The 111,730-nt window shown below is 57.1% G+C and carries 117 protein-coding genes, 1 tRNA gene and 1 riboswitch (1 of these 119 cut by a window edge); of the genes, 77 read left to right on the plus strand and 41 right to left on the minus strand.

The window, feature by feature from the left end; all coding sequences use genetic code 11:
- The 34 genes from NAC44_RS14640 to NAC44_RS14805 form a co-directional block, all read left to right on the plus strand.
- Window positions 1-85: EF-Tu C-terminal domain-related protein (locus NAC44_RS14640; protein ID WP_154664984.1), on the plus strand; the 85-nt coding region annotated here is incomplete at its 5' end.
- 473 nt (window positions 86-558) lie between these two features.
- On the plus strand, window positions 559-867 hold the full coding sequence (gene rpsJ / locus NAC44_RS14645) for a 30S ribosomal protein S10 (RefSeq protein ID WP_006728688.1): 309 nt from the start codon (window positions 559-561) through the stop codon (window positions 865-867).
- Between the two features lie 165 nt (window positions 868-1,032).
- The gene (gene rplC / locus NAC44_RS14650) at window positions 1,033-1,674 is read left to right on the plus strand and encodes a 50S ribosomal protein L3 (RefSeq protein WP_250941933.1); all 642 of its coding nucleotides are present in this window, start codon (window positions 1,033-1,035) and stop codon (window positions 1,672-1,674) included.
- Window positions 1,675-1,686: 12 nt separating this feature from the next.
- On the plus strand, window positions 1,687-2,307 hold the full coding sequence (gene rplD / locus NAC44_RS14655) for a 50S ribosomal protein L4 (protein WP_250941935.1): 621 nt from the start codon (window positions 1,687-1,689) through the stop codon (window positions 2,305-2,307).
- On the plus strand, window positions 2,304-2,597 hold the full coding sequence (locus tag NAC44_RS14660) for a 50S ribosomal protein L23 (protein WP_250941938.1): 294 nt from the start codon (window positions 2,304-2,306) through the stop codon (window positions 2,595-2,597). The genes rplD and NAC44_RS14660 overlap by 4 nt, the downstream gene beginning before the upstream one ends.
- A gap of 11 nt (window positions 2,598-2,608) precedes the next feature.
- Window positions 2,609-3,442, plus strand: coding sequence for a 50S ribosomal protein L2 (rplB, locus tag NAC44_RS14665; protein WP_250941940.1), 834 nt, complete (start codon window positions 2,609-2,611; stop codon window positions 3,440-3,442).
- A gap of 15 nt (window positions 3,443-3,457) precedes the next feature.
- Window positions 3,458-3,736, plus strand: coding sequence for a 30S ribosomal protein S19 (gene rpsS, locus NAC44_RS14670; RefSeq protein WP_250941942.1), 279 nt, complete (start codon window positions 3,458-3,460; stop codon window positions 3,734-3,736).
- Window positions 3,737-3,738: 2 nt separating this feature from the next.
- Window positions 3,739-4,128 (plus strand): 50S ribosomal protein L22, encoded by a 390-nt coding sequence (gene rplV, locus NAC44_RS14675; protein ID WP_250941944.1) that lies wholly within the window; start codon window positions 3,739-3,741, stop codon window positions 4,126-4,128.
- Window positions 4,128-4,850, plus strand: coding sequence for a 30S ribosomal protein S3 (gene rpsC / locus NAC44_RS14680; protein WP_250941946.1), 723 nt, complete (start codon window positions 4,128-4,130; stop codon window positions 4,848-4,850). Before rplV ends, rpsC begins: the two co-directional genes overlap by 1 nt.
- Window positions 4,851-4,888: 38 nt before the next feature.
- Complete coding sequence (gene rplP, locus NAC44_RS14685) at window positions 4,889-5,302, plus strand: 50S ribosomal protein L16 (RefSeq protein WP_183790913.1); 414 nt, start codon at window positions 4,889-4,891, stop codon at window positions 5,300-5,302.
- Between the two features lie 11 nt (window positions 5,303-5,313).
- Window positions 5,314-5,514 carry a 50S ribosomal protein L29 gene (rpmC, locus tag NAC44_RS14690; RefSeq protein WP_027489069.1) on the plus strand — a complete coding sequence of 67 codons (201 nt, stop codon included), beginning with the start codon at window positions 5,314-5,316 and terminating at the stop codon, window positions 5,512-5,514.
- A gap of 12 nt (window positions 5,515-5,526) precedes the next feature.
- The gene (gene rpsQ, locus NAC44_RS14695; protein ID WP_250941948.1) at window positions 5,527-5,763 is read left to right on the plus strand and encodes a 30S ribosomal protein S17; all 237 of its coding nucleotides are present in this window, start codon (window positions 5,527-5,529) and stop codon (window positions 5,761-5,763) included.
- 235 nt (window positions 5,764-5,998) lie between these two features.
- Window positions 5,999-6,367: a 50S ribosomal protein L14 gene (rplN, locus tag NAC44_RS14700; protein ID WP_018328276.1), complete on the plus strand. Its 369-nt coding sequence runs from the start codon at window positions 5,999-6,001 to the stop codon at window positions 6,365-6,367.
- A gap of 12 nt (window positions 6,368-6,379) precedes the next feature.
- Complete coding sequence (gene rplX / locus NAC44_RS14705) at window positions 6,380-6,688, plus strand: 50S ribosomal protein L24 (RefSeq protein ID WP_250941950.1); 309 nt, start codon at window positions 6,380-6,382, stop codon at window positions 6,686-6,688.
- Window positions 6,681-7,238 (plus strand): 50S ribosomal protein L5, encoded by a 558-nt coding sequence (gene rplE / locus NAC44_RS14710; protein ID WP_250941952.1) that lies wholly within the window; start codon window positions 6,681-6,683, stop codon window positions 7,236-7,238. Before rplX ends, rplE begins: the two co-directional genes overlap by 8 nt.
- A 33-nt stretch (window positions 7,239-7,271) precedes the next feature.
- Window positions 7,272-7,577, plus strand: coding sequence for a 30S ribosomal protein S14 (rpsN, locus tag NAC44_RS14715; protein WP_250941954.1), 306 nt, complete (start codon window positions 7,272-7,274; stop codon window positions 7,575-7,577).
- A 13-nt stretch (window positions 7,578-7,590) separates the two neighbouring features.
- Complete coding sequence (gene rpsH / locus NAC44_RS14720) at window positions 7,591-7,989, plus strand: 30S ribosomal protein S8 (RefSeq protein WP_250941956.1); 399 nt, start codon at window positions 7,591-7,593, stop codon at window positions 7,987-7,989.
- 42 nt (window positions 7,990-8,031) lie between these two features.
- A complete protein-coding gene (rplF, locus tag NAC44_RS14725; RefSeq protein ID WP_250941957.1) occupies window positions 8,032-8,565 on the plus strand; it encodes a 50S ribosomal protein L6 in 534 nt (177 codons plus the stop codon).
- Between the two features lie 12 nt (window positions 8,566-8,577).
- Window positions 8,578-8,940 (plus strand): 50S ribosomal protein L18, encoded by a 363-nt coding sequence (rplR, locus tag NAC44_RS14730; RefSeq protein ID WP_250941958.1) that lies wholly within the window; start codon window positions 8,578-8,580, stop codon window positions 8,938-8,940.
- Between the two features lie 147 nt (window positions 8,941-9,087).
- Entirely contained in the window at window positions 9,088-9,657 is a 570-nt protein-coding gene (gene rpsE, locus NAC44_RS14735) for a 30S ribosomal protein S5 (RefSeq protein WP_250941959.1), read from the plus strand.
- Window positions 9,658-9,668: 11 nt separating this feature from the next.
- On the plus strand, window positions 9,669-9,869 hold the full coding sequence (rpmD, locus tag NAC44_RS14740; RefSeq protein ID WP_250941960.1) for a 50S ribosomal protein L30: 201 nt from the start codon (window positions 9,669-9,671) through the stop codon (window positions 9,867-9,869).
- A gap of 16 nt (window positions 9,870-9,885) precedes the next feature.
- Complete coding sequence (rplO, locus tag NAC44_RS14745; protein ID WP_250941961.1) at window positions 9,886-10,362, plus strand: 50S ribosomal protein L15; 477 nt, start codon at window positions 9,886-9,888, stop codon at window positions 10,360-10,362.
- A gap of 221 nt (window positions 10,363-10,583) precedes the next feature.
- Window positions 10,584-11,924, plus strand: a complete 1,341-nt coding sequence (gene secY, locus NAC44_RS14750; protein WP_250941962.1) for a preprotein translocase subunit SecY — start codon at window positions 10,584-10,586, stop codon at window positions 11,922-11,924.
- Complete coding sequence (locus NAC44_RS14755) at window positions 11,921-12,589, plus strand: adenylate kinase (RefSeq protein ID WP_250941963.1); 669 nt, start codon at window positions 11,921-11,923, stop codon at window positions 12,587-12,589. The genes secY and NAC44_RS14755 overlap by 4 nt, the downstream gene beginning before the upstream one ends.
- Before the next feature lie 212 nt (window positions 12,590-12,801).
- Window positions 12,802-13,170, plus strand: a complete 369-nt coding sequence (rpsM, locus tag NAC44_RS14760) for a 30S ribosomal protein S13 (protein ID WP_250941964.1) — start codon at window positions 12,802-12,804, stop codon at window positions 13,168-13,170.
- A gap of 125 nt (window positions 13,171-13,295) precedes the next feature.
- On the plus strand, window positions 13,296-13,685 hold the full coding sequence (gene rpsK, locus NAC44_RS14765; protein WP_015915761.1) for a 30S ribosomal protein S11: 390 nt from the start codon (window positions 13,296-13,298) through the stop codon (window positions 13,683-13,685).
- Window positions 13,686-13,782: 97 nt separating this feature from the next.
- Window positions 13,783-14,793: a DNA-directed RNA polymerase subunit alpha gene (locus tag NAC44_RS14770; RefSeq protein ID WP_250941966.1), complete on the plus strand. Its 1,011-nt coding sequence runs from the start codon at window positions 13,783-13,785 to the stop codon at window positions 14,791-14,793.
- Between the two features lie 152 nt (window positions 14,794-14,945).
- The gene (rplQ, locus tag NAC44_RS14775; protein WP_250941968.1) at window positions 14,946-15,371 is read left to right on the plus strand and encodes a 50S ribosomal protein L17; all 426 of its coding nucleotides are present in this window, start codon (window positions 14,946-14,948) and stop codon (window positions 15,369-15,371) included.
- Between the two features lie 363 nt (window positions 15,372-15,734).
- Complete coding sequence (locus tag NAC44_RS14780) at window positions 15,735-16,751, plus strand: purine-nucleoside phosphorylase (RefSeq protein WP_250941969.1); 1,017 nt, start codon at window positions 15,735-15,737, stop codon at window positions 16,749-16,751.
- Between the two features lie 110 nt (window positions 16,752-16,861).
- Window positions 16,862-17,704: a uroporphyrinogen-III C-methyltransferase gene (gene cobA / locus NAC44_RS14785; protein WP_250941971.1), complete on the plus strand. Its 843-nt coding sequence runs from the start codon at window positions 16,862-16,864 to the stop codon at window positions 17,702-17,704.
- Complete coding sequence (locus NAC44_RS14790; protein ID WP_250941973.1) at window positions 17,701-19,011, plus strand: cobyrinic acid a,c-diamide synthase CobB; 1,311 nt, start codon at window positions 17,701-17,703, stop codon at window positions 19,009-19,011. The genes cobA and NAC44_RS14790 overlap by 4 nt, the downstream gene beginning before the upstream one ends.
- Window positions 19,008-20,012: a threonine-phosphate decarboxylase CobD gene (cobD, locus tag NAC44_RS14795; RefSeq protein ID WP_250941975.1), complete on the plus strand. Its 1,005-nt coding sequence runs from the start codon at window positions 19,008-19,010 to the stop codon at window positions 20,010-20,012. The genes NAC44_RS14790 and cobD overlap by 4 nt, the downstream gene beginning before the upstream one ends.
- Window positions 20,009-20,986, plus strand: a complete 978-nt coding sequence (gene cbiB / locus NAC44_RS14800; RefSeq protein WP_250941977.1) for an adenosylcobinamide-phosphate synthase CbiB — start codon at window positions 20,009-20,011, stop codon at window positions 20,984-20,986. The genes cobD and cbiB overlap by 4 nt, the downstream gene beginning before the upstream one ends.
- 83 nt (window positions 20,987-21,069) lie before the next feature.
- The gene (locus NAC44_RS14805) at window positions 21,070-21,456 is read left to right on the plus strand and encodes a MerR family transcriptional regulator (RefSeq protein ID WP_250941979.1); all 387 of its coding nucleotides are present in this window, start codon (window positions 21,070-21,072) and stop codon (window positions 21,454-21,456) included.
- A 439-nt stretch (window positions 21,457-21,895) separates the two neighbouring features.
- Here NAC44_RS14805 and NAC44_RS14810 read toward each other — a convergent pair whose 3' ends face one another.
- Together NAC44_RS14810 and NAC44_RS14815 are read right to left on the minus strand one after the other, a co-directional pair.
- A complete protein-coding gene (locus NAC44_RS14810; RefSeq protein WP_250941981.1) occupies window positions 21,896-22,372 on the minus strand; it encodes a methyltransferase family protein in 477 nt (158 codons plus the stop codon).
- 12 nt (window positions 22,373-22,384) lie between these two features.
- The gene (locus NAC44_RS14815; RefSeq protein WP_250941983.1) at window positions 22,385-23,353 is read right to left on the minus strand and encodes an acetyltransferase domain-containing protein; all 969 of its coding nucleotides are present in this window, start codon (window positions 23,351-23,353) and stop codon (window positions 22,385-22,387) included.
- Between the two features lie 516 nt (window positions 23,354-23,869).
- On the opposite strand from NAC44_RS14815, the gene NAC44_RS14820 reads away from it, so the two are divergent.
- A complete protein-coding gene (locus NAC44_RS14820) occupies window positions 23,870-26,005 on the plus strand; it encodes a putative bifunctional diguanylate cyclase/phosphodiesterase (RefSeq protein WP_250941985.1) in 2,136 nt (711 codons plus the stop codon).
- A gap of 235 nt (window positions 26,006-26,240) precedes the next feature.
- Here the strand turns inward: NAC44_RS14820 and NAC44_RS14825 are convergent, their stop codons facing one another.
- The 14 genes from NAC44_RS14825 to NAC44_RS14890 all read right to left on the minus strand — a co-directional run bounded on the left by NAC44_RS14825 (window position 26,241) and on the right by NAC44_RS14890 (window position 40,333).
- A complete protein-coding gene (locus NAC44_RS14825; RefSeq protein WP_250941987.1) occupies window positions 26,241-26,546 on the minus strand; it encodes an ArsR/SmtB family transcription factor in 306 nt (101 codons plus the stop codon).
- Window positions 26,547-26,650: 104 nt separating this feature from the next.
- Window positions 26,651-27,625 (minus strand): L-lactate dehydrogenase, encoded by a 975-nt coding sequence (locus NAC44_RS14830; protein WP_250941989.1) that lies wholly within the window; start codon window positions 27,623-27,625, stop codon window positions 26,651-26,653.
- A 677-nt stretch (window positions 27,626-28,302) separates the two neighbouring features.
- On the minus strand, window positions 28,303-29,736 hold the full coding sequence (gene sseA / locus NAC44_RS14835) for a 3-mercaptopyruvate sulfurtransferase (RefSeq protein ID WP_250941991.1): 1,434 nt from the start codon (window positions 29,734-29,736) through the stop codon (window positions 28,303-28,305).
- Window positions 29,737-29,760: 24 nt separating this feature from the next.
- Window positions 29,761-30,495 (minus strand): alanyl-tRNA editing protein, encoded by a 735-nt coding sequence (locus tag NAC44_RS14840; RefSeq protein ID WP_250941993.1) that lies wholly within the window; start codon window positions 30,493-30,495, stop codon window positions 29,761-29,763.
- A 13-nt stretch (window positions 30,496-30,508) separates the two neighbouring features.
- On the minus strand, window positions 30,509-31,549 hold the full coding sequence (locus tag NAC44_RS14845; protein ID WP_250941996.1) for a cysteine synthase A: 1,041 nt from the start codon (window positions 31,547-31,549) through the stop codon (window positions 30,509-30,511).
- Window positions 31,550-31,652: 103 nt separating this feature from the next.
- Entirely contained in the window at window positions 31,653-33,101 is a 1,449-nt protein-coding gene (locus NAC44_RS14850; RefSeq protein WP_250941998.1) for a cryptochrome/photolyase family protein, read from the minus strand.
- A 77-nt stretch (window positions 33,102-33,178) separates the two neighbouring features.
- Window positions 33,179-33,427 carry a hypothetical protein gene (locus NAC44_RS14855; protein ID WP_250942000.1) on the minus strand — a complete coding sequence of 83 codons (249 nt, stop codon included), beginning with the start codon at window positions 33,425-33,427 and terminating at the stop codon, window positions 33,179-33,181.
- A gap of 78 nt (window positions 33,428-33,505) precedes the next feature.
- On the minus strand, window positions 33,506-34,723 hold the full coding sequence (locus NAC44_RS14860; protein ID WP_250942002.1) for a M23 family metallopeptidase: 1,218 nt from the start codon (window positions 34,721-34,723) through the stop codon (window positions 33,506-33,508).
- A 161-nt stretch (window positions 34,724-34,884) separates the two neighbouring features.
- Window positions 34,885-35,709, minus strand: coding sequence for a ferritin-like domain-containing protein (locus tag NAC44_RS14865; protein WP_250942003.1), 825 nt, complete (start codon window positions 35,707-35,709; stop codon window positions 34,885-34,887).
- A gap of 37 nt (window positions 35,710-35,746) precedes the next feature.
- Window positions 35,747-37,150 carry a Si-specific NAD(P)(+) transhydrogenase gene (sthA, locus tag NAC44_RS14870; protein ID WP_250942004.1) on the minus strand — a complete coding sequence of 468 codons (1,404 nt, stop codon included), beginning with the start codon at window positions 37,148-37,150 and terminating at the stop codon, window positions 35,747-35,749.
- A gap of 165 nt (window positions 37,151-37,315) precedes the next feature.
- Window positions 37,316-37,573 (minus strand): hypothetical protein, encoded by a 258-nt coding sequence (locus NAC44_RS14875; protein WP_250942005.1) that lies wholly within the window; start codon window positions 37,571-37,573, stop codon window positions 37,316-37,318.
- A 120-nt stretch (window positions 37,574-37,693) separates the two neighbouring features.
- Window positions 37,694-38,530: a RadC family protein gene (gene radC / locus NAC44_RS14880; protein WP_420839954.1), complete on the minus strand. Its 837-nt coding sequence runs from the start codon at window positions 38,528-38,530 to the stop codon at window positions 37,694-37,696.
- Window positions 38,531-38,534: 4 nt separating this feature from the next.
- On the minus strand, window positions 38,535-39,371 hold the full coding sequence (map, locus tag NAC44_RS14885) for a type I methionyl aminopeptidase (protein WP_250942006.1): 837 nt from the start codon (window positions 39,369-39,371) through the stop codon (window positions 38,535-38,537).
- Between the two features lie 80 nt (window positions 39,372-39,451).
- Window positions 39,452-40,333 (minus strand): LysR substrate-binding domain-containing protein, encoded by an 882-nt coding sequence (locus NAC44_RS14890; RefSeq protein WP_250942007.1) that lies wholly within the window; start codon window positions 40,331-40,333, stop codon window positions 39,452-39,454.
- 94 nt (window positions 40,334-40,427) lie between these two features.
- Between NAC44_RS14890 and NAC44_RS14895 the strand changes: the two genes are divergently transcribed.
- The gene (locus NAC44_RS14895) at window positions 40,428-41,432 is read left to right on the plus strand and encodes a YeiH family protein (RefSeq protein WP_250942008.1); all 1,005 of its coding nucleotides are present in this window, start codon (window positions 40,428-40,430) and stop codon (window positions 41,430-41,432) included.
- Between the two features lie 13 nt (window positions 41,433-41,445).
- Here NAC44_RS14895 and sfsA read toward each other — a convergent pair whose 3' ends face one another.
- Together sfsA and NAC44_RS14905 are read right to left on the minus strand one after the other, a co-directional pair.
- Complete coding sequence (gene sfsA / locus NAC44_RS14900) at window positions 41,446-42,144, minus strand: DNA/RNA nuclease SfsA (protein WP_250942009.1); 699 nt, start codon at window positions 42,142-42,144, stop codon at window positions 41,446-41,448.
- A 6-nt stretch (window positions 42,145-42,150) separates the two neighbouring features.
- Window positions 42,151-43,998, minus strand: coding sequence for a PHA/PHB synthase family protein (locus tag NAC44_RS14905; protein ID WP_250942010.1), 1,848 nt, complete (start codon window positions 43,996-43,998; stop codon window positions 42,151-42,153).
- Between the two features lie 206 nt (window positions 43,999-44,204).
- On the opposite strand from NAC44_RS14905, the gene NAC44_RS14910 reads away from it, so the two are divergent.
- From NAC44_RS14910 to recJ, 4 genes are all read left to right on the plus strand, one after another.
- A complete protein-coding gene (locus NAC44_RS14910; protein WP_250942011.1) occupies window positions 44,205-44,534 on the plus strand; it encodes an SHOCT domain-containing protein in 330 nt (109 codons plus the stop codon).
- Between the two features lie 204 nt (window positions 44,535-44,738).
- On the plus strand, window positions 44,739-45,956 hold the full coding sequence (locus NAC44_RS14915; RefSeq protein WP_250942013.1) for an LL-diaminopimelate aminotransferase: 1,218 nt from the start codon (window positions 44,739-44,741) through the stop codon (window positions 45,954-45,956).
- A gap of 64 nt (window positions 45,957-46,020) precedes the next feature.
- Window positions 46,021-47,340, plus strand: a complete 1,320-nt coding sequence (locus tag NAC44_RS14920) for a homoserine dehydrogenase (RefSeq protein ID WP_250942016.1) — start codon at window positions 46,021-46,023, stop codon at window positions 47,338-47,340.
- Between the two features lie 15 nt (window positions 47,341-47,355).
- Window positions 47,356-49,158 (plus strand): single-stranded-DNA-specific exonuclease RecJ, encoded by a 1,803-nt coding sequence (recJ, locus tag NAC44_RS14925; RefSeq protein WP_250942018.1) that lies wholly within the window; start codon window positions 47,356-47,358, stop codon window positions 49,156-49,158.
- A gap of 52 nt (window positions 49,159-49,210) precedes the next feature.
- Here the strand turns inward: recJ and NAC44_RS14930 are convergent.
- Window positions 49,211-49,285 (minus strand) — tRNA-Glu (locus NAC44_RS14930).
- Window positions 49,286-49,833: 548 nt separating this feature from the next.
- On the opposite strand from NAC44_RS14930, the gene clpS reads away from it, so the two are divergent.
- The 4 genes from clpS to NAC44_RS14950 all read left to right on the plus strand — a co-directional run bounded on the left by clpS (window position 49,834) and on the right by NAC44_RS14950 (window position 53,836).
- Entirely contained in the window at window positions 49,834-50,184 is a 351-nt protein-coding gene (clpS, locus tag NAC44_RS14935; protein ID WP_250942020.1) for an ATP-dependent Clp protease adapter ClpS, read from the plus strand.
- Window positions 50,185-50,194: 10 nt separating this feature from the next.
- Entirely contained in the window at window positions 50,195-52,663 is a 2,469-nt protein-coding gene (gene clpA, locus NAC44_RS14940; RefSeq protein ID WP_250942021.1) for an ATP-dependent Clp protease ATP-binding subunit ClpA, read from the plus strand.
- A gap of 70 nt (window positions 52,664-52,733) precedes the next feature.
- Window positions 52,734-53,507 (plus strand): AzlC family ABC transporter permease, encoded by a 774-nt coding sequence (locus NAC44_RS14945; protein WP_420839956.1) that lies wholly within the window; start codon window positions 52,734-52,736, stop codon window positions 53,505-53,507.
- Window positions 53,504-53,836, plus strand: a complete 333-nt coding sequence (locus tag NAC44_RS14950) for an AzlD domain-containing protein (protein ID WP_250942023.1) — start codon at window positions 53,504-53,506, stop codon at window positions 53,834-53,836. The genes NAC44_RS14945 and NAC44_RS14950 overlap by 4 nt, the downstream gene beginning before the upstream one ends.
- Here the strand turns inward: NAC44_RS14950 and NAC44_RS14955 are convergent.
- The 4 genes from NAC44_RS14955 to NAC44_RS14970 are packed head-to-tail and all read right to left on the minus strand — an operon-like array spanning window position 53,831 to window position 56,717.
- Window positions 53,831-54,259 (minus strand): HIT family protein, encoded by a 429-nt coding sequence (locus NAC44_RS14955; RefSeq protein WP_250942025.1) that lies wholly within the window; start codon window positions 54,257-54,259, stop codon window positions 53,831-53,833. The genes NAC44_RS14950 and NAC44_RS14955 overlap by 6 nt on opposite strands.
- Before the next feature lie 56 nt (window positions 54,260-54,315).
- Window positions 54,316-55,524 (minus strand): GNAT family N-acetyltransferase, encoded by a 1,209-nt coding sequence (locus tag NAC44_RS14960; RefSeq protein ID WP_250942027.1) that lies wholly within the window; start codon window positions 55,522-55,524, stop codon window positions 54,316-54,318.
- 9 nt (window positions 55,525-55,533) lie between these two features.
- Complete coding sequence (locus tag NAC44_RS14965; RefSeq protein WP_250942028.1) at window positions 55,534-56,253, minus strand: glycerophosphodiester phosphodiesterase; 720 nt, start codon at window positions 56,251-56,253, stop codon at window positions 55,534-55,536.
- Complete coding sequence (locus tag NAC44_RS14970; protein ID WP_250942030.1) at window positions 56,250-56,717, minus strand: RidA family protein; 468 nt, start codon at window positions 56,715-56,717, stop codon at window positions 56,250-56,252. The genes NAC44_RS14965 and NAC44_RS14970 overlap by 4 nt, the downstream gene beginning before the upstream one ends.
- 226 nt (window positions 56,718-56,943) lie before the next feature.
- Here NAC44_RS14970 and NAC44_RS14975 point away from each other — a divergent pair, with 226 nt between their 5' ends.
- The 14 genes from NAC44_RS14975 (at window position 56,944) to lpxB (ending at window position 71,786) form a co-directional block, all read left to right on the plus strand.
- On the plus strand, window positions 56,944-57,759 hold the full coding sequence (locus NAC44_RS14975; protein WP_250942032.1) for a cell envelope integrity EipB family protein: 816 nt from the start codon (window positions 56,944-56,946) through the stop codon (window positions 57,757-57,759).
- A gap of 213 nt (window positions 57,760-57,972) precedes the next feature.
- Complete coding sequence (rpsB, locus tag NAC44_RS14980) at window positions 57,973-58,740, plus strand: 30S ribosomal protein S2 (RefSeq protein ID WP_250942034.1); 768 nt, start codon at window positions 57,973-57,975, stop codon at window positions 58,738-58,740.
- A gap of 291 nt (window positions 58,741-59,031) precedes the next feature.
- Entirely contained in the window at window positions 59,032-59,958 is a 927-nt protein-coding gene (tsf, locus tag NAC44_RS14985) for a translation elongation factor Ts (RefSeq protein ID WP_250942037.1), read from the plus strand.
- Between the two features lie 185 nt (window positions 59,959-60,143).
- The gene (gene pyrH, locus NAC44_RS14990) at window positions 60,144-60,866 is read left to right on the plus strand and encodes a UMP kinase (RefSeq protein ID WP_250942038.1); all 723 of its coding nucleotides are present in this window, start codon (window positions 60,144-60,146) and stop codon (window positions 60,864-60,866) included.
- A 58-nt stretch (window positions 60,867-60,924) separates the two neighbouring features.
- Complete coding sequence (gene frr, locus NAC44_RS14995; protein WP_250942039.1) at window positions 60,925-61,485, plus strand: ribosome recycling factor; 561 nt, start codon at window positions 60,925-60,927, stop codon at window positions 61,483-61,485.
- Between the two features lie 260 nt (window positions 61,486-61,745).
- Window positions 61,746-62,492 carry an isoprenyl transferase gene (locus NAC44_RS15000; protein ID WP_250942040.1) on the plus strand — a complete coding sequence of 249 codons (747 nt, stop codon included), beginning with the start codon at window positions 61,746-61,748 and terminating at the stop codon, window positions 62,490-62,492.
- Between the two features lie 4 nt (window positions 62,493-62,496).
- Window positions 62,497-63,336, plus strand: a complete 840-nt coding sequence (locus NAC44_RS15005; protein WP_250942041.1) for a phosphatidate cytidylyltransferase — start codon at window positions 62,497-62,499, stop codon at window positions 63,334-63,336.
- A 126-nt stretch (window positions 63,337-63,462) separates the two neighbouring features.
- Window positions 63,463-64,578 carry an RIP metalloprotease RseP gene (gene rseP, locus NAC44_RS15010; protein ID WP_420839958.1) on the plus strand — a complete coding sequence of 372 codons (1,116 nt, stop codon included), beginning with the start codon at window positions 63,463-63,465 and terminating at the stop codon, window positions 64,576-64,578.
- Between the two features lie 425 nt (window positions 64,579-65,003).
- Window positions 65,004-67,364 carry an outer membrane protein assembly factor BamA gene (gene bamA, locus NAC44_RS15015; protein WP_250942043.1) on the plus strand — a complete coding sequence of 787 codons (2,361 nt, stop codon included), beginning with the start codon at window positions 65,004-65,006 and terminating at the stop codon, window positions 67,362-67,364.
- Between the two features lie 51 nt (window positions 67,365-67,415).
- Window positions 67,416-68,477 carry a UDP-3-O-(3-hydroxymyristoyl)glucosamine N-acyltransferase gene (lpxD, locus tag NAC44_RS15020; RefSeq protein ID WP_250942044.1) on the plus strand — a complete coding sequence of 354 codons (1,062 nt, stop codon included), beginning with the start codon at window positions 67,416-67,418 and terminating at the stop codon, window positions 68,475-68,477.
- 2 nt (window positions 68,478-68,479) lie between these two features.
- Window positions 68,480-68,944, plus strand: a complete 465-nt coding sequence (gene fabZ / locus NAC44_RS15025) for a 3-hydroxyacyl-ACP dehydratase FabZ (protein ID WP_250942046.1) — start codon at window positions 68,480-68,482, stop codon at window positions 68,942-68,944.
- Window positions 68,944-69,759, plus strand: coding sequence for an acyl-ACP--UDP-N-acetylglucosamine O-acyltransferase (gene lpxA / locus NAC44_RS15030; RefSeq protein WP_250942048.1), 816 nt, complete (start codon window positions 68,944-68,946; stop codon window positions 69,757-69,759). Before fabZ ends, lpxA begins: the two co-directional genes overlap by 1 nt.
- A 3-nt stretch (window positions 69,760-69,762) precedes the next feature.
- Entirely contained in the window at window positions 69,763-70,611 is an 849-nt protein-coding gene (locus NAC44_RS15035; RefSeq protein ID WP_250942050.1) for an LpxI family protein, read from the plus strand.
- Window positions 70,608-71,786, plus strand: coding sequence for a lipid-A-disaccharide synthase (gene lpxB, locus NAC44_RS15040; RefSeq protein ID WP_250942052.1), 1,179 nt, complete (start codon window positions 70,608-70,610; stop codon window positions 71,784-71,786). The genes NAC44_RS15035 and lpxB overlap by 4 nt, the downstream gene beginning before the upstream one ends.
- 79 nt (window positions 71,787-71,865) lie before the next feature.
- Here lpxB and NAC44_RS15045 read toward each other — a convergent pair whose 3' ends face one another.
- The 14 genes from NAC44_RS15045 to NAC44_RS15110 all read right to left on the minus strand — a co-directional run bounded on the left by NAC44_RS15045 (window position 71,866) and on the right by NAC44_RS15110 (window position 89,077).
- Window positions 71,866-72,534, minus strand: a complete 669-nt coding sequence (locus NAC44_RS15045) for a DUF1345 domain-containing protein (RefSeq protein ID WP_250942054.1) — start codon at window positions 72,532-72,534, stop codon at window positions 71,866-71,868.
- A 386-nt stretch (window positions 72,535-72,920) separates the two neighbouring features.
- Window positions 72,921-73,385: a YaiI/YqxD family protein gene (locus tag NAC44_RS15050; protein WP_250942057.1), complete on the minus strand. Its 465-nt coding sequence runs from the start codon at window positions 73,383-73,385 to the stop codon at window positions 72,921-72,923.
- A 265-nt stretch (window positions 73,386-73,650) separates the two neighbouring features.
- A complete protein-coding gene (locus NAC44_RS15055) occupies window positions 73,651-74,058 on the minus strand; it encodes a hypothetical protein (RefSeq protein ID WP_250942060.1) in 408 nt (135 codons plus the stop codon).
- A 162-nt stretch (window positions 74,059-74,220) separates the two neighbouring features.
- Window positions 74,221-75,153: a DMT family transporter gene (locus tag NAC44_RS15060; RefSeq protein ID WP_250942061.1), complete on the minus strand. Its 933-nt coding sequence runs from the start codon at window positions 75,151-75,153 to the stop codon at window positions 74,221-74,223.
- A gap of 55 nt (window positions 75,154-75,208) precedes the next feature.
- Window positions 75,209-77,014: an allophanate hydrolase gene (gene atzF / locus NAC44_RS15065; RefSeq protein WP_250942063.1), complete on the minus strand. Its 1,806-nt coding sequence runs from the start codon at window positions 77,012-77,014 to the stop codon at window positions 75,209-75,211.
- Complete coding sequence (uca, locus tag NAC44_RS15070; RefSeq protein ID WP_250942065.1) at window positions 77,014-80,544, minus strand: urea carboxylase; 3,531 nt, start codon at window positions 80,542-80,544, stop codon at window positions 77,014-77,016. Before uca ends, atzF begins: the two co-directional genes overlap by 1 nt.
- 3 nt (window positions 80,545-80,547) lie before the next feature.
- Window positions 80,548-81,198 carry an urea amidolyase associated protein UAAP2 gene (locus NAC44_RS15075; RefSeq protein WP_250942066.1) on the minus strand — a complete coding sequence of 217 codons (651 nt, stop codon included), beginning with the start codon at window positions 81,196-81,198 and terminating at the stop codon, window positions 80,548-80,550.
- Between the two features lie 11 nt (window positions 81,199-81,209).
- Window positions 81,210-82,037, minus strand: a complete 828-nt coding sequence (locus NAC44_RS15080) for an urea amidolyase associated protein UAAP1 (RefSeq protein ID WP_250942068.1) — start codon at window positions 82,035-82,037, stop codon at window positions 81,210-81,212.
- A 9-nt stretch (window positions 82,038-82,046) separates the two neighbouring features.
- A complete protein-coding gene (locus tag NAC44_RS15085) occupies window positions 82,047-82,862 on the minus strand; it encodes an ABC transporter ATP-binding protein (protein WP_250942070.1) in 816 nt (271 codons plus the stop codon).
- Window positions 82,862-83,677 (minus strand): ABC transporter permease, encoded by an 816-nt coding sequence (locus NAC44_RS15090; protein ID WP_250942071.1) that lies wholly within the window; start codon window positions 83,675-83,677, stop codon window positions 82,862-82,864. Before NAC44_RS15090 ends, NAC44_RS15085 begins: the two co-directional genes overlap by 1 nt.
- Before the next feature lie 142 nt (window positions 83,678-83,819).
- Window positions 83,820-84,893 carry a putative urea ABC transporter substrate-binding protein gene (locus NAC44_RS15095; protein ID WP_250942072.1) on the minus strand — a complete coding sequence of 358 codons (1,074 nt, stop codon included), beginning with the start codon at window positions 84,891-84,893 and terminating at the stop codon, window positions 83,820-83,822.
- 68 nt (window positions 84,894-84,961) lie between these two features.
- A riboswitch (guanidine-I (ykkC/yxkD leader) is annotated at window positions 84,962-85,128 on the minus strand.
- A gap of 187 nt (window positions 85,129-85,315) precedes the next feature.
- Window positions 85,316-86,482 carry a pectinesterase family protein gene (locus NAC44_RS15100; RefSeq protein ID WP_250942073.1) on the minus strand — a complete coding sequence of 389 codons (1,167 nt, stop codon included), beginning with the start codon at window positions 86,480-86,482 and terminating at the stop codon, window positions 85,316-85,318.
- A 9-nt stretch (window positions 86,483-86,491) separates the two neighbouring features.
- Window positions 86,492-87,751: a threonine ammonia-lyase gene (ilvA, locus tag NAC44_RS15105; protein WP_250942329.1), complete on the minus strand. Its 1,260-nt coding sequence runs from the start codon at window positions 87,749-87,751 to the stop codon at window positions 86,492-86,494.
- Between the two features lie 90 nt (window positions 87,752-87,841).
- Window positions 87,842-89,077, minus strand: coding sequence for an MFS transporter (locus NAC44_RS15110; RefSeq protein ID WP_250942074.1), 1,236 nt, complete (start codon window positions 89,075-89,077; stop codon window positions 87,842-87,844).
- 190 nt (window positions 89,078-89,267) lie between these two features.
- On the opposite strand from NAC44_RS15110, the gene uvrB reads away from it, so the two are divergent.
- Entirely contained in the window at window positions 89,268-92,201 is a 2,934-nt protein-coding gene (gene uvrB / locus NAC44_RS15115; protein ID WP_250942075.1) for an excinuclease ABC subunit UvrB, read from the plus strand.
- Between the two features lie 113 nt (window positions 92,202-92,314).
- Entirely contained in the window at window positions 92,315-93,181 is an 867-nt protein-coding gene (locus NAC44_RS15120) for a ParA family protein (protein WP_250942076.1), read from the plus strand.
- Here the strand turns inward: NAC44_RS15120 and NAC44_RS15125 are convergent.
- Window positions 93,158-93,930 (minus strand): IS5 family transposase gene (locus tag NAC44_RS15125; protein ID WP_250942077.1). Its coding sequence is split into 2 segments (ribosomal slippage): window positions 93,158-93,601 and window positions 93,604-93,930, totalling 771 coding nucleotides; the frame shifts between segments, so codons are not numbered across the junction. The genes NAC44_RS15120 and NAC44_RS15125 overlap by 24 nt on opposite strands.
- A gap of 115 nt (window positions 93,931-94,045) precedes the next feature.
- Between NAC44_RS15125 and NAC44_RS15130 the strand changes: the two genes are divergently transcribed.
- On the plus strand, window positions 94,046-94,249 hold the full coding sequence (locus tag NAC44_RS15130; protein WP_250942078.1) for a hypothetical protein: 204 nt from the start codon (window positions 94,046-94,048) through the stop codon (window positions 94,247-94,249).
- Window positions 94,239-94,817: a HEPN domain-containing protein gene (locus tag NAC44_RS15135; protein ID WP_250942080.1), complete on the plus strand. Its 579-nt coding sequence runs from the start codon at window positions 94,239-94,241 to the stop codon at window positions 94,815-94,817. The genes NAC44_RS15130 and NAC44_RS15135 overlap by 11 nt, the downstream gene beginning before the upstream one ends.
- A 74-nt stretch (window positions 94,818-94,891) precedes the next feature.
- On the opposite strand, the gene NAC44_RS15140 is transcribed toward NAC44_RS15135, so the two are convergent.
- Window positions 94,892-95,404, minus strand: a complete 513-nt coding sequence (locus tag NAC44_RS15140; RefSeq protein WP_250942082.1) for a hemerythrin domain-containing protein — start codon at window positions 95,402-95,404, stop codon at window positions 94,892-94,894.
- Window positions 95,405-95,845: 441 nt separating this feature from the next.
- Between NAC44_RS15140 and gndA the strand changes: the two genes are divergently transcribed.
- The 13 genes from gndA (at window position 95,846) to exoR (ending at window position 108,308) form a co-directional block, all read left to right on the plus strand.
- Window positions 95,846-97,273 (plus strand): NADP-dependent phosphogluconate dehydrogenase, encoded by a 1,428-nt coding sequence (gene gndA / locus NAC44_RS15145; RefSeq protein WP_250942084.1) that lies wholly within the window; start codon window positions 95,846-95,848, stop codon window positions 97,271-97,273.
- An 81-nt stretch (window positions 97,274-97,354) separates the two neighbouring features.
- Entirely contained in the window at window positions 97,355-98,371 is a 1,017-nt protein-coding gene (nagZ, locus tag NAC44_RS15150; protein WP_250942086.1) for a beta-N-acetylhexosaminidase, read from the plus strand.
- A gap of 3 nt (window positions 98,372-98,374) precedes the next feature.
- A complete protein-coding gene (locus tag NAC44_RS15155; protein WP_420839960.1) occupies window positions 98,375-99,217 on the plus strand; it encodes a segregation and condensation protein A in 843 nt (280 codons plus the stop codon).
- Entirely contained in the window at window positions 99,207-99,923 is a 717-nt protein-coding gene (gene scpB, locus NAC44_RS15160) for an SMC-Scp complex subunit ScpB (RefSeq protein WP_250942088.1), read from the plus strand. The genes NAC44_RS15155 and scpB overlap by 11 nt, the downstream gene beginning before the upstream one ends.
- Before the next feature lie 253 nt (window positions 99,924-100,176).
- Window positions 100,177-100,371, plus strand: coding sequence for a twin-arginine translocase TatA/TatE family subunit (locus tag NAC44_RS15165; protein WP_250942090.1), 195 nt, complete (start codon window positions 100,177-100,179; stop codon window positions 100,369-100,371).
- 83 nt (window positions 100,372-100,454) lie between these two features.
- Window positions 100,455-101,330 carry a Sec-independent protein translocase protein TatB gene (gene tatB, locus NAC44_RS15170; protein ID WP_250942092.1) on the plus strand — a complete coding sequence of 292 codons (876 nt, stop codon included), beginning with the start codon at window positions 100,455-100,457 and terminating at the stop codon, window positions 101,328-101,330.
- On the plus strand, window positions 101,327-102,145 hold the full coding sequence (gene tatC, locus NAC44_RS15175; protein WP_250942094.1) for a twin-arginine translocase subunit TatC: 819 nt from the start codon (window positions 101,327-101,329) through the stop codon (window positions 102,143-102,145). Before tatB ends, tatC begins: the two co-directional genes overlap by 4 nt.
- Before the next feature lie 81 nt (window positions 102,146-102,226).
- A complete protein-coding gene (serS, locus tag NAC44_RS15180) occupies window positions 102,227-103,510 on the plus strand; it encodes a serine--tRNA ligase (protein WP_250942096.1) in 1,284 nt (427 codons plus the stop codon).
- 19 nt (window positions 103,511-103,529) lie between these two features.
- Window positions 103,530-104,300 (plus strand): 5'/3'-nucleotidase SurE, encoded by a 771-nt coding sequence (gene surE, locus NAC44_RS15185; RefSeq protein ID WP_250942098.1) that lies wholly within the window; start codon window positions 103,530-103,532, stop codon window positions 104,298-104,300.
- Complete coding sequence (locus tag NAC44_RS15190) at window positions 104,297-104,950, plus strand: protein-L-isoaspartate(D-aspartate) O-methyltransferase (RefSeq protein WP_250942100.1); 654 nt, start codon at window positions 104,297-104,299, stop codon at window positions 104,948-104,950. Before surE ends, NAC44_RS15190 begins: the two co-directional genes overlap by 4 nt.
- Window positions 104,951-105,473: 523 nt before the next feature.
- A complete protein-coding gene (locus NAC44_RS15195; protein ID WP_250942103.1) occupies window positions 105,474-105,689 on the plus strand; it encodes a hypothetical protein in 216 nt (71 codons plus the stop codon).
- A gap of 1 nt (window position 105,690) precedes the next feature.
- Window positions 105,691-106,821 carry an OmpP1/FadL family transporter gene (locus NAC44_RS15200; RefSeq protein WP_250942105.1) on the plus strand — a complete coding sequence of 377 codons (1,131 nt, stop codon included), beginning with the start codon at window positions 105,691-105,693 and terminating at the stop codon, window positions 106,819-106,821.
- 692 nt (window positions 106,822-107,513) lie between these two features.
- A complete protein-coding gene (gene exoR, locus NAC44_RS15205) occupies window positions 107,514-108,308 on the plus strand; it encodes an exopolysaccharide production regulator ExoR (protein ID WP_420839963.1) in 795 nt (264 codons plus the stop codon).
- A 30-nt stretch (window positions 108,309-108,338) separates the two neighbouring features.
- Here exoR and xth read toward each other — a convergent pair whose 3' ends face one another.
- Together xth and erpA are read right to left on the minus strand one after the other, a co-directional pair.
- Window positions 108,339-109,124, minus strand: a complete 786-nt coding sequence (gene xth / locus NAC44_RS15210) for an exodeoxyribonuclease III (protein ID WP_250942107.1) — start codon at window positions 109,122-109,124, stop codon at window positions 108,339-108,341.
- Window positions 109,125-109,196: 72 nt separating this feature from the next.
- Window positions 109,197-109,529 (minus strand): iron-sulfur cluster insertion protein ErpA, encoded by a 333-nt coding sequence (gene erpA, locus NAC44_RS15215; RefSeq protein WP_250942108.1) that lies wholly within the window; start codon window positions 109,527-109,529, stop codon window positions 109,197-109,199.
- Window positions 109,530-109,717: 188 nt separating this feature from the next.
- Here erpA and NAC44_RS15220 point away from each other — a divergent pair, with 188 nt between their 5' ends.
- The gene (locus tag NAC44_RS15220; protein ID WP_250942109.1) at window positions 109,718-110,935 is read left to right on the plus strand and encodes a deoxyguanosinetriphosphate triphosphohydrolase; all 1,218 of its coding nucleotides are present in this window, start codon (window positions 109,718-109,720) and stop codon (window positions 110,933-110,935) included.
- A gap of 158 nt (window positions 110,936-111,093) precedes the next feature.
- A protein-coding gene (argS, locus tag NAC44_RS15225; protein ID WP_250942110.1) for an arginine--tRNA ligase crosses the window boundary here: on the plus strand, window positions 111,094-111,730 show its 5' end (the start). The gene runs 1,121 nt beyond the window's last position; the window shows 637 of its 1,758 coding nt (coding positions 1-637); it begins with the start codon at window positions 111,094-111,096; the stop codon falls past the right edge of the window.

Genomic DNA, 111,730 nt, shown 5'->3' on the forward strand with positions numbered 1-111,730 from the left:
CGCGATGGAAGAAAAGCTGCGCTTCGCAATCCGCGAAGGTGGCCGCACCGTCGGCGCCGGTATCGTCGCTTCGATCATCGAGTAATCTCTACTCGACGTTGGCTGCGACGATCCGAAAGCTGCCGACGCATTTAGGATGTGCAAATGGCGCGCAAGCGCGATTTGCACGCGGCGCCGGCAAGCTTAAGCCCGAAAAGTGTGAAACGGTTTTCGGATAAGCTTAAGCGCAGGGATGTCGCTTCGATCATCGAGTAAGCGGTCGAACCTTTGAATCAATCGGCGCGGCCTTAGGGTCGCGCTTATTTTTTCAAGACTATGTTGACGACTCGGCCGGGACAGTGTATTGCCCCGCCACACACAAGGCAGAAGGCGTTTTCATTCTGCCTTTGGCTCTGCACAGGTTTTGCGATCCTTTGATGGGTTGCGCTGGTGGGGCCCTGATACGGTAAAGTGACAGAGACATCTCTGTGATTTTTGACAATACGGGGCCGACCAGCATTGGTAATTCACTGTCTCTCGCGTTTGCGGGGAACAAGAAAAGAAACAAGGACAAGTCGAATGAACGGCCAGAATATCCGCATCCGCCTCAAGGCGTTTGATCACCGGGTCCTCGATGCTTCCACGCGCGAGATCGTTTCGACCGCGAAGCGCACCGGTGCAAGCGTTCGCGGCCCGGTACCGCTTCCGACCCGTATTGAAAAATTCACCGTCAACCGTTCGCCTCACGTTGACAAGAAGAGCCGCGAACAGTTCGAGATGCGCACCCACAAGCGTCTCCTTGACATTGTCGATCCGACTCCCCAGACCGTCGATGCTCTGATGAAGCTCGACCTTGCTGCTGGCGTTGACGTCGAGATCAAGCTTTAAAAACAGATTCCGGCGAGAGCCGTAATAACAAGGAAGGTACGTGGCGTTTGCCAACGTCTTCTCGAAACGGGAAACCCCAGGATCGTGATGATTGAAGGGAATCCTTAAACAAGAGAAAAGTCCGGGTCGTGAGGCCTCGACAGGACTCTCAAGAGGAATGAACCGATGCGTTCAGGTGTGATTGCACAGAAAGTGGGGATGACCCGGGTCTATAATGACGCCGGTGAGCATATCCCAGTAACAGTACTGCGCTTGGATAATTGCCAGGTCGTGTCTCAGCGTACTGCCGACAAGCATGGCTATACTGCCGTGCAGCTCGGCGCTGGTCAGGCCAAGGTCAAGAATACGTCCAAGGCGATGCGCGGCAATTTTGCTGCCGCAAATGTTGAGCCCAAGGCGAAGCTCGTCGAGTTTCGCGTATCCGAAGACAATCTGCTGGAAATTGGCGCCGAGCTTAAGGCTGGTCATTTCGCTGCCGGTCAGCTCGTGGACGTTACGGGCACGACGATCGGTAAGGGGTTTGCCGGTGCGATGAAGCGCCATAACTTCGGCGGTCTGCGCGCTACCCACGGCGTTTCGGTCTCGCACCGTTCGCATGGTTCGACCGGTTCCAACCAGGATCCGGGCAAAGTGTGGAAGGGCAAGCGGATGGCCGGTCACATGGGTCAGACCCGCGTGACGACGCAGAATCTCGAAGTCGTTTCCACCGATGAAGATCGCGGTTTGATCCTTGTGAAGGGCGCTGTGCCTGGTTCCAAGGGTTCCTGGATCATCGTGCGCGACGCCGTCAAATCGGCCGCGAAGTAAGGGAGCCTGATCATGGAACTCAATGTCAAGACCCTCGATGGCAAGGATGCGGGCAAGGTTTCGCTGTCTGACGCCATTTTCGGCCTGGAGCCGCGCGAAGATATCATCGCTCGCATGATTCGCTGGCAGCTTGCCAAGAAGCAGCAGGGCACCCACAAGTCCAAGGGCCGTTCGGAAGTTTCCCGTACCGGTACGAAGATGTACAAGCAGAAGGGCACGGGTCGCGCTCGTCACCATTCTGCTCGTGCTCCGCAGTTCCGCGGTGGTGGTAAGGCGCATGGTCCGGTTGTTCGCAGCCATGAGATCGATCTGCCGAAGAAAGTGCGTGCTCTCGCTCTGCGTCATGCGCTCTCGGCCAAGCTGAAGTCTGAAGACCTCATCGTGATTGATGATCTGGTCGCGACGGAAGCCAAGACCAAGGCGCTGGTCGGCTCTTTCGAGAGCCTCGGCCTCAGCAACGCCCTCGTTATCGGTGGCGCTGAAATCGACAGCAATTTCAAGCTCGCAGCCCGCAACATCCCGAATATCGATGTTCTGCCGGTTCAGGGCATCAATGTTTACGACATTCTGCGCCGCGGTAAGCTCGTGCTGTCCAAGGCTGCGGTTGAAGCTCTGGAGGAGCGGTTCAAATGACTGATCTGCGCCATTACGACGTGATCGTTTCTCCCTCGATCACCGAAAAGTCCACTCTGGTATCGGAACAGAACCAGGTGGTCTTCAATGTTGCCAAGACTGCTTCCAAGCCTGAAATCAAGGCTGCTGTGGAAGCTCTCTTCGGTGTGAAGGTCACGGCCGTGAACACGCTCGTCCGCAAGGGCAAGGTGAAGCGTTTCCGCGGTTTCGCCGGGAAGCAGTCCGACGTTAAGAAGGCGATCGTCACGCTTGCTGACGGTCAGTCCATCGACGTCACCACCGGTCTCTGAGGAACAGAAAAATGGCATTGAAAAACTTCAATCCCACGACACCGAGCCAGCGTCAGCTGGTCATCGTTGACCGTTCGGGGCTCTGGAAGGGCAAGCCGGTCAAGACTTTGACCGAGGGTCTGTCCAAGAGCGGTGGCCGTAACAACTTCGGCCGCATCACTGCCCGCTTCATTGGTGGCGGTCACAAGCGGACCTATCGTCTGGTAGACTTCAAGCGTCGCAAGTTCGATGTCGAAGGCACAGTCGAGCGTCTGGAATATGACCCGAATCGTACCGCTTTCATCGCACTGGTGACCTATACTGATGGTGAGCAGGCTTATATCCTGGCTCCGCAGCGTCTTGCTGCCGGTGACAAGGTGATCGCGTCCGACAAGGCTGTTGACGTCAAGCCCGGCAACACCATGCCGCTGCAGTATATTCCGGTTGGCTCGATCGTTCACAATGTTGAAATGAAGCCGGGCAAGGGTGGGCAGATTGCCCGTTCAGCTGGCGCTTACGTTCAGCTGGTTGGTCGCGATCAGGGCATGGCAATTCTGCGCCTGAACTCTGGTGAGCAGCGCCTGATCCCGGGCTCCTGCCTGGCGACAATTGGTGCCGTTTCCAATCCGGACCACGCCAACATCAACGATGGCAAGGCTGGCCGTACCCGTTGGCGCGGCAAGACCCCGCATAACCGCGGCGTTGTCATGAACCCGGTCGACCACCCGCACGGTGGTGGTGAAGGCCGCACCTCCGGTGGCCGTCATCCGGTGACCCCGTGGGGCAAGCCGACCAAGGGCAAGCGCACTCGCAAGAACAAGTCTACGGACAAGTTCATCATGCGCACCCGCCATCAGAAGAAGTAAGAGAGGTAGTCAGAAATGGCTCGTTCAGTATGGAAAGGCCCCTTCGTTGACGGCTATCTTCTCAAGAAAGCCGAGAAGGTCCGTGAAGGCGGTCGCAGCGAAGTGATCAAGATCTGGAGCCGTCGCTCCACCATCCTGCCTCAGTTCGTCGGATTGACCTTCGGCGTTTATAACGGCAGCAAGCATGTGCCGGTCAATGTCAATGAAGACATGGTTGGCCACAAGTTTGGCGAATTCGCTCCGACCCGGACCTATTACGGTCACGGTGCGGACAAGAAAGCGAAGAGGAAGTAACCATGGGCAAGGCAAAAGCCGAACGCCGGCTTAAGGACAATGAAGCGCAGGCTGTTGCGCGTACGCTCCGCGTCAGCCCGCAGAAGCTCAACCTGGTTGCCGCGATGATTCGCGGCAAGAAGGTTGACCGCGCTCTGGCCGACCTCGAATTCTCGCGCAAGCGTATTGCTGGCGCGGTGAAGAAGACGCTTGAATCCGCCATCGCCAATGCCGAAAACAACCATGATCTCGATGTCGATCAGCTGATCGTCGCCGAGGCTTATGTCGGCAAGTCGATCACGATGAAGCGCTTTCACGCCCGTGGCCGTGGCCGTGCATCCCGCATTGAAAAGCCTTTCGCGCATCTGACGATTGTCGTTCGCGAAGTCGAAGTCCAAGGGGAGGCCGCATAATGGGTCAGAAAATCAATCCGATCGGCTTCCGCCTCGGCATCAACCGTACCTGGGATAGCCGTTGGTTCGCCGACAATGCCGAATATGGTCAGCTTCTGCATGAGGATCTCAAGATCCGCGCTTATGTGATGAAGGAGCTGAAGCAGGCCGGTATCGCCAAGGTGGTTATCGAGCGTCCGCACAAGAAGTGCCGCGTCACGATCCATTCGGCACGTCCGGGTCTGATCATCGGCAAGAAGGGCGCAGACATTGAAAAGCTGCGCAAGAAGCTGTCTGAAATGACCAATTCGGAAACGCATCTCAACATTGTTGAAGTGCGCAAACCCGAAATCGATGCGACGCTGGTGGCTCAGTCGATCACCCAGCAGCTCGAGCGTCGTATTGCATTCCGTCGTGCCATGAAGCGTGCCGTTCAGTCAGCCATGCGTCTTGGCGCTGAAGGCATCAAGATCACCTGCGCCGGTCGTCTCGGTGGTGCTGAAATCGCTCGTACGGAATGGTACCGCGAAGGTCGCGTGCCGCTGCATACGCTGCGCGCTGACATTGATTACGGAACAGCCGAAGCTGAAACCGCTTACGGCATTTGCGGCGTGAAGGTATGGATCTTCAAGGGTGAAATCCTTGAACACGATCCGATGGCTTCTGAACGCCGTTCGCTCGAAGGTGACAATCAGCCGGCGCAGGGTCGCGAACGCGGCGAGCGCCGTCGTGAAAACGCTTGATTGACGCTGGCGAAAGATAAGCTCGGAGAAGTAAGAAAATGTTGCAGCCAAAGCGTACCAAGTACCGCAAGCAGTTCAAGGGCCGCATCAAGGGCGTTGCCAAGGGCGGTTTCGACCTTGCCTTTGGTGAATTCGGCTTGAAGGCTCAGGAACCCAACCGCGTCAACGCCCGTGAAATCGAAGCGGCTCGCCGTGCGATTACCCGCTACATGAAGCGTGCAGGCCGCGTTTGGATCCGTGTATTCCCTGACGTTCCGGTCACGGCCAAGCCGACCGAAGTCCGTATGGGTAAGGGCAAGGGCTCCGTCGAATACTGGGCTTGCAAGGTCAAGCCTGGTCGTATGATGTTCGAGATCGATGGTGTTAGCGAGGAGATCGCTCGTGAGGCTCTGCGCCTCGGTGCAGCCAAGCTCTCGGTCAAGACGCGCTTCGTACAGCGCATTGCAGAGTAAGGATCAAGCCGATGAAAGCCGCAGATGTTCGCGCCATGAGCGCTGATCAATTGAAGGACGAACTGGCAAAGCTGAAGAAAGAGCAGTTTAATCTGCGTTTCCAGAAAGCGACCGGCCAGCTCGAGAAGTCCTCGCGCATCAACGAAGTCCGTAAGGATATCGCTCGCGTCAAAACCATTGCCCGCCAGAAGGCGGCGGAAGCCAAGGCTTAAGGGAAGAATAATATGCCTAAACGCATTCTGCAGGGCGTCGTTGTCAGCGATAAGAACGACAAGACAGTTGTTGTCCGTGTCGAACGTCGATTCGCTCATCCTCTGCTTCAGAAGACCGTCCGCCGGTCGAAGAAGTACAAGGCACACGACGAAAACAACCAGTACAAGATCGGCGATATCGTTTCCATCGAGGAATGCCCGCCGATTTCCAAAGACAAGCGTTGGACGGTTGTTTCCGCCCAGGCTTGAAACACAGAGATTTTGTCGTGAGCCCTTGCGTTCCGACGAAAAATCTGTATGAAGCAGCGCAATGGCGCAGGAACGCTCCACACCGAGCGTTCCTTTTTGCTTTGAGCGCAGGGAAGGTCCCCGACGGGAAACCGCCTTGGCAAGTCCTTCTCCTCGCTCGAAATCGATAAAAATCCATGAGCCGGAATAGGGGGCGAAGCCCAACCGTTCCGGTATAACGAGAAGGCGACCTGACATGATTCAGATGCAGACAAACCTCGACGTTGCCGATAATTCCGGCGCGCGTCGTGTCATGTGCATCAAGGTGCTGGGCGGCTCCAAGCGTAAATATGCTTCTGTTGGCGACATTATCGTCGTTTCGATCAAGGAAGCTATTCCGCGCGGCCGCGTGAAGAAGGGCGATGTGATGAAGGCGGTGGTCGTTCGGACCGCTAAGGACATCCGCCGTCCCGATGGCAGCGTCATCCGCTTCGATAACAACGCAGCCGTTCTTATCGATAACAAGAAAGAGCCGATCGGCACCCGTATCTTCGGACCGGTTCCGCGCGAACTTCGCGCCAAGAACCACATGAAGATCATCTCGCTGGCTCCGGAAGTCCTGTAAGGAGCGATGACGATGCAAAAGATTCGTAAGGGCGACAAGGTCGTCGTGTTGACCGGTAAAGACAAGGGTCGTTCCGGTGAAGTTCTCCAGGTGATGCCGAAGGAAGACCGTGCTGTCGTTCGCGGCATCAATGTCGTCAAGCGCCATCAGCGCCAGACGCAGACCCAGGAAGCTGGTATCATCAGCAAGGAAGCGTCGATCCATCTGTCCAATCTTGCTGTTGCTGACAAGGACGGTAAGCCGACCCGCGTTGGCTTCAAAGTGGTTGATGGCAAGAAGGTCCGTTTTGCCAAGCGTTCGGGAGATGTGATCGATGGCTGAGACCAAGTATGAGCCGCGGCTCAAGAGCGAATATGTTTCGCGCATTCGTCAGGCCATGCAGGAGAAGTTCTCCTACGCCAACGAAATGATGATTCCGAAGCTGGACAAGATTGTTATCAATATGGGCGTAGGTGAGGCCACGGCCGACTCCAAGAAGCCCACTGTTGCTGCTGGCGATCTCGCTGCTATTGCCGGCCAGAAGCCGGTTATTACACGTGCCCGCAACTCGATTGCAGGCTTCAAGGTGCGTGAAGGCATGCCGATCGGTGCGAAGGTTACCCTTCGTGGCGCTCGCATGTACGAGTTCCTGGACCGTCTGATCAACATCGCGCTGCCGCGCGTTCGCGACTTCCGCGGTTTGAACCCGAAAAGCTTTGACGGCCGTGGCAATTTCGCCATGGGCATCAAGGAGCACATTGTGTTCCCTGAGATCAACTACGACAAGGTTGATCAGATGTGGGGCATGGACATCATCGTTTGCACGACGGCGACGACCGACGACGAAGCTCGAGCTCTTCTGAAAGAGTTCAACTTCCCGTTCCGTCAATAACCGTAACGACGAGCGTAGAAGAGGAACTTCGATATGGCGAAGACAAGCGCAGTTGAAAAGAACAAGCGCCGCCGCAAGACCGTCGCCCAGCAGGCTGACAAGCGTGCTGCCCTCAAGGCGATCATTATGAACCAGACGCTGCCGATTGAAGAGCGTTTTAAGGCAACCATTAAGCTGGCCGAACTGCCGCGCGATGGTTCCAAGACCCGCATTCGCAACCGCTGCGAAGTGACGGGCCGTCCGCGCGCCTTTTATCGCAAGCTCAAGATGTCGCGTATCGCGCTTCGCGAACTGGGCAATCTCGGCAAGGTGCCGGGTGTTGTGAAGTCGAGCTGGTAAGGAGACGGGTAATATGACGATGACTGATCCGTTGGGCGATATGCTCACCCGTATCCGCAATGGCGCTGCCCGCCGCAAGAACTTGGTCAGCACGCCGGCTTCCAAGCTGCGTGCTCGCGTTCTCGATGTGCTGCAGGCCGAAGGCTATATTCGCGGTTACACTCATGTCGATCTCGGCAACGGCAAGTCCGAGCTGCAGATCGAGCTGAAATATTATGAAGGTTCGTCGGTCATTCGTGAGATTGGCCGCGTGTCCAAGCCGGGCCGCCGAGTTTATGTCTCGGTGAAGTCCATTCCGCAGGTTGCGAATGGTCTCGGCATCACCATCCTTTCGACTCCGAAGGGTGTGATGGCCGATCACCAGGCGCGTGAACAGAATGTTGGTGGTGAGGTTCTCTGCTCTGTCTTCTAAGACAGTGCAGAGGTCTCCCTAGCGAACAGACAGGATAAAAACATGTCTCGTATCGGTAAAAAGCCCGTTCCGGTTCCTGCAGGGATCACGGCCACGGTTGATGGCCAGAAAGTGACTGCCAAGGGCCCGAAGGGCGAACTGTTTTTCGTCGCTAATGACGAAATCTCGGTTGCGCTTGAAAACAACGCTGTTGTTGTAAAGCCGATCAATGAAACCAAGGATGCCCGCTCCAAGTGGGGCATGTCCCGCACCATGATTGAGAATATCTTCAAGGGTGTGAAGGATGGCTACGAGCGCAAGCTCGAAATCAACGGTGTTGGTTACCGTGCTGCCCTGCAGGGCAAGAACCTGCAGCTGTCGCTCGGCTTCAGCCATGACGTTGTTTATGAGCCGCCGGTGGGCATTTCCATCGCCGTTCCGAAGCCGACGGAAATCGTGGTCTCGGGGATCAACAAGCAGCAGGTCGGTCAGGTCGCTGCAGAGATCCGCGAATATCGCGGCCCCGAACCCTATAAGGGCAAGGGCGTCAAGTATGCCGAAGAGCGGATTGTCCGCAAAGAAGGCAAGAAGAAGTAAGGAACACGCGAAATGGCAAGCAGTAAAGAAGCTCTGGTGCGCCGCGCCAATCGCGTGCGCCGTCAGCTCAAGGCGGTGGCCAATGGCCGTCCGCGGCTGTCGGTTCATCGCTCCTCGAAAAACATCTATGCCCAGATCATCGATGATGTGGCTGGTACGACCCTGGCTGCGGCCTCGACTCTCGATGCCGGTCTGAAGTCCTCGCTGAAGACGGGGGCCGATGTTGCCGCCGCCGCTGCCGTTGGCAAGCTCGTTGCAGAGCGCGCCCTGGCAGCCGGTGTGACGGAAGTCGTTTTCGACCGTGGTGCTTTCATCTATCACGGTCGCGTCAAGGCTTTGGCCGACGCAGCCCGTGAAGGTGGTCTTACCTTCTAAAAATATCCAGCCCGGCTCTTGTGATCCGGGCTGATTTGGGGCATTAGCCCCTCGTTCCGATTTCGTCCCCTAAACTCGCAAGAGGGTAGGGGCGGAATTTTTTTGTAAACTGCCGTTTGCACCCGGAAAAGAAAAAGGAAAAGGACAATGGCACAGGATAAGCGTGGTTCGCGCGAAGAGCGTCAGAACCGTGAAGAGCGTGACAGCGAATTTGTCGACAAGCTGGTCGCAATCAATCGCGTCGCAAAGGTTGTCAAGGGTGGCCGTCGCTTCGGTTTCGCCGCTCTCGTTGTTGTTGGCGACCAGAAGGGTCGCGTTGGTTTCGGTCATGGCAAGGCGCGTGAAGTGCCGGAAGCCATCCGTAAGGCAACCGAATCGGCCAAGCGTGACATGATTTTCGTGCCTCTGCGTGAAGGTCGTACCCTGCACCATGACGTGCATGGCCGCCATGGCGCCGGCAAGGTTCTGCTTCGTTCTGCCAAGGCCGGTACCGGTATCATTGCCGGTGGTCCGATGCGCGCCGTGTTCGAAACGCTCGGTATGCATGACGTTGTTGCCAAGTCGACGGGTTCCTCGAACCCATACAACATGGTGCGCGCTACATTCGACGCCCTGAAGCATCAGGTTCATCCGAAGGACATCGCTGCTCAGCGTGGCCTGAAATATGCGACCCTGCAGGCTCGTCGCGCCGCTTCCGGCAACGGTTCTGAAGAATAAGGAGCTGGGACATGGCCAATACTGAAGCCAAGAAGACGATCACGATCGAACAGATCGGTTCGCCCATTCGCCGCCCGGAGATCCAGCGTAAGACGCTGATCGGCCTGGGTCTCAACAAGATGCACCGGGTCCGCACGTTGGAAGATACGCCTTCGGTTCGTGGCATGATCCGTGCTGTCCAGCATCTCGTTCGCGTCGTCGACGAGACGTGAGACGGAGGAATTTGTCATGAAACTGAATGAAATCAAGGATAACGAAGGTTCTTCGAAGAGCCGTATGCGCGTTGGTCGCGGTATCGGTTCGGGCAAGGGCAAGACCGGTGGTCGCGGCGTCAAGGGTCAGAAGGCTCGTTCTGGCGTTGCCATTAACGGTTTTGAAGGCGGTCAGATGCCGATCTATCGCCGCCTGCCAAAGCGCGGCTTCAACAACATCTTTGCGTCCGAATTCGTCACCGTTTCGGTTGGCCGGATTCAGACGGCAATTGATGCTGGCAAGCTGAATGCCAGCGCGACGATCGATGCCGCTGCTCTCAAGGCTGCCGGTGTGATTCGTCGTGAAAAGGACGGCGTTCGCGTTCTCTCCGATGGCGAGCTGAAGGTTAAGGTGACGCTTGAAGTTATGGGTGCTTCCAAGGCTGCGGTCGAGAAGATCGAAAAAGCCGGCGGCAGCATCAAGCTTCTCGCCGAAGCTGCTGCCAGCGAATAATTGATAGCTTAAATCGCCCGGAGTGCTTCACACCGGGCGATTTTTCTCCCATATGTGTGCCTCACGATAATTGGGCGGATCATCATTCGCCGGGGAGAAATCCGGACCTTCAGGTGAGGCATCTGGTTGCTGCGCAATCTCTGCTGCCTGGTTGTCCTAGGGGAAACTGAATTTATTCAATGCCTTTTGTGGCGATTGAATGCGGTGTCGCGGAGAATTTTATGGCTTCTGCAGCGGAACAATTGGCCTCGAACCTGAACTTTTCAACCTTTGCCAAGGCTGAGGATTTGAAAAAGCGTCTCTGGTTCACGCTGGCCGCTCTTCTTGTATATCGATTTGGGACGCATGTCCCGCTGCCGGGTCTTAATCCGGAAGCCTATGCGGCTGCTTTCAAAGGGCAGGCTGGCGGGATTCTCGGCCTTTTCAACATGTTTTCGGGTGGCGCCGTGCAGCGCATGGCTATTTTTGCCCTCGGGATCATGCCTTATATTTCCGCGTCGATTATCGTGCAGTTGATGACCTCTGTCGTTCCCTCGCTTGAAAACCTGAAGAAGGAAGGCGAGCAGGGCCGCAAGATCATCAACCAGTATACGCGTTATGGTACCGTGGCCCTTGGTGCCTTGCAGGCTTATGGCATTGCTGTAGGGCTTGAGCATGGCAACGGTCTCGTGATTGATCCCGGCTGGTTCTTCCGCATTACCACCATGGTAACGCTGCTTGGTGGCACAATGTTCCTGATGTGGCTGGGTGAGCAGATCACCTCGCGCGGCATCGGCAATGGTATTTCGCTGATTATTTTCTCTGGTATTGCCGCTGGTCTGCCGACAGCCGTTGCCGGGACGCTGGATCTTGGCCGTACGGGTGCTCTGTCGACGCCGCTCATTCTGACGGTTCTCGTCGTTGCCATCCTTGTCATCGCGTTGATTGTCTTCTTTGAACGGGCGCAGCGTCGTCTGCTGATCCAGTATCCGAAGCGTCAGGTCGGCAACCGAATGTTCCAAGGCGATACCTCGCACCTGCCGCTGAAACTGAACACGTCCGGCGTTATCCCGGCTATCTTCGCGTCTTCGCTGCTGCTGTTGCCGGCGACGGCCGCAGGCTTCACCGGCACCTCGACGCTTCCGGCCTGGGCAACGACCATCATCAGCGCTCTTGGCCATGGTCAGCCCGCCTATATGGTGCTTTATGCTGTGTTGATTGCCTTCTTCGCGTTTTTCTATACAGCAATTGTGTTCAACCCGAAGGACACGGCCGACAATCTGAAAAAGCATGGTGGTTTCATACCGGGCATTCGTCCCGGGGAACGGACTGCGGAATATATCGATTACGTGCTGACGCGCATTACACTCGTCGGTGCCATTTATCTGGTCTTTGTCTGTATCCTCCCTGAAATTCTCGTTTCTGAGACAGGTGTGCCATTATCCCTTGGTGGTACGTCGCTTTTGATCATTGTCAGCGTCACCCTCGATACGGTAGCACAGGTGCAAGGGCACCTCATTGCCCAGCAATATGAGGGGCTGATCAAGAAATCGAAATTGCGTGGAGGAAAGAGGGGCAAATGAGATTGATTCTATTGGGGCCGCCGGGTGCGGGGAAAGGCACTCAGGCCCAGCGGATTGTCGAGAAATATGGGATTCCCCAACTCTCGACAGGCGATATGCTGAGGGCCGCCGTGTCTGCCGGCACGGAAATCGGCCAGCGCGCGAAGGCTGTGATGGATGCCGGTAATCTCGTCTCGGACGACATTGTCATCGGCATTGTCTCGGAGCGAATCGATCAGCAGGATTGTGCAAAAGGATTCATTCTTGACGGCTTCCCCAGAACACTTGTTCAGGCGGATGCCACGGAGCAGATGCTGAAGAAAAAAGGTCTGGCTCTTTCTGGAGTGATCGAAATAAGAGTCGATGATGATGTTCTGGCTGATCGTATTGCCGGGCGTTATACCTGTGCCAATTGCGGTACGGGATATCACGATGACAATCTGAAGCCGAAGGTTGACGGTGTCTGTGACAAGTGCGGCTCTACCCACTTCAAACGTCGGCCCGATGATAATCGTGATACGGTAAAGACTCGGCTGCAGGCTTACTACAAGGATACATCGCCGCTAATCGGTTATTACTATGCCAAGGGCCTGCTGACGACCGTTGATGGCATGAGTGAAATCGATGCAGTAACGGCCGATATCGAAGCAATTCTCTCCGGTTTTGTCGGGGCGGACGGGAAATAATTCAATGGTACGGTTGCTTTTTGCATCCGATTCCGTTAAACAGCGCGCCAACTCGCGATAGCTCAATGGTCGGCGCGTTCTTCCTCTCGGGAAGACCGGGTTGGCCTTTGCGGGCTGTTGAGAACCCAAACAAGCAATCGGCGGCCGTGTGAAGGGCTGTCAATGAAAGAGACCACTTGCCGGATGGCAACTGGAACGCAAGGAGAATAGGCGTGGCACGTATCGCTGGCGTCAACATCCCAACAGCAAAGCGCGTTGTTATCGCGCTGACCTATATTCATGGGATCGGCCCGAAATTTGCACAGGAAATTATGGACAAGGTCGGTCTTTCTGCCGATCGTCGCGTTCATCAGCTGACGGATGCCGAGGTTTTGGCCATCCGTGAAACCATCGACCGTGATTATCAGGTCGAAGGTGATCTGCGTCGTGAAACGGCAATGAATATCAAGCGTCTGATGGATCTGGGCTGCTATCGCGGTCTGCGTCATCGTCGCGGTCTTCCGGTTCGCGGTCAGCGCACGCATACCAATGCTCGCACCCGCAAGGGTCCGGCAAAGGCTATTGCCGGTAAGAAGAAGTAAGTTTCGTCAAAAGACGAAATTAAGGCTGGCGCACAAGCGCCGGCCTTGTTTTGGTTTTGAAGGGGAAGCCCTTCGGTGGAGCCGCTGGTGTTACGGCGGTGTCGAGATCAACGAAAGGAACATACATGGCCAAGGAAGCCACACGCGTCCGTCGTCGCGAGCGCAAAAATATCTCTTCGGGCGTTGCCCATGTCAATTCGACCTTCAACAACACGATGATCACCATCACCGACGCCCAGGGCAATGCGATTGCCTGGTCTTCGGCAGGCGCCAAGGGGTTCAAGGGCTCGCGTAAGTCCACTCCGTTCGCAGCACAGATCGCTGCCGAAGACTGCGCCAAGAAGGCTCAGGAACATGGCATGAAGTCGCTTGAGGTTGAAGTATGCGGTCCCGGTTCGGGTCGTGAATCGGCTCTGCGCGCTCTGCAGGCTGCCGGTTTCATGATCACGTCCATTCGTGACGTGACGCCGATCCCGCATAACGGCTGCCGTCCGCGCAAGAAGCGCCGGGTCTGATGGTTCTTCATCCAGCCGGGTTTTCCTCAGGGAGGCCCGGTTCTTCTCATGATCGGTCGCCACGATTGGATGGTGGTGACGAATGGAAGGTTATCCAATGATTCAGAAGAATTGGCAGGAACTGATCAAGCCGAACAAGGTGGAGTTCACCTCTGGTGGTCGCGCAAAGGTAACGTTGGTTGCCGAGCCGCTGGAGCGAGGCTTTGGCCTGACGCTCGGCAATGCGCTCCGTCGTGTTCTCTTGTCGTCCCTGCGTGGTGCAGCTGTGACGGCTGTGCAGATCGATGGTGTTCTGCATGAGTTTTCGTCTATCCCGGGTGTGCGTGAAGATGTGACGGACATTGTCCTCAACATCAAGGAAATCGCCATCAAGATGGAAGGCGACGATTCCAAGCGTATGGTCGTTCGCAAGCAGGGCCCGGGCGTCGTCAAGGCTGGCGATATTCAGACGGTTGGCGATATCGAGATCCTTAATCCGGATCACGTGATCTGCACGCTGGACGATGGTGCTGAAATCCGCATGGAATTCACCGTCAATAACGGCAAGGGCTATGTGCCCGCAGAACGCAACCGGGCAGAAGATGCGCCGATTGGTCTCATTCCGGTCGACAGTCTTTATTCGCCGGTCAAGAAAGTGTCCTACAAGGTGGAAAACACCCGTGAAGGTCAGGTTCTCGACTATGACAAGCTGACCATGACCATTGAAACCGACGGATCGGTTTCAGGTGAGGATGCCGTGGCTTTTGCCGCCCGTATACTTCAGGATCAGCTGTCCGTCTTCGTCAACTTCGACGAGCCGCAGCGTGAGGCAGAGGAAGAATCGGTTACCGAGCTTGCCTTTAATCCTGCTCTGCTCAAGAAGGTCGATGAGCTGGAACTGTCTGTCCGCTCGGCCAACTGCCTGAAGAACGACAATATCGTTTATATTGGCGATCTCATTCAGAAGACCGAAGCCGAAATGCTGCGCACGCCGAATTTTGGCCGCAAGTCGCTGAACGAAATCAAGGAAGTTCTCGCTTCCATGGGCCTGCATTTGGGTATGGAAGTTCCAGCCTGGCCGCCGGAAAACATCGACGATCTCGCCAAGCGTTACGAAGACCAGTACTGATCGGCAGGCGGTGAGCCGCATGTCTGATCGGACCGAACCATAAAGAAGGCAGGATACACTGCCTTTCCAGTCAAACTGCAGGCGAATGCCTGTATGTGTCAGGAAACGGCAGGATCGCCAAAGGCGATAACCTGCACAAAAGGAGAATAGCAATGCGCCACCAGAATTCCGGTCGCAAGCTGAACCGTACCGCGAGCCATCGCAAGGCCATGTTTGCCAATATGGCAGCTTCGCTCATCACCCATGAGCAGATCGTCACAACCCTGCCGAAGGCGAAGGACCTGCGTCCGATCGTCGAGAAGCTGGTTACGCTTGGCAAGCGCGGCGACCTTCATGCCCGCCGTCAGGCTGTGTCCCAGATCAAGGATCAGGACGCCGTCCGCAAGCTCTTCGATGCGATTGCCACCCGTTATGCCACCCGTAATGGCGGTTATCTTCGCATCATGAAGGCTGGCTTCCGTCAGGGCGACAATGCTCCGCTCGCTGTCATCGAGTTCGTCGAACGCGACGTCGATGCAAAGGGTGCGGCCGATAAGGCTCGCGTTGCTGCTGAGGCAGACGCAGCCGAAGCTGCTTGATCGTGAGTGTCGGGCGAAAGCGCGGGTCACCGGTTTTCGCCACTTTCGACAGTTCATGTCAAAGCGTGATATCATCGGTCTATTCATTGTGAAGCCTGATGATCTTGTACCGATAGTATTTCAAAAGCCGGATGGTCTCCATCCGGCTTTTTTGTTGATGCGAGGCATTGGTATCGGTTCTGTCGCTGAGGGTTTTCCGGTTGAAAGCTTTGCAACAAAAGCAGACAGTTTTCAGGGTAAGCGGTGTGATTCTGATATGCGCGCCCTTTGCGAAGCGGTCGAGTGGAAAGGTCTCAATCCTTCCGTAGAAGCGGACCTATCGCGGCAGTGGTGCCAAAACGATTTCAGCGAGGGGAGTGTTTTATGCCCGATTTCAAAGATCTGCTGTCCATTTTCGGGTTTTCTGCCCTGCTGGGATTTTCGTCAGCCCATGCTGCTGCGGTTGTTGCGCCGAAAGTCCTGGTCATCACCATGTTTTCTGCAGAAACCAAGCCTTGGTTGGAGAGCCGTGATCTGAAGGACAAGCTCAAGGTGCCGGGACTATCGAAGGACAATCCCGAGATATCTTGTGATACCAAAGGCCTGTGTGTGATGACCACGGACATCGGCTATGCCAATGCCGCAAGTTCGGTCATGGCGGCGGTTTTCAGCGATCGGCTCGATCTGCGGAAGACCTATATTCTCATCGACGGTATTGCCGGTGTCGATCCCGCCAAAGCCAGTCTGGGGTCGGCGCTGTGGGCGCGCTATGTCGTCGATGGTGGTTTGCGCCATGATATTGACGCACGGCAGATTTCCGCCGGCTGGCCGGATGGTCAGGTGCCGTTAGGTGCCAGCTCGCCAACAGAAAAGGCGAAATGGGGGGCCGGGACCGAAGTTTACGCCTTGAATGCTGCGCTCGTAGAAAAGGCCTATGCGTTGACCAGGGCTACTCCGCTTCTAGACAGTGATGCGGCCAAGGCCTATGGCGCGCAATATCCGCAGAAAGCGGCGAAAGAGCCGCCGAAGGTTGCCATTTGCGATACGGTTTCTGGCGATACTTACTGGCATGGCAGCAAGGAGGCTGAAGCAACAGCGCGTTTTGCCGCGCTTGCCACCGACGGCAAAGCCAATTATTGCACCACCCAGATGGAGGATAATGCCTCTTTAACCGCACTGAAGCGCGGTGCGGATGCCGGCCGGGTGGATTTCAACCGTATTCTGGTTTTGCGCACGGCGTCCAATTTCGATCGCGAAGCGCCGGGAAAAACGCCGATCCAGTCGCTAACGGCCAAATCTGGCGGTTTTGGTCCGGCTGTGACCAATGCCTATCGCGTGGGCGGAGCCTTTGCCGATGCGGTGATTGCCGGATGGAGCGAATGGGAAAAGGCTGCCCCGTGAAGCGCAAGAGTGGCAAACAGATTTAACAGGTTACAGCGTCCTTTGTGCGTTTGATGAAACGCACAGCGCTTAAGGGAATGCGGCCCCTTGATGGTTCAGAGAATAACGTGATGGATGACGCTCTTTTCGCAACCTTGCCGGATCTTCTGCCGGGGCATGTCTGGCTTGCCGGGTCAGGGCCGGGTGATCCGGGCCTGATGACGCTTCTGGCGCTTAAAGGGTTGCGTCAGGCCGATGTCGTTGTCCATGATGCGTTGGTTGATACTGGCTGCCTTGCCTATGCCCGTTCTGATGCGCTGATCGAACATGCAGGCAAGCGTGGCGGCAAGCCCTCGCCGAAGCAGCGTGACATTTCGCTGCGGCTGGTGGAACTGGCAAAGGCCGGAAAACGGGTGCTGCGGCTCAAAGGAGGCGATCCCTTTGTTTTCGGGCGTGGCGGTGAAGAAGCGCTGACACTGGTCGAACACGCTATTCCGTTTCGCATTGTGCCGGGTATTTCCGCAGGTATTGGCGGTTTGGCTTATGCCGGTATTCCAGTGACCCATCGTGAGATCAATCATGCCGTGACCTTTCTTACCGGTCATGATTCTTCCGGCTCCGTACCGGATCGTATCGATTGGGCCGCCATCGCCAAAGGGTCTCCGGTGATCGTCCTCTATATGGCAATGAAGCATATTGGTCATATCGCGAGGCAATTGCTGGCTGCCGGAAGAGCTGCCGATGAGCCGCTGGCCTTTGTCTGCCATGCTGCAACCGCTCGTCAGCAGGTGGTGGAAACGACCCTTGGTGAGGCAGAGGCGGCGATGATTGAGGCAAGGCTTGAGCCGCCCGCCATGATCGTGATCGGCGCTGTGGTCGGGTTGCGGCCTTCACTTGACTGGCTGGGCGCGCTTGCAGGGCGAAATTTGCTGCCGGACCCTTTTGCCGCTGATCAGGAAAGGGGTAAGCCATGAGCGGTTTGATGATTGCCGCGCCTGCATCCGGTTCCGGTAAGACCACGGTGACCCTGGGCCTGTTGCGGGCGTTAAAGCACCGGGGCGTGGCGCTTGCACCCGGCAAGGCGGGGCCGGATTATATCGATCCGGCCTTCCATACGGCCGCCTGCGGCGAGAGCTGTCTCAACTTCGACCCCTGGGCCATGCGTGACGAACTTCTGCTGGCCAATGCCGCGCTGCATGTCCGCGGCGGCAAAATCCTGATTGTTGAGGCGATGATGGGGCTGCATGACGGTGCTGCCGATGGATGCGGCACGCCCGCTGATCTGGCAGCTCTTTTGGGCCTGTCGGTCGTGCTGGTGGTGGATTGCGCAAGGATGTCCCATTCGGTGGCGGCGCTGGTCAAAGGCTATGCCGATTTTCGTGCCGATCTCGTCGTGGCAGGCGTGATTTTAAACCGGGTTGGCAGTGCCCGCCATGAGGCCATGCTGCGGCAGGCGCTGGAGCGCATAGCCATGCCGGTGCTGGGGGGCGTGCCTGCCTGTGAGGCGTTAAAACTGCCCGAGCGGCATCTGGGGCTGGTGCAGGCGACAGAGCATGACGATCTGGAGGGTTTCATCGAAAGAGCAGCCCGGATCATGGAAGCGAACTGCGATCTCGACCGGTTGCTGATGGCGAGCCGGCAAAGCCCGATGCCTGTCTCGGATGCCAATATCGTCCGCCTGCCACCGCTTGGGCAAAAGGTTGCGGTGGCGAAGGATGCCGCCTTTGCCTTTTCCTATCCGCATATGCTGCTGAGCTGGCGGCGGCGCGGTGCTGAAATCTCTTTCTTTTCACCGCTTGATGATGAAGCGCCGCCTGAGGATGCCGATGCCATCTATCTGCCGGGCGGCTATCCCGAGCTTCATGCCGGGCGTCTTGTCGCGGCTGAGAGATTTCGCACAGCCATGCAGACTGCAGCCCAAAAAGGGACCGTCATTTATGGCGAATGCGGTGGCTATATGGTGCTTGGCGACAGCCTGACAGATGCGGCGAACACGACCCATCCGATGCTGGGGCTTTTGCCGGTTCAAACCAGCTTTGCCATGCGTCAGCGCCATCTCGGCTATCGGCGCCTCACGCCGCTGACACGGGATATTTTTACCCGCCCGATGACGGCGCATGAGTTTCATTATTCGACACTGGTTTTTGAGGGTGAGGCTGAGCGCCTGTTTGAGGCGGAAGATGCGCTTGGCCAGCCGCTTGGTCCGGTCGGTTTGAAGCGCGGGCGGGTGGCTGGTTCCTATATGCATCTGATCGATCTTGCCGGGGAGGCGGGGGCATGAAAGAACCGATCCGGCATGGCGGCGGTCTGGCTGCCGCGGCGGCCCGTTATGGCGGCGCCATCGAGGACTGGCTCGATCTGTCGACGGGCATCAATCCCTGTCCGCCTGCACTTGCGGAGATTGCGCCGCGGGTCTGGCATCGGCTACCGGATCAGGAACTTGAGGCCGCTGCCCGGCAGGCGGCGCAGGCGTTTTACGGATCCGGCCCGATTTTGCCGCTGGCCGTTCCGGGTACGCAGGCGGCTATCCAGCTTCTGCCGCGACTTGTTAGGCAAGAGGCGCGCGTGGCAATCCTCAGCCCCACCTATGGTGAATATGGCCGGGTGCTGGCGCTGGCCGGGCGGGCGGTGGATGCCGTTGAAACGATCGATGCGATCGGTTCGGAACATAAGCTTGCCATTGTCGTCAATCCCAACAATCCGACGGGGCGGATCATCGCGTCGTCTGTCCTTCAGGATCTGGCGAGCAAGATGCAGGTGCAGGGCGGCTTTCTGGTGGTGGATGAAGCCTTTGCTGACCTCACGCCAGAGCTGTCCGTGGCCGGGGAGGTTTTTCGTCATCCCGGATTGATCGTGTTCCGATCTTTTGGAAAATTCTTTGGTTATGCAGGCTTAAGGCTTGGTTTTGTTATAGCGCATGAGGATGTGCTGGCGATGTTTGCCGAAGGGCTTGGCCCCTGGGCCGTCTCCGGTCCGGCCCTGTCTTTGGCGGTGTCACTGTTTGCCTCTGACCGTATGGCGTTGCAGGCGACAATCGAGCACCGTCAGAAGGCACTGATGACCGTTCTTGATCGAGCCGGTCTCCAGGTTGCTGGTGGGACGCCCCTTTTTGCGCTGGTGGAGGATGAGAATGCCCAATCCTTGCATGAACATCTGGCGCGGGAGCGGATATTGACCCGCATTTTCGATTATGCACCGGATTGGATGCGTATCGGCCTGCCGCCCAATGCCGAGGCGGATTTACGGCTTGCAGCATCTCTTTCCCGATGGCGGTCGAGATGAGCGATTATTCCTTTGCTCTGCTGTTTCTGGCGCTGCTGCTGGATCGTGTTGTCGGCGATCCGCCTTGGCTCTGGCGGCATGTGCCACATCCGGTAGTAATATTCGGCAAAGGGATCGCTCTGTTCGACCGGTTGCTGAATCGTCCGGTCTTTGCCGATGGCTTGCGCCGCAGTCTCGGTCTTGTGTCGATCCTGCTGCTGTTGATTATCAGTATTGTGGTTGGTCATGCTCTGCACTGTCTGTTTGCCGCGAGCGGCGTTCTCGGCCTTGGGCTGGAGATCGTGGTGGCGTCTGTGCTGCTGGCTGAGAAAAGCCTGCTCGATCATGTGCGTGCCGTTGCGGACGGGTTAAAGCAGGGAGGGCTTGGCGAGGGGCGCAAGGCCGTTTCCATGATTGTCGGGCGTGATCCTGCCGTTCTCGATGAGGCTGGCGTGGTACGGGCGGCGCTTGAAAGCCTTGCTGAAAACTTTGCCGATGGTGTGGTGGCACCAGCGTTCTGGTATGGGCTTTTCGGTCTACCGGGTCTGTTTGCCTATAAAATGCTGAACACAGCTGATTCGATGATCGGGCATAAATCGGACAAATACCGTTCTTTCGGCTGGGCGGCGGCCAGGCTGGACGATTTTGCCAATTGGCCGGCAGCCCGTCTCTCCGGCCTGCTGATCGTGCTTGCGGGGGGGCTTCTTCAAGGGTGTAATGTGGCAAGACGCGGTTTTTCCGTGATGATGCGCGACCACGGTCTGCATCGCTCGCCCAATTCCGGCTGGCCGGAGGCAGCCGCCGCCGGTGTGCTCGACGTGGCGCTGGCTGGGCCGAGGCTTTATGCGGGCGAGCGGGTTTCAGAGCCGATGATGAATGCGGCGGGTCGCCGCGACATAAACGGGCAGGCGATCATGGCGGGCCTGCGGCTGATCGATTCGGCCTGGATTATGCTTGTGGTGATATCTGTAATTTGCGCAGCAATATCGATGTGATGCGGCGCAATGAAAGCAAAAATTGACTTTTACGTCAAAGTTACATCATACTCTGGTCGGGACAAAAAACGGATATCGGAGCATTGAACAAGCATTATAGCATCACGGAGCTCACCCGCGAATTTGGAATTTCCACGCGGACGTTGAGATTTTATGAGGATGAAGGTCTCATCCACCCGGAACGGCGTGGACGCACGCGCCTTTATCGCCATGCAGACCGGCACCTGATCAAGGAAATCCTGAGGGCACGGCGCATCGGTTTCACAGTGGCGGAAATTCGGGAAATCATTCAGGTCTACAAGGAGCCGCCGGGGGAAATCGGCCAGTTGAAACTGATGATGAAACGCATCGATGAAAAGCGCGAGGATTTGCGGCAAAAACGCAAGGATATCGATGAAACACTTGCCGAACTGGATCTGGCCGAAGATGCTTGTCTCAATCGTATGGTGGAAATCGGCGTTGGCTCCTGAAAAGTTTTGAGTTGGCCTTGTTGGAGCTTGGTTCTAAAGCATGTCGTGTTTCATTGTCTGCAAGGAAACGATAACGTCCATCCGGCACATCAAAGACTTAAATCACGTTGCATGAGGCTGATAAGCCGCAACGTGCTTTAATGCGTGATTCCTTAAATCGGTTGAGGTTTAAGGAGAAAATGATGCAGAAAACTTAAAGTGCTACAGCGTCCTTTGTGTATTTTATAAAAGGCAGGGCGCTGCAGCAAGATTAATGTCTGTTGTTCGACTGCAAATCTGGAAAAACACCAGTGTTGTGGATTTGAAATACATCTTCGTGAGCAGATATGTCGAGCATGTGTTTCAAATCCTTGATGTAATAATCGATCTCTTTGTTTCTACGGTGTAATTCCTTAAGCTCACATTCGGTTTTATGAGACAGTGATGCCGTAGGGCACGGTTACAGCCAGCGGCGGGTGCGCTGGCAGTATCGTTCGAAATCGACGCCGAAGCGGACGAGAAGATGCATTTCCTCGCAGCGAATCGCAATCAGCGTTGTCAGTGCGGCAGCCACCGGGGCTGCAATGATGAGCCAGCCATTGCCGCTGAGCAGCCCTGCCGCCATCATCAGCAATGTATAGCCGAGATAGATCGGATTGCGGCTATAGCGGTATGGCCCGTCTGTGACCAGCCGGAGAGCTGAACGACGCGGGCTGAGCGTTGTGTCATAGACCAAGAGGGTACGGATAGCCCAGAGGCTCAGGCTCAGGCCGATTGCGGCCGTCAGGGCACCGCCCATCATCACGACAAGGCTCTGGTTGTCGAAAAGGCGGGCAGGCGTGATGTAAATATGCAGACACAAGGCACAAACACAGGCGCCGAAATAAAGAAGCGGCGGCCAAGGATATTTCAGCGGCTTCAAACGATAGGCGTTCATGTGACAGACCCTTTATTGGCTGGCAATCGTGCATTCCCGTGCCAGTTTCAGGACCCTTGTATCCTGCGACGCTATGATGGTGCCAGACTGGAGTGGTGCAAGCAGATTACCCTGTTGCAGGCGGTCGAGCGTACAGCTGCAAAAGCGTGTGCAGAAAGGGGCCGTGCTGCCGCCTGCGACACAGGATTGCTGGCAGCTGCGATTATAATCTGCAACTCTATCGGGCGGTGGTGGTGGCAGGATCAGACTGGCCAGATAGACAGTGCCGATCAGAAGCGGTTGATGCGCCAGATAAAAGACGAGACTATGGCGGCCAGCCATTCTCAGCAGGGATGGACCTTGTCTCAGACCGGCCAACTTTTCCATCAGATGATAGCGCAGGCAGAGCCTGGCAACGATGATACCCGTCAAAACCGGGGCAAACCAGGGAAAAAGCGGAACATAATCGTCTGACACCGGCAGGGTCTGGGACAGGCCAACCCACCACAACGCCGGTGTATCGAAAAAGCTGGAACTGACATGAAACGGCAACACCAGAGAAACAATTGCAACAATCGCCGTCAGGGCGAGCGGCAGTCTGAGGAAGGGAAGGGCAAGAAGGCTGAACAGAGCAATGGCGTGCAAGATGCCGAAGAAAATCCATCCCTTGCCCATGACGAAATACGTGGCGACGGAGACTGCCAAGGCAGCAAGGACAATCTGTGCAAGCCTCTTGCCGAAAGCCGGCCGGTTTACGCCTTTGCGATGCGCCAGAACCAGGCTGAACCCGACCAGAAACAGAAAACTGGAGGCGATGCAGCGGGCATAAATGCGCCAGGGGCCGGAAATGGCCGTATCCGGATCGATATAGCCGAAAAAGGATAAGTCCCAGGTGAAATGGTAGGAGGCCATGGCCAGCAGGGCCAAACCTCGGAGACTGTCCAGAATGCCTATGCGTGGCAGTTTGTCGAGCCTGGACGCCATTACTGTATGATCTGCCACGATATCAACCTATACGCTACCGCATCACGTTTAAATGCCAATCGATCGACTACATAATTCCTTAAATCGGGTGAGATTTAAGGAGAAAATTATGCCGCAAATTTAAGGTGCTACAGAGTCCTTTGTGCGTTTGATAAAACGCAACCGCGCTGTAAAGCGTCATGCCGCGTATGACCTTGAGCTGTCTCACGCCAGCATCCAGTGCTTTATCTTATTCAGGATGCTGTAACACATTCAATGTGCTTCGTTTTTCCAATCATGAATCAAGGAGATGGATTGCACCTTGTTTCAACATCTACAGCAAGTGGTGCAAAATTGTGAAGCGGTTTATCCATCAGCAGAAAAGAGTGTTGAAAGTCCATTTGGGCTGCTGAACCGCATGTGATTGGCACTCGAGACACCGCTTTTTATCCTTGCATCAAGGCTCAATCCGCTCATCAATTTCAAGTTTAGCAACTGAATTTACTAAGTTTTATCGATATTTGCTCATTATGGATTAAACCCTACGTTTTATCAATGCAGTATTGGTTGAAGTGTTGGTGGCCGTTTGGTCTGTTGCGATTGCGGACTGTAACTTTTGTAAAAAGGCTTTACCTTGTTGCTGGCGAGGTGCTGAGAGGTATCAATTTGTTTTCAGGATTAGCAAAACAAACCGATATGACAGCGCTTGCCGCAGAGAAAATTCGGGCAAAAGTCGCTCTGAGCGCCCGTAAATTTATTTTTCTCGATGGGCTTAGTGCGCTGCTTGCCATTGTTGCCCTGATGGTTCTCCTTGAGCGCAATGATGTAGCCTTTGGCTGTTGGCTGGTTGCTGCTCTGGCTGTTACCGTGTTGCGCTATACGATTTCACGGACCTTCCTGTATTACGCCTACGATAGTCGATATCCCCGTGTCGTGCTGCGGTTTATGGTGGCGGTGTATGGGGTGCATGGCGCTCTCTGGGCCATGCTGCCAACGATTGTCGTTCCCATCGATTTGCTACAGAGTGGCGCAGCGGTTCTTGTGCTCATGGGTGGCTTGATTGGTACGGTGCTTTGCCGCCAGACGGGAGCGAGTGCCATTGCTCTTGCCTTCGCGATGCCGATTATTCTGGCGCTGATTTATCAATTTGCCTGCCATGGAGGCTTTATCGGTATCGTTAGCGCAATCAATATGGGATTGATCGGTCTGGTGATGGCCCTTGTCAATATCCGCTCCGACCGCCGATTCGTTGAAGGCGAAATGGCCAAATTGCGCTTGGAAAGCTATGCTCAAACACTGGCCAGCGTGAATGAAGACATTCGACACAAAAACATTCGGCTGGAAGCTCTGGCCAATGGGGATTCCGTTACGGGACTGAAAAACCGGCTTTACTTTACCGGTCAACTGAATGGTGCGCTGGCTGCTGCACGGGTTTCAAGCCAGTCCGTGGCATTGCTCTTGATTGACGTTGATCGATTCCAGACCGTAAACACCATTTTCGGCCAGCGTGGAGGTGATCATTATCTGGCGGTTTTTGGTCAGCGTATCCAGTCGGCTGCGGGCAGTTATGTGACCACGGCAAGGATCAGTGGCGATACTTTTGCAGTGCTTATTCGCCACGACAAGGCAAAAGAACAGGCCATTTCACTGGCCTGTCGGCTGTTGGACGAACAGGCCATGCCGGTTGTTGTGCATGGCACCAGCGTGCAGGTGAGCGCCAGCATCGGTCTTGCCTGTTTTCCCGATGATGCCGATGATGCTGACCGATTGATTGCAGCCGCCAATCTGGCCCTTGGTGAGGCAAAGACCCAGGGACGAAAACAGTTTCGTCAGTTTAATCCTGACCTGAAGCGCAAGGTTGACCGGCAACATGCCATCGAGCAGGATCTGCAGGCGGCGATTGATAACGGTACGATCGAAACCTGGTTCCAGCCGCAAATTCATCTGGAAACAGGTCGCATCGTCGGGTTTGAGGCATTGATTCGCTGGTTTCATCCCGAATTTGGATCTATTGCTCCACCGGATATCATCAATGCCGCCTATGCCATGCAGTTGTCTGAACGGCTGACCACTGGTATCGCTTGTCAGACAGCGCTTTTTCTGCAACGCCTGCAATCGCTGGACCTGCCGGAAGCGACGGTCGCAATCAATATTTCACCGCGAGAATTCGCCCTTTATGATGTCGCTCATATGTTGAATGAGGTGACGCTCACCTATGGCGTTGAACGACATCTGCTTGAGGTTGAAATTACCGAAGAGGCCATTCTCAATCCGGATATTGCCGGTCCTCAATTGGAGCGGCTTGATATGAGCGGATATAAGCTTGCTATTGACGACTTTGGCGTCGGTTATTCCTCGCTGGCCTATCTGATCGGCCTAAAGATTGCCCGACTTAAGATCGACCGCAGTTTTGTCACCGATGTTGTCGCATCCGATGCCAACAAGGCGCTGATTGTGGCGCTGGTGGGGCTTGGTAAAACTCTTGGGATTGAGATCGTGGTCGAGGGGGTCGAGGATACGCAACAGCTCTCCGTTTTGCAGCATATGGGCTGCGCGATTGGTCAGGGATTTTTCTTTGCCCGCCCCATGCCATCCGATCGTGTGCCCAACTGGCTTGAGCAATATCGTCAAACTCAGATGCCGACGAAACCGGTTCTTGGCAGGAAAAAACGCACTGCGCTTGCCGGATGATCGCAGCGCTATCACGTCGGTTTTAATGCGGTGACGTTTAAGAGCATTCCTATGAGAGAGGGGCGCTCTTGGGATGGAACACCCTTGCTGGTTGAGTTTTGACCTCATGCATAATGGCTTAAAGTGAAATCGATTTAGAGCATCGGGACGAAAATTGGAATGGGCACAATGCTCTCAGATTTTGTTTCCGCATCGGGTTTTTCCGAAAACCCGTTCCCACTTTTCGGCCGACGCTCTAGTCTGCCACATGTGAGCATTCTGAGTTGTCGTACTCGTCATCGCTGCAATAAAGCCGATAGAGAAACAGGATCATTTCCCGGGCCTTTCCATCGGCAATCGAATAATAGATCTTGCGACCGGATCGACGGCTTTCCACCAGATTGTCCATACGAAGGCGTGCAAGTTGCTGCGAAACAATGGCCTGCTGCAGTCCAAGAAATGTCTCCAGCTCGCCAACTGTCTGTTCACCATTCAACAATATGCACAGGATCATCAGCCGATGTTCATGAGATGTTGCCTTCAGTAGAAAGGCGGCATCCATCGATCTTTTCTGGAACCTCTCTAACTTTAAATTCATATTTTCTGTAAGAATTCTGTTTTCCATCTGAAGTTCCGTTGACGCTATAAATGTAAATTTATGATTTACTAATCAATACTTTCGGTTAGTGATTTTAATAATGTTGTGCTCTTGTAAAGAAGACGCGTTTCCGCTTCATCGAGGTTGGGAGGCAGGTCATGTACGATGCCAGTCCGGCCGATGACGCGTGGAATGGAGGCCGTCACAGATGCGACGCCGGCAATGGCTGGTGTCAAACTTGTGACTGTCAGAATAGCGTTTTCATCGCGCAGGATTGCTTCGATGAGGCGTTGAAGCGCTCCGCCAATGCCGAAATAGGTGGCGCCCTTGCCACGGATAATATGATAGGCTGCATTGCGGACAGCGGTGTCTATGCTTTGCCTTGCCTGCACGTCAAGTGGTCTCTCCAGTGAGGCCGCGACGACTTCAAGGGGCAGTCCGCCAATCCTGACACTTGACCAGGCTAGAACTTCACTATCGCCATGTTCGCCGAGAACATGGGCGTGTATGCCCTGCGGTGAAATCTGAAGATGATGGGCGAGCAGCGTCCGGAAACGTGCCGTATCGAGCATTGTGCCGGTGCCGATCACTTTCGATGCTGGCAATCCCGAAAGCCGCGTGGTGAAATCGGTCATGATATCGACCGGATTGGTGGCAATCAGCAGTATGGCGTCAGGCGCAACGGTCATGATCCGTGAGATGACATGGCGAAACACAGCCAGGTTGCGCTCCAGAAGTTCGATCCGTGTTTCACCGGGTTTCTGGCTGACGCCAGCGGCAATCACAATGATTGCAGCCCCTTCAAGATCCTCGTAAGTTCCTGCTCTGATCCTGATTGAAGAGAAAAATGGAATGGCGTGGTCGATATCTTCTGCCTGCGCAACGGCAAGCTCGTTATTTTGATCGACAAGCACAATTTCCTGGGCGGGCCCTCGAAGAGCCAGAGCGTAGGCAGATGCGCTGCCGACCATGCCAGCGCCCACAATGCCTATCTTTACCATGTGCTCTATGCTGCTCATCTTAACCGTATCTGCTTCTTGCATGTGTTATATTTAACAGAAAATATCGACTGCAGCCATTGAGTATAAATTTAAAAATCTATTATAATTACTAGGTGACGTGGCCTTTTAGAGGTTAATTATACCACAATGCGTCGTTCATATGACTTCTTGTTTTATGTGACGTTGATCTTTTGGTTGTATGCCGTCATGTATTAAAGCTGATATAGGAAGGTAAGGTATTGTCAACTTTACACTTCGTCTAAATTTGGTTGCAATTTTAGATTGTTTTTTTGGGGATGATGCTACCGGTGTCGGCCGCTTTATGCGTTGTATGATCGCTGGTATATCCTCGGTGCATTTTATGCATATATGGCTTTTGCGATATGGAATTTACGCAATTTGAGTTTTGGGTGCAGCACATGAGGAAATCGGGACTCAAATTGTAAATTCATTCCACGAGAGCCTTATCGCAAGACAATTGAGGTGCAATTTTATCTCCGAAATTGTATAGAAACAAAGCGTCATAATGTTTTCGTATTACTGCCAAAAACAATAAATCCTGTCGCGATAAATATGATTTAAAGCGACAGGATTTATTATTTTTGTTTCATGTATGTTATGATTTTATTGTCGGCAATAAAATACAGCATGCTTTACAGCATCGTGCGTTTTATAAAGCGGCACCATGCTGTAATGTGCGATATGTCGCCCGTTTTTTGTCACAAGGCCGCATAATCACGGCGCATTAGATCGATCAATTCCTGATCGGTCGGCGGCTGCACCAGTTCCGTCCAGCTCTCCACCGGTGAGAAGCCGAATTGCTGATAGAGTTGCAGCGCGCGGGGATGGTCAAGCGTGTTGGTCATCACCGTAACTTTGGCGGGCGCATTCTGCCATGCAGCATAAAGCGCCTGCAGCAGGAACCATTTGCCGATGCCAAGCCCCAGTGCGTGCTCGAACAGACCAAAATAGGAAAGCTCGATGGAGCCGTTGTCCATTTCGCTCAGTTCAAAAAAGCCTGCAGGCGCGCCGTTCACGTAGAGTACCGAGATTGACACTTTCGGATTGTGAATGATGGCTTTCAGTTCGTCATCGTTCATTCTGAGTCGCTGATACCAGTGCCACCGCGCACCCACCTGCCGATAAAGAAAGCGGTAATAGGCGGGCGGCATGGATGTGGCCCGGATGATGGCTGTCTGGATATTCACCGGCACCGGCAGGCTGGATTTTGGTGCAGAAGTCATCTCCAGCCTGGTGACGGAGGCCGTCAGCGGCTGCGGCAGGCGGTAGGTGATCGGTTCGGCCGGACCGGTTTCAACCGGCGTATCCTTCTTCGAACCCCATTCCGACCACGAGCCGTCATAAAGCGTGTTGTCGTGATGGCCAAGCGATTCCAGTGCCAGCGTAATTGCCGCTGCCGTAACACCGGAACCACAACTGGTCACCACCGGTCTGGTCAGATCGATTCCCGCTTCGGTAAACAGCGAACGCAGCGTGGAGAGATCCTTGAGACGACCATTTTCTGAAAGGCTGGAGATCGGCACGGAGCGTGCGCCCGGCATATGGCCGGAACGCATCCCCGGGCGCGGTTCCGGCTCTTCGCCGGTAAACCGGCCAGCCGGGCGGGCATCGGCAATCTGGCGGGTCTTTTCGTCGACGATTTCGCGCATGTCGATCAAAGAGGTCACCCGGCTTTCCTTGAAGTTCGGATGAAAGGCGACAGGGTTCAGCGCAGGGGCGCTGCTTTCCATTGGTCGTCCTTCGGCCACCCAGCCGTCGCGGCCGCCATCGAGAATGAAGACATTCGGCGCGCCCATGATGCGGAACATCCACCAGACGCGCGGGGCGGAAAACAGACCCGGGCCATCATAGACGACGATCGTGTCGGTTTCGCTGATGCCCATTTCGCCGACGGCTTCGGCAAAACTTTCCGGCGAGGGCAGGCTGTGCGGCAGGCCGGTGGAGTGATCGGCAATCTTGTCCTGATCGAAGAAGACGGCACCGGGAATATGGCCGGCGGCATATTCTTCCGCGCCGTTGCGCTTGTGGGCAGGCAGATACCACGACGCCTCGACCAGCCGGAATTGCGGCGCGCCAAGCTGTTTTTGCACCCATTCGGCAGACACGACAAAACGGCTTCTTTCCGCGGACATGCTTTTCTCCGTCGTTATCGGGCGTCAGATTGAGGGCGCTTCCCCGAAACGAATGCGGAAACGCCGGTTTTCCTTGCCCTTTTTCTCGATTTTGGCGATGTGAATCGCCCCAACCTCCTGAGTTTCAGAGACATGTGTGCCTCCGCAGGGCTGGCTGTCAACGCTGGAATCCTGTCCGATGCAAACAAGGCTAACGCGACCCAAACCAACGGGCGGGCGTACGTTTTTCGATTTGACGATACCGGGATTTTCGGCGAGCTCCTCATCGGTGATCCATTGCAGGAAAACCGGGTGATTCTCCCGTACAAGCCGCATCAGGTCTTCTGTCACGCGATGGGCATCGATGGTCTCGCTCATGTCGAAATCAACCCGCGATTCCTCCTCGCCAACCGCAGCCCCGGTGATGGGAAAGGGGCAGACGACCGACAGAAGGTGGCAGGCCGTATGCATCCGCATCAGCTTGTAGCGGCGCGGCCAGTCGACATGCAGAGTAAGCTTTTCGCCCACAATCGGAGCAGGCGTGCCCTCGAGCGGCTGATGCAGGATGATGCTTTTGTCGGCTCCGTGCCGGGTTACGCCAAGAGGAATGCGGCTGCCATCGGCGCGTTCAAGAAAGCCTGTATCGCCCGGCTGGCCGCCAGACGTGGCGTAAAAACAGGTCTGGTCGAGTTCGATGGCACCATTTTCATGCACGACCGTGACCACGGCCTCCGCAGTTGCAAGATAAAAATCTTCACGGAAGAGCGGTGCGGTCGGCATGATGTCTCACATTTCAGGCAGGTTGATAGGGAATATTGAGGGCGGGTGCGCCTTTGTTCAGCCATTGCGGCTGCGGTAGGCCCTTTTCCTTGAGGAAGGCGGGGTTGAACAGTTTCGACTGATAGCGATTGCCATAGTCGCACAGAATGGTCACGATGGTGTGGCCGGGGCCGAGATCGCGGGCCAGCCGGATGGCGCCGGCAATGTTGATGCCGGAGGAGCCGCCAAGGCAGAGGCCTTCTTTCTCAATCAGATCGAAAATGATTGGCAGGGCCTCGCTATCGGCAATCTTATAGGCAAAATCGGGAGTGAAGCCTTCGAGATTGGCGGTGATGCGGCCCTGACCGATGCCTTCGGTGATCGAGGAACCAGCGGATTTCAGCTCGCCATTCGTATAGAAATCATAAAGAGCAGCCCCATCGGGATCGGCAAGGCCGATTTTCACCGAAGGTTTCAGCGCTTTCAAGCCCATGCCCGTTCCCGCCAGCGTGCCGCCGGAGCCAACCGCGCAGATGAAACCGTCCACCTTGCCATCGGTCGCTTCGAAAATTTCCCGCGCCGTGGTTTCGATATGGGCCTGACGGTTGACGATATTGTCGAACTGATTGGCCCAGATTGCACCGTTCGGCTCAGTCTTTGCCAGTTCCTCGGCCAGACGGCCTGAGAGTTTGACGTAATTGTTCGGGTTCTTGTAGGGAACGGCGGGCACTTCCACCAGTTCTGCGCCGAGAAGGCGAAGCGCGTCCTTCTTTTCCTGGCTCTGGGTTTCGGGAATGACGATGACGGTGCGATAACCGAGCGCTTTGGCCACCAGTGTCAGGCCAATGCCGGTATTGCCTGCCGTGCCTTCGACAATCACGCCGCCGGGCCTCAGCAGGCCGCGTTTTTCCGCGTCGCGGATGATGTAAAGCGCGGCACGATCCTTGACCGACTGGCCGGGATTGAGAAATTCCGCCTTGCCTAAAATCGTGCAACCTGTGGCCTCGGAGGCCGCGTTCAGACGGATGAGGGGTGTGTTGCCGATGGCATCAAGGACGGAAGGGTGAAAAGACATGACCGCGCTTTCATTTGCACATGAACATAAGCCCTGTCTTTTCAACCGGCAAGCGTCCTCTGGCAAGAAATGCCATTGCCGATCCGGGGGCAAAGAAGGAAAACTATGCTTCCTGCCCGCTGATGTCCTTGAAGGCTTTGAGGGCTGTCTCCCGCGCCTGTTTATGATCGACAAGCGGTTTCGGATAGGTCTTGCCCAGTTCGACGCCAGCGGCTTTCAGAACCTGCTCCGGGGCTTCAAAGGGTTTGTGGATGAATTGATTGGGCAATCTGGCAAGCTCTGGCACATGGGCGCGGATGTAATCGCCATCGGGATCGAATTTTTCCCCCTGAGTCACCGGATTGAAGATGCGGAAAAACGGGGCCGCATCCGCACCGGAGCCTGCCACCCATTGCCAACTTGCCGCATTGGAGGCTGGATCGGCATCGAGCAGCGTATCGGCAAACCAGGCCTCGCCTTCGCGCCAGTCGATCATCAGATCCTTGATCAGGAAAGAGGCGGTGATCATGCGGACGCGATTGTGCATGATGCCATGGCGCCAAAGCTGTCGCATTCCGGCATCGACGATTGGATAACCGGTCATGCCCTTTTGCCAGGCTGACAGAAAATGATCGTTTTTCCCCCAGGGGAAGGCATCGAATTTGCTGTTCCAGTTTTCGCTCGCAAGCTTGGGAAAATGGGAGAGCAGGTGGTAGGAAAATTCCCGCCAGACCAGTTCCTTGCGGAAATGCACATAATCTTCCGTGGCAATATCATCCTCAAGGCCCAGAGTAGCGTGCCAGATCTGCGCGGGCGTGATTTCTCCCAGCGCCAGATGCGGCGAGAGCAGGGAGGTGTGCGGCAGAGCCGGAAAATCCCGCAAATGCCGATAGCCCGAAAGTCCTTTACCGATGAAAAGCTTGAGCTTTTGCTGCGCGCCCGCCTCACCGGGCTGAAAGAAATCGGTAAAGTTTTTCGCCCAGTTCGGTCCGACCGGCAGAAGCTGCCAGTCCTTTAGTTGCTCGCTGTCTGGCATTGCCTGTGGGCCTGTGATGCTGGACGGACAATCGATGGGCGGCGGCGGATCGCCACCAGCTTCGAGTGCCCGCCAGAAGGGCGTATAGACGCGGAACGGACCGCCGCTTGCCGTTTTCACCTTTGTCGGCTCATGCAGCAGAAAGCCGCCATGGCTTTGAACGGTCAGCCCGCGCGCAGCAAGATCAGCTTTCAGTTTCGCATCCACCGCCATGCCGGACGGATCGTAGCGACGGTTCCAGTGAATGGTGTCAGCGCCGGTCCTTTCGATCAGGTCTTCGAGAACTTGATCGGCTTTTCCGCTTTTGAGAACCAGGTTTAGACCATGTTTTTGCAGTGATCTGTCAAGGCTTTCAAGGGAATGATGTAACCACCAGGCCTGTGCCTGTCCCATCGGTCCGGTGCCGGTGTCCGCAGGCTCGTGGATATAGACCGGTATGACCGGTGTTGCGGTGGCAATTGCCGCCTGAAGGGCACGGTTGTCGGCAAGGCGCAGATCCTTGCGGAACCAGAGGAGAACGGGAGAGGGGCGGGACATTGGGCAAACCTGTGATCAGCGTATAAACTTGGAAAGTTTCACATCTGATTACGCAATAAAGTCACCTCTGGATTGTCTCACCCCTGTCTTGGCCTGTTTTGCTTGAGCTGCTCTTCCTGAATTTTGCTCATGATTTCACGCGCAGTTTCACGCACATAAAGCTGATGAAGCTTTTCCGCAAACGGGGCCGTGGTGATCAGGCAGGTGAATTTTTCCGTGTCGTACCAGCGAAAATCGACAACATTGTCCATGTTGACATAAATCGGCAGATTATCGCCATCGTGCAGTTCAAGCCACATAGCCGTCCCATATCTGTCATTAGTCATATGTATTTTATATGGGAAACGTGAACATCCGGTTCATTGTGAAGCAAAAAGGAATAAGCGGGCGGTGAGAGTCGTCCGTTATTCAAGAATCGCATGCAGTTTCAAGCCTGAGGTCAGAAATCCCATCGGATTGACCGGCACGCCGTTGCGGCGGATTTCGTAATGCAGATGTGGTCCGGTGGAGCGGCCGGTGGAGCCTGCAAGGCCGATGACCTGGCCTTCCTCGACCTTTTCGCCGACATGGCTCAACAGCTTCGACATATGACCATAGCGCGTGGTGACACCTTGGCCATGGTCGATTTCCACCATATTGCCATAGCCGTTGGATTGACCGGCAAAGACCACGGTTCCGGCTCCGGCGGCGCGGATCGGTGCGCCGATCCCGGCACGGAAATCCACGCCCGGATGCATGGCAAGACGCCCCAGCAAAGGATCGGTGCGGGTGCCGAAGGGGCTGGTGATTTCATGGGTGGGGGCAGGATTGGCGAAAGGCATGTCCTTGACGGTGCTGCGGGCTGCATCCAACCGGTCAAGGGCGGTGTCGAGGCCGTTAAGGGAGGTGTCTGCACCCAGTTTTGGATTGGCATCGATAAAAGGGCCGCCCATGGCATCCTTGCCCTCCTGCGGCGCATCCACCTTGATGGCATTGTTTTTCAACACGGCGTCGATGGCATCGGCTTTGCTGTCTGCCGCTTCCGTCAGATTGCGAATGCGGGCCTGCTGTGTCTGCTCGATCCGCTTGAGGGAGAGCGTCACGTTTTGAAAGACGCGATCGGCCCTGTCAGCCATGTTGTTATCGGCAACGGCATCAGAGGGGGCATCATTCAACTCTGCCTGCTGGCGGCTTTGCAGGGTTGCGGCGGTTTCCTTCGAGGTGTCGGGGGTGAGGCCGGAGGTTTCAGCGCGATCGAGCAAGGTTCCCAGCCTGCCGCTACGGGCAGACAGGGCCATCTGCTGTTCCAGCAGTGTCTGCAGCTTTTCCTCGACCACCTGCTGATCGAGCAACTGGCGTGAGGTGACCCGGTCCACCTGAGCGCGCAGGGCCGAAATGCGGTCTTCATAATCATGCTGCAGCCGTGCCTGACGCGCCATGGAAACGCCGATCAGATCGTCGCGCATCACCAGATAGGCGGTGGCGCCGAGATAGCCGACAATGGCTGCGGCAACAAAGGCAATCGCGACACCGGCCATCCATGGCTTAAGCGTCATATGGCGGATGGTGTCACCGGAGGCCAGAATCAGCACATGCTGTTTGCGCGGTTTGCCGGCAAAGCCTGTCATGCTGTTCTTGCGCATCAAGATCTCCCGACTGTTGCCAGTCCCGGTGGGGGAGCGGAATCATCGGGCTGATTAGAACGCGTTATGGTTAACAAACTATTATTGTCATCTGGGTGGATTAACCATGCTAAACACTTGGTTCACCTGCTGAAATCCGTCTTTGGTCCGGTCTGCGCCGTTCAGGCGTGACTGATCGAAGACAGCGCCCGGTAAAAGGATGGGGTGAGCCCGGCTTCTGCGCGGGCAATATCGTTGAAGGGGGCTTTCAGCGTGCCGCGAAAATGGCTGCGCACAAGCGCCTGAAAGGTCTTGGCCGGGTCGCGCCTTTCGCGGGCGCAGAGAAAGCGGAACCATTTTGCCCCGATGGCGACATGGCCTTTTTCATCGTCATAGATGATTTTCAGCACATCGGCGCTGGCGATATCGCCGGTCTCGCGCATCTTCTCCTGAAGCGAAGGGGTGACATCCAGGCCACGCGCTTCAAGGATCAGCGGCACGACGGCGAGCCGTGCGGTGAGATCGAAACGGGTGGAATGGGCGGCCTGCCACAGCCCATCATGGGCAGGCATGTCACCGTAATCGGCTCCCAGAACTCTGAGGCGGTCGCGCACCAGGCGGAAATGTTTGGCCTCTTCAAAGGCCACCTGCATCCAGCCGTCGAAGAAGGAATGAGGCACCGGTTCTGCGGCAAAGCGGGCCACGATATCAAGCGCCAGATCCACGGCATTCAGCTCGATATGGGCCAGAGCATGCAGCATGGCGATGCGGCCCGGCAGCGTATGCAGCGAGCGTTTTTCCGTGGCCTTGGGCGGCACCAGTTCCGGCTTTGCCGGGCGGCCGGGGCGTTCAGGCAAGGTCGGATCGAGCGGCGAGCGCAGGGAAAGCTTTCGCGCATGCCAGCGTCGTGCCGTCTCCTGCGCCAGATCGGTTTTCAGGTCGAGATCGGCTGCGGCAATCGCCGCAGTCGCCCCCGCTCTGAGGGAAAGAATGTCAAAATCCGCCATCGGTTCTTTCAAATATCGGGCAAATATCGGGCAAGTATCAGGCGCTTTTCTGCGCTTCGCCCATCCGGTTCCAGGCATCCAGCCCGGCAATCTTGTAGGCTTCGGCAAGGGTCGGATAGTTGAAGGTGTTTTCGACGAAATAATCCACCGTGCCCTTCAGGTTCAAGACTGCCTGACCGATATGGACCAGTTCGGTCGCGCCTTCGCCAACGATGTGCACGCCAAGCAGGCGGCGGGTTTTCAGCGAAAAGATCAGCTTCAGCAGCCCGCTTTCCAGCCCCATGATATGGCCGCGGGAGGTTTCGCGAAAGAGCGCCTGTCCGCATTCATAGGGAATGCCGCGGCTCTGCACCTCTTCCTCGGTCAGGCCGCAGGTGGAAATTTCCGGCACGGCATAAATACCATAGGGGAAATATTGCGGTGGTTCCTGTGCCGGTGCGCCAACGGCATGGCGGGCGGCGATGCGGCCCTGCTCCATTGAGGTCGAAGCAAGGCTTGGAAAGCCGACGACATCGCCTGCGGCATAGATATTGGGAATATCCGTCTGGAAGGTTTCGGGATTGACCTTGAGCCGTCCGCGATTGTCCGCCTTAAGCCCGCAACCTTCAAGGTTGAGCGTGTCGGTGGCGCCCATACGGCCTGCGGCAAACAGCACCATATCGGCGATCAGCACCCGATGGTTTTTTAAGGTGACGCGGCATTTGCCGTTGAGTTTTTCAATGGTTTCCGCCGCTTGACCGAAAATCAGCTTCATGTTGCGGTCGCGCAGCTGATAGGTGAAATCGGCGACGATTTCCCGATCGATGAAATCGAGCATGGTCTCACGCGGTTCAACCACGGTGACCTGCGTATCGAGCGCGCTGAAGATCGTCGCATATTCGATGCCGATGACGCCTGCGCCGATGACGATCATCGAGCGTGGCAGCTCCTTGATGTCCAGCAACTCGTCGCTGTCGATGATCTGCTCGCCATCGAAGGGGATTGTTTCAGGACGGTGCGGACGGGTGCCGACGGCAATCAGGATCGACTGGCCGGTGACATGCATGATTTCACCATCATCCTTTTTCACCTCCAGCGTATGGGCGTCGAGGAAATGGGCAAGGCCGCGCAATTGCTGCACCCGGTTGCGGGAAAACTGATGTTCCAGCACATCGACCTCATGATCGAGGGTGATCAGCAGCCGGCGGCGCAGATCCTCGGCGCGGATATCCTGCTTGACCCGGTAGGATCGGCCATAAAAGCCGCGTTCGCGCCAACCGGTCAGGTTCAGCGCCGTTTCGCGCAGCGTCTTCGAGGGAATGGTGCCGGTATGCACCGAGACACCGCCAACATGGCCGCCACGCTCCACCACCAGAACCTTTTTGGAAAGCTTGGCCGCTTGAATGGCTGCCCGCCGTCCGGCGGGACCGCTGCCGATGACGATGAGATCATATTGGTACATGGCTGTCATTCCCGTAAATCGCCTATCCAGTTGGTTGGATAGTTCGATTTATGTTGTACTGCAACAATCTAACCGTTTCGTTATGAAACGGTGCTGAATCTCGGATCATGAAGACATCATCGGGCTGGAGCTTACATCTGCGGGCCGCATCCGGCATGACAGGTTTTACGGCTTTGGCTTTACCGGGACGCAGGGTTTGTCCTTGCCGGTTGAGCAGGTGATGATCGGGTCGATGCTTTTGGCGCGATGATGGTGCAGACGGCGGCTGGCTTCGGAAACCTTGTGCGGCGGCTTCATCATGCTGCGGCAGACGGTGGTGCCGTTTTCGCGGGTGCAGCGATCCGGTTTGGCAGGTTCGGCCTGTCCGGTCACGGGCATGACAAGCATGGCAAGAATGAAGGCGGCGGTGATGGTGCGGGTCAAGGCTCTGTCCTGTCTGGTCGTGGCAATCGTCTCCGTCAGGAGAAGCTTGCCGATATGGCGCCGCTTTGGGCGGCGGATTTCGGTTCTGATGACATCTTACACGGCCGAAGATGAACGCAATCAGATCAAACGCAGCCCGCGCAGGCTGGCATGGCCCTGTTTTCCGATAATCACGTGATCGTGGATGGTTATCCCCAGCGGTTTTGCCGTGTCGATGATGGTTTTGGTCATCTCGATATCGGCGCGTGACGGCGTGGGGTCGCCGCTCGGATGATTGTGCACGAGGATGATGGCGGTGGCGGAGAGTTCCAGCGCCCGTTTCACCACTTCACGCGGATAGACCGGCGTATGATCCACGGTGCCGCGGCCCTGCACCTCATCGGCAATCAGCGCATTGCGCTTGTCGAGAAACAGGATGCGGAACTGCTCGGTGGTCTCATAGGCCATGGCGGCGTGGCAATAATCGATGACGCTGGACCAGGACGAGAGGACGGGCTGTCCCTTGATTTCGCTTTTCAGCATGCGTTGCGCCGCAGCACCCATCAGTTTCAGGTCGAGCGCCACCGCCTCGCCAACGCCTTTCACCTCCTGCAACAGGCTGAGCTTTGCCCCGAACACACCGGCCAGCGAACCGAAACGGTCGAGCAGCGCCTTGGCAATCGGCTTGGTGTCGCGCCTTGGGATCAGGCGGAAGAGCAGCAGTTCAAGGATTTCGTAATCGGCCAGCGCCTCTTCGCCCTTGTCCTTGAACCGCAGCCGCAGCCGGTCGCGATGGCCGTGATAATGGGCTTCCGGCTTTTCCGGTTGTGCGGCTGCCTGCTTTTTCTGCGCCGGTCCGCTCTGGCGCTTCGGCATCTGTTCGGCGAAAAAGCCGCGCTCGTCCTCTTCTCCATCGATATCCGCTCCCGGTGAACCGGAAAAAGGCAGATCGTCCATGTCGGGAAAGGGGCGGCTCATCGCATCATGCCTGAATGGGAGGAAGACCGGGCCGATCGAGACCGGCGGGGGAGAGCGTGAAGATTTCGCAGCCCGTCGCCGTCACGCCGACAGCATGTTCATATTGTGCCGTCAGCGATCGGTCGCGCGTGACGGCGGTCCAGCCGTCGGAGAGCACTTTCACATGCGGCTTGCCGAGATTGATCATCGGCTCGATGGTGAAGATCATGCCTTCACGCATTTCAGGGCCTTCATCGGGGCGGCCGTAATGAAGAATGTTCGGGCTGTCGTGAAACAACTGGCCGACGCCATGGCCGCAGAAATCGCGCACCACCGAGCAGCGCTCGGCTTCGGCATAGCTCTGGATCGCCGCACCAATGGCACCTGTGCGGGCGCCCGGACGCACAGCGGCAATGCCGCGCATCAGACATTCATGCGTCACTTCCATCAGGCGTTCGGCGGCGCGTTTGATCTGGCCGACCGGATACATGCGGCTGGAATCGCCATGCCAGCCATCGACGATATAGGTGACATCGATATTGACGATGTCACCTTCGCGCAGCGGCTTGTCATCGGGAATGCCGTGGCAGACCACATGATTGATCGAGGTGCAGACGCTGTGGCGATAGCCGCGATAATTCAGCGTGGCGGGCAGGGCACCGTTATCCATGCCGAATTCGAAGACGAAACGGTCGATGGCGGCTGTGGTGACGCCCGGGGCTACGAGCGCTGCCAGTTCATCGAGGCAGCGGGCCGTCACCTGACAGGCCTTGCGCATGCCCTCGAAGCCATCGGCTCCGTAAAGGCGAATGGCGCCGGTGTTTTTCAAAGGCGAAGTTGCCGCTTCGATATAGGTTACCATGCACGTCTCTTCCTGAATCTTCTGCTCCTTATTAGCGCAGGCAGTGGGAGTTCGTCTATCGTCAAGCGGCGGAAAAGGCTTCACTTGAGGATGGAGACCTGCATGAAAGCGCGGGCCAGACCACTTAAACGCCGCTCACGGTGGCGAAGAGCGGAGAAATGTCGTGACGGCAGAGGAACGGGGGCAAGGACAAGTCGCCCCGTTTCGATCCATGGAGCAGCGGCAGCTTTTGATAAAGCGGCAGCGCAAAGGCTGTCCGGCAGGGCCGACAGCACCGCCTCGTTTGAGGGCAATGTCAGCGCAATGGTGAGCGAGGCTTTGTCAATGCCCATGGCGAGAAGGGCGGCTTCAAAGGTATTGCGGGTGCCGGAACCTTCTTCGCGCATGATCCAGCCTGTTGCGACAAGGGCAGGGCGTATGTCGCCGGAAGCCGATAATAACGGATGGCCGGGTGGCGCAACCACCACCATCTCGTCAGTGGCAACAATCGTGCCGGAGACGAGGTCGCTGTTGATCTCGTCCTCGACAAAGCCCAGCTCTGCCTGCCCCTCCTCCACCGCCATGGTGACGGATCGGCTGTTGCCGATGGTCAGCGACAGGTCGATGTTCGGGTAAAGACGATGAAAGGCCATCATCTGACGCGGCAACCAATGGCTGGCCACGGTTTGGCTTGCCTGAAGCGTCAGCTTGCCGCGTTTCAGGCCGCTGAGGTCCGCCAGCATCCGGGTGGCGCTTTCAGCGCGGGCCACCGTGGCGCGGGCTTCATCGAGAAACATCCGTCCGGCTGGCGTCAATTGAATACCCCGGCCAATGCGGTCAAAAAGCTGAACGTCATGGGTCGTTTCCAGCGCCCGGATCGCGGCGCTGACCGCCGACGGGGTCAGATGCACCGCTTCCGCAGCCTGGGTGATATGTTGACGCTCGGCGACGGCAATGAAGATCATCAGTTGTTCGAGTGTCATAATTATCCAATTTTTCTACAAGAAATATGCTATATTATGCGATATATTTGCATGAATGGGAAGCGCATAACGGAGCCAACACATGGAGGTTCCAATGTTTTCATCTCAAACTGGACAATCGCCGCTTTCCGGTCTGGTTCTCTGCTTTGCCGTTTCGGGGGCCGGTTATGCTGTCACTGCGCTGTTGCAGCGGTTCACCGGTCAGACGCCGGTCGATGCGCTGGTCTGGTGCATTCTGATTGGCACGCTGATCAACACGGTCCGGCCGCTTCCCGCCCGCTTTGCGCCGGGTATCCATATGAGCGCCAAGCTGCTTCTGGAAATCGCCATCGTGCTTCTCGGCGCTTCGATCAGCCTCAAGCAGATTGCCGGAAACGGGGCAGGGCTGATCGTGGCGGTGGTGGCGGTGGTGATCATGGCGCTGACGCTGAGTTACGGCATCGGGCGCACGCTTGGCCTGCCGCACAAGCTGGCGCTGCTGGTCGCCTGCGGCAATTCCATCTGCGGCAATTCGGCCATTGTCGCCGCCGCTCCGGTAATCGATGCCCATGCCGATGATGTTGCCGCCTCGATCGCCTTTACCGCAGCGCTTGGCATTCTCGTCGTGCTCGGCCTGCCGCCGCTTGCCGGGGTCATGGGGCTCGATCCGCGCCATTACGGCATTCTGGCCGGCATGACCGTCTATGCCGTGCCGCAGGTGTTGGCTGCAGCTGCCCCGCTCGGTCTGCTGAGCCTGCAAACCGGCACGGTGGTCAAGCTGATCCGGGTCATGATGCTCGGCCCTGTTCTTCTGATGCTGGGGCTGGTGGCGGGCGGCGATGGTAAGTCGTCAGTGACGCTGAAGCATCTCGCACCCTGGTTCATCCTTGGCTTCTTCGCTCTGATGATTGCCCGTTCTTTCGATATTCTGCCGCATGTTGCTCTTGAACCGGCCTCGATGCTCTCCGGTCTCCTGACCACGGTCTCGATGGCGGCGCTGGGTCTTTCGGTCAATCTGCGCAGCCTGATGGCTTCAGGTGGCCGCGTGGTTGCGGCGGGCGCGCTCTCCATCCTCTGCCTTGGCACATTGGCCGATATCAGCCTGCATTTTCTCGGATAAGGACAGCGGTTGCTTACCGCACCGGCACAGAAGTGATGGGAACTATTCCCTGCGGGCTTACCCGGCACTTCACGGCAAAGGCCTCGACTCCGGCAGACCGGGCGGCGCGAAAGGCGCGGCCATAGGCTGGATCGAGGTCTTCGCAGATGGACAGAGCTTCGCAGTCCTCGCGCTGAATGATGTAAAGCATCGCCGCCCGTTTGCCGTTTTCGATAAGCCTTGCCATTTCATCAAGATGTTTTGCTCCGCGCGCTGTCACGCTGTCGGGAAATTCGGCAAGCCCGGCTCTGCGAATGAAATGCACATTTTTCACCTCGACATAGCAATCGGCCCGGTTCGGTGAAGACAGGAGAAGATCGATACGGGAATTTTCGCCATAACGCCGTTCTGTCTGCACCGTCGGATAGGCGGCGAGATCATCCGCCAGCCCAAGAGCGATTGCCTCCCGCGCCAGATGGTTCGGCAGGGCGGTGTTGACACCGACCAGCGTGCCGTCTGCCTCGATCATTTCAAACCCATAGCGGTATTTGCGGCTGGAGCCTGCATGATCGGAAAGAAAGATGCGCGAACCCGGTGCCGTCAGGCCACGCATGGAGCCGGTATTGGGGCAAAAACCGGTGATCTCCTCACCGGTTTCGAGGGTCGCATCGAAGAGAAAACGCTTGTAGCGGCGCTTGAGCGTGGCGGCGACCAGGGGTGGATCGAAGAGCATCAGTTTTCAGACACGTTCCAGCACATAGCTGCCCGGCGCATCGGCAATGGTGTTGAGTGCCGCGCCGCCGGGTTTGCGCGCATCGACCTTTCTGTTGTCGAGGTTTTCCACCCAGGCCTGCCAATGCGGCCACCAGGAGCCTGCCGTTTCCGTTGCCGTCTTCACCCAATCCTCGAAGACGCCTTCGGGCTTGTCCCCCGTCCAGAACTGGTATTTGTGCTTGTCCGGTGGATTGACCACACCGGCAATATGGCCTGATCCGCTCATCACATAGGTAACAGGACCGCCGAAACAGCTGGAGCCGACAAAGACCGATTTCGCCGGAGCGATATGGTCTTCCTTGGTGGCCAGATTATAGATCGGCACCGTGACGTCCTTGAGCGACAGCGTCTTGCCGTCAAGCTGCATCTTGCCCTGCGCCAGCGTGTTGTCGAGATAGCAGTTGCGCAGGTAAAAGGCGTGATTGGCCGCCGCCATGCGGGTCGAATCAGCATTCCAGTAGAGAAGGTCGAAGGCGGTCGGGTCCTGCCCTTTCAGGTAGGCATTGACGAAATAGGGCCAGATCAGTTCGGAGGCGCGCAGCATGTTGAAGGCGGCGGCCATTTTCGAGCCGTCGAGATAGCCTTCGCGGCGCATCCGCTCTTCCAGCCCGCGTAATTGCTCCTCATCGACAAAGACCTTCAGATCGCCCGCATGGGTGAAATCCACCTGCGTGGTAAACAGCGTGGCACTGGCAATGCGCCGGTTGTTTTCCTTGGCATGCAGCGCCATGGCGGCAGACAGAAGCGTGCCGCCGACGCAATATCCGATGGCGTTGACTTGTTTTTCACCGGTGGCGCGTTCCACCTTGTCGAGGGCAAAATCGATGCCCTCGCGGATATAGGAAAGCCAGTCCTTTTCGGCATGGCGCTCATCCGGATTGACCCAGGAGATGACGAAGACCGTATGGCCCTGATCCACGCACCACTTGATGAAGCTTTTCTGCGGGTTGAGATCGAGAATATAGAATTTGTTGATCCAGGGCGGGCAGATCAGAAGCGGCCGTTTCAGCACCTTGTCGGTCGATGGCTCATACTGGATCACCTCGCAGACATCGCTTTGGCCAATGACCTTGCCGGGGGTGAGCGCCATGTTCTGGCCGATGGCGAATTTGCTCATATCGGTCTGGCGCAGTTTGAGGTCGCCCTTGCCGGCGGCAATGTCCTCGGCCAGCATTTTCATGCCCTTGACCAGATTGGCGCCACTGGTTGCCACCGTTTCCCGATAAAGTTGCGGGTTGGTCATAACGAAATTGGTTGGCGACAGCGCCGCCGTCAGCTGGCGCACGTAGAAGCTCGCCTTGTGGCGGGTATGCGGGTCGATACCCTCGGTGTTGTCCACCAGCTTTTCCGCCCATTCGGCCAGAACCAGATAGGACTGGCCGAGAAAATTGAAAAACGGATGTTTCTGCCAGTCGGCATCGGCAAACCGCTTGTCCTTGATCGGCTCTGGCGCGGGTGCCTCGCCGGGCGGGGATGAAAGCCGCGCCATGCTGTTCATCCAGACGCCGAACAGCGAGGTCATCAGATGGGTCTGGGCCTCGACGGTGCGGGCGGGGTCTGCCATCCAGTATTCGGCGACGCGTGAGACGGTCTTGACCATTTCCACCATCGGCTCGGATACGGGATCGACCACTTCGCCCTTTTCACGCGGTGCAATCCAGGAGGATGCGGCCTTGCCGAGATTCTCCATCGCCTTGGCCATGTTGAGCGCCAGAGCTTCAGGATTTTTCACCATATAAGGCTCGATCAGAGCCTTGTCGAAGCCGGAAGAGGATGCGCCAGCATTATTTTCTCCCTGTGATGCTGTGGTCAACGTGCCTCTCCCCGATCACTCTATGGTTTTTATATTTGCCTATCCTGCCCGAAAATGACTACAAGTTCCAGACCGTGCAAGGGATGGAACGGCATTGCCCACCATGTTTTGCACGTCCTGCGTGTTCTTGCCGTGGTGTGCCGATGTTATCCGGTGCATGGGCAGGGCAGGCAGCAATCAACGCTATAACCTTGTGTGTGAATGATATGATGACTGCCATCGCCTTTTTGCGCCACCGTCTTTCCACACCGGCCCGCCTTGCCGCCACGGGTCTGGTTCTGGCGCTTGCCGGCTGTGCTGCGACACACTATCCGACGCCGGCACTTGCGCCGTCTTCCTACGTGGACAAGGACGGCTATCCGGAGTTTTCAAAGCCGATCACCGCCGCAAACCAGCAGATGGGCAACAGCGCGGCAAAGACGATGCAGGACAGGCTGACGGCACTTGCGGGTCTGCATGACAGTGGCAAGATCAGCGATCAGGAATACAAACGCCGCCTCAAGGCGATCAAGGATGCCAAAGACGCCAGCCAGTAAGGACTGTCTTCTTTGATCTTGCCAGAATAAAATCGTTTTTCTGCCCCATTGCGGATGAGACAAAGCTCTTCAACCGAATCCGGTTTGAAGTTAGACTGTGTCGAATATGCTGATACCCCCGCTTTGTCCGATCCGTTTGCGGGGTCAAACACGATGATAACGGATCGCCCGCGGCAGCGTGTCTGCCGTTCAACGAGGTCTGAGATGGAAGAGTTTCATAAAGTCCGGCGACTGCCGCCCTATGTTTTCGAACAGGTCAACCGTTTGAAAGCCAGCGCGCGCGCCGGGGGGGCGGACATCATCGATCTCGGCATGGGCAATCCCGATCTGCCGACACCGCAGGCTGTCGTCGACAAGCTCTGCGAAGTGGTGCAGGATCCGCGCACTCATCGTTATTCCTCCTCCAAGGGCATTCCGGGCCTGCGCCGCGCCCAGGCGGCTTACTATGCCCGCCGTTTCAATGTGAAGCTCAATCCGGATACGCAGGTCGTCGCCACGCTGGGCTCCAAGGAAGGCTTCGCCAATATGGCGCAGGCGATCACCGCACCGGGCGATGTGATCCTGTGCCCTGATCCGACCTATCCGATCCACGCTTTCGGCTTCCTGATGACCGGCGGTGTCATTCGCTCCATTCCGATCGAGCCGGATGATAGCTTCTTTCCGCCGCTGGAAAGGGCTGTGCGCCATTCGATCCCGAAACCGCTGGCGCTGATCATCAACTATCCGTCCAACCCGACGGCGCGGGTTGCCTCGCTCGATTTCTACAAGGACGTGATTGCCTTTGCCAAAAAGCACGACCTGATCGTGCTCTCCGACCTTGCCTATTCGGAGATCTATTTCGACGGCAATCCGCCGCCATCCGTTCTGGAAGTGCCGGGTGCGATGGATGTGGCGGTGGAGTTTACCTCCATGTCGAAAACCTTCTCCATGCCCGGCTGGCGCATGGGCTTTGCCGTCGGCAATGAGCGGCTGATTGCAGCGCTTGCGCGGGTAAAATCCTATCTCGATTACGGCGCCTTCACACCCATTCAGGTGGCCGCAACTTATGCGCTGAACGGCGACGGTTCCGATATTGCCGAGGTGCGCAATGTCTACAAGCGCCGCCGCGATGTGCTGGTGGAAAGCTTTGGCAAGGCCGGTTTCGAGGTGCCGCCGCCGGCGGCCACCATGTTCGCCTGGGCGAAAATCCCGGAAAAATTCCGCCATCTCGGCTCGCTGGAGTTTTCCAAGCTTCTGGTGGAAAAGGCCGATGTCGCCGTGGCACCGGGCATCGGCTTCGGCGAGCAGGGCGATGATTATGTCCGCATCGCGCTGGTCGAGAACGAGCACCGCATCCGTCAGGCCGCGCGCAACTTGAAGCGCTTCCTGTCTTCGGCGGAAGATACGCTGCACAATGTCATTTCGCTCAACGCCCACCGTTGAGGTCTCTTCCGGACGGTCCGCCCGGACCGTCCCTTTATCGATAAAAGCATATCAGGATTTTCTCATGGCTGATGCCTTAAAGATCGGCATTGCGGGGCTTGGCACCGTTGGCGCGTCGCTGGCCCGCATTCTGCAAACCCGCATGGATGCACTCACCGTTGCCTGCGGCAGACCCATTGCCATTACCGCGGTCAGCGCTCGCGACAAAGACAAGGATCGCGGGTTCGATCTGACGGGCATTGCCTGGTTTCACGATCCGGTGGAGATGGCGGAAAAGGCCGATATCGATGTTTTCGTCGAGTTGATCGGCGGGGCGGAAGGTCCGGCCGAGCGCTCACTGCGCAAGGCGTTGAAGCGCGGCCTGCATGTGGTGACGGCCAACAAGGCGCTTCTGGCGAAACACGGCGTCGAACTGGCAAAGCTTGCCGAGGAAAAGGGTCTGCTGATCAATTATGAAGCGGCGGTGGCGGGCGGCATCCCGATCATCAAGACGCTGAGAGAATCGCTCACCGGCAACAGCTTCTCGCGCATTTACGGCATCATGAACGGCACCTGCAATTACATCCTGACACGGATGGAAAAGGAGGGACTGAGCTTTGCCGATTGCCTGAAGGAAGCCCAGCGTCTCGGCTATGCCGAGGCCGATCCGACCTTTGATATCGAAGGCAATGACACGGCTCACAAGCTGGCGATCCTGACCACGCTTGCCTTCGGCAACCAGATTGCCGCCGACGAAATCTATCTCGAAGGCATCAGCAACATCACCATTGAGGATATTCAGGCCGCGCGCGATCTCGGTTACCGCATCAAGCTGCTCGGCGTGGCGCAGAAAACGGCGAGCGGCATCGAACAGCGTGTGCATCCGACCATGGTGCCGGTCAATTCCGTCATCGCCCAGGTGGATGGTGTGACCAATGCTGTGGCGGTGGAATCCGATATTCTCGGCGAGCTTCTGATGGTCGGGCCCGGTGCCGGTGGCAATGCCACGGCCTCTGCCGTGCTGGGCGACATTACCGACATCGCCAAGAGCCGCCCCGGTGCACAGCGCGTACCGGTGCTGGGTCGCCCGGCGCATCTGCTGGAGGCCTATTCCCGAGCCAAGATGAAGCGGCATGAGGGCGGCTATTTCATCCGCCTGACCGTGATGGACCGTACCGGCGTCTTTGCCAGCATCGCCACGCAGATGGCGGAGAACGGCATTTCGCTCGAATCCATCGTCCAGCATTCCGGCTCTGGCGCATCGGAAAATGCCAAGACGATCATTCTCGTCACCCATGCGACCATGGAAGGCGCGGTGCGCAAGGCGGTTGCGGCCATCAAGGAAGAAGGCTATCTGCTGGGCGAGCCGCAGGTGATCCGCATCGAGCGGCCGAAATCCGTTTGATGATCCCGAGAGGCCATGCTGGAACCTGCCGATCCCGTTGACCGCGCCTTTCTCAATGTGGAAACCTCTGCCAGCGGGCAGCGCTGGGTGGCGCGGCTCGATCAGGCCGGGCTTAACCGGGCGCTGGCCATGGCACAAAGCCAGGGCCTGCCGGAGCTGATCGCCCGTGTGCTTGCAGGGCGCGGCGTCGGTGTGGCCGAGGCGAAGGCCTTTCTCGATCCCACCCTTCGCGCTCTGATGCCCGATCCCTCGACGCTGACCGATGCCGACAAGGCTGCGGCACGCCTTGCAAGGGCCGTCAGACAGGGTGAAAGACTGGCGATCTTCGGCGATTACGATGTGGACGGTGCCGCCTCTTCGGCCCTGCTTTACCGGTTTCTGCGCCATTTCGGTGTGGAGAGCGAAATCTATATTCCCGACCGGATTTTTGAAGGTTATGGCCCGAATGCCGCCGCCATCGGCCAGTTGATCGAGCGCGGCGCGGAACTGATCGTGACCGTGGATTGCGGCTCGACCAGCCATGAGGCGCTGGCTGAAGCGCATCGGCGCGGTATCGATGTGGTGGTGATCGACCACCACCAGATGGGCCATGAGCTGCCGCCCTGCCATGCGCTGGTCAATCCCAATCGCAGCGACGATCTCTCCGGCCAGGGACATTTATGTGCGGCGGGCGTTGTGTTCATGGTGCTGGTCGCAACGCTCCGGCAGTTGAGGGAGGGTGGGCATCCACAGGCCCGCTCGCTCGATCTTCTTGCCTTTCTCGACCTGGTGGCGCTGGCCACGGTCTGCGATGTCGTGCCGCTCAAGGGGTTGAACCGCGCCTATGTGGTCAAGGGGCTGATTGCCGCGCGCCATCAGCAGAATGCCGGGCTTGCCGCACTCTTCAAGGTGGCGGGCATTGGCGGGCCGGTCACGCCCTATCATTTCGGTTTTCTCATCGGTCCGCGTATCAATGCCGGGGGACGCATCGGCGATGCCGCCCTTGGCAGCCGCTTGCTGACCATGGATGACGCCCATGCGGCCGAGGCCATTGCCACGCAGCTCGACGAGCTGAACCGTCAGCGTCAGGCGATGGAGGCGGCGATGCTGGCCGAGGCCGAGGCCGAAGCCATGGCCGAATATGGCACGGGCGAAACGGCGTCGGTGATCGTCACGGCGCGCGAAGGCTGGCATCCGGGCATTGTCGGGCTGCTGGCGGCAAGGCTCAAGGAGCGGTTCCAGCGTCCGGCCTTTGCCATTGCCTTTGATGCGATGGGCAAGGGCACCGGTTCCGGTCGCTCCATTCCCGGTTTCGATATGGGAAAAATGGTGCGTGCCGCCGTCGATTCCGGTCTGCTGGTCAAGGGCGGCGGCCATGCCATGGCGGCGGGTCTGACGGTGGAGCGGACAAAGCTCGGTTCACTCAGAAGCTTTTTCGACGATCAGTCGCGCGAAACCGTGATGACGCTTGCCGCCAATCGCGCCCTGAAGATCGACGGGGCGCTGGGCGCATCGGGCGCCACGCTTGCTTTGATCGATCTTCTCGAAAGTGCCGGTCCCTATGGTTCCGGCCATTCGCAGCCGATTTTCGCCGTGCCTGCCCATCGCATCCGCGACAGCCGGTTGATCGGTACCAATCATGTCAAGGTGACGCTGGAAGGGCCGGATGGCAGCCGGCTCGAGGCCATTGCCTTTCGCGCCGGGGAAACGCCGCTTGGCGATCTGCTTTTGTCGCGTCGGGGCGAGGCGGTTCACGTGGCAGGAACCTTGGGCGCAGAGCTTTGGCAGGGCACACGGCGCATTCAGCTGCGCATCATCGATGCCGCACCAGCGCTGTGATGCACATATCTTGAACGCGACAAGATGATGATTACATGATGGTGGAAATTAATGGCACGCCCTAGGGGAGTCGAACCCCTCTTTTCAGAATGAAAATCTGACGTCCTAACCGATAGACGAAGGGCGCGTGTTGTGGCGCCCTTATAATGGCGCTCTGCTGGGCTGGCAAGCGGCTTGCGACAATTTTTTGACAAGTCTTGGTTTTTGAAGGGGCTTCTTTCTTCATGCTGTTGTTTTGGCCGATATGTATCATCTGACGTGATGGTCACACGTTGATTTTACCATCCGTTTTGCAATCCGGATGCCGGTTTCCGGCGTATCGAGATTATTCTTTCGTCGCTGTTTGCACTTTTTTGGATTTGGCGCATTGTTGTCGGTGAAGGCTGAGCGGGCTTCTGACAAGCTTCGGGCAGGACTTCATGGGCAGAGTGGATGAATGGTGCAACGAAAGGGCGAAAGAGGCCGTAGACAAACCCAAAGCCTGAGGTGGCAGGCTTTGCAGATGCTGGCGGAAGAGTTGATCTTCCGGGGTTTTTCGAGGGCTTAGCGCAATTCTGTTTGCACTGCGTGGCGAGAGGCTTAAAATCGCGCCAAAATGCACTACCTTATGCTTTTGAGAGGTCGGGCGGGGATTCGCCAGGGCATAAGGACCAGACCTCGGGAGAATGGACGGACATGATCGCTAAACCGATCGTCATGCAGGCACAACAGACAAACGGAGATGGCCCGGGACGGGGTACCTCCGTCATCACACGCACGAAGCCAAAGACAAAAAAACCAAACCTGTATCGCGTTCTTCTTCTGAATGACGATTACACACCCATGGATTTCGTCATTCATATTCTGGAGCGGTTTTTCCAGAAAGACAGAGAAGCAGCAACCATCATCATGCTGCATGTGCACAACCACGGGGTAGGGGAATGCGGCGTCTTCACCTATGAGGTCGCTGAAACCAAGGTAAGCCAAGTCATGGACTTCGCGCGGCAGCACGAACACCCGCTGCAATGCGTCATGGAAAAGAAATGAGGATCTGACCGTGCCAACATTTGCTCCGAGCCTGGAAAAGGCCCTCCATCAGGCACTCACTTATGCCAACGAGCGGCATCACGAATATGCGACGCTCGAACATCTGCTGCTGGCCCTGATCGACGATTCCGACGCCGCCGCCGTCATGGGGGCGTGCAATGTCAATCTCGACGCTTTGCGCAAGACCGTTACCGATTATGTCGACAATGAACTGTCCAATCTGATCACCGGCTATGACGAGGACTCCAAGCCGACCTCCGGCTTCCAGCGTGTCATCCAGCGGGCGGTGATCCATGTGCAATCTTCCGGTCGCGAGGAAGTGACCGGGGCGAATGTGCTGGTGGCGATCTTCGCAGAGCGCGAAAGCCATGCCGCTTATTTCCTGCAGGAGCAGGAAATGACCCGTTACGATGCCGTCAATTACATCTCGCATGGCATCGGCAAGCGCCCCGGCGCTTCGCAGACCCGCACGCCGCGCGGGGCCGAAGACGAGACGGAAGCGCCCAAGCCCGCCCGCGAGCAGGAAGAAGGGGCCGCCAAGAAGCAGCCGGATGCGCTGAAGGCCTATTGCGTCAACCTGAACGAAAAGGCCAAAAATGGCCGGATCGATCCGTTGATCGGCCGCAATGACGAGGTCAATCGCACCATTCAGGTTCTGTGCCGCCGCTCGAAGAACAATCCGCTTTATGTCGGCGATCCCGGTGTTGGCAAGACGGCCATTGCCGAGGGGCTTGCCAAGCGCATCGTTGAAGGCAAGGTGCCGGAGGCGCTTGCCGATGCGACAATCTTCTCGCTCGACATGGGCACGCTTCTGGCCGGAACCCGCTATCGCGGCGATTTCGAAGAGCGGCTGAAGCAGGTCGTCAAGGAACTGGAAGACTATCCCGGCGCGGTGCTGTTCATCGATGAAATCCACACCGTCATCGGTGCCGGCGCCACCTCCGGCGGGGCGATGGATGCCTCCAACCTGTTGAAGCCGGCGCTTTCCTCCGGGGCAATCCGCTGCATCGGTTCGACCACCTACAAGGAATATCGCCAGTTCTTCGAGAAGGACCGGGCGCTGGTGCGCCGCTTCCAGAAGATTGATGTCAACGAGCCGTCGATCGATGATGCTATCGAAATCATGAAGGGGTTGAAGCCCTATTTCGAGGAATATCACAAGCTTCGCTATTCCAACGAGGCGATCAAGACGGCGGTGGAGCTTTCGGCCCGCTATATCAGCGACCGCAAACTGCCGGACAAGGCGATCGACGTGATCGACGAGACGGGGGCGGCGCAGATGCTGTTACCGGTGTCGAGACGGCGTAAGCTGATCACTGAAAAGGAGATCGAGGCCACCATTGCCACCATGGCACGCATTCCGCCCAAGACCGTCTCCAAGGATGACGAGATGGTGCTCGCCAATCTGGAGCAGGAATTGCGCTCGGTCGTTTACGGTCAGGACAAGGCGATCGAAGCGCTGTCCACCTCGATCAAGCTGGCGCGTGCCGGGCTTCGCGAGCCGAACAAGCCGATCGGTTCTTATGTCTTCTCCGGCCCGACTGGCGTCGGTAAGACAGAAGTGGCCAAGCAGCTTGCCGCTTCGCTCGGCGTGGAACTGCTGCGCTTCGATATGTCGGAATATATGGAACGGCATACGGTTTCGCGCCTGCTCGGTGCCCCTCCCGGCTATGTGGGTTTCGATCAGGGCGGTCTCTTGACCGATGGCGTCGATCAGCATCCGCATTGCGTTGTGCTGCTGGACGAGATCGAAAAGGCCCATCCCGACATCTACAACATCCTGTTGCAGGTGATGGATCATGGCTCGCTCACCGATCACAACGGCAAGAAGATCGACTTCCGCAATGTCATCCTGATCATGACCACCAATGCCGGAGCGAGCGAAATGGCCAAGGCCGCCATCGGCTTCGGCTCGTCCAAGCGCACGGGTGAGGATGAGGAGGCGCTGAACCGCCTGTTCACCCCGGAATTCCGCAACCGTCTGGATGCGACCATTCCGTTCGCGCCGCTGCCGACCGAGATCATCCATCAGGTGGTGCAGAAATTCGTCATGCAGCTCGAAGCCCAGCTTTCCGAGCGTGGCGTGACCTTCGATCTTGCACCGGAAGCGATCGAATGGCTGTCGAAGCGTGGTTATGACGAAAAGATGGGGGCCAGGCCGCTGTCGCGCGTCATTCAGGAGCATATCAAGAAGCCGCTGGCCAATGAGATCCTGTTCGGCAAGCTGCGCAAGGGTGGTGTCGTCAAGGTGGGCGTCAAGTCCGGCGAGGACGGCAGCGAAGAGCTGGCGCTGGAAGCGATTGCCGATGAAGGGCGCGTCAAGCCGAAGCCGGAAACCGAGGTGCAGGCTGAAGAGCCTGATGACGGCGAAGTGATGGCCAAGCCGCGCGCCAGGCCGAAAAAGGCCAAGGCGGAGCCGGAGGTCGAGGCTGCTGCATCGAAGAAATCATCGGTTCCCAAGGTGCCGAAAAAGAAATAAGACATAGATGATATCTCTTATGATGCCGGGTTTTTAAAAAACCCGGCATCATTCTTTCTGGAAGTTCTTCATGAATGCCCCCTCCCTGTCCGAGGCAGAGACGGTCTCCGTCTCCAGACTGAAATATTTCCTTGCCGGTATGCGTGGGATTTTCAGCCTGCCAGCCTTCATTCTCATGACCTCCTTCATTGGTTTTAGCGCCTTTGCCGCCGAAAGCGGTATTGCGCGCAACGAAGCGATGTTCATGACCTTTATCATCTGGGCCTTGCCGGCCAAGCTGATCCTGGTCGGCATGATGTCGAGCGGAGCGAGCCTTGTTGCCTGCTTCATCGCCGTGACGCTCTCATCGATCCGGATGATGCCGATGGTGGCGTCGCTGGTGCCGGAAATGCGCAATGACAAAACGCCGACCTGGCTGCTGATCATTCTGTCGCATTTCGTCGCTGTCACCGCCTGGGTTTATTCGATGGGGCAGTTCAAATATGTGCCGCGTGTCGCCCGCACGGCCTATTTCGCCGGGTTTGGCATCACGCTGGTCACGGTCAACACGCTGCTTGTCGGCTTGTGTTACGGGCTGGTGACGAAGTTTCCGCCGCTGGTCGCGGGCGTGCTGTTTTTTCTGACGCCGATTTATTTCCTGACCTCGATCTGGGCGACAGGACGCCAGAGCGTGGTGAAGATCGCTTTCGTCATCGGGGTGTTGGCCGGGCCTTTGCTGGCCGTGCTGATGCCGGGTTTCGATATTCTGGTTGCCGGGCTTGGCGGCGGAACAGTGGCCTATCTGATCGACCGGTTCTTCATTCGCGGTCGCAAGGCCATCGCCAACAGGGAGACGGCGGCATGATCGACCATTACTGGCCCTATGTGGTGATCATCATTGCCGGATGGATGGCAACTGATGTCTGGCGCACGCTCGGCGTCATTGCCGGTAACCGGCTGAAGGAGGGCTCCGAGGCGCTTTACTGGGTGCGGGCAGTGGCGACGGCTCTGGTCATGGCGCTGACCGCCAAGCTGATCGTCTTTCCAAATGGTGCGTTGGCCGCATCCCCCTTATGGCTGCGGCTTGCCGCCGCCGCCATCGGCTTTATCGCCTTCCTGCTTGCAGGCCAGCGCATCATTGTCGGCGTGACGGTGGCGCTGGCGTTGCTGGCGCTGGGGCTCGTCTGGTTATGACAGGCAGGCCCTGATCTTTTCCGCATGGGCGGTGAGGGTCTCGATCTTTTCCATACTGCCGCTATGCGGCTTCAGGCCCACGCCTTCATGGCGGGGAATGACGTGGAAATGCAGGTGAAACACCGTCTGCCCGGCAGCCGGTTCGTTGAACTGAGCGATATAGACACCATCAGCCTCGAAAGCCTGCTTGACGGCGATGGCCAGTTTCTGCACCACCGGCATCAGCCTGGCGAGAACGACGGGATCGGCATCGAGAATGTTGCGCGATCCCTGTTTCGGGATAACCAGAAGATGGCCCGGCGCCTGCGGCATGACATCCATGAAGGCAAGCGTATCCTCATCCTCATACAGCTTGACCGAGGGAATGATCCCCTTCAAGATTTTGGCGAAAATATTCTCAGGATCATAGGCCGGAACGGTCATGGACATCTCCTCATTTGCCGTTGATGTATAACGGGTGAGGGGCGCGACGCAAGCCTTCAGCCATCCTGCTCTTCACCCTCCCGCTGCTGCCGCTCGCCCTTGCGGAAGGGGGTGTGGCCGCCGAGATAATCGCCCATATGTTCCACCTCGCGTCGTTCTTCCTCCAGATAGGCGGCAACGGCGCGGCGCAGGCCCGGATGGCTGATGAAATGGGCGGAATGGGTGATAACGGGCTCATAGCCGCGCGCCAGCTTGTGTTCGCCCTGGGCGCCAGCCTCGACCTTTTTCAGCTTGTGGGCAAGGGCATAATCGATCGCCTGATGATAACAGACCTCGAAATGCAGAAAGGGGTGATCCTCGATACAGCCCCAGTGACGGCCGAAAAGCACTTCCTCGCCGATAAAATTGATCGCGCCGGCAATATAGCGACCATCGCGTTTGGCCATGACCAGCAGAATGTCGTCGGCCATGCGCTCGCCGATCAGTGAATAGAAATCGCGCGTCAGATAGGGGCGGCCCCATTTGCGACTGCCGGTATCCATGTAGAAGGCGTAGAACTGGTCCCAGATGGCTTCCGTCAGATCCTTGCCGGTCAGCCAGTCGATGGTGATACCGTTTTGCAGCGCCGTGCGGCGCTCCTTGCGCAGGTTCTTGCGTTTGGAGGATGACAGTTCGGCAAGAAAGGCTTCGTGATCGCCATAGCCGCGATTGATGAAATGAAACTGCTGGTCGGTGCGGTGCAGAAAGCCCGCTGTCTCAAAGGCGCCAAGCTCGCTTTCCGGCAGAAAGGTGACATGGGCGGAAGAGATGCCGAGCCTTTCCGTTGCCTGTGAAAGCCCTGCGGCAAGGGCTGCATGACCGCTGGCGGGATCGATGCCCTCGGCCAGCATGATCCGCGGACCGGTGGCGGGGGTGAAGGGAATGGCGGATTGCAGTTTGGGATAATAATCGCCGCCTGCTCGTTCATAAGCATCGGCCCAGCCCTGGTCGAACACATATTCGCCCTTGCTATGGCTCTTGAGATAGCAGGGCAGCGCCCCTAGCAGCACACCGTCCTCATCCTCCATCAGAAGATGATGGCCAAGCCAGCCGGTTCTGGCGGTGGCCGATCCCGATTCTTCCAGAGATGAAAGAAAGGCATGGCTGTTGAAGGGATTATAGACGCCGCCCGGCCTGTTGCGGGCAGCGCCTGTGAGCCTGTTCCATCCGTCGGCATCAATCTCCTTGAAAGATTGCACGACCTTGATGGTCACATCGCCACTCATGGTTCGTCCTTATCCGGCTTCGCGCGGATCGAAGCCCTCGAATGTCATCTGGTCAGCATAAGTATAGGTGTGCTTCCGCATGATTTCATCCCTGACGGTCCAGGTGATCACCGGAATGTTTTTCGCCCGCTGTGCTTCGATGAAGCTGTTGGGCAGATGCGCGACGCAGTAGGAAATGAAATCGAGACCGTATTGCATGGCCTCGTCATGGGCAAAGAAGGTTTCCGGATTCACGCCTTCGGCGGTGAGGCCGACCGGATAGGGGCAGTTGAGCGCCTTCAGCTCTTTCAAAAGGTGATGGTCGAAACTCATCAGCGCGACCTTGCCCTGATAGCCGGAGAGAGCCTCCAGCACATCCTCGACAAAACCTTCGTCATCGTCCTTTCGGCCCTTCAGTTCGATGATGAGCGGCACCTGCCCCCTGACCAGATCGAGCAGGTCTTTCAGCCTTGGCACCTTGTCCTTCGTGCCGCCGATGGAGAGAAGCTTCAGTTCCGCTGCGGTTTTGGCGCGCACATCGCCGGGAATACCGCAAAGCCGCTGCAGGTCGTCGTCGTGAAACACCACCGGCACGCTGTCTGTGGTATATTGCAGATCGCATTCAATGGCAAAACCGGCTTCGATGGCACGGGCGGCGGCTGAAAGCGTGTTTTCCCACACGGTCTTGTTCATGTCGTGCAGGCCGCGATGGGCAACGGGCACGTCCTTGATCCAGTTTGCGTCGATCACAGGCGGATCTCCATGATGGCGTCCACTTCAACGGCGGCATTGAGCGGCAGTGCGGCCATGCCAACGGCGGCGCGGGCATGTTTTCCGGCATCGCCCAGAACATTGGCGATCAGGTTGGACGCGCCGTTCATCACCAGATGCTGCTCGGTGAAATCGGGGGCGGAGGCGATGAAGCCATTAAGCTTGACCACCCTGACGATGCGTTCCAGATCACCCAGCGCCGCTTTGGCCTGGGCAAGGATGTTGATAGCGCAAAGCTCGGCAGCACGCTGGCCATCCGCGAGCGAGACATCCTTGCCGAGAAGGCCGGAAACTGCAATCTTGCCTGCTTCGAGCGGCAATTGACCGGAAAGATAAAGCAGATTGCCGCTGATGACATAGGGAACGTAATTGGCCGCCGGCGCTGCGGCGACGGGAAGAAGGATGCCAAGGGCGTTCAGTCGGCTGTCAATGCTGTCGGACATGAGTTTTCCCGCGGATTGGATTGATGAAACGTGGTGATAAAGCTGAAGGCAAAGCAGGCAATGCCTCGCTTTTGACACGGCTGGTCTTATAGAGCATCGGACCGAAAAGTGTGAAGCGGTTTTCGGATGATCCGATGTGCAGGTACAAACCTTATAACATTGTGCCAATTCAAACTTTCTGCACGATGTTATAGCATCAGTCGGTGCGGATAACAGGAGAATATGCATGGCGCAGGCGAGCTTGGCCCTGGTAATGGCGTTGACGGCAAGCACGATTGTGACGCCGGGCAGGGAGGCTGCGCAGGCAATCCGGCTGCAACCGCATCGCGCCGTCTACGATGTGACGCTGAAGAAGGCGACGGACCAGTCCGGTGTCGAGGATATGAGCGGGCGGATGGTCTATGAATTTTCCGGCTCCGCCTGTGCGGGCTACACGACGAATTTCCGCTTCGTCACCAAGGTCGATACCGGCGATCAGGTGAATATAACCGATCAGCAGATCCGGACATTCGAGAATGTTCTCGCCCATCGTTTCGACTTTGAAACCAAATCCTATACCGATGACAAGATCGACCGGAACATCAAGGGGGCTGCTGTCATTGGCGCGCAGGGGCTGAAGGTGGATCTGCTGGAACCGCAAAAAAAGCAGTTGACGCTTGCGGCGGCGCGTTTTCCCACCGAACATATGATCGACCTGTTGCGCAAGGCCGAAAGCGGTGGCCATCTGTTTCAGGCGCGTGTCTTTGACGGCACCGAAGACGGCGACAAGAGCTATCTGACGACCACGGTGATCGGCCCTGCCGGGCGTTCGGGCAAAAAGGGCGAACTGCTGCCCGATCACCGCTATTATCCGGTGTCGATCGCCTATTATGATGACAGTGTCTCTGGCGGCGATCAGGTGCCGAGCTATACCCAGACCTTCGATCTCTATGATAACGGTGTGACGCGCAATCTGACGCTGGATTACGGCGATATCGTTCTGACCGGAAAGCTGTCGAAGCTGGATCTTCTGCCTGAACCTGCCTGTGATCAGCAGCAATGAGGATGTCGCCGCAAAGCGAGGGAAAATATCCATCCTTTCGGTGATTTTTTCTTCCAAGCCTTGATTTACTGTGAAAATCGCTATAAGGCGACCCCCATTCCACACGTGGTGCTTGGGATTGGCCGGGAGACATCCGGCCCGTTCCGCCCGGTGGCGGCCTGATAAGTCGCTGTTTGCACTGCGGAGGTTCAACCGGAAAAGGAGTTCCAAGGCATGGCTTTGCCTGATTTTACCATGCGTCAGCTGCTGGAAGCCGGCGTTCACTTCGGTCACCAGACCCATCGCTGGAACCCGAAGATGAAGCCCTATATCTTCGGCGACCGCAACAACATCCACATTCTCGACCTGACCCAGACGGTTCCGATGATGAGCCGCGCGCTTCAGGTTGTTTCCGACACCGTTTCGCGCGGTGGCCGCGTTCTTTTCGTCGGCACCAAGCGTCAGGCCTCCGATCTGGTTGCCGACGCCGCGAAGCGTTCGGCCCAGTATTACGTCAACTCCCGCTGGCTCGGCGGCATGATGACCAACTGGAAGACCATTTCCAACTCGATCCAGCGTCTGCGCAAGCTCGACGAAATCCTCAACAGCGAGGCTCAGGGCTATTCCAAGAAGGAACGCCTGAACCTTGAGCGCGAGCGCGAAAAGCTGGACAAGGCTCTCGGCGGTATCCGCGACATGGGCGGCACCCCCGACCTGATGGTGATCATCGACACCAACAAGGAAAAGATCGCTATCGACGAAGCCAAGCGTCTTGGTATTCCGGTCGTTGCCGTGATCGATTCCAACTGCGATCCGGACCTGATCGACTATCCGATCCCGGGCAATGACGATGCATCGCGCGCTATCGCTCTTTACTGCGATCTGATCTCGCGTGCTGCCATCGACGGCCTCGCCCGTCAGCAGGGTGCTTCGGGCCGCGATCTCGGTGCTTCCGTTGAAGCCCCGATCGAGCCTGCTCTGGTAGACGGCGCTGAGGCTTGATCGATAGCGGAATGGTCTGACCATTCCCAAGACATGCGCGGGCCGCCGGCAGCATCTGGCTGTAAGGCGGCCTGTTTCATTCAGGCAAGTGATTTCTCTTGTGTCCAGGAAACAAGAAAATCCGTTTTTTAAAACAACTGGCCTGTTCTGTCGCGTGATGAAGACGGGTTTCATCACGCTGTAACAGTTTCGGGTACAACTCGTGCCCGGCTTGGGTGCCGCCCGCACTGCGGGGTGATTCCCTCAGATGCGCTTGGCTGCGTGCCCCATGAACTCAACAAGAGGCAAACAATGACCGAAATCACTGCTGCAATGGTGAAGGAACTGCGCGAAAAGACCGGCGCAGGCATGATGGATTGCAAAAAAGCTCTGGCCGAAACGGCTGGTGATATGGAAGCCGCCATCGACTGGCTGCGCGCCAAGGGCATCGCCAAGGCCGACAAGAAGTCGGGCCGCACCGCAGCGGAAGGCCTGATCGGCATCGCCAGCGCCGGCACGACGGCTGTTGTCGTTGAAGTCAACTCCGAAACCGACTTCGTTGCCCGCAACGATGCCTTCCAGGATCTGGTGCGCGGCATTGCTCAGGTGGCCCTGACCACCGACGGTTCGGTTGAGGCTGTTGCTGCCGCCGCCTATCCGGCCACGGGCAAGAGCGTTGCCGATTCGCTGAAGGATGCGATTGCCACCATCGGCGAAAACATGACGCTGCGCCGCGCCGCCCAGCTCAAGGTCGAAGACGGTGTCGTTGCTACATACGTTCACAATGCCGTCACCGACGGTCTTGGCAAGCTCGGCGTTCTGGTGGCTCTGAAGTCCACCGGCAACAAGGATGCTCTTGCCGCCATCGGTCGTCAGGTCGCCATGCATATCGCTGCGACCAACCCGCTGGCTGTTCGCTCCGAGGAAGTGGATGCCGCCGTTGCCGAGCGTGAGCGCAATGTGTTCATTGAACAGTCCCGTGCTTCGGGCAAGCCGGACAACATCATCGAAAAGATGGTGGAAGGCCGTATGCGCAAGTTCTTTGAAGAAGTTGCTCTTCTGTCGCAGGCTTTCGTCATCAATCCCGATCTGACGGTTGCTGCAGCGCTGAAGGAAGCCGAAAAGGATGTTGGCGCGCCGATCGAAATCACCGGCATGGCCCGTCTGCTGCTTGGTGAAGGCATCGAGAAGGAAGAAACCGACTTCGCCGCTGAAGTGGCCGCTGCCGCCAAGGGCTGATTTCGATAACCAGCGCTTATGTTGGGATAATGCAGGGCATCGCGTGACAACGCGGTGCCCTTCGTGTATCGGGCATGTGTAAATGACAGACCCACGAATTGCGGGCTGTCATTAGAGCATCCATTTTCGTTCGTCCGCATCTGCCGGGGCCGTTCTTCCGGCTCGCTCATGCCTGAGGAGAGACCATGACCTCCAAGCCACTCTACAAGCGTGTTCTGTTGAAAGCCTCCGGTGAAGCGCTGATGGGCGCGCAGGGCTTTGGCATCGATGTCGCCGTGGCCGATCGCATTGCCGGCGATATCGCCGAGGCTCGCGCCATGGGCGTCGATGTCGGTGTCGTTGTCGGTGGCGGTAATATTTTCCGCGGCGTCGCCGTCGCCTCCAAGGGCGGCGATCGGGTAACCGGTGACCACATGGGCATGTTGGGCACGGTGATCAACGCGCTGGCGCTGGCCACCTCGCTGCGCAAGCTCAATATCGATACAGTGGTCCTGTCCGCGATTGCCATGCCCGAAATCTGCGAAAGCTTTTCCCAGCGCGTGGCGCTGCATCATCTTGCTCAGGGCCGTGTCGTGATTTTTGCCGGCGGCACGGGCAATCCCTTCTTCACCACCGATTCGGCTGCCGCACTGAGGGCCGCGGAAATGGGGGCCGAGGCGATCTTCAAGGGCACACAGGTCGATGGCATTTATTCGGCTGACCCGAAGAAGGATCCGCACGCCACCCGTTTCGACCATCTGACCCATGACGAGGTGTTGAGCAAGGGGCTCGCTGTCATGGATGTTGCCGCCGTGGCGCTTGCGCGGGAAAACCAGATCCCGATTATCGTGTTTTCCATTCATGAAAAGGGTGGGTTTGGTGAGATTCTGGCAGGTGGCGGCGTAAAAACCATCGTCAGCGACAATTGACAGAGCCGGCATTTCCCGGTTTTGAAGGCATATGGCCGAAATTTATGGAGAATCTAGCATGACTGCAGGGGTTGACCTCAACGATCTGAAGCGTCGCATGGATGGCGCGATCCAGGCTTTCAAAAACGATATTGCTTCGCTCAGAACCGGGCGCGCCTCGGCGAATATTCTCGATCCGGTGACCGTCGAAGCCTATGGTTCGCGCTCGCCGCTGAATGCCGTTGCCAATATTACCGTTCCCGAGCCGCGCATGTTGAGCGTGTCCGTCTGGGACAAAACCATGGTGGGTGCGGTGGATCGCGCCATTCGCGAATCCAATCTCGGTCTTAATCCGATCATGGATGGCCAGACGCTGCGCATTCCTCTGCCCGAACTCAACGAAGAACGGCGCAAGTCGCTGGTCAAGGTTGCGCATGGCTATGCTGAAAATGCCAAAGTCGCCATTCGTCATGTGCGACGCGACGGTATGGAAGGCCTGAAAAAAGCCGAGAAAGATGGCGATATCGGCAAGGACGATGCGCGCAGTCTTTCTGAAAAAGTTCAGAAAATGACCGATGATAACATTTCTGATGTCGATCGTTTGCTCGTTGAAAAAGAAAAGGAAATCATGCAGGTCTAACGCATCCGGCGTTTCCTGAATATTCGGGATCGCACCCTTGCTTTGCCGGAGCATGTTCTCTTGCCTGCTGCATGCTTTCTGAAACCGGAATCGGTTTGGGGAATAAATTATGCAGCAGATATAAAGTTTTACAGCGAACCTCCGTGCGCCATAATATTGCGCATGGCGCTGTAATAGGCTTTAAGCCGGGCGGAACATGTTCTAGCATCTGCTTAAGATCTTCGCCTTTCCCCAGCTGCAATCCGTTTGCGGGACCTGATATGACCACGCACGAAAGACAAGCCGGCCTTCCGGACCATGTTGCCATCATCATGGACGGTAATGGCCGTTGGGCGAAGGCACGCGGACTGCCGCGCAGCTTCGGTCATCATCAGGGCGTGGGCAGTGTTCGCGATGTCGTGCGCGCAGCTGGCGAGGTCGGGGTGCGTTATCTGACCCTTTTTGCCTTTTCCTCTGAAAACTGGCGTCGGCCCGAGGCCGAGATCAACGATCTTTTCGGTCTGTTGAAGACCTTTATCCGTCGCGATCTGGCGGAACTGCGCTCCCGTAATGTCCGCGTCAGGGTGATTGGCGAGCGCACAACATTAAAGCCCGATATTCTGGCACTCCTTTGTGAGGCGGAAGACAGTACCTCCGGCAATACTGGCATGACCTTGGTGATCGCCTTCAATTATGGCGCTCGCAATGAGATCACCCGGGCTGCGAAGGCTGTCCTCGATGATGTCTTGTCCGGCAAACTGGCAGCTTCGTCTGTGTGTGAGCAGGAGATCGCTGCACGTCTCGATACACATGACATGCCTGATCCCGATCTCATCATCCGGACCAGCGGTGAAGAGCGGCTTTCCAATTTCCTGCTCTGGCAGGCGGCCTATGCGGAACTGATGTTCGTGCCGGAATACTGGCCTGATTTCGGCGCAGAACAATTTCTGGCGGCGCTGTCACGATATTCCGCCCGCAGTCGTCGGTTTGGTGGACTCCAGCCAGCCGCGGCCGGTGCGGAGACGTAATGGCATGAGCAAGGAACTGCAGCTGCGAACACTCTCATCCATCGTCATGCTGATTGTGGTTCTTATCGCCACATTCATGGGCGGTATGGCGTTCAGGCTGCTTTCCGTCGTTATCGGTGTGGCGGTCTATCTCGAGTGGAGTGAGATTACCCAGAAAGACAACAGTACGCTTCGGGCCAAAACCGTTGGCTGGATGGTCATAGTGGTGCTGGCTTTCAATCTTGTTTTGGGCGATTCGTCCTTTAGCCTGCCAATTCTGGGGGGCTGCGGCCTAACGCTTATTCTGCTTGCTTTGTTGCGCAAGCTGAACTGGTGGCTGCCAGGCGGCGTTTTTTATGCTGGTCTGTGCATGGTGTCACTGACCTCCATTCGAGGTGATGATGCCCTCGGCTTCGTTGCCATGCTGTTTGTTTTTGTCATCGTCTGGAGTACCGATATCCTCGCCTATTTCATCGGTAGAGCCATTGGCGGACCAAAGCTTGCGCCACGTATTTCGCCCGGCAAAACCTGGTCTGGCGCCATTGCCGGTACGATTGCTGGCATTGCTGGTGGCTCTATCGTCGCATTTGGATTTTTCTCCAGTGTGGGTTGGTGGATTCCGCTGCTTTCGCTCGTTCTGTCCGTATTTTCTCAGATGGGGGATTTGTTTGAATCCTTTATCAAACGTCGCTTCGGGGTTAAGGATTCCGGTCGGCTTATTCCTGGCCATGGCGGCGTCATGGACCGGGTGGACGGGTTGCTTGCTGCCTCCGCTGCCGCTTTTATCATTGCCTGCTTCATGGCGGCCGGCGCAGCACCTGATATGGATTCGCTCGGCAGACTGTTCTTCGGTCTTGGCGGTTAGGAACGGACCCTGTAAGCTGGTCAGGACATTGCGATAGAGCTTATTATCGGCTTAAATATCGCCTAATGCGAAGTATGCGGTCGGGCTTATCCGGCGCAATGACAACCACAGGGCGGAACAGACACGATGATTCACATGCTGACGGGATATCTGATCCCCTTTATCGTCGTGCTGTCCCTGATTGTTTTCATTCATGAAATGGGACATTATCTGGTCGGCCGTCTGTCTGGTATCAGGGTTCTGGCCTTTTCACTGGGCTTTGGTCCGGAACTGATCGGTTTCAATGACCGGCATGGCACACGCTGGAAACTCAGCGCCATCCCGCTTGGCGGCTATGTACGGTTTTTCGGTGATGCCGATGCCGCCAGCACGACGGATGCCGAGGCCTATGCGGCGCTTTCACCGGAAGAAAAGGCGCAGACCCTGAATGGTGCGGCGCTGTGGAAACGGGCTGCCACGGTGGCCGCCGGTCCGATCTTTAATTTCCTGCTGGCGATTGCGATATTTTCCGCGACCTTCTTTCTCTACGGACGGGCCGTATCAGACCCGATTGTTGCAGAGGTGAAGGCAGACAGTGCCGCCGCAGCGGCAGGCGTTATGCCGGGGGATGTGCTCTCCGCGCTCGATGGCGAGAGGATGACGACCTTCGAGGACGTTGTGCGATATGTCAGCCTCCGTCCGGGCGTTCCCATTGCCGTAACGCTGAAGCGGGGCGATAAAGTCATTCATGTGACGATCACACCCCGCCCGACAGAGGTTAAGGATCGATTCGGTAATGTCTCCGAAGTCGGCCAGATCGGGGTGATCACCACGGCCAGTGTCGGCAAGTTTCGTGTGGAAAAACTGAACCTTGGTCAATCCCTCGTCGAAGGTGCACGGCAGACTTGGTCGATTGTGACCAGCACGGTGGACTATCTGCGCGGCTTGATTGCCGGTCGCCTGAGCGCCGATGAGTTGGGTGGGCCGATTCGGGTGGCGCAGGCCTCCGGCCAGGTGGCGACGCTAGGCATTGGCGCGTTGCTGCAACTGGCGGCGGTCCTGTCCGTCTCGATTGGCATGATCAATCTGATGCCTGTTCCGGTTCTCGATGGCGGCCACCTTATGCTTTACCTGCTGGAGGCTTTTCGCGGTAAGCCGGTCAGCGCCCGCGTTCAGGATATCGCCTTCCGGATCGGTTTTGCCATGATTCTCGGCCTGATGGTCTTTGCGACCTGGAATGATATCAGCCGTTTGATCGGCTGAATTTTACGCATTCGGCCGATACTGGCCCGATGGTTCAGGAAACAGGTAAAAGACAGTGTAAGTGAGCCGTGGTCGCTTGAGGGATGTCATGTTTTGGGACGGTTGGCGTCCAAGGACCGTGATGTGTTTTTGTCAGCGGATTTTTGGATAAATGCCGGTGGTTTCATGCAAAATCAAAAATTCCGCTTGCAGGCTGTCTTTTCCTTGTGCATGGAAACAGTCAGAACGTGGCTTACGCTTGCAACGGCGGCAATGGTTTGTTTACCATAATTCAACTTGGTAGTGGCGAATGGGCCACGCATCCAAATGAAGTAAATGGAAATTAACGCGCGCACTTGCTTGTAGAGGAAAAGCGGTTAAAACCACGAACGGACCGGAGTCGGTTTCAGGACCGAGGGACAACGGAAAAAAGGTAAGAAGTTCACATGAAGGCTGGTTCAAGATTGTTGAACGCGGTATCAGCGGTAGCGCTGTCTGCTGGTGTAGTTTCCTTGGGCGCGGGCCTCGCTGTGGTCACTTCCGCTTCTGTTGCTAATGCTGCGACAATTCAGCGGATCGAGGTTGTGGGCGCGTCCCGCGTTGGTTCTGACGCGGTAAAGTCCAACCTGACGATCAAGCCGGGCAAGGCTTTTAGCAACAGCGACATCGATGAGTCGGTCAAACGTCTTTACGAGACTGGCTTCTTCGCCAATGTGAACATTTCCGTTTCCGGTGGTGCCCTTGTCGTAAAGGTCAAGGAAAACGAGCTGGTCAATCAGGTCGTTTTCAATGGCAATCGCAAGATCAAGAGTGACAAGCTTTCCGGGATCGTAAAGACCCAGCCCCTTGGTCCGTACAGCACCGAAATGGTGAATGCCGATATTGAGCGCATCAAGCAGGCTTATGCTGCCATTGGGCGTAATGACGTCAAGGTAACGACCCAAACCTATCAGGTTTCTCCTGGGCGGGTGAATCTGGCCTTCGTCATCAATGAAGGTGATCGCACCAAGATCGCTGCGATCAATTTCAGCGGCAATCACGCTTTCAGTGATAGCCGTCTTGCTTCGGTGATGCAGACGAAAAAGTCCAATCCGCTCTCCTTCCTGACGCGCCGTGACGTCTTCAGCGAGGAGAAGCTGCATTCGGATGAGGATCTGCTGCGTCAGTTCTATTATGATCATGGTTATGCAGACTTCCGTATCCTGTCGGCTGATGCGTCGCTGAATGAGCAGACCAATGCCTACACGATCAATATTTCTGTAGATGAGGGCCGCAGATACACCTTCGGCGATATCAATATCGAGAGCAGCGTTCCGAATATCGATGCGTCGCAGTTGAAGTCGCAGCTTCTGACGTCGAAGGGTGACGTCTACAACGCAAGCAAGATTCAGAAGACCATGGAAGCGCTGTCCAAGGCTGTGTCGGCCAAGGGCTATCCTTTCGTGCGCATCGTGCCGCGCGGCAATCGTGACCCGCAGACTGGCACGATTGGTGTGACCTATATGGTGGATCAGGGTGAGCGCGCCTATGTCGAGCGGATCGAAATCCGTGGCAACACCCGTACGCGCGATTATGTCATCCGTCGCGAATTCGATTTCAGCGAAGGCGATGCCTTCAACCAGGAAATGATTGCTCGCGCCAAGCGCAGGCTTGAAGCTCTGGGCTATTTCAGCTCGGTCAATATCACGACGAAACAGGGCAGTGCGCCGGACCGCGTTATTGTCGTCGTGAATGTTGAAGATCAGCCGACGGGCTCATTCGGTATCGGTGCTGGTTATTCTGTTGGCGGTTCGGGTCTTATTCTCGAAGCATCGGTGGAAGAAAAGAACTTCCTTGGTCGCGGTCAGTATATCCGTGTTGCAGCGGGTGCTGGTACGGACGACAGTCAGACCTACAACTTGTCCTTCACCGAGCCCTATTTCCTCGGTTACCGTCTTGCGGTCGGCTTCGATCTGTTCAAGAGCACGACCAGCAGCAATGATTATTATAAGTACGACGAGCAGGGTGGCACTTTCCGTGTGACTGCGCCCATCACGGATGAGCTGGCGACCACCTTCCGTTACACCTATAAGCAGATCAAGTATCGCAATAACGGTGCCTTCGGCGCTGATGGAATTGCAGGTACGTCTGATGACACCATGTCGCAGACCTATATCGATCTGATCGAGGGTAGCCCGTGGACGGTCTCGTCTGTGTCGCAGTCCTTGACTTATAATACGCTCGACAGTCAGACGATGCCGCATGAGGGCATTTACGCCACTGTGACTCAGGAATATGCCGGTCTCGGCGGTGATTCGAACTACTATAAGTTGTTCGGCAAGGCCCGCTATTACAAGACCTTGTCGGATCAACAAGACATCATCGGCTCCTTGTCGATCGGTGGCGGTCATGTGTTCTCGACCGGTGACGGCCTGCATGTCTTCGACCAGTTCCAGCTTGGTGGCACGCAGGTGCGTGGTTTCGAAAACAATGGTATCGGTCCGCGTACGGTCAAGGATGGCGATGCGCTTGGCGGTACGACGTATATCACCGCCTCTGCCGAAGCCACTGCTCCGTTCCCGGGTATCTCTCAGGATATCGGTCTGCGGCTTGCCGTATTTTCGGATGCTGGAACACTTTACGGGTCTGACGTATCGGATCCGAGTGGTGTAGAAGGTAATTCCATGTCGTGGCGGGCTTCTGTCGGTGCTGGCGTCGTTTGGGCGTCTCCTTTCGGTCCCCTGCGTTTCGATTTTGCACAGCCGGTTGTAAAAGAAAGCTATGACAAGGTGCAGCAGTTCAGATTCTCCATTGCGAACCAGTTCTGATTTCTGTAGTCGAAGCCTGAGTTGAATGGTTTCGTCCAGGATAAGAGCATAATGGAGTATCATGATTTTTTTCCTCCCCATGCGGGTATTCGCCTCAGTGAACTGGCGGATCGACTTGGGGCGGAATTGATTGGAGCGGATGGGGCAGGTGATGTTGTCATCCGCTCTGTCTCCCCGGTATACAGGGCGAAGTCCTCGGACATTTGCTATATTCTCTCCCGAAAGAACAAGCAGGAACTTGAAACCTGTCAGGCCGGTGCTGTGCTATGCGAGCCAGGTCTGCAATCGATTGTTCCAGGCCATATTCCTGTGCTGATCTGCAGCAATCCCCATGGTGCGTTTGCCTTGGCCGGACAGATTCTGCATCCTTTGGCACAAACGCCGGCCCCTGTTACCGAGGTTGCCGCCCGGCAGGTCTCATCTGCCGCCTTCGTTGATCCATCGGCGAGACTGGAAGATGGTGTCGTGGTCGAGCCAATGGCAGTGATCGGCGCAGGCGTTGAGATTGGTGAAGGCACTCATATTGGCGCGGGTTCGGTGATCGGGCAGGGCGTCAAGATCGGGCGTCACTGCACGATCGCCGCCGGTGCCAGTATTCTGGCAGCCTATCTCGGCAATCACGTTATCATTCATAATGGTGCAAGGATCGGGCAGGACGGTTTCGGTTATGCACCGGGCCCACGCGGCATGGTAAAAATTGTGCAGATCGGCCGGGTGATCATTCAGGACCATGTCGAGATCGGAGCGAATACGACGATCGATCGTGGGACAATGGATGATACGGTGATCGGTGAAGGCACGAAAATCGATAACCAAGTTCAGATCGGACACAATGTCAGGATCGGTCGCCATTGCGGCATTGTTGCTCAGGTTGGTATAGCCGGTAGTACGGTGATCGGTGATGGCGTGATGATTGGCGGCGGAGCGGGTATCAATGGCCATATAACCATCGGCGACGGTGTGCAGATTGCCGCCTATAGCGGTGTTGTCGGATCTTTGCCGCCTGGCGGAAAATATGGTGGCATTCCAGCGAGACCACTTGCGGATTTCCTGCGCGATTGCGCGGAAATCCTGAGTCGTTCGGACAGCAGGACGAAGTCGAGAAAGGGGTAGACATGACCGTTGAGAAGACTGAATTGGGCAGTGCGGATATTGTGGAGATCATGAAACTCCTGCCGCATCGCTATCCCTTCCTGCTGGTTGACAAGATTATCGAGATCGATGGCGACAATTCTGCCATCGGCATCAAGAATGTGACAGCCAATGAACCGCATTTTACCGGTCATTTTCCCGAGCGTCCGATCATGCCGGGCGTTCTTTTGATTGAGGGCATGGCGCAGACGGCGGGGGCCATTTGCGCGCGCAATGCCGGTAATGGCGGCGATCTGGTCTACTTCATGACGATTGACAATGCCCGTTTCCGTAAGCCTGTTGTGCCGGGCGATCGTGTTGAGTTTCATGTCGTCAAGCAGAAACAGCGTGGCAATATCTGGAAATTCCATTGTGATGCCAAGGTGGATGGCGCATTGGTGGCTGAGGCCGATGTCGGGGCCATGATCGTTCGCAAGGACCAGCAATGATGGGCGCTGTTGCTGCCAGCGCGCGCATTCACCCGCTCAGCCTTGTCGAGGATGGCGCGGTGATCGGCGAGAATGTCGTGATCGGTCCCTTCTGCCACATTGGTGCGAAGGTCGTTCTGGGGGATGGCTGCGAACTGCTTTCGCATGTCGTGGTGACCGGCAAGACCGTGATCGGCAAGAACTGCCGGATGTTTCCCAATGCTGTGATCGGGGGCGAGCCGCAGAGCATTCACCACAATGGTGAGGAAACAACGCTGACGATCGGCGATGGCTGCACCATGCGTGAAGGGGTGACGATCAATTGCGGGACGGTGGAAGGCGGCGGCCATACGGTGGTTGGCAATCGCAACCTGTTTCTGGCCAATTCCCATGTGGCGCATGATTGCCAACTCGGTGACAACATCATTCTGTCGAACAATGTGATGCTGGCCGGCCATGTCAAAATTGCTGACAGAGCCATTCTGGGTGGCGGTGCGGCGGTGCATCAGTTCACCCGCATCGGGCGTCAGGCCTTTATCGGTGGCTTGAGCGCCTGCAGTTACGATGTCATCCCTTACGGCATGTTGAACGGCAATCCCGGTCTGCTCGGAGGCCTCAATGTTGTCGGTATGACGCGAGCCGGTATCGAGCGGGCAACGATCCATCGGGTGCGCAAGGCGTTCAAAGCGATTTTCGAGGAAGAAGGCGCCATTCGTGAACGTGCTGCTTCCCTGCGGGATGAGTTTTCTGATTGCCAGGAGGCGTTGGAAATCTTCGATTTCATCGCAGCGGAAGGTGATCGTGCCCTGTCCTCGCCCTTCCGCGGCAAGGCCTGAGCCATGGCTGGACGACTGGCGATCATTGCCGGCAACGGGTTGTTGCCGGTCTATGTCGCCGGGGCAGCGCGTGCTGCGGGTGAAGATCCCTTTATCCTGCCGCTGAAGAATGAAACGGATCGACGTTGGGACGGGTTTGATCACGCCGTGATTGGCGTTGGCGACATGGCAGGCCTTGGCCGCTTGATCAAGCGCCATGGCATCGAGCGTGTCGTTCTATCCGGTGGTGTAAAAAAACGTCCTGCTTTCAAGGAAATACACGTCAATCTTCGATTTTTGCTGAAACTTCCCTCGGTGGTTCGCACGCTGATTTCCGGTGGTGACGATGCTGTGTTGAAAATGGTGATCACCTTGCTTGAGGCGCAGGGCTGCCGGGTGGTCGGGGCGCATGAGATTGCACCGCAGCTTCTGGCCGAAACCGGCCCTCTGGGGGACGTTAAACCCGGTCATGACGATTTGAGAGATATTGCGGTTGGCGTCGCAGCGGCAGAGGCGTTGGGGCGACTTGATGTCGGGCAGGGTGCGGTGGTTGTCGGCGGGCGGATTGTTGCGCTTGAGGGCGTCGAAGGCACGGATCGGATGCTGCAACGGGTGGCAGACCTTCGCGCCGAAGGCCGCATTTCTCCAAAACGACGCGGTGTGCTGGTCAAACTGGCCAAGCCGCAACAGGATGTCCGCGCCGATCTCCCGGCGATTGGTCTCTCCACAGTTGAAAATGCGGCAAAGGCCGGGCTGGCCGGCATTGCCGTTGAGGCGGGCAGGGCGCTGCTTTTGCAGCGTGAGGACAGTCTTGACGCAGCAAACAGGGCGGGGTTGTTCATCACAGGCATCGAAGCTGGAGACGCAAGGTGAGCGACAAACCTCTGACAATTGCGGTTGTGGCGGGTGAGGTCTCGGGCGATCTGCTTGGTGGAAACCTGATTGCCGGCCTGAAGCGTCTTTACGCCGGTGATATCCGGCTGATCGGTGTGGGCGGGCCTTCGCTTCAGGCGGAGGGGTTGCAGTCGCTGTTTGATTTTTCGGAATTGTCGGTGATGGGCGTGACGCAGATCCTGGCACGCCTGCCACATTTCATCCGTCGGATTGATCAGACGGCGAAAGCGATTGCTGCAGCCCGTCCCGATCTTCTGCTGATTATCGACAGTCCCGATTTCACCCACCGCGTGGCGAAGAAGGTGCGGGCGGCTTTGCCGGGTGTGCCTGTGATTGATTATGTCTGTCCAAGCGTCTGGGCCTGGAAGGAATACCGGGCGCAGGCGATGCTCTCCTATGTCGATGCGGTTCTGGCTGTTCTGCCCTTCGAGCCTGAAGTGATGCAGCGGCTCGGCGGGCCTGCAACCCATTTTGTCGGCCATCGATTGTCATCAGAGCTGGCGGTTCTGGCCTGCCGTTCGGCGCGGGCGCTCAGAACCGTTCCGGCGCGCGATGAGCCGAAGACGATTTTGCTGCTGCCTGGCTCGCGCAGCGCCGAAGTGGCCGCTCATATGGCGATTTATCGCGATGTCGTGCATGATTATGTCGCGCGCAATGGCCAGACGCGTTTTGTGCTGCCGGCCGTGGCGCGGCGGGAGGCGCAGATCCGCGATGCCATGGCCGGCTGGACGGTGCTGCCCGAGATCGTGCTGGGTGAGGAGATGAAGTGGCAGGCTTTTGCCGAAGCCGATGCTGCTCTGGCCGCTTCAGGTACGGTGATCCTTGAGCTGGCGCTGGCGGGTGTGCCGATGGTTTCGACCTACAAGACCGACTGGCTGATCAAGCTCATGCATAAGCGTATCAAGATCTGGACTGGGGCGCTTCCCAACATCATCGCCGATTATCCGATTGTGCCGGAATATCTGAACGAACAGATCCGTGCCGGGTCGCTGATCCGCTGGATGGAGCGGCTGACCACAGACACGCCGGAGCGCCACGCCATGCTGGCCGGTTTCGAGACGGTCTGGAGCGCCATGCAGACAGAGGCTCCAGCCGGAGAGGCGGGAGCTGAAATCATTCTCTCGATGCTGCAGGCGCGCAAAACCTCTGCCTGATGTTTTGTGTACAGGCTTATGTCGTGTGCTCGCATCTCATGTTGGGAAAATCGTTTTCAACTATTTCCGGAGAAAGAGGTTAACCCGCCAGTGACAGCACGGTATTGACGGCGGCGGCGACCAGAACTGTATTGAAAAAGAAGGAAACGACGGCATGGGCCAGATTCATCCGCCGCATGGATGAGGTGGTGATGGCAACGTCGGAAGTCTGGGCTGTCATGCCGATGACAAAAGAAAAATAAAGAAAATCAGTGCCGTCCGGTTCTGCTGTTTGCGGAAATTCCAGTCCCTTATCCTGTTGCAGCCCATCTGGTCCTTGCCGATGACGCCAGAAACGATGCGCATAATGAGCTGCGAACATGGTGTGAATGGTCAACCAACCCAGAATGACCGAGACAAAAGCCAGTCCGACTTCCACATTGCTGGGATTATGGGCGCGGTTAAGGGCATTAAATAGTGCGATCACAGCGGCTATGACGGCAAACAGCGTGATGAATAGAATGACCGGCGCGGGTTCGTCATCGCGCTCCGGGCTGGCCTTCAGCTTTGCCGATGACATGCGGGGAATGCGTTTGGCCATCATTCCCAGATAGATGAGGAAGAAGACGATGGCCGCCGCTTCGATCGCCAGACGCGGCTGCAGAAACAGGCCGAACGCAAGGGTGATCGCCATGCCGGTGAGCGCAAAGTAAAAGGGACTGTGGCGGCGTTTCAGCCGCAAATAACGTTGATGGGACTGGTTGGCCATTATGCTCTCCCTGACAGACGTCTACGTGTTATCGAACGCCACGGAATAGTTGGAGCGTTTGAACCTGTTTGCGAGAGCATTGTCCCGAGAAAAGTGCTGACTGCATCATTCCTTAAATCGGGTGAGATTTAAGGTGAAAATGATGCAGCAGATGAAACGTGCTACAGCGAGTTTTGTGCGCCATATTGGGCGCGCAAAACTCGCTGTAGGGGTTTTTTGTTCGGAAATGCGCAAGAACAAAAAGGTAGAGCATTTATATAGAAAAGTGGAATCGCTTCGGATTGCTCCGAAGACTGGCTCTCACATTTCGTTCCAATGATGTTGATGGAATAGGCGGTTCTGAAGTAAGGGGACGGGCGGTGTTCATCGTATCAAGTGCATGCGCTTCAGGCTGTCACACGACGACATAACTGTTCGAGTGCCTCCAGAAAGCGGGAGCGATCGCGCGGGCTGAAGGCGGCATTATAGCCTTTGCTTTCCCCGGTTTCACGCAGGTGCTGACCAAGATCGCGCATGGCCGATGCCATGCCGATATTGCCGTTATCAAAGATCCGGCCTGTCGGACCCGTGACCAGCGCGCCAGCCTGAACACAACGCGATGCAAGCGGAATATCTGCTGTGACCACGATGTCACCGTGACCGACGCGTTCGGCAATCCAGTTATCGGCGGCGTCGAAGCTGTTTGAAACAATCACATGGCGTACCATGGGATCGCGGGAAGGTCTGAGGCCGGAATTGGCAACGAAAATAACCGGCAAACCGTGTCGTTGCGCCACTTTCAATATTTCTGCCTTGACCGGGCAGGCGTCGGCATCGACATAAATGCCATGCTCGACAGGATGATCGGTCATTGTCATTCCTTTTCTGCTCTGATGCCGGCTTGGTGACGATGTTCTCATCCATAATGTCATAAAGGGCAGTGGAATGATCGACAAACATCAAATTCTTTAAATTCCACTCAAAGCCTAACGTTGCTCGTGGTTTTCATGCTGCCGACATTTGCTTTCAACCGTTAGAGCGGTTCACTGTGTCACGGAAACACCAAATCGCTCTAACTCTTTGTTTCTACGCATTTCCGGAGGGAAAACCGCTACGCACTTTTCTCGGGACAATGCTCTAAAACGCGACATGCTCGGGATGAGGTTGTGCGAATTCCGTTAGACCGGTTGGTACAAAAGGCAAAAGTTCGATTATTCTTGCCAGCAACCGCTGTTCTGTTTGTGAGTTGGCAACGCCGAACGTGGTGAAGATGCGTTCGATCCACTGCATCTTGGCGGTGTTGAGCCAGCGTTCGGGCGCCATGACAAAGACGATGTAATGGGCGATCTGTTCGATGAAATAATCCGGCCATTCCGGACATTTTTCCGGACAGCAGTCATTCAGAACCAGAAGTGTCAGTGCATCTTCGCGCGAGCGCGCGCCCTGGGGCATCCCATAGGTTTTCAGAAGGATCACGTCATGCCGATCCATCCTGCTCTTTCCGGCAATCATATTGGCCGGAAAGGAGAGGCGAAAATCTCTCATTTTTTATGTCCTCGTTTCATCATGAAACCGGAAATGGGTCTAGGGCATGAGGTCTTGCAACCAGCCTAATAAGTGTGGTTACTCAACTTTTAATATGTGCGGAAACGAGCCATAGTGCCAAAAATGGTTGTGTCCTTATTCCCTGTCGGGTCAGGGCTGACATCATGCCGCGAGCTCACTCTGGCGGGCTCGTACCTGTTCCCGCCAAAGTATGAAGAGACCGGAGGCGACAATGATAACAATGCCGAACCATTTGGACAGGCTGGGAAAATCACCGAAGAGCCAGTAGCCGAGTATGGTTGCGGCGATGATCTCGAAATACTGAAAGGGGGCCAGCACAGACAGCGGTGCCATACGAAAAGCCTTCACCACCAGAAGATGAAGATAGCCGGAGAGAACACCCAACAGGATCAGCAGCCAAAGCCCCTTGGCTGTTGCAGGCAAGGATGGCGTGAAATCAGGATTTCCTGCTTTGGTGCCTATGAGGATCATGAGACCCATGAAGAAAGTGCCGCCCATTCCGGCCATGGTCTGCATGGTCATCGGCGAATCGGCCATGCCGATGGCCCGGTTCAAAAACATGTAGAGGGCAAAGAGAAAAGCGCACAGCACGGGCAGAAGCGAGGTCAAGCCAAACAGGGCAAAGCTCGGCTGAATGACGATCATGGCACCGCAAAAGCCAATCAAAATGGCCAGCCATCGCCGCCAGCCGACCCGCTCTTTCAGAAACATCGCCGAAAGGGCCGTGAGCATGAAGGGTTCGACGAAGTAGATCGCGAACACATCAGCAAGCGGCATATATTTCACCGCCGCAAAGAAGCAGAGCGACGCCGCCCCATGCAGGGCTCCGCGCAGCAGGTTCATCAAAGGGCGTTTCGCCGAGAAAGCGGAGCGGCCATTCAGCAGAAGCAGAAAGGGCAGGGTGCACGAGAGCTGGAAGAAAAAGCGGTAGAAGGTCACTTGCCCCGGCGACATGTTTTCGACATTGGCCATGTATTTGGCGATGGCATCCATGCACGGCAAAACCAGCATGGTGCCACCCATCAGCATCATGCCACGAACAATGCTGGACGAATCGTTTGAAAAAGCTGTCATCGGGGTCCCTCACCCCGATGAATGAGCACAGGCTGATGAAGCTTGCAAGCCGTGATCAGGCCTTGCGCGACGCAATATAAGCGCGCCAGCCACCATGGGCTGTGACGTCTTCAGCACCCTGTAGCGCATGCGCTTCGCAGAGAAAACCGGACACCTGCTCACCATCCTCCAGCGTTACCTTGCCGATACCGAGAGGCGCCGGAATCTGGGCAGTGAAGCGACCGAAGGCGGCGGCTGGCAGTTTCCACACCTCGACCTCCAGACCCGGCCCGGCAAAGCCCGGCTCGCGGAGCAGGCCTGGTTTCGGCGGCGTGGTGTTGGGCAGGGCAAACAGCCGGTAATCGGCGGCGGTGCGGCAGCGCCGCACCAGAAAACCGCCGGGTCCGGTGAGTTCGTGATTGAGCGGCATCCCGGTCAAATGCGCGCCGACCACGACGATCTGGATCATGCCGTCATCCGCAGCCTTGACCTTGCTGTCTTCCGGCAGGCGGGCGGCCTTGTCCTTGCCCATGCCGCAGTCTGCGGCGCGGTGCAGGGCATCGGCGAAGGGAGCAAGGGCATCGTCGCTGAATTCGGGTCCGATCAACATGACACCCGCAGGAAGATGGTCGTCCTCATCGAAGCCTGCGGGAATGGCGATGGCCGCACAGCCCATCAGGTTGGCAAAATTGGTGTAGCGCCCGAAATGGCCGTTGCGGGCAATCGGGTCGGCCAGCATGTCCTCGACCGTATAGGTGGTCGGCGAGGTCGGCAGCATCAGCACATCCACCTTGGCCCATTCAGCCCGCATCTGCTGGCCCAGTGCGCGCAGCCGGTAAAGCCCCTCAAAGGCATTGACGGCGTCATAGGCTTTCGCACCTTCGATGATGCTGCGCACCGTGGGGTCAAAATCCCCGGCATTGCTGTCGAGAAAATCTTTCACGGCCGCCAGCCGTTCCGCTACCCAGGGGCCGTTGTAAAGCAGTTCTGCCGCCTTGCGGAAGGGGGCGTAATCGAAGGGAACGATGTCAGCGCCCAAGGTTTTCGCCCGCGAGATGGCGGCGTCATAGAGCGCTTCAAAGGCGGTATTGCCGAAAAATTCGCGCTCTCCCTCGGCCAGAACGCCGATCTTCAGTGCCGTTGCGGGAAGGCTTGCGGGGCTGGCCGGGCGGGAGAAGGGGTCGCGCGCGTCATAGCCGTCCATCACTTTACGGATCGTCACGCCATCGCCAACGGTTGCGGCAAAGACGGTGACGACATCGACGCTGCGGCAGGCCGGCACCACGCCGGAATTCGGCACCAGACCCGGTGTCGGCTTGATACCGACAATGTTGTTGAAGGCGGCGGGCACCCGGCCCGATCCCGCCGTATCGGTGCCGAGCGCAAAAGTGGCAAGGCCCGAGGCCACGGCCACTGCCGAGCCGGAGCTGGAACCGCCCGACACATAGGCCGGATCGAAAACCGAACGCGGCGCGCCATAGGGCGAGCGCGTGCCATTCAGTCCGGTGGCGAACTGGTCGAGATTGGTCTTGCCGATGACGAGTGCGCCTGCTGCCTTCAGCCGCGCCACCACGGTGGCGTCGTCGAGAGGCTCGTAGGCATAGGCCGGGCAGGCTGCCGTGGTTGGCAGATCCTTGACGTCAATATTGTCCTTGACCGCAAAGGGAATGCCCCAGAGCGGCAGGCTGTTTGGCTCCGGCGCACGCGCGATCAGTGCCTTTGCCGCGTTGCGCAGATCCTCATCGGCTGTCGGCGTGATGAAGATCGCCGGATCGGCAGAGGCGTTGCGGCGGGCAATCACCTCCTCCACCAGAGCAAGGGGCGAAAGCCCCTCTGCATAGGCGTTGCGCAGCGTGGTCAGGTCAAGAATGGTCGGCAGCATCAGTTCGTCTCCAGAATGGCAATCACATCGCCGGCTTTTACCGTCCGGCCGGGGGCCGCACGCAGTTCACGCAGAATTCCGCTTGCGTGGGCAGTTACGGTCACTTCCATTTTCATCGATTCGATAATGGCAATCGGCTCTCCGGCCTGAACGGTCTGGCCTTCCTCGACCAGAAGCCGCCACATATTGCCCGGCACGGCGCTTTCGACGCCGATGCAGCCGGGTGGCACATCGCCGTCAAGGCCGGGGCCACCCCCGTCATCCACCTGAAACGTATCGAGGCCCTGATCCTTCCAGCGCTGGCGCTCGGCCTCGAAGGACGCCTGTTGCTGTTGCTTGAAGGCGGCAATGCCACTGGCATTGGCGGCAAGCTCGGCCTCATAGGCACCATAGGAGAAACGGCCCTCTTCGATGCGGATCGGATAGGCCCCATGCGGAAAGGCGTCACGCGCTTCCATCAGTTCGTCGTGACTGACGGGGAAGAAGCGAATGCGGTCGAAGAAATCGAGAAGCCAGGGCCTGGTGAAGACCGGCGTTTTGCGCCATGTGTTCCACACCTGAATGGTGCGGCCGAAGAGCTGATAGCCGCCCGGCCCCTCCATGCCATAGATGCACATATAGGCCCCGCCGATGCCAACGGCATTTTCCGGCGTCCAGGTGCGGGCGGGATTGTATTTCGTTGTCACCAGCCTGTGCCTCGGATCGAGCGGTGTTGCCACGGGAGCACCAAGATAGACGTCTCCCAGCCCCATCACCAGATAGCTGGCGTTGAAAATCGTCTGCTTCACCGCCTCTTCATCGGCAAGCCCGTTGATGCGGCGGATGAACTCGATATTGGAGGGGCACCAGGGCGCATTTGGCCGCACCAGTTCCTGATATTTGCGCATGGCAAGCTCTGCCTCTGGATCGTTCCAGGAAAGCGGCAGATAGACGGTGCGGCTCGGCACCGTGACAACGCGCATATCGGGCAGGCTCTTTTCGATCTCCTGCAATTGTCCAAGTAGCCGGTGGCGTGGCAGTGACGCGCCGTCATAATGGATCTGCAATGAGCGGATGCCAGGGGTGAGATCGATCAGGCCGGGCAGTTTCGCCGCCTGTACCGCTTGCATCAGCAGATGGATGCGCAGTCTCAGTCCGATATCAAGCTGCATCTCGCCATATTCGACCAGCAGATTGTCATCGCCCTGACGGCGATAGGTGACGGAGACGGGGCCGGATTGGTCTGCTCCAATGATTGGAGAGCCGGTTTCGGCCGGGAGGCGTTTGACGACTGGACCGGCGAGAAGCTCTGTATCCCGTGCCACGGGATAGAACCGGATTTTATCCCCCGGCTTGAACTGCCCCATCTTCCACTGCTCATCCGCCGCAATCACCGCCGGGCAGACGAAGCCGCCGAGGCTTGGGCCGTCTGGACCGAGAATGATCGGCATGTCGCCGGTGAAATCGATGGCGCCGATGGCATAGGCATTGTCATGCAGGTTGGAGGGGTGAAGGCCTGCCTCGCCGCCATCGCTGCGCGCCCATTTCGGGGCCGGGCCCATCAACCGCACGCCGGTGCGGGCGCTGTTGAAATGCACCTCGTAATCGGTGGAGAACAGGGTTTCGATGTCCTCATCCTGAAAGAAATCCGGTGCGCCATGCGGACCGTAAATCACGCCCACCTGCCAGTGGCGGGAAAGTTCCGCGGGTTCCTGTGCTGGCTTTGGTGCGGATTGAGGCGCACGCGCCAGCCGCAGCACATGGCCGGCTTTCAGCGTGCCGGTGGCATGGCCGCCGAACTGGCCAAGCCCGAAGGTGGCGCGGGAACCCAAAACGACAGGGGCGGCAAAGCCGCCGGAGACGGCAAGATAGGCGCGCTGGCCCGCCCCCTCGATGCTGCCGATGGCAAGCGTCTGTCCTGCCTTGATCGGAATGGCCGTATCATGGGCAATGGGCGCGCCATCCAGCATCATTGGCATGACGGCCCCCGCCAGCGCCACCGTCACATCGGAGAAGAATGTCAGCATCGGTCCCGAGACCGTCAGCTCCAGCGCCGCTGTTTCATCGTCATTGCCCACCAGCCGGTTGGCATGGCGGAAGGAGCGCTCATCCATTGGCCCGCTCGGCGGCACGCCGACATGCCACAGCCCCAGCCGTCCCGGCAGCTCCTGAAGGCTGGATTGCGCGCCGGGGGCGATCACCTCCACCACATCCGGCACGAAGCGGAAATCCTTCAGCGCCGTGGTGGCGACATCGGCACTTTTGAACAGATCGGAGGCGGCAATGGCTTTCAGATAATCGAGATTGGTTTCGATGCCTGATATGGAAGAACCGTCCAGCGCCTGCTGTAAAGCCGTGATGGCCGCCTCACGGCTTTCGCCGGACACGATCACCTTGGCCAGCATCGGATCGTAAAAGGGTGTTACTTCGGTGCCGGTCTCGATCCAGCCATCGACGCGCACGCCTTGCGGAAACTGCACCTCTGTCAGCAGCCCGGCGCTGGGGCGGAAATCGGCATGGGGCATTTCCGCATAGAGGCGGGCCTCGATGGCGGCCCCTTTCGGGGTGAGGTTTTCCGTGCCGGTCAGCACATCCTCACCCGCCGCCTGCCGGATCATCCATTCGACGAGATCGATGCCGAAGACTTCTTCCGTGACCGGATGCTCGACCTGAAGCCGTGTGTTGACCTCGAGGAAATAGAATTCCTGCCGGGCCGGATCGTAGATGAATTCCACCGTACCGGCGGAGCGATAATTCACCGACCGACCCAGCGACACCGCCGCTGTGTGCAGACGCTGGCGCACATCATCGCTCAAGCCCGGTGCCGGGGTTTCCTCGATGACCTTCTGATTGCGCCGTTGCAGCGAGCAATCCCGTTCGCCAAGCGCAATCACCCGTCCTTCGCCATCGCCGAAGATCTGTACTTCAACATGGCGCGCCTTGGCGACGAAGCGTTCGAGATAGACACGGGCATCGCCGAAACTGGCCTTTGCCGTGCGCTGCACGCTGTCGAAGGCCGTTTTCAGCGCTGCCGCATCGGCGCAGAGCTGCATGCCGATGCCGCCGCCGCCGGCGGTGGATTTCAGCATCACCGGATAGCCGATCCGCTCGGCCTCGCTCAGCGCCTCCTCGGCGCTGTCGAGCAGGGCACTGCCGGGCAGAAGCGGCACGCCGCTTTTCTCAGCCAGTTCCCGGGCGGTGTGTTTCAGCCCGAAAGCGGCGATATTGGCCGGTGTGGGGCCGATAAAGGCAATGCCTTCCTGCGCCAGCCGTTCGGCAAAGCCGATATTTTCCGACAGAAAGCCATAGCCCGGATGCACGGCCTCAGCTCCCGTCGCCTTGCAGGCGGCAATCACCGCCTCGACATCGAGATAGCTTTGGGCAGCCGGTACCGGGCCAAGCCGCACCGCTTCATCGGCGAGTTGCACGGCTTTGGCAAAGCGGTCGGCATCGGAATGCACGGCAACCGAGGCAATGCCCATTTTCCGGAGCGTGCGGATGATCCGCACGGCGATTTCGCCGCGATTGGCAATCAGAACCTTTTTGAACATGGTTCAGACCTCACTGTCCCAGACCAGAACGCGCACCGGGGTCGGATCGAAGCCATTGCACGGATTGTTGATCTGCGGGCAATTGGAAATCACCAGCAGCACATCCATCTCCGCCTTCAGTTCGACGAAATCGCCCGGCGCGGAAATGCCATCGACAATGGTCATCTCGCCCGAGGGTTCGATCGGCACATTCATGAAGAAATTGATGTTCGGCACCACGTCACGCTTGCTCATGCCGTGTCTGGACACTTCCAGCACGAAATTGTCGCGGCAGGCATGGAGATATTTGGTGCCATGGCCGAAGCGGACCGTGTTGCTCTCGCAGGAGCAGGCACCTGCCGAGGTGTCATGGCGTCCGCAGCTGTCGGCCACCATGGTCAGCATCACCCGGCCTTCGTTGGAGATGATCTTCGTGCCGGTGGAGATATAGGCCGCACCCTGTTCTCGCATCGTATCCTGGCTGGAATAACGCTCGGAAAAATCCTCGGCATTGTAGAAGAGCGTATCGACGGCCTGCTGACCGTAACTGTCTTCAATGCGCAGAATCTGGCCTTGTTTCACCAAGGTGGAAAAGGGCGCTTCCGCCGGGATGAAATGCTCCTGCACGGCATTGTCCGGTACGCGGGCGGGGGAGGTAGCTTTGAATTGGGACATGTTCATTCTCCTCAGAGCGCGGCCAGAGCGTTGTTTTCAAAGCCGCGAACGGCCTCGGCGGTGGCGGTGCGGCAGAGGTCATCTGCGGCGGGTTCCCTCGCTTGAAGACGGGTGATCGTCACCGGATTGGGCGCATAGGAGGGATTGGGGTCGAGCGGATGCGGGCAGTTGGAAAAGCCGACGATCATATCCATCTCGGCGCGCAGGTCGACGTAATCGCCCTCGTTCAGCAGCTCCGGCTTCCACTGGAAGCGGCCTTCGGCATCGACGCGAACGGGGGCGAAGAGCGACAAAGCTGCCGGAATATCCTGCTTGGAAAGTCCGGCCTTGGTGGCCATCAGCACGAAGTTGTCGCGGCTGTTTCTGATAGCGGCGCTGTTGGAGCCTTGATATTTGCGGGCATTGGCGGCGGCGGTGGAGCCGCCCATCAGGCAATCATGGGCGCCACTGCTGTCTTCGGTGATGGAAAACATCACCTTGCCCATATCGGAAAAGATCACCCTGCCTTTGCCAAGCCCGGTGGTCCATTGCAGTTTCGCCGTGTCGGGCAGGTTCAGCCGCTCCACCGGGTCGGATGCGTTCCAGGCGATCAATGAGACGGTGGAAAAGCCGTGGGTCAGATGAATGCGCAGCGTTTCCAGCGCCTTCACTCGCGTTGACCAATACCAGCCGCCGGGGATGACCTCCTGATGCACCACGGTTTTTTCATCGAGATCGGGCGCGGGCAGGGCGCTTTTACCCGGCAGCGATTTGGGGGCAAACTCCAGCCCCTTTTTCTTATGTTCCTCATAGCGCGCCCGGTTGGCGGCAATCTCTTCGGCAGAGCGTCGGATATGCATGTGTCTCTCCTATCGACGATGTGCCGGGTCGTCCCGGTAAGGCCCGTCTTTCTTGACCGGGCCGTCCCGGTCTGGGCGAAAAATGGAAGCGGTTCCGGCCTGGCGTGGCGGCCAGATGGAAATGTCTCTGGTGATGGTGGCGCCGTAGCGCAGCTTTTCCTCAGGCCGGTCACGCGGACGCTCGAAGGCGACGACGCGGGTGGCGAGCGTGAAGGCTTCCCGCATGTCATGCGTCACCATCACCACGGTCATCGGGTTTTCGTGCCAGAGCGTTTTCATCAGTTGGTGGATTTCGGCACGGATGCCGGGATCGAGCGCGCCAAAGGGCTCGTCCAGCAACAGCACACGCGGCTTCATGATCAGCGCCTGCGCCAGCGCCAAGCGCTGTTGCATGCCGCCGGAAAGCTGCGCCGGATATTTGCCTTCCGATCCGGCAAGGCCGACGGCGGCAATCATGGCATGGGCTTCGTCGATTGCGCTGCGTCGCGCTTGCCCGAAAAGGCGGGCGGCAAAGCGGGCGGCGGACAACTCCTTGCCGAGCAGCACATTGCCAAGCACAGTCAGATGCGGAAACACCGAATAGCGCTGGAAGACCACGCCGCGATCCGGCCCCGGTTCCGGTGGCAGCGGTTTGCCGTCCAGCAGGATTTCCCCTTGCGTCGGTTGTTCCTGCCCGAGCAACATGCGCAAAAACGTGCTCTTGCCGCAGCCGGAAGGACCGACCAAAGCCACGAAGGCGCGTGAGGCGATGTCGATCGAGACGTTTTCCAGCACGATCTGGTCGCCATATTCTTTCCAGAGCTTTTTAATGGTCAGTTCGCTCATTATCGCGCCTCCAGCTCGGACCAGGGGAAGAGACCGATGCGCAGCCGGTCGAGCAGATAATCGCTCAGGACCGCAATCAGCGTGATCCAGGCGACATAGGGAAAGATCACGTCCATGGCGAGATAGCGCCGCACCAGAAAGATGCGAAAGCCCAGTCCGCTTTCCGAGGAGATCGCTTCTGCCGCAATCAGAAACAGAAAGGCCGGGCCGATCTGCAGCCGAAGCGCCGTGATCAGCCGCGGCAGGATTTGCGGCAGCATGACGCGCAGGGCAAGCTGCCAGCTCGAGGCGCTCAGGGTCTCGGCCTTGACGATCTGCTCTCGTGGCAGGGCGAGCGCCGTCAGTGCCAGATCGCGGATCAGGATCGGTGTGACGCCAATGACGATCAGCGTCACTTTCGAGGCTTCACCCAGCCCCATGACGATGAACAGAATCGGCAGAAGCGCCAGCGGCGGCACCATGGAAATCGCTGCAACGAACGGTGCCATCAGCGCCCGGACGAGTGGAATGAGGCCGATCAGCAGCCCGAGTGCCAGCGCAATTGCCGCTGAAATGCCAAGGCCGGAATAAAGCCGGGTCAGGCTGCTCAAGGTATCGGTCAACAGCAGATAATCGCCCGTGCGCGGATCGGCGATGAAGGCCATGCGGTTGATGGCGCTGACCAGCGCCGTCAGCCCGGGCAGCAGCTTGTCATTCGGGTTTTCGGCAAGGCGCATGGCCGAGCCTGCGGCATAGGCGATCAGCAAGGCGGCAAAGGGCAGGCAGCCCAGCGCCAGACGCGCACCATTGCCCGGTTTTCGATTGATGAGCCGCATGGGGTCGCTCCGTTATCTGTACGGCAAGGATCATTCGCCGCGTCTTCTGTCATGCCCGGCTTTGTGCCGGGCATGTGCCTGTTTCGGGAGATCCTCGGGTCAGGACCGAGGGTCACGGTAGAAAGCTGGATGGCAGGCAGCGTTACAATGTGCCCTTGGCGGCGGCGTCCATATAGGTGGTGGTGAAACGCAGCTTCACATTGCCCTTGTCGCCCAGCACCTTGCCATCGGGCATTTCGATGCCGATGACATCGGCAGAGGGGGCGCCATTGCCAAGCAGCCCCTTGGCGAACAGGAATTTGCGCACCCGGTTCATGGTTTCCGGCAGTTTGGCCGAGGCGGTGAAGCTTGCGGCTTCCTGCGGCTTGTCGAAGAGCTTCGTTGCGGCGAGCTGGCTGTCGAAACCAGCAAGATCGGTGCCGGAGGCCTTGCCCATCTCCGTCTTTGCGGCCTTGCCTGCCGCCGTATCGGACATCATCAGCTTGACCGTGTCATACCAGATGCCCGCCAGCGCCTTGCCGAAATCCGGATTGTCTTTCAGCACCTGCGTATTGGCCACCATAAGATCCATGATTTCGCCGGGGATCTGGGAGCTGTCGAAGACCTTGTGGGCGGAAGGGTCCTGCAGAATGGTCGAGACCAGCGGGTTCCAGGTGACGACCGAGGTGACGTCCGGCGTCTTGTAGGCGGCGACCATATCGGCGTCAGAGGTGTTGACCACGCTCACGTCACGCTCGCTCATTCCAATGCTTTCCAGCGCCCGGCTGAGCAGATATTCCGACACCGAATATTGCACCAGATTGACCTTCTGGCCCTTGATGTCGGCAAGCTTGTCCTTGTTCTTCAGGATCACCGCGTCATTGCCGTTGGAAAAATCCCCGACGATGACGGCTGTGGTATCGACGCCACCGGCGGCGGGAATGGACAGCCCGTCCATATTGGTCAGCGTCACCGCATCATAAGCACCGGCGGTGTACTGGTTCATCGATTCCACATAATCGTTGAACTGGGTGACATCGATCTTGATGTGGTATTTGTCCGCCCATTTCTTGACGATGCCGTGATCGGCGGCATACCCCCAGGGCATCCAGCCGACATAGATCGACCAGGCAACCTTGAATTCCTTTTTCGGTGCCGCCTCGGCAGAGGTGGACGCGCCAAAGGCAAGGGCTGCGCCGATCAGTGAAAGTGAAAGCAATTTGCTCAGAGTTCGCATATCATTCCCCTTTGTTTTGTCAAAAGGGATCGGCACAGACCAACGCCGCCAATCCCTTGGCTAACGAGGTCTCCCGGGCTTTTGTCCCGCCGTGCACCCGACGGGATGTCTCCCCCGCCGGTGGCTGCTCTCGGACCAGTCACGCTTCTGGTGCTTGCTTTGAGGAAACCCATGTGTGGTTTTTCCGAAAAGCAGACGAACAGATTAAAGCGCCGGAACCCTAGCGGCCAACTCGGTAATATAGAAAGCAATCATCGTGCCAATGTTTGGATTTCGTTTTTTCAAAGGGGCGGTTTTTGATTTAAAATATTGATTTCAATATCTAATATTATATTGTGATGTGGGACTTGCCTTGCTGCCCTGCATATTGGGGGCGTTGCCTGCTTAAAATCAGGCCGTCCTGCCGATTTTCGCGGCATGGTTCACTGGCCTTGATGAAGCGCTGCAAACCAGTCGCCCAACACCTTGTCCGGTGAAAACCGGCTGGCCTCTTCATGGGAGAGCTGCGGCCTGTCCGGATTGATGGCGGCACCGGGGCCGTGGCTTCGATATTCGAAAAAGCGCGCCTCTTTCAGGGGAGAGAAACTGCGGCGGCTGCCGTCTTTCGCCAGCCCGGTCATCTCGGTCCAGCCGCGACTGTCGATATGATCGTCCATCTCGCAATCGATGAACAGGCTCTGGCCGACAGCATTCGGATCGGCATAACGGCCATCGGCAAAGGTCCGGGTCGGATGCCAGGGCCGTCCGAGATAATGACTGGCCTTGGGGATGGTGCCGTCTTCCCGGATGAGTCTGCATCCGTGGAAAATCAGTCCATAAGGATCTTCGAGCTTCGTGCTCGGTGCCGTAACGAAACCGGCGGGTCTGATCGAAGCCATGCCACGTCTGCGGCTGACAATATCGCAATCGCTGAACAGCGCCGTTCCCGCACCGAAAATGAAATCGACATTTCCGGCTATGCGGCAGCGGGTAAACAGACTTATCCCGGCATCGGCATACAGCGTGTCCTGATAGCCGATAAGAGCGACCTGATCGAACAGGCTGCGGTCTGCGCCCTGATCCAGCATCAGGGCGACGGCCTGACTGGCGCCAATCCGATCGGAGGCGGAAGGGTCACGCCGGTCATTGTCCAGAAAATCGAAGTCGTTGCGGATCGTCAGCTTGTGGGCGGCAAAGCCCGGTGCACGCACGGTGACGGTGGCCGAACCATTGGTGCCCCAATGCCCGCCGCCGGGCTTTTCGCCGCCGGCAAAGGCATCGAAGCTCAAAATCGTGGCATCGATGCCTGCGCCGATCAGCATGATATTCGGCTTGTCGATCACCAGCTTTTCATGAAACCGGCCTTGGCCGATCAAAACCCGGAAGGGTTTGGCCGATGCGGCAGGCGCGGCCTGCAACGCCTCGGTAAGTGTGGCATAGACCGGTTGGGATGCTGTTGCGCCCGAATGCGGATCGACGATGGCATCTGGGGCATCAGGTTTGGATTGCCCGGCAAAAGCCTTGTCGAAGATCAGATCGGGAAACAGGGCAGTCATCAGGCAGGCCTTCATCCATTGGCGGCGCAGCATGGTCGAGTGTCCGGCTGCCATGGCGCGATCTCAGATGATCAGATTGGCAAGGATATCATTTTCGGTAATATCCTCAAAGCCCAGACCGTTTTCATCGAAGCGCTGGATCAGGCCGGTGAAATTCTCCCGCGCCGTGGTTTCGATGCCGATCAGGATCGAGCCGAAATTGCGCGCCGATTTCTTCAGATATTCAAACCGGGCGATATCGTCATCGGGACCGAGCAGATTGAGGAAATCGCGCAGCGCGCCGGGGCGTTGCGGCAGGCGCAGGATGAAATATTTCTTCAATCCCGCATAGCGCATGGCCCGCTCCTTGACATCCGGCAGACGCTCGAAATCGAAATTGCCGCCGGAGACGACGAGAACGATGGTCTGCCCGGCAATCGCCTCGCGCGGCAGAAGCCCAAGAGCGGCAATGGCCAGAGCGCCTGCCGGTTCCAGCACCACGCCCTCGACATTCAGCATGTCGATGATCGTGCCGCAAATGGCGTTTTCCGGCACCAGCATCACCTGATCGCTGGAAAAGCGCTTCAGGGCAGCGAAATTGGCCTCGCCGATGCGGGCCACCGCCGCGCCATCGACGAAATTGTCCACCTTGGGCAGGGTGACGACATGGCCTGCCTCCAAGGCGCGCTTCAGGCTCGGCGCGCCTTCCGGTTCGCAGAAGAGAAACGCGGATGCGGGCAGGGCATCGGCAAAATAGCCGGTGATCCCGGCGCTCAAGCCGCCGCCACCGACCGGCATGACCAGACGGTCGATGGTTTCTCCTTCCGGCAGTTGCGCGGCAATTTCCGCCGCCACGGTTGCCTGACCCTCGATGATGTCGGCATGGTCGAAGGGGGGCACCATGGTGCCGCCGGTCTCGGTGACGAAATCCTGTGCGGCCTTGTAGCACTGGTCGAAAATATCGCCGACGAGCCGGATGGTGATGAAGTCGCCGCCGAATTTGCGGGTCTTGTCGATCTTCTGCTGCGGTGTCGTCACCGGCATGAACACCATGCCCTTGACGCCGAAATGCTGGCAGGCAAAGGCAAAGCCCTGGGCATGATTGCCGGCCGAGGCGCAGACGAAGGTTTTCGTGCTTGGCCCGCCGCCGATGACCTTGGAAAAGAAGTTGAACGCACCGCGCACCTTGTAGGAGCGCACCGGCGTCAGATCCTCGCGCTTCAGATAGATGCGGGCGTTGTAAAGCGCGCTCAGATGCAGGTTGAGTTGCAGCGGCGTCGGCTCGAAAAGCGAACGGAGCGAGGCCATGGCGCGGTCGACGCCGGATGTTTCAAGGGTTTTCATCGTCATGCTTTGCTTTTGCAGCCTTGGGATGGAATGGCAATGAAACCACCCCATCCCCAATGTCAAACGGAAAGCGCCGTGTCCTGAATTTTAAGAGGGGTTAGGATGGCTATCGGCGAAGGCGACATTGCGCTTTTCATAGCCGAAGCCGGCCAGAACCGCCACGGCGACAGCCACGGTGACGGCAACGATGACCAGCGCCAGTGCATAATCATTGTTCCATCCGGCGGCGAGCCCGGTTTGCAGCGAGGCATTGCCGGAGGCGAGCAGATTGCCGATCTGATAGACGAAGCCGGGGAAGGTGCCGCGCACCTCGTCCGGCGACAGCTCGTTCAGATGCACCGGCACGACACCCCAGGCACCCTGGACGAAGAACTGCATGATGAAGGCGCCGATGGCCAGCAGGGTCGGCGTCGGTGCATAGGCCCAGAGCCAGCTGGCGGGAATGACCAGCAGCGCGGCGAGCACAATGGCGCGGCGACGGCCAAGCTTCTGCGACAGTGCGCCGAAGCAGAGACCGCCAAGGATTGCGCCTATGTTATAGACAATGGCGATGGCCCCGACGGTGTGGTTGTCATAGCCACGCTGCACTTCGAGGAAGGTGGGATAGATATCCTGCGTGCCGTGGCTGAGGAAGTTGAAGGCGGTCATCAGCAGCACCGCCCAGATGAACAGCGGCAGGTTGCCTTTCAACACTTTCAGGAAAGGTTGCGAATCGCCGCGCGCCTTGCGGGCGACAAAAGCGGGGGATTCCTCAACATTGCGGCGGATATAGAGCACCAGCAGCGCAGGCAGAGCGCCGACGAAGAACATGCCGCGCCAGCCGACAATCGGAAACAGGAAGAAGAACACCAGCGAAGCCAGAAGATAGCCGGTGGGGTAGCCCGCCTGCAGCAGGCCGGAAATCAGTCCGCGCGCCTCTTTCGGAATGGTTTCCATGGTCAGCGATGCACCGACGCCCCATTCGCCGCCCATGGCGATGCCGTACAGCATGCGCAGCACGATGAACATCGTTAGGCCTGTCGAAAAGCCGGAGAGCAGCTCGAAGACCGAATAGAGCAGCACATCGGCCATCAGGGTACGACGGCGGCCGAAGCGTTCTGAGGCAAGCCCGAAGAGCAGCGCGCCGAGCGGTCGCATGGCCAGAGTGAGGAAAATCGCGGTTGCCACGGCGGGAATGCTGACCTGAAATTCCGCCGCGATATGCTTGATCACGAAGACGAGGATGAAAAAGTCAAAGGCATCCAGCGTCCAGCCAAGAAAGCTGGCGATGACGGTGTTGCGCTGCTGCCGATTCAACTGGCGCAAGGGGGCAAGAAAGGCCATGAGATCTCCTCCTCTGTCGGCTCTCCTCGATAAATATTGATAGCTCGCATTGTTCCGCTTGCGGTCATGACATTTTTGTGATTGGTGTATTATATAGTTTACGCAATCAATGGTTTATCTTGTTGCTTTTTTGTTCTGATTGTCTGTCGATGCACTTTTCTTTGCCGCCGGTCTTGTCCATATTAGCGTCATGGCCAGATCATCGAAAAAATCCCCTTCACCGTCTTTGCCGGATCAGGATGCCGAGGACGCGCACGGCGGCTTTGCCGAAGCGCCGCAGGCTGCCTTCGAGGGCGCGCCGTTGAGCGGCAGTGTCGCCGACTGGGTGCGCCAGCTTGAGGCGGAGGCGGAATCGTCCGGCATTGAGACCCAGCGCGAGATTGCCTCGAAAGCAGGCAAACATCGTAAGAAGATCGAGATCGAGGCGCGGAAGAAGGCCGAAAGCGCAACAGCTACGCCAAAAACAACATCTTCCAAAACATCGCGGGGCGTTTCCATCGGTGCGTCATCTGACCCGAAAACCCGCGCGGCTGCCGGTCTCAATCCGGTGGCGGGCATGGATGTCAGTCTGGAAGAGGCGGGCAAGCTGGCGCAAAACGGCGTGACCGCCACGGTGGATGCGCTGACAAAACTGATCGAATCCGGCAATCCGCTGTTCAAGAACGGCCAGATATGGACGCCGCATCGCCCGGCGCGGCCGGAGAAATCCGAAGGCGGCATCGCCATCCGCATGGCGTCGGAATACAAGCCCGCTGGTGATCAGCCGACGGCGATTGCCGATCTGGTCGAGGGGCTGAACAATGGCGAACGGTCGCAGGTTCTGCTCGGCGTCACCGGCTCGGGCAAGACCTTCACCATGGCCAAGGTGATTGAGGCAACGCAGCGACCCGCTGTGATTCTTGCGCCGAACAAGACGCTGGCGGCGCAGCTTTATTCGGAGTTCAAGAATTTCTTCCCCGACAATGCGGTGGAATATTTCGTCTCCTACTACGATTATTACCAGCCGGAAGCCTATGTGCCGCGCTCCGACACCTATATCGAGAAGGAAAGCTCGATCAACGAGCAGATCGACCGCATGCGCCATGCCGCCACCCGCGCCATTCTGGAGCGGGATGATTGCATCATCGTCGCCTCGGTCTCGTGCATTTACGGTATCGGCTCGGTGGAAACCTACACCGCCATGACCTTCCAGATGTCGGTGGGCGACCGGCTGGACCAGCGGCAATTGCTGGCCGATCTGGTGGCGCAGCAATACAAGCGGCAGGATATCAATTTCGTCCGCGGCTCCTTCCGGGTGCGTGGCGATACGATTGAAATCTTCCCCGCCCACCTTGAGGATGCCGCCTGGCGCATCACGCTCTGGGGCGACGAGATCGAGGCGATCACCGAATTCGATCCGCTGACCGGCCACAAGACCGGCGATATGAAGACGGTGAAAATCTACGCCAATTCGCACTATGTCACGCCGCGCCCGACGCTGAACGGCGCGATCCGGTCGATCAAGGACGAGCTGAAACATCGGCTGGCGGAGCTGGAGCGGGCAGGGCGTCTGCTGGAAGCGCAAAGGCTGGAGCAGCGGACGAAATACGATCTGGAAATGCTGGAGGCCACCGGCTCCTGCGCCGGGATCGAAAACTATTCGCGCTATCTCACCGGGCGCAAACCGGGCGAGCCGCCGCCGACGCTGTTTGAATATATCCCGGACAATGCGCTGATCTTCATCGATGAATCGCACGTGACCATTCCGCAGATCGGCGGCATGTATCGCGGCGACTTCCGGCGCAAGGCGACGCTGGCGGAATACGGCTTCCGCCTGCCGTCCTGCATGGACAACCGCCCCTTGCGCTTTGAGGAATGGGACGCCATGCGCCCGCAGACGGTTGCCGTCTCCGCCACGCCGGGCAATTGGGAAATGGAAGCCGCAGGCGGCGTCTTTGCCGAACAGGTCATCCGTCCCACGGGCCTGATCGATCCGCCGGTGGAAGTGCGCAGCGCCAAGACGCAGGTGGATGATGTGCTGGGCGAAATTCGCGAGACCAGCAAGAAGGGCTATCGCACGTTGGTCACGGTGCTGACCAAGCGCATGGCGGAAGACCTGACGGAATATCTGCACGAACAGGGCGTGCGGGTGCGCTATATGCACTCGGATATCGACACGCTGGAACGCATCGAAATCATCCGCGACCTGCGGCTGGGCGCTTTTGACGTGCTGGTGGGCATCAACCTGCTGCGCGAGGGGCTGGATATTCCCGAATGCGGCTTCGTTGCCATTCTCGATGCCGACAAGGAGGGTTTCCTGCGCTCGGAAACCTCGCTGATCCAGACCATTGGCCGCGCCGCGCGCAACGTGGATGGCAAGGTCATTCTCTATGCCGACCAGATCACCGGCTCGATGCAGCGCGCCATGGATGAAACCGCCCGCCGCCGCGAAAAGCAGGTGGCCTATAACGAAGAGCATGGCATCACGCCGGAATCGGTCAAGGCGAAGATTTCCGATATTCTGGATTCGGTCTATGAGCGCGACCACGTCCGCGCCGACATTTCCGGCGCGAGCGGCAAGGGTTTTGCCGCCGGTGGCCATCTGGTGGGCAACAATCTGCAAAGCCACCTCAACGCGCTGGAAAAACAGATGCGCGACGCCGCCGCCGATCTCGATTTCGAACTGGCCGCCCGGCTGCGCGACGAAATCAAACGGCTCAAAGCCATCGAACTGGAAACGATGGAAGGCGAGGATTGGTCGAAACAATCGGTCGATCGCGGATCGAGCGCCGCCGATGCCGTGGACGGCATGTCATCCTCGGGCCAGCCCCAAGGAAGCAGAGCGGCAAACGGCAGGGGATCGGATGAGGGCGCGGATGCAAAACCCGGCCTCTTCCGCAAAAACACCCTCGACGAAATGACCGTCGGTCGCACGGAAAAACCCGTGCCCGGCAAACTGCCGGAAAAGCCCGAAACCTCGTCCGGCCGAAAAGGCCCGCTTCTCGAAGGCCAGGCAGAACGCCTGTCCCCGGACGATCCCCGCCCGCTCGTCCGCGGCAAGACCGGCGTCGGCTCTTACGAAGACCCGACGGAGCAGAAGCGCAAGGGGCGGACGAAGGGGAAAACGGGGAGGCCGGGGCGGTGATATGTGATTATTTTTTGTTGTACGCTGTGCAATCAAGAGTGTAGCTTTTTTGCAGTGTTGCCTTCTTAAATGTTTTTGTGTATGCAATTACTGATTGTTATTAAGGGGTTCTTATGAAGCCGAAAAAGCATATAAAAATAGCGTTATTTAATCATAAAGGTGGTGTATCCAAAACGACTTCCACCTTTAATATTGGATGGAAACTTGCTGAATTGGGCCGAAGGGTTCTCCTTGTCGACTGTGATCCGCAATGTAATCTTACTGGTCTTGTTCTAGAATATTCGCATCAGGATGAGTATCCATTTAATTCAGACGATCAAAGTAAACCGAAAAACATACGAGATGCTGTAGCGCCAGCATTTGACGGTCGTCCTAGGCCAATAGCAACGCCTGAGGTGCAAACTGTTGAAGGACGGGAAAATCTCTATCTTTTACCTGGTCATGTTGGGCTTAGTGAGTACGAGGGAAGGTTATCTATAGCCCACGAACTATCTGGATCTCTCACAAATTTCCAAAATATTCCTGGTGCACTTAGTCATGCCATAAATCTTGCTGCGAAACATAATGATATTGATATTGTATTAATAGATCTTAGCCCGAGCCTTGGTTCCTTAAACCAAAATCTACTTATGAGTAGTGATGGTTTTATAATTCCAATGGCTCCTGACTTTTTTTCAGGAATGGCCTTGCGCTCTCTTAGTTCAACGCTTCCCAACTGGGCTCAATGGTCAAAATCAGCTGGATCACATCAGATATTACGTGGCGCAGACTATCCTTGGAAGCAAAAACTGCCCAAATATATAGGTTCTATTGTTCAGAACTACAGAAGAAGATCAAGAGACGGTCAAACGGAGGTGAAGCCAACACGCGCTTTCCAAAAGTGGTTCGATGATTTGGCTGATATTATGAGTGGCCCTTTGATTCAGAGTCTAAAAGATGCTGGATTAACGCTTGAGTTAGGCCACGGACTCATTAGCTGAGGCAATCCATATCCTCGCCGCCGCAAGTTTGAGGGCGGCGAGATAATTATCAGCGCGCCGGTCGTATCGCGTCGCGAGGCCACGCATCTGCTTGATGCGGTTGAAGAACCGCTCCACGAGATTGCGCTGACGGTAGACCCAGCGGCTGAAGCTGAATGTCTTCTTTCGATTGCTTTTGGCTGGGATATTCGCCCAGCATTTGCGTTGCTTGGCGAAGTTACGAATGGCATCGGTGTCATATGCCTTGTCGGCAAGGATCGTTGTTCCGGGCTGAACGTCGCTCAGCAACTTTTCAGCCATAGGAGCATCGGCCGCCTGACCTGCGGTTAACTCCAGACGAACCGGCAAGCCATCAGCATCGACAAGAGCATGGATTTTTGTCGTCAGGCCGCCGCGCGAACGTCCCATGCAAGGATCTGCAGATCCCCCTTTTTTGCGTTGGCACCATGTTGGTGAACGCGGACACAAGAACTGTCGATCATCACGATGTCTCCATCATAACGCTTTGAAACAGCGTCGAGAAGGCGATCCCAAACACCTGCTTTGCGCCAGCGGGAAAACCGATTGTAAAGCGTCGTGCGCGGGCCATAACGCTCCGGCACATCTCGCCAAGACGAACCGGTTCTGAAACGCCACAGGATGCCGTTGATCACTCGGCGGTCGTCAACACGTTCAATTCCACGGGTATTGGTTGGCAGAAGCGGTGCAATGACATCCCATTCTTCGTCGCTCAATTCGTGACGGCGCATGGCATTCTCCTTTCACGGAGATTGAATCACACACCGCCGCCAAGATGAACCCCGTTTATGGGGACACTGCCTAGATAAATACGTATTTGCGTCTAGTCCTCCAGAGAAATTTATAATGGAAGTTCCAGACTTTAATAGTTTGATAGCAATATCTCAAGATTTGTCTAAGCCTGTATTTTCTTTAACAAGAGAAGAAATTAAAAATTCTGGTTCTGTCGCGAACAATCAACTGGCTAGTGTCGAAAACTTTGATAATATATATAGTCAAGGAGCGAAAAAGATAATCATTTTATCGGATTTTATATTGAATGATATATAATTTTTGTGAGCTAGCATTTCATCAAGCTATTCGAGATGCGTCTAGTGTTTTAAGTATTTCTGATGAATCTATTCATAGATCGCCACTTTTGCGTGGGGCTCTTCTTCTAGGCGTTGGTGCCTTTGATTTTTTGATGCATGAGTTGATACGTATTGTATCTATTCAACATTTGGCAAATGGTAAGCCGCTGCAATTAGAGGTTTCTTTAGCTGAAATACAGATTGATGGAATTGATATTGAAAAAGTTGTTGATCAAATTATTCGTAGGAAGAATGCCTACAAATCTTTCGTAAGTTCTAAAAATATCAAAGATGCTTTTAAAACTGTCCAGATTGATATTTGGACTGAAATGGCAAAATTTGGGGGTATTGATTCTAAAATTACAACCAAAAAGCTAGATGATATATGGAAATGGCGCAACAGGATAGCCCATGAAGGAGATCTAATTCCTAGCAATCTTGTTTTTAAAAATTGGCCTATATATTCTGATGATGTCTCTGATGCTATAGATTTCCTTAGTGTTACTGGTGATCGTGCAATTTATGTTCTTAGAAATATTTATGATTGATCATTTTTCTCTTTTTTATTTATTGTAGATTTAAATATATTAAACAATAAGTTCTTAACTTATTGGTATCGCGATTACGGCCCGATCTCGCCAAGATTGCGCAGCAGGTGCTCGCGTTCAAAGGCGATGTGGCGGCGCAGGCCTTCGAAGAAGCCGCGCAGCATATAGCCGATGGCTTCGACATTGACGTCGTCCTTGCTGGCCAGTTTCAGCAGGGAATCGGTCAGTTCCTCGGCAAAACATTCGTCTTCGCAATGTTCGAATTTCAGCCGGTTCAGGGTTTCGGCCAAGTGCGGGCGGTTTTCGCTCTGCCGTTCCAGCCAGGGAAACAGGATGCTCTCCTCATAATGATGCACGCCACGGATCAGGGGTGTCAGCGCCTTGGCCGCATAGATGCATTTCTGCCGGTTGATGTTGGCGGGCAGCGAGTCGGCGATGTCTTCGAGTTCGTTGCACAGCGCCAGTTGTTCCGTATGGGCGCGTTTCAGCCATTCCACGCTGGTGTCGCAGGGCGGCAGCGGCGCGGCCTCGCGGGAAAAGGGCAGGAGTGAGGCAGGTTTCAGCTCGGTATCGGTGCTTTTCGTCATTCTGCTCTCCGTCAAGCCGCGGCCTGTCGGTTTATGGTGAGGCGCGGTCTTGCGATGCGCGTTGCGGTCGGTCGTCTGGCGGACAGATTGAAAAAATGCGTCGGAACCATCTCTCCGCCCGGCGCTTTCCAATGCAGTGGTTCATAATGGCAGCTACGGCAAAGGTGGCATTGATCCAGATCAATGGTTTTGCCGCAGGCAGCTGCTTGCTTTTGCGCGGGGCTGATCTACCTCATCGATGTGTTCAGCACCGCGCCCCTTGTCGGGCCTTGACGTCTTTCAACCTTGCAGGGGACGGCAAGGAGTGACAAAAGATGATGGCAACGTGGCGCATATCGTGTGTGCACGCGGATGAAACTTTGCTGCATCATTGTTCAAATCGCGTTTGATTTGCGCAATTATGCAGCATCGAATTGTGATCAGCATGAAGTGGAGCTTTCCATGCAACAGGCGGAAATCGGACTGATCGGTCTTGGCGTGATGGGGTCCAACCTCGCGCTCAACATTGCCGAGAAAGGCAATCGCATTGCGGTCTACAACCGGACCCATGAGCGCACCCATGAATTTCTCGGCGAGGCGGGCGATCTGGCCGGCAACATCATCGGTTGCGACACGATCGAGGAATTTGTCGCCGCCATCCGGCCGCCCCGTCCGATCATCATCATGATCAAGGCGGGCGATCCCGTCGATCAGCAGATGGAGCTGCTCAAGCCGCATCTTGCCGCCAATGACATCATGATCGATGCGGGCAATGCCAATTTCCACGATACGATCCGCCGTTTCGACGCGCTGAAGGATTCCGGCCTGACCTTTATCGGCATGGGCGTTTCCGGCGGCGAAGAGGGCGCACGGCATGGGCCTTCGATCATGGTCGGCGGCACGGAAGACAGCTGGAAGCGGGTGGAAAAGGTGCTGACCTCGATTTCCGCCAAGTTCAACGGTGATCCTTGCGTGGCCTGGCTCGGCACCGATGGCGCGGGCCACTTCGTCAAGACCATCCATAACGGCATCGAATATGCCGATATGCAGATGATTGCCGAAATTTACGGAATCCTGCGCGACGGGCTCGGGCTGTCGGCGGGTGAGATTGCCGAGGTGGTTGCCGGCTGGAACAAGGGTCGCCTCAACTCCTATCTGATCGAAATCACCGAAAAGGTGCTGGGCGCGGCAGACCCGATCACCGGCGCGCCGATGGTTGACATGATCCTCGACGCCGCAGGCCAGAAAGGCACCGGCAAATGGTCGGTCATCGAGGCGCAAAACCTCGGCGTTGCTGCCACCGGCATCGAAGCGGCTGTGGCGGGCCGCGTGCTCTCCTCGCAGAAGCAGGAGCGGGAGGCGGCGGAAAAGCTCTTCGGCCTGCCGAAAGCACACTCCGTTTCCGACAAAAAAGCTTTGATCGCCGATCTGGAAAGCGCGCTGCTGGCGGCCAAGATTGCGGCCTATGCGCAGGGCTTTGCCGTAATGGCGGCGGCTTCGAAAGAGTTCGGCTGGTCGCTGCCCATGCCGGTGATTGCCAAGATCTGGCGCGCCGGCTGCATCATCCGCTCGCAGTTCCTCGATGAAATCACCTCCGCTTTCACCAAGGACCCGCATGTCGCCAACCTGATCGTCACGCCCGCCTTTTCCGAGATGGTCAAGGAAACCGACGGCGCTCTGCGCCGGGTGGTCTCCCATGCGGCGCTCTCCGGCCTGCCGATTCCGGCGCTTTCCTCGGCGCTTTCCTATTTCGACACCTATCGCCGGGGTCGCGGCACCGCCAATCTCATTCAGGCGCAGCGCGATTTCTTCGGCGCCCATGGTTTCGACCGCGTCGATGGCAAGGATTATCATCACGGCCCCTGGGGCAGCGGTGCGGCGATCTATTGATCGCCACGATGATCCAGTTTGTTGTGTATAGAAGCCGGTAGAACCCTACCGGCTTTTTCAATTCCATGGCACTTGTTGAGAATGACAGAGACAAAAGCCATGATTTTGGGCTCATCCGGCCCGGTTCTCACCGCCGACGAGGTGGCCTTCTTCAAGGACCAGCAGCCTTGGGGCTTCATTCTCTTTGCCCGCAATTGTCTCGATGCCAGCCAGATTGCCGATCTGGTGGCATCGATGCGCGAAACGGTCGGCGGGCGCAACGCACCTGTGCTGATCGATCAGGAAGGCGGGCGGGTGCAGCGCATTCGCGAGCCGATGTGTCCGCGCTATCCCTCCGGCGAGGAGATCGGCAATCTTTATCGCCGGGATCAGGAAAAGGGGCTTCGCGCCGCCTGGGTGATGTCGCGGCTGCATGCCTTCGATCTGATGCGATACGGCATCAATGTCGATTGCCTGCCGGTGCTGGATGTGCCGGTGGAAGGCGCCAGCAATGTCATCGGCAGCCGGGCCTATGGTTTCGATCCGCAAACGGTGGCGGCGATTGGAGCTGCGGCTGCGGCGGGCTTGAAGGCGGGCGGCGTGCTGCCGGTGTTGAAGCACATTCCCGGCCATGGACGCGGCATGGCCGATTCCCATCATGAACTGCCGGTGGTCGATGCATCGCGCGAGGCGCTGATGGCGCATGACTTTCCGCCCTTTCAAAAGCTGAATAGCGAACTGATGGCAATGACCGCCCATGTCGTCTATTCCGCCTTCGATCCGGCCTCTCCTGCCTCGACCTCGAACGTGATGATCGATGAGGTCATTCGCGGCCTGATCGGTTTTGGTGGGCTGCTGATGAATGACGATATCTCCATGAACGCGCTGAAAGGCACGATGACCGAGCGGGCGAAAGCGGTGATGGCGGCGGGCAATGACGTGCTGCTGCATTGCCACGGCATCATGGAGGATATGGTGGCGCTGGCAAAGGAAGTGCCGGTGCTGGCTGGCGCAAGTCTTGCGCGGGCGCAGGCGGTGGAAGCCGCTTTCGGTCCCGGCGAGGCTGGTGACGAGGCGGCGCTGCGTGACGAATTTGCCGCCCTGATGGCGACGGGTTAAACGATGGCGGATGCAACGGCCAGCCTGCCCGTGCCGATGGGGGCTCTCTGGCAGGAAGGCGACGCAGAGCGCGCCAGCGGCGATCCGGCACTGGTCATCGATGTCGGCGGGTTTGAAGGTCCGCTCGATCTTTTGCTGTATCTGGCGCGCAATCAGAAGGTCGATCTGTCGCGCATTTCCATTCTGGCGCTGGCCGAGCAATATCTTCGCTTTGTCGAAGAGGCGCGGCGCATCCGCATTGAGCTGGCGGCGGATTATCTGGTGATGGCCGCATGGCTTGCTTATCTGAAATCGCGGCTCTTGTTGCCGCAACCGACCAGGGATGACGAGCCATCCGGTGAGGATATGGCGGCAGCGCTTGCTTTCCGGCTGAAACGGCTGGAGGCGATGCGCGATGCGGCGGGTAGGCTTGTCAACCGCAACCGGCTGGGCCGGGATGTCTTTGCCCGTGGTGCGCCTGAACATGTGCCGGATCGGGTGCAATCGGCTTTTGAAGCGAGCCTCTACGATCTCCTGTCGGCCTATGCGCAGTTGCGTCAGCGGCAGGCCTTTACCCAGGTGACGATCGAAAGGCGGCGGGTCTGGTCGCTGACGGATGCGCGCGAACTGCTCTCCCGCATGATCGGCGAGGTGAGCGACTGGACGGCGCTTGACCGATATCTGCTGGATTATCTTGCCGATCCTTCCGAACGCATCACCGCGCTGGCCAGCGCCTTTGCCGCTTCGCTGGAACTGGTGCGCGAGGGCAAGCTGGAACTGCGCCAGGCGGGGGCCTTTCAGCCGATTTTCATGCGCGGCGGATCGGGCAGGGCGGCGGTGCCTCAGGAGACTGCGCATGAGGGATGAGGAAGAGGCTGCGCGCCAGCAAAAACTGCCCGGTCTCGACGATCACCGCTGGCGGGAGGCGCTGCGTATCGTCGAGGCTCTGGTCTTTGCCTCGGCAGAGCCGGTTTCGGAGGCATTTCTCGCCGAACGTCTGCCGCGCGGCACCGACATAGCGGCGCTGATGCGGCAATTGCAGACCGAATATGCGCCACGCGGGGTCAATCTGCTGCGCATCGACAATCACTGGGCTTTCCGCACAGCGTCAGACCTTGCCTTTGCCATCCGTCGCGAGCAGACAGAGGTCAGGAAACTGTCGCGGGCGGCGCTGGAGGTTCTGGCGATCATTGCCTATCATCAGCCGGTGACGCGGGCGGAAATCGAGGATATCCGCGGCGTCCAGACCTCGAAAGGCACGCTCGATGTGCTCTTGGAGGCGGGCTGGGTGCGCTTTCGCGGCAGGCGGCGCACACCGGGCCGCCCGGTGACTTTCGGTACGACACGGGATTTTCTCGATCATTTCGGCCTTGAGGATATTCGCGATCTGCCGGGTGTGGAGGAGTTGAAGGGCACGGGCCTGCTCACCGGGCGCATTCCGGCGAATTTTCATGTGCCTTTGCCCGGAAACACCGAAGACCTGTCAGAGGATGAAGACCCGATGACGGCGCAGGATATCGAGGAACTGGGGCTGCTTGTGCCCGGTGGCGCTGAAGACGATGACGCGGGGTGACAAATCTGTGAAATCCCATAGGAAAGTCAGGGCTTTCATGCTTCCTGCTTGCCACCCCCTGTCTGACATGCCAATCAACATAAACGAGTCTTTGCTTTGTTTACGTTTGTCTTCTCGGGGAAGCCGGTTTCCACTTTTCCTCGGACCACACTCTAAAAAAAGCGGATGAAAGAGCGATTTAAGCTGACATTCGTTTGCGCATGGGCAAATGTCTGCTTAAATCAGGAGAAGGGTTGAATAAGGAGTAGAGCCGATGGGTTCGTTGAGTATCTGGCATTGGCTGATCGTTCTGGTGGTCGTTCTTCTGTTTTTTGGCGGCCGTGGCAAGATTCCGGAACTGATGGGCGACTTCGCCAAGGGCATCAAGAGCTTCAAGAAGGGCATGGCCGACGACGAGGAGGAGCAGAAGTCGAAGACCGTGGATCATAAGCCAGAAGATAATAAATAAGCGGCACGTCGCCTTAAGGTCTGGCCAGCCATGCACAATATGGTTGTTTTCAGATCATGGCGGCGGTTTGCGGAGCGTGAAGAATGCTGGATATAGGCTGGAGCGAGTTGCTGATCATTGCGATCGTGATGATCGTGGTGGTTGGGCCGAAAGACCTTCCCCCGATGCTGAGGGCGTTTGGCAAGATGACCTCGCGGCTGCGTCGGACGGCGGCGGATTTTCGCGCCCAGTTCGACGAAGCCTTGCGTGAGGCCGATCTCGATGATGTGCGCCGCACGATCCATGATGCCAGAAGCCTCAATCCAGCCAATGCGCTGCGCGAGGCGATCAATCCGCTGCGGCAGATGGGCGCCGATCTGAAGTCGGATCTGCAAAGGGCAACCCAGGTCGATCATTTCCCCGAGGATGAGGGGCATGATGTGCCACTTCTCGGTGAACCGGCAAAGCCGATGGGGCCGGATGATGTGCCGCCGCTGGCTGCGAAAGCGGAGCCGTCATCGGTAAAACCGGCACAAGTCGTTTCTCAAGCACCACAGACGACGGCAGAGCCTGTGGTCAAGGCCGATCCGGTCAAAGCCGGGTTGGAAACACCGAAACCCGCGACAAAGCGCGCACCGCGCAAGGTCAAATCTGCCGAAACGGCAACGGCTGAAACGACACAGGATATAGCTGCAGCTTCCTTGAAAAAGGCACCTGCCAAGCCGAAGCGGGCTGCCGCTTCTGCCAGGCCGAAAGTGGCTGTCAAATCCGAGGCTGCCAGCCCGTCTTCTCAGCCTGCCGCTGCCGAGGTGAAGCCTGCGACGGTGCGCAAAAGCCGGGCAAAGACACCGGTTGTTGCTGAGGATGCGACCGCTCCGGTGGCAAAAAAGACAGCGACCCGCAAGAAAGCCGCGGTCGATAAAACAGAGGTGAAGGCCGCCGTGACGGCACCGCAAACACCTGGCAAGGATGAGGCATGAGCGACGACATCGAGGACAAGCCCCAGCCGTTGATCGAGCATCTGATGGAGTTGCGCACGCGGCTGATCTGGTCGCTTGGTGCCTTTTTCATTGCCTTCATCGTCTGCTTCTTCTTTGCCAAGCATTTGTTCAACCTGCTGGTCGTTCCCTATAAATGGGCGGTGGTCTGGGCACATCTCGATGTGGCAAAGGCAGAGTTGATTTACACCGCGCCGCAGGAGTTTTTCTTCACGCAGGTGAAGGTGGCGATGTTCTGCGCCATGGTGATTTCCTTCCCGATCATTGCCGCGCAGATTTACAAATTCGTTGCGCCCGGCCTTTACAAGAATGAGCGTCAGGCCTTTTTGCCGTTTCTGATCGCGTCGCCCATCCTGTTTCTCATGGGCGCCTGTCTGGTCTATTTCTTCTTTACCCCAACCGTCATGTGGTTCTTCCTGTCAATGCAGCAGGCGCCGGGGCAGGGCGATGTGGCGATTTCGCTGATGCCGAAAGTGTCGGAATATCTCAGCCTGATCATGTCGCTGGTTTTCGCCTTCGGTCTGGTCTTCCAGTTGCCGGTGGTGACGACGCTTCTCGCCCGTGTCGGCATCCTTGACAGCAAATGGCTGGCGGAAAAGCGGAAATATTTCATCGTCATCGCCTTCATTCTTGCCGCTGTGCTGACACCGCCGGACCCGATGTCGCAGGTTGGTCTTGCCCTGCCGACAATCCTTCTCTACGAGGTCTCGATCTATGCTGCGCGCATGGTGGAGCGTCAGCGTGCCGCGCGCGGTGAGGAAAGCTCGACAGAGATGACCACCCGCGACGACAGCTGAGGCATCCGACTCTGCCCTTTCACAAGGCGGCTGCCGGTGTCAGCCGCTTTACCTTTATGATCAAACCATTGCGGAACGACCATGCTCGATATCAAATGGATTCGTGAGAACCCCGAGGCTCTCGATGCGGCGCTGGCCAAGCGCGGCGCCGAGCCCCAGTCTGCCAGCCTGATTGCGCTCGATGAAAAGCGCCGTGCGGTTGTTCAGTCCATGCAGGATATGCAGGCCCGCCGCAATGCCGCCTCGAAAGAGATCGGCATGGCCATGGGCCAGAAAGATATGGAACTGGCGGACAGGCTGAAAGCCGAAGTCGCGGCGCTCAAGGACACGCTTCCCGCAGCAGAAGAGGAAGAGCGTCGTCTGACGGCGGAGCTGAACGACGCATTATCGCGCATCCCCAATGTGCCGCTGGACGATGTGCCTGTTGGCAAGGATGAGCATGACAATGTCGTTGCCCGCATCCATGGTCAAAAGCCCGGCTGGAATCATACGCCGAAAGAGCATTTCGAGATTGGCGAAGCGCTGGGCTATATGGATTTCGAGCGTGCCGCCAAGCTTTCGGGCGCACGTTTTACCGTTCTGACCAGCCAACTGGCGCGGCTGGAGCGGGCGCTCGGCCAGTTCATGCTCGATCTGCACACGCGCGAACATGGCTATACGGAAGTGTCGTCGCCGCTGATGGTGCGTGATGACGCGATGTTTGGCACCGGCCAATTGCCGAAATTCGCCGAAGACCTGTTTCGCACCACCGATGGCCGCTGGCTGATCCCGACAGCCGAAGTCACGCTGACCAATCTGGTTGCAGGCGAAATTCTCGATGCCGAGGCTCTGCCCCTGCGCTTTACCGCGCTCACGCCTTCCTTCCGCTCGGAAGCGGGCTCTGCCGGTCGCGATACGCGCGGCATGCTGCGCCAGCATCAGTTCTGGAAATGCGAGCTGGTATCGATCACCGATGCCGAGAACGCCATTGCCGAACATGAGCGGATGACGGCCTGCGCCGAAGAGGTGTTGAAGCGGCTTGGCCTGCATTTCCGCACCATGACGCTCTGCACCGGCGATATGGGCTTTGGTGCGCGAAAGACCTATGACCTTGAAGTCTGGCTGCCGGGACAGAACACCTATCGCGAAATTTCCTCCTGCTCTGTCTGCGGCGATTTTCAGGCGCGGCGGATGAATGGCCGCTATCGCAACAAGGATGGCAAGGGCACCAGCTTCGTGCACACGCTGAACGGCTCCGGCACGGCGGTCGGTCGCTGCCTGATTGCTGTTCTGGAAAACTATCTGAACGAGGATGGCTCTGTCACTGTTCCGGACGTGCTGCTGCCCTATATGGGCGGCATTACCCGGATTGAAAAAGCATCCTGATCGATAAGAGAGGAGCGATATGCGCATTCTGCTGACCAATGACGACGGCATCCATGCGGAAGGGCTCGCCGTTCTGGAGCGGATTGCGCGAAAGCTCTCCGACGATGTCTGGATCGTGGCGCCGGAGACGGATCAAAGCGGTCTTGCCCATTCGCTGACACTGTCGGAACCTTTGCGTCTGCGCGAAATTGCCCCACAGCGCTTTGCGCTGCGCGGGACGCCGACCGATTGCGTGATCATGGCAATTCGGCAGGTTCTGCCCGGCAAGCCTGATCTGGTGCTCTCCGGTGTCAATGCAGGCGCCAATCTGGCTGATGACGTGACCTATTCCGGTACGGTTGCTGGCGCCATTGAAGGCACCGTGCATGGGGTGCGTTCCTTCGCGCTCAGTCAGGCCTATAGCTATGTGGCGGGTGACAGCATTCCCTGGCAGGTGGCGGAGCAGCTTGCGCCGGATCTGATCGGCAAGCTTATGAGTGCGGAGATCCCACCCGGCACCCTGCTGAACCTGAATTTTCCCAATTGCCAGCCGGAGGAGGTCGAAGGTGTCGAGGTGACCTCCCAAGGCAAACTCGATTTCGGCTTGAGTGTCGAAGAGCGGCTGGATGGGCGGGGGCTGCCTTATTACTGGTTGCGATTTGGTGACCGCAAGGGCAATTTCCGCGCAGGCACCGATATCAGGGCTTTGCGTGACAGAAAAATATCCGTTACGCCGTTGAAGCTGGACATGACCGATTATGCCGTGCAGGATAACATTGCTGCGGTTCTGGACACTGGGGATCCTTCTTGAAACCTGCCATGCTCGAACGGGAAGGATTTGCTGCAACAGTTCTCAGGCTACGTGGCGAAGGTATTTCCGATATCAATCTGTTAACGGCGGTCGAACAGACACCGCGCTCGAAATTTGTCGCTCACCATCTCCTGGATCAGGCTTACTCCAGCGGCACGATTCCAATCGAATGCGGATCCTTCATGGAAGGGATCGATCTGGCTGTACGGTTACTGGATCGGCTGAAGGTCACAGGCGCACAGCGTGTCTTGGAAGTTGGCACCGGCAGCGGTTTCATGACGGCTGTCATGGCCCGACTTGCGGAACGGGTCATTTCCGTGGAGCGCTATAAAACCCTGGTGACGGATGCTCAGGCACGGCTTGACCAGCTTGGTATCCGCAATGTGATCCTGCGCCATGGGGACGGTATGAATGGCCAGCCGGGTGAAGGAACCTTTGACCGAATTTTGGTGACGGCGGCTTTTAGCTCCATGCCGAAAATCTTTACCGAGCAACTGGTGCATAATGGTATTTTGCTGGCACCGATCATGGTTAGCGCAGACCGATGCGTTATGATGCGACTGACGCGTACCGGCAGCCGATTTGAGCGTGAGGATCTGTTTGAGGTGCCTTACCAGCCGATCATACCACATGTCGCGGTCTATCTGTGAGCCGTCTTGATTTTGATGATACCTGTGCCTGCAAGGGTCAGAGTGCGCCGGAGGCGGGCTTTTCATCAGCCTGCCGGAGAAATGCAGGTAAAGTGTGGAGCGGTTTTCCGTCCCGCAATGCGTTATAACAAACGTTGCTGCAGCAATTTATCTGCTGCATGATTTTCTTCCTGAACCGGAATCGATTTAAGGATGTCAGCATCAGGTTCGGTTCCTTTCTTTTTGTATGTTGTTTCAGGAAGATCATTCGCTTTTGGGCACGGATTTGATGGCGTCTCGCCCGATCTTGAAACCGGCGACCGTCTTTTGAGATTTTGCAATGCAGCAGAAAATTAGAAAATGATTTCTGCTGCTTTATCTTCTTATTTTATAGCTGATGTTTGCATTTTTGCGTCTGCGCAAAGCGATCATGCTGATTCCGACATTTTTGAACATGCTGCGTCGCATGAAATCGTTTTCAGCTTGGAAAACCATTGTTTTTTATCAAAATTGCAAATGTTGCGCATAGGACACAGATCGATGAATGTTTGAAATAAAATTTCTCCAGTGTGGAAGTTTTATATGTTTTTTAAAAATGTGTTTTAAAGATCATCCAGTGTCTGCTTGTCGTTGGAATTTTTACGTCAATTGTTATCGTGAGCGGCAGCAGGCAGGTGCTGGGACGGTGATTGTGTTTGAAAATGTCAATTGTATGATTGCCTTAGTACCTTATGGAGCGGGGATTTATGAAGTATTTTGATATGAGGACAGGGTTTCTTTCGCTCGCCGTTCTGACGGCTTGCGTGACAGGGGCCAACGCAGGCGGTTTCTCGATGGGGGAGGCTGATACGGATATTCTGTATCAGGATGGAACCGTGATCAGCGGCGGCGTTATTTATGTCAAGCCGCAAGTCAAGTACAAGACAATATCCGGTGTAAAGGCAACGGATGGTGCCTTCAGCGACGATTTCGCCATTCCAAGTTTTGCGGCAAAGACGCAGATATTCGACCCGCTTGGCTGCGCCTTCACGTATACCCAGCCGTTTGGCGGATCGTCCAATTATGGCGCGCAGGCTCAGGCCGCCGACCATGCTGTGCCGACAGCGCCGAATTACTATTCCAAAAAGAAATTCACCACCAATGAATATGGTCTGACCTGCGCCTTGCATTTCGATGCCGGTCCCGGTCGGCTGTTCCTGATCGGTGGCGGTTTCATTCAGGATTTCGATTACAACGCCTATTCCTACTACGGCAATCTGCATCTGAAGGATGATGGTTCGCTCGGCTATCGTCTGGGTGTCGGCTACGATATTCCGCAATACGCCATGCGCGCGCAGTTGATGTATCGCTCTGCCGTCAAGCAAAAGACCGATGGTGATTTTACCCCGATTGCCCTTGCCGGCTTTATTGGATCGTCGGCTGTTTCCGCCAACGGCACGGGGACATTGCCGCAATCCGTCAAGCTCAGCCTTCAATCGGGTATTGCGCCTGACTGGCTTGTTTATGGCTCGGTGAAGTGGACGGACTGGAGCGTGCTTCAGACACTGGACTACAACATCACCTATCTGGGCGCCCAGCATGATGCTTACTACTGGAAGGATGGCTGGACCGTTCAGACCGGTGTTGGGCACAAGTTCTCTGAAAAAGTTTCCGGCACGGTCAATGTGACCTGGGATAAGGGTGTCAGCAGCGGCGCGGACATCTGGACCGACACGTGGACGCTGGGTGCTGGCGCTCTGGTCAAGCTTGGTCCGGGTGAATTGAAGCTCGGCGGCGCTGTTTCCTATATTTCTGGCGGCAGCCAATACATTGTCGATGGCGCAAACTTCAATGCAACAACAGGCACAAATTGGGCCTATTCGCTCGGTGGCGGTTATTCGATCAAGTTCTGATTGTGAGAGGGGAGAAAAAAGGGAGCGTTCTCGCTCCCTTTTTTCGTTTTCGCTTTCTTGTGTCTGAAAGGTCTTGTCTGACCAGTCCTATTGCTGATCACATCAGCGGTTTTGTTGCTAATTTGCAACGTCCTCATTCTCTTCTTCGTCAACCCTCTGGCGATATGATTATGTCCATTTCCCGCCACAAAGGGAGAGCATCGCTGTTTCGGGTCAGGGGTTTTGAAGCAAGTACTGTTATGCGCTCATCAGATGCGGTTACCATCGGGGGCACAATCCTGTGCAGTTCGGTTAAACTGCATTGTTCAGATCAGTAAAGCTTCAAGCTTTTGCCTATCCTGTGATTCCACGGCTGTATTGTCGCCGCCTTTTTGGCAATATCGGCCAATCGTGTCTGTGGTCTCGTTAGGTGAGGGAATGTTAAGGCAATGCAGAAGCATGTATTGGCTCTTGATCAGTGTCTTAGTATTGCCTTGAATAGAGTTTATGTACGAAAACATGGCGAGCATTTACCGGATATCAACATGTTTTCGTCGAAATCGCTCTATGGATGAATTGTAAAATCTCAGGGCTAAACCCTTGCCGGCTTCCTTTTGGCGGTTTTGAACTGCAAGGGCGGGCTGGGCAATTGATGTGCTTTACTTGCGCAAACAAGAACCGGTGTAGTTGAAATGTTGACTGTGAAATATGGAATGGTCAATTCGGTGTGGGAGCGTTCCCTTGCCATTGCCGTTTCGGTACTGTTGCTCAGCTTTTGCAATTGTCCTTCGGCCCGCGCCTTCGATATAAAATCGGGCATCTCCAAGGATTCCGGTCCCTTTGATCTGTTCAAATTCGGTTATAACGCCCAGAAAAACGGCAATACAGAGGATGCTGTCGAGGCCTATCGCTATGCGGCAGAAAAGGGTCATACCGGCTCACGCTGGGCTTTGGCCAATATGTATGCCGATGGCGATGGCGTGGTGAAGAACGACTACGAAGCCTTCAAGATCTATTCGGAAATTGCCGATCAGGGCGTTGAGCCCGGCTCGGAAGACAGTGTCTATTTTGTCCATGCCCTGATGGCATTGGCCCATTATTATCGTGAGGGCATTGCCAACAGTCCTGTGAAGATCGATCTCAATCAGGCGCGCCAGCTTTACTTCCAGGCGGCATCGGCCTTTGGTTTTCCAGATGCCCAGTACCAGCTTGGCAGGATGTTGCTGAATGGCGAGGGCGGCAAGAAAAATGTTCAGCAGGCGAAGAAGTGGCTCAACCTTGCCCGCAAGAATGGGCATGCCGGTGCGATGGCGCTGCTTGGCAATGTGCTGTTTCAGGAAGGTCAAAAAGAGCGCGGTCTGGCCTTCATGACCGCGGCCATCGACAAATGTGCGCCCAAGGACTGCCCCTGGATCGAGGATCTGCAGGAACGGGCCTTTTCGCTTGCCGATGAAAAGGTTCGTCGTGTCGCCGTGGCCATGGCGCCAGAGGTTTCCCAGCAGCCCTGAGGGCGGCAGAGGAGCCGATCAAAATGCAAATCAAAATGCAAAATGACCGATCACCGGCACATGATCGGAGGGCTTTTCCCAGCTTCTGACCTGCCTGTCGATCTCCGTCGAGATCAGCCGGTCGGTTGCCTCTGGCGATGTCAGGAGATGGTCGATGCGAATGCCATTGTTTTTCTGCCAGGCTCCGGCCTGATAATCCCAGAAACTGTAGAGTTTAACCGCATCTGTGGTGGCGCGCACGGCATCCGTCAGGCCGAGATTAGTCAGACGGCGGAAGGCCGCCCGTGTCTCAGGCAGGAACAAGGCATCCTGCGCCCAGACAGACGGGTCGAAACAGTCATGCGGCTGCGGGATCACATTGTAATCGCCTGCGAGAATCAGTGGCTCTTCCAGCGCCAGCCGTTCTTCGGCAAAGCGTTTCAACCGTTCCATCCAGGCCAGTTTATAGGGATATTTTACCGGATCATCGGCTGGATTGCCATTGGGCAGGTAAAGCGAGCAGACGCGTAAAACGCCGGACGGAACGGAAAACACCCCTTCGATAAACCGTGCCTGCTCATCTGTCGCATCTCCCGGCAGGCCGCGATTGACTTCATCGGGACGGACTTTCGACAGTAACGCAACCCCATTGAACCCCTTTTGTCCATGGGTTTCAACGTGGTAACCGAGCGCTTCAATAGGCTCACGCGGGAAGGACTCATCAACGGATTTTATTTCCTGCAGGCAGGCAATGTCCGGGCTTGCTGCTTCCAGCCATTGCAGCAGATTATCGATGCGGGCCTTGATACCGTTGATGTTCCAGGTGGCGATTTTCATGGCCTCATCCTTTGCTGATCATGATGTCTTTTATCGCAAAGCGCCGATGAGGCCAGAGGCAGATTGCAAAAATCAGATGGCAAAGCTGGTGCCGCAGCCGCAGCTGGCAACAGCATTGGGATTGTTGATTTGGAAGGATTGGCCGAGAAGATTATCGACGAAATCGATTTCCGCACCCTCCATATAGACCAGCGACATTTCGTCGACCAGCAGAGTGGCGCCATCACGCTCCACCACCAGATCGCCCTCCTGAGGGCCGGTCTCGAGGTCGAATTTATAGGAAAAGCCGGAGCAGCCGCCGCCTTCGACGGAAACGCGAAGGGCGGTCTTGCCCTCTTCGCCGGCGATGATTCGCTGAATGCGGCGGGCAGCATTTTGGGAAAGCGTTACAGTTCTGGATGTCATTTTTGCCTCACAACGGGGTCAAGACCCGCAGAAACCTGAGAGCATCTCCGGCGGCAAGCCGTAAATCCCTCTCTTATAACCATAAAAGCTGGAAACACCCTTTATCCTGTCATTGGATGCAGGCGTTTCTTTGCTTATATAGGTATGGATTAGCTGGCAGGGCGTCAATGGGGCAGGATAGGGACGGCATGACGATCGATAGAAATGCATTGGGTTTCGGCTTTGGCGAGCGGGCGATTTTTGCCGCCGATCCATGGACCAGCCGTGGCAGGCTCTATCCGGAAGGCTCCAGCCTGACGCGGTCCGATTTCCAGCGTGACCGCGACCGTATCGTCCATACGACCGCCTTTCGTCGGCTGAAGCACAAGACGCAGGTTTTCATCGGTCCTGATGGCGATCATTATCGCACGCGGCTCACTCATACGATCGAGGTGGCGCAGATTGCCCGGGCGCTGGCGCGCGCTTTTCGCATTGATGAGGATCTGGCCGAGGGCGTGGCACTGGTGCATGATTTCGGCCATACGCCCTTTGGTCACACGGGTGAGGATGCGCTGCATGAGTTGCTTGAGCCCTATGGCGGCTTCGATCACAATGCCCAGTCGCTGCGCATCGTCACCAAACTGGAGCGGCGCTATGCCGAATTTGACGGACTGAACCTGACCTGGGAGACGCTCGAAGGGCTGGTCAAGCATAACGGGCCGCTTTTGACGGCGGATGGCGAGGGAACCCGTGGACCTGTGCCCTTGCCGATTGTCGAATATTGTCAGTTGCAGGATCTGCACCTTCATACCCATGCCAGCCTTGAGGCGCAGGCCGCGGCTGTGGCCGATGATATCGCCTATAACACCCATGACATCGATGACGGTCTGCGTTCCGGCTATCTCAGCTTCGACATGCTGGAGGAGGTGCCTTTTCTGGCCGGGTTGATGCGCGAAGTGCATGACCGCTATCCGAAGCTGGAGCCGGAGCGTTTTACGCATGAGATCATGCGCCGCCAGATCACCCGCATGGTCGAGGATGTGATTGCGGTGGCGCAATCGCGGTTGGCGCGGATCAGGCCCATGTCCGCCGATGATATCCGTCAGGCCGGTGAAACCATCATCACCTTTTCCGATGCGATGGCTGAGACGGACCGACAGATCAAGAAACTGCTGTTTTCCAGAATCTACCGGCATCCCGATATCATGCGCATCCGTGCGGCGGCGGCCAAGATTGTCGCTGATCTGTTCCATGCCTATATGGACAATCCCGCCCTGATGAAGAGTGACTATTGGGTGGAGCATATCGCCGGGCTGGAAACGCCGGCGAAAGCGCGCCATGTCGGTGATTATCTGGCTGGCATGACGGATACCTATGCCGAGCGCGCTCATCGGCAGATGTTTGACCATACGCCGGATTTGCGTTAAAGCGCGTGGCGTCTGGCGCTCCTGAAGGGCGCCAGGCCTTTGCTCGCGTCTAGCGATCATCAGCAGGTGGTTTCATCCATGGTTCGCAGGTTGGTCGCAGACGTCCAAGATGCCGGTTTTGCGACCGGCGCGCATGTCTCATTGTCTGGATTATTCCCATGAATCTGTTTGCCGATTTTGAAGCCCGCATCAAGAATGCTCTTGAAACCCTTGATATCGTCAAGGAAAACCGAAGCGAGCTTAATTTTGGCCGGATTGTCGTGGAAGCGCCGCGCGATGCCAGCCATGGCGATGCCGCCACCAATGCCGCTATGGTCCTTGCCAAGCCTCTGGGCCTTCAGCCGCGCGTGCTGGCCGATCTTCTCGGCGAAAAGCTGAAGCAGGATGCCGATGTCGCCGAGGTTTCGGTGGCCGGTCCCGGCTTTTTGAATATCCGCCTTTCTGTCGGTTACTGGCAGCGGCTTCTGGCGGTCATGATGGCTGAAGGTGTGGATTTCGGTCGATCAAATCTTGGATCCGGTCAGAAGGTCAATGTCGAATATGTCTCGGCCAATCCGACCGGTCCGATGCATGTCGGTCATTGCCGGGGTGCCGTGGTTGGCGATGCGCTTGCCAACCTGCTGGGTTTTGCCGGTTATGACGTCACCAAGGAATATTACATCAACGATGCCGGTTCCCAGATCGATGTTCTGGCGCGGTCTGTCTTCATCCGTTATCGCGAGGCTTTGGGCGAAAGCGTCGGCGCGATCCCTGCCGGTCTTTATCCGGGTGATTACCTGAAGCCGGTGGGCGAGG

It is taken from the genome of Allorhizobium sonneratiae (assembly GCF_023700755.1).
Lineage (GTDB): Bacteria > Pseudomonadota > Alphaproteobacteria > Rhizobiales > Rhizobiaceae > Allorhizobium > Allorhizobium sonneratiae.

Excerpts from the sequence above, each read along its gene's own strand:
- rpsJ (WP_006728688.1), top strand. The coding sequence starts at position 559 with ATGAACGGCCAGAATATCCGCATCCGCCTCAAGGCGTTTGATCACCGG.
- rplC (WP_250941933.1), top strand. The coding sequence starts at position 1,033 with ATGCGTTCAGGTGTGATTGCACAGAAAGTGGGGATGACCCGGGTCTAT.
- rplD (WP_250941935.1), top strand. The coding sequence starts at position 1,687 with ATGGAACTCAATGTCAAGACCCTCGATGGCAAGGATGCGGGCAAGGTT.
- NAC44_RS14660 (WP_250941938.1), top strand. The coding sequence starts at position 2,304 with ATGACTGATCTGCGCCATTACGACGTGATCGTTTCTCCCTCGATCACC.
- rplB (WP_250941940.1), top strand. The coding sequence starts at position 2,609 with ATGGCATTGAAAAACTTCAATCCCACGACACCGAGCCAGCGTCAGCTG.
- rpsS (WP_250941942.1), top strand. The coding sequence starts at position 3,458 with ATGGCTCGTTCAGTATGGAAAGGCCCCTTCGTTGACGGCTATCTTCTC.
- rplV (WP_250941944.1), top strand. The coding sequence starts at position 3,739 with ATGGGCAAGGCAAAAGCCGAACGCCGGCTTAAGGACAATGAAGCGCAG.
- rpsC (WP_250941946.1), top strand. The coding sequence starts at position 4,128 with ATGGGTCAGAAAATCAATCCGATCGGCTTCCGCCTCGGCATCAACCGT.
- rplP (WP_183790913.1), top strand. The coding sequence starts at position 4,889 with ATGTTGCAGCCAAAGCGTACCAAGTACCGCAAGCAGTTCAAGGGCCGC.
- rpmC (WP_027489069.1), top strand. The coding sequence starts at position 5,314 with ATGAAAGCCGCAGATGTTCGCGCCATGAGCGCTGATCAATTGAAGGAC.
- rpsQ (WP_250941948.1), top strand. The coding sequence starts at position 5,527 with ATGCCTAAACGCATTCTGCAGGGCGTCGTTGTCAGCGATAAGAACGAC.
- rplN (WP_018328276.1), top strand. The coding sequence starts at position 5,999 with ATGATTCAGATGCAGACAAACCTCGACGTTGCCGATAATTCCGGCGCG.
- rplX (WP_250941950.1), top strand. The coding sequence starts at position 6,380 with ATGCAAAAGATTCGTAAGGGCGACAAGGTCGTCGTGTTGACCGGTAAA.
- rplE (WP_250941952.1), top strand. The coding sequence starts at position 6,681 with ATGGCTGAGACCAAGTATGAGCCGCGGCTCAAGAGCGAATATGTTTCG.
- rpsN (WP_250941954.1), top strand. The coding sequence starts at position 7,272 with ATGGCGAAGACAAGCGCAGTTGAAAAGAACAAGCGCCGCCGCAAGACC.
- rpsH (WP_250941956.1), top strand. The coding sequence starts at position 7,591 with ATGACGATGACTGATCCGTTGGGCGATATGCTCACCCGTATCCGCAAT.
- rplF (WP_250941957.1), top strand. The coding sequence starts at position 8,032 with ATGTCTCGTATCGGTAAAAAGCCCGTTCCGGTTCCTGCAGGGATCACG.
- rplR (WP_250941958.1), top strand. The coding sequence starts at position 8,578 with ATGGCAAGCAGTAAAGAAGCTCTGGTGCGCCGCGCCAATCGCGTGCGC.
- rpsE (WP_250941959.1), top strand. The coding sequence starts at position 9,088 with ATGGCACAGGATAAGCGTGGTTCGCGCGAAGAGCGTCAGAACCGTGAA.
- rpmD (WP_250941960.1), top strand. The coding sequence starts at position 9,669 with ATGGCCAATACTGAAGCCAAGAAGACGATCACGATCGAACAGATCGGT.
- rplO (WP_250941961.1), top strand. The coding sequence starts at position 9,886 with ATGAAACTGAATGAAATCAAGGATAACGAAGGTTCTTCGAAGAGCCGT.
- secY (WP_250941962.1), top strand. The coding sequence starts at position 10,584 with ATGGCTTCTGCAGCGGAACAATTGGCCTCGAACCTGAACTTTTCAACC.
- NAC44_RS14755 (WP_250941963.1), top strand. The coding sequence starts at position 11,921 with ATGAGATTGATTCTATTGGGGCCGCCGGGTGCGGGGAAAGGCACTCAG.
- rpsK (WP_015915761.1), top strand. The coding sequence starts at position 13,296 with ATGGCCAAGGAAGCCACACGCGTCCGTCGTCGCGAGCGCAAAAATATC.
- NAC44_RS14770 (WP_250941966.1), top strand. The coding sequence starts at position 13,783 with ATGATTCAGAAGAATTGGCAGGAACTGATCAAGCCGAACAAGGTGGAG.
- rplQ (WP_250941968.1), top strand. The coding sequence starts at position 14,946 with ATGCGCCACCAGAATTCCGGTCGCAAGCTGAACCGTACCGCGAGCCAT.
- NAC44_RS14780 (WP_250941969.1), top strand. The coding sequence starts at position 15,735 with ATGCCCGATTTCAAAGATCTGCTGTCCATTTTCGGGTTTTCTGCCCTG.
- cobA (WP_250941971.1), top strand. The coding sequence starts at position 16,862 with ATGGATGACGCTCTTTTCGCAACCTTGCCGGATCTTCTGCCGGGGCAT.
- NAC44_RS14790 (WP_250941973.1), top strand. The coding sequence starts at position 17,701 with ATGAGCGGTTTGATGATTGCCGCGCCTGCATCCGGTTCCGGTAAGACC.
- cobD (WP_250941975.1), top strand. The coding sequence starts at position 19,008 with ATGAAAGAACCGATCCGGCATGGCGGCGGTCTGGCTGCCGCGGCGGCC.
- cbiB (WP_250941977.1), top strand. The coding sequence starts at position 20,009 with ATGAGCGATTATTCCTTTGCTCTGCTGTTTCTGGCGCTGCTGCTGGAT.
- NAC44_RS14810 (WP_250941981.1), bottom strand. The coding sequence starts at position 22,372 with ATGAACGCCTATCGTTTGAAGCCGCTGAAATATCCTTGGCCGCCGCTT.
- NAC44_RS14820 (WP_250941985.1), top strand. The coding sequence starts at position 23,870 with ATGCAGTATTGGTTGAAGTGTTGGTGGCCGTTTGGTCTGTTGCGATTG.
- NAC44_RS14825 (WP_250941987.1), bottom strand. The coding sequence starts at position 26,546 with ATGGATGCCGCCTTTCTACTGAAGGCAACATCTCATGAACATCGGCTG.
- NAC44_RS14830 (WP_250941989.1), bottom strand. The coding sequence starts at position 27,625 with ATGCAAGAAGCAGATACGGTTAAGATGAGCAGCATAGAGCACATGGTA.
- sseA (WP_250941991.1), bottom strand. The coding sequence starts at position 29,736 with ATGTCCGCGGAAAGAAGCCGTTTTGTCGTGTCTGCCGAATGGGTGCAA.
- NAC44_RS14840 (WP_250941993.1), bottom strand. The coding sequence starts at position 30,495 with ATGCCGACCGCACCGCTCTTCCGTGAAGATTTTTATCTTGCAACTGCG.
- NAC44_RS14845 (WP_250941996.1), bottom strand. The coding sequence starts at position 31,549 with ATGTCTTTTCACCCTTCCGTCCTTGATGCCATCGGCAACACACCCCTC.
- NAC44_RS14850 (WP_250941998.1), bottom strand. The coding sequence starts at position 33,101 with ATGTCCCGCCCCTCTCCCGTTCTCCTCTGGTTCCGCAAGGATCTGCGC.
- NAC44_RS14855 (WP_250942000.1), bottom strand. The coding sequence starts at position 33,427 with ATGACTAATGACAGATATGGGACGGCTATGTGGCTTGAACTGCACGAT.
- NAC44_RS14860 (WP_250942002.1), bottom strand. The coding sequence starts at position 34,723 with ATGCGCAAGAACAGCATGACAGGCTTTGCCGGCAAACCGCGCAAACAG.
- NAC44_RS14865 (WP_250942003.1), bottom strand. The coding sequence starts at position 35,709 with ATGGCGGATTTTGACATTCTTTCCCTCAGAGCGGGGGCGACTGCGGCG.
- sthA (WP_250942004.1), bottom strand. The coding sequence starts at position 37,150 with ATGTACCAATATGATCTCATCGTCATCGGCAGCGGTCCCGCCGGACGG.
- radC (WP_420839954.1), bottom strand. The coding sequence starts at position 38,530 with ATGAGCCGCCCCTTTCCCGACATGGACGATCTGCCTTTTTCCGGTTCA.
- map (WP_250942006.1), bottom strand. The coding sequence starts at position 39,371 with ATGGTAACCTATATCGAAGCGGCAACTTCGCCTTTGAAAAACACCGGC.
- NAC44_RS14890 (WP_250942007.1), bottom strand. The coding sequence starts at position 40,333 with ATGACACTCGAACAACTGATGATCTTCATTGCCGTCGCCGAGCGTCAA.
- NAC44_RS14895 (WP_250942008.1), top strand. The coding sequence starts at position 40,428 with ATGTTTTCATCTCAAACTGGACAATCGCCGCTTTCCGGTCTGGTTCTC.
- sfsA (WP_250942009.1), bottom strand. The coding sequence starts at position 42,144 with ATGCTCTTCGATCCACCCCTGGTCGCCGCCACGCTCAAGCGCCGCTAC.
- NAC44_RS14910 (WP_250942011.1), top strand. The coding sequence starts at position 44,205 with ATGATGACTGCCATCGCCTTTTTGCGCCACCGTCTTTCCACACCGGCC.
- NAC44_RS14915 (WP_250942013.1), top strand. The coding sequence starts at position 44,739 with ATGGAAGAGTTTCATAAAGTCCGGCGACTGCCGCCCTATGTTTTCGAA.
- NAC44_RS14920 (WP_250942016.1), top strand. The coding sequence starts at position 46,021 with ATGGCTGATGCCTTAAAGATCGGCATTGCGGGGCTTGGCACCGTTGGC.
- recJ (WP_250942018.1), top strand. The coding sequence starts at position 47,356 with ATGCTGGAACCTGCCGATCCCGTTGACCGCGCCTTTCTCAATGTGGAA.
- clpS (WP_250942020.1), top strand. The coding sequence starts at position 49,834 with ATGATCGCTAAACCGATCGTCATGCAGGCACAACAGACAAACGGAGAT.
- NAC44_RS14945 (WP_420839956.1), top strand. The coding sequence starts at position 52,734 with ATGAATGCCCCCTCCCTGTCCGAGGCAGAGACGGTCTCCGTCTCCAGA.
- NAC44_RS14950 (WP_250942023.1), top strand. The coding sequence starts at position 53,504 with ATGATCGACCATTACTGGCCCTATGTGGTGATCATCATTGCCGGATGG.
- NAC44_RS14955 (WP_250942025.1), bottom strand. The coding sequence starts at position 54,259 with ATGACCGTTCCGGCCTATGATCCTGAGAATATTTTCGCCAAAATCTTG.
- NAC44_RS14960 (WP_250942027.1), bottom strand. The coding sequence starts at position 55,524 with ATGAGTGGCGATGTGACCATCAAGGTCGTGCAATCTTTCAAGGAGATT.
- NAC44_RS14970 (WP_250942030.1), bottom strand. The coding sequence starts at position 56,717 with ATGTCCGACAGCATTGACAGCCGACTGAACGCCCTTGGCATCCTTCTT.
- NAC44_RS14975 (WP_250942032.1), top strand. The coding sequence starts at position 56,944 with ATGGCGCAGGCGAGCTTGGCCCTGGTAATGGCGTTGACGGCAAGCACG.
- rpsB (WP_250942034.1), top strand. The coding sequence starts at position 57,973 with ATGGCTTTGCCTGATTTTACCATGCGTCAGCTGCTGGAAGCCGGCGTT.
- tsf (WP_250942037.1), top strand. The coding sequence starts at position 59,032 with ATGACCGAAATCACTGCTGCAATGGTGAAGGAACTGCGCGAAAAGACC.
- pyrH (WP_250942038.1), top strand. The coding sequence starts at position 60,144 with ATGACCTCCAAGCCACTCTACAAGCGTGTTCTGTTGAAAGCCTCCGGT.
- frr (WP_250942039.1), top strand. The coding sequence starts at position 60,925 with ATGACTGCAGGGGTTGACCTCAACGATCTGAAGCGTCGCATGGATGGC.
- NAC44_RS15000 (WP_250942040.1), top strand. The coding sequence starts at position 61,746 with ATGACCACGCACGAAAGACAAGCCGGCCTTCCGGACCATGTTGCCATC.
- NAC44_RS15005 (WP_250942041.1), top strand. The coding sequence starts at position 62,497 with ATGAGCAAGGAACTGCAGCTGCGAACACTCTCATCCATCGTCATGCTG.
- rseP (WP_420839958.1), top strand. The coding sequence starts at position 63,463 with ATGATTCACATGCTGACGGGATATCTGATCCCCTTTATCGTCGTGCTG.
- bamA (WP_250942043.1), top strand. The coding sequence starts at position 65,004 with ATGAAGGCTGGTTCAAGATTGTTGAACGCGGTATCAGCGGTAGCGCTG.
- lpxD (WP_250942044.1), top strand. The coding sequence starts at position 67,416 with ATGGAGTATCATGATTTTTTTCCTCCCCATGCGGGTATTCGCCTCAGT.
- fabZ (WP_250942046.1), top strand. The coding sequence starts at position 68,480 with ATGACCGTTGAGAAGACTGAATTGGGCAGTGCGGATATTGTGGAGATC.
- lpxA (WP_250942048.1), top strand. The coding sequence starts at position 68,944 with ATGGGCGCTGTTGCTGCCAGCGCGCGCATTCACCCGCTCAGCCTTGTC.
- NAC44_RS15035 (WP_250942050.1), top strand. The coding sequence starts at position 69,763 with ATGGCTGGACGACTGGCGATCATTGCCGGCAACGGGTTGTTGCCGGTC.
- NAC44_RS15045 (WP_250942054.1), bottom strand. The coding sequence starts at position 72,534 with ATGGCCAACCAGTCCCATCAACGTTATTTGCGGCTGAAACGCCGCCAC.
- NAC44_RS15050 (WP_250942057.1), bottom strand. The coding sequence starts at position 73,385 with ATGACCGATCATCCTGTCGAGCATGGCATTTATGTCGATGCCGACGCC.
- NAC44_RS15055 (WP_250942060.1), bottom strand. The coding sequence starts at position 74,058 with ATGAGAGATTTTCGCCTCTCCTTTCCGGCCAATATGATTGCCGGAAAG.
- NAC44_RS15060 (WP_250942061.1), bottom strand. The coding sequence starts at position 75,153 with ATGACAGCTTTTTCAAACGATTCGTCCAGCATTGTTCGTGGCATGATG.
- atzF (WP_250942063.1), bottom strand. The coding sequence starts at position 77,014 with ATGCTGCCGACCATTCTTGACCTGACCACGCTGCGCAACGCCTATGCA.
- uca (WP_250942065.1), bottom strand. The coding sequence starts at position 80,544 with ATGTTCAAAAAGGTTCTGATTGCCAATCGCGGCGAAATCGCCGTGCGG.
- NAC44_RS15075 (WP_250942066.1), bottom strand. The coding sequence starts at position 81,198 with ATGTCCCAATTCAAAGCTACCTCCCCCGCCCGCGTACCGGACAATGCC.
- NAC44_RS15080 (WP_250942068.1), bottom strand. The coding sequence starts at position 82,037 with ATGCATATCCGACGCTCTGCCGAAGAGATTGCCGCCAACCGGGCGCGC.
- NAC44_RS15085 (WP_250942070.1), bottom strand. The coding sequence starts at position 82,862 with ATGAGCGAACTGACCATTAAAAAGCTCTGGAAAGAATATGGCGACCAG.
- NAC44_RS15090 (WP_250942071.1), bottom strand. The coding sequence starts at position 83,677 with ATGCGGCTCATCAATCGAAAACCGGGCAATGGTGCGCGTCTGGCGCTG.
- NAC44_RS15095 (WP_250942072.1), bottom strand. The coding sequence starts at position 84,893 with ATGCGAACTCTGAGCAAATTGCTTTCACTTTCACTGATCGGCGCAGCC.
- NAC44_RS15100 (WP_250942073.1), bottom strand. The coding sequence starts at position 86,482 with ATGGCAGCCGGACACTCGACCATGCTGCGCCGCCAATGGATGAAGGCC.
- ilvA (WP_250942329.1), bottom strand. The coding sequence starts at position 87,751 with ATGAAAACCCTTGAAACATCCGGCGTCGACCGCGCCATGGCCTCGCTC.
- NAC44_RS15110 (WP_250942074.1), bottom strand. The coding sequence starts at position 89,077 with ATGGCCTTTCTTGCCCCCTTGCGCCAGTTGAATCGGCAGCAGCGCAAC.
- uvrB (WP_250942075.1), top strand. The coding sequence starts at position 89,268 with ATGGCCAGATCATCGAAAAAATCCCCTTCACCGTCTTTGCCGGATCAG.
- NAC44_RS15120 (WP_250942076.1), top strand. The coding sequence starts at position 92,315 with ATGAAGCCGAAAAAGCATATAAAAATAGCGTTATTTAATCATAAAGGT.
- NAC44_RS15130 (WP_250942078.1), top strand. The coding sequence starts at position 94,046 with ATGGAAGTTCCAGACTTTAATAGTTTGATAGCAATATCTCAAGATTTG.
- NAC44_RS15135 (WP_250942080.1), top strand. The coding sequence starts at position 94,239 with ATGATATATAATTTTTGTGAGCTAGCATTTCATCAAGCTATTCGAGAT.
- NAC44_RS15140 (WP_250942082.1), bottom strand. The coding sequence starts at position 95,404 with ATGACGAAAAGCACCGATACCGAGCTGAAACCTGCCTCACTCCTGCCC.
- gndA (WP_250942084.1), top strand. The coding sequence starts at position 95,846 with ATGCAACAGGCGGAAATCGGACTGATCGGTCTTGGCGTGATGGGGTCC.
- nagZ (WP_250942086.1), top strand. The coding sequence starts at position 97,355 with ATGACAGAGACAAAAGCCATGATTTTGGGCTCATCCGGCCCGGTTCTC.
- NAC44_RS15155 (WP_420839960.1), top strand. The coding sequence starts at position 98,375 with ATGGCGGATGCAACGGCCAGCCTGCCCGTGCCGATGGGGGCTCTCTGG.
- scpB (WP_250942088.1), top strand. The coding sequence starts at position 99,207 with ATGAGGGATGAGGAAGAGGCTGCGCGCCAGCAAAAACTGCCCGGTCTC.
- NAC44_RS15165 (WP_250942090.1), top strand. The coding sequence starts at position 100,177 with ATGGGTTCGTTGAGTATCTGGCATTGGCTGATCGTTCTGGTGGTCGTT.
- tatB (WP_250942092.1), top strand. The coding sequence starts at position 100,455 with ATGCTGGATATAGGCTGGAGCGAGTTGCTGATCATTGCGATCGTGATG.
- tatC (WP_250942094.1), top strand. The coding sequence starts at position 101,327 with ATGAGCGACGACATCGAGGACAAGCCCCAGCCGTTGATCGAGCATCTG.
- serS (WP_250942096.1), top strand. The coding sequence starts at position 102,227 with ATGCTCGATATCAAATGGATTCGTGAGAACCCCGAGGCTCTCGATGCG.
- surE (WP_250942098.1), top strand. The coding sequence starts at position 103,530 with ATGCGCATTCTGCTGACCAATGACGACGGCATCCATGCGGAAGGGCTC.
- NAC44_RS15195 (WP_250942103.1), top strand. The coding sequence starts at position 105,474 with ATGTTTGAAATAAAATTTCTCCAGTGTGGAAGTTTTATATGTTTTTTA.
- NAC44_RS15200 (WP_250942105.1), top strand. The coding sequence starts at position 105,691 with ATGAGGACAGGGTTTCTTTCGCTCGCCGTTCTGACGGCTTGCGTGACA.
- exoR (WP_420839963.1), top strand. The coding sequence starts at position 107,514 with ATGGTCAATTCGGTGTGGGAGCGTTCCCTTGCCATTGCCGTTTCGGTA.
- xth (WP_250942107.1), bottom strand. The coding sequence starts at position 109,124 with ATGAAAATCGCCACCTGGAACATCAACGGTATCAAGGCCCGCATCGAT.
- erpA (WP_250942108.1), bottom strand. The coding sequence starts at position 109,529 with ATGACATCCAGAACTGTAACGCTTTCCCAAAATGCTGCCCGCCGCATT.
- NAC44_RS15220 (WP_250942109.1), top strand. The coding sequence starts at position 109,718 with ATGACGATCGATAGAAATGCATTGGGTTTCGGCTTTGGCGAGCGGGCG.